This is a genomic window from Pseudomonadales bacterium (genome assembly GCA_041395945.1).
Classification (GTDB): domain Bacteria; phylum Pseudomonadota; class Gammaproteobacteria; order Pseudomonadales; family Azotimanducaceae; genus SZUA-309.
On sequence record JAWKZN010000002.1, the window covers coordinates 865,072 to 980,414 of the forward strand.

105 protein-coding genes and 1 pseudogene (2 of these 106 only partly in view) are annotated in these 115,343 nt (G+C 61.2%); 36 read left to right on the forward strand and 70 right to left on the reverse strand.

Going from position 1 to position 115,343, the window contains the following annotated elements; all coding sequences use genetic code 11:
- From R3E82_20600 to R3E82_20630, 7 genes are all read right to left on the reverse strand, one after another.
- Nucleotides 1-3,309 carry the 5' portion of an efflux RND transporter permease subunit gene (locus R3E82_20600; GenBank protein ID MEZ5553293.1) on the reverse strand. The gene continues 69 nt to the left of window position 1, outside the view, so the window shows 3,309 of its 3,378 coding nt (coding positions 1-3,309); the start codon lies at nt 3,307-3,309; its stop codon lies beyond the left edge, outside the window.
- Between the two features lie 135 nt (nt 3,310-3,444).
- Complete coding sequence (locus tag R3E82_20605) at nt 3,445-6,537, reverse strand: efflux RND transporter permease subunit (protein MEZ5553294.1); 3,093 nt, start codon at nt 6,535-6,537, stop codon at nt 3,445-3,447.
- Entirely contained in the window at nt 6,534-7,646 is a 1,113-nt protein-coding gene (locus tag R3E82_20610) for an efflux RND transporter periplasmic adaptor subunit (protein MEZ5553295.1), read from the reverse strand. The genes R3E82_20605 and R3E82_20610 overlap by 4 nt, the downstream gene beginning before the upstream one ends.
- Nucleotides 7,647-7,869: 223 nt before the next feature.
- Nucleotides 7,870-8,421, reverse strand: coding sequence for a MarR family transcriptional regulator (locus tag R3E82_20615; protein ID MEZ5553296.1), 552 nt, complete (start codon nt 8,419-8,421; stop codon nt 7,870-7,872).
- Entirely contained in the window at nt 8,421-10,151 is a 1,731-nt protein-coding gene (locus tag R3E82_20620) for a DUF3604 domain-containing protein (GenBank protein MEZ5553297.1), read from the reverse strand. Before R3E82_20620 ends, R3E82_20615 begins: the two co-directional genes overlap by 1 nt.
- Nucleotides 10,148-10,441 (reverse strand): hypothetical protein, encoded by a 294-nt coding sequence (locus R3E82_20625; GenBank protein MEZ5553298.1) that lies wholly within the window; start codon nt 10,439-10,441, stop codon nt 10,148-10,150. Before R3E82_20625 ends, R3E82_20620 begins: the two co-directional genes overlap by 4 nt.
- 184 nt (nt 10,442-10,625) lie before the next feature.
- Nucleotides 10,626-12,968 (reverse strand): TonB-dependent receptor, encoded by a 2,343-nt coding sequence (locus R3E82_20630; GenBank protein ID MEZ5553299.1) that lies wholly within the window; start codon nt 12,966-12,968, stop codon nt 10,626-10,628.
- Between the two features lie 366 nt (nt 12,969-13,334).
- Between R3E82_20630 and R3E82_20635 the strand changes: the two genes are divergently transcribed.
- The 10 genes from R3E82_20635 (at nt 13,335) to R3E82_20680 (ending at nt 30,357) form a co-directional block, all read left to right on the forward strand.
- The gene (locus tag R3E82_20635; GenBank protein MEZ5553300.1) at nt 13,335-13,976 is read left to right on the forward strand and encodes a DUF4956 domain-containing protein; all 642 of its coding nucleotides are present in this window, start codon (nt 13,335-13,337) and stop codon (nt 13,974-13,976) included.
- A gap of 9 nt (nt 13,977-13,985) precedes the next feature.
- Complete coding sequence (locus tag R3E82_20640) at nt 13,986-14,843, forward strand: polyphosphate polymerase domain-containing protein (GenBank protein MEZ5553301.1); 858 nt, start codon at nt 13,986-13,988, stop codon at nt 14,841-14,843.
- Complete coding sequence (locus R3E82_20645; protein MEZ5553302.1) at nt 14,840-16,045, forward strand: HlyD family efflux transporter periplasmic adaptor subunit; 1,206 nt, start codon at nt 14,840-14,842, stop codon at nt 16,043-16,045. The genes R3E82_20640 and R3E82_20645 overlap by 4 nt, the downstream gene beginning before the upstream one ends.
- Before the next feature lie 175 nt (nt 16,046-16,220).
- On the forward strand, nt 16,221-17,189 hold the full coding sequence (locus tag R3E82_20650; GenBank protein ID MEZ5553303.1) for a fumarylacetoacetate hydrolase family protein: 969 nt from the start codon (nt 16,221-16,223) through the stop codon (nt 17,187-17,189).
- Nucleotides 17,190-17,251: 62 nt separating this feature from the next.
- Nucleotides 17,252-18,331: a GNAT family N-acetyltransferase gene (locus tag R3E82_20655; GenBank protein ID MEZ5553304.1), complete on the forward strand. Its 1,080-nt coding sequence runs from the start codon at nt 17,252-17,254 to the stop codon at nt 18,329-18,331.
- Nucleotides 18,332-18,485: 154 nt separating this feature from the next.
- On the forward strand, nt 18,486-20,462 hold the full coding sequence (locus R3E82_20660; protein MEZ5553305.1) for a hypothetical protein: 1,977 nt from the start codon (nt 18,486-18,488) through the stop codon (nt 20,460-20,462).
- Nucleotides 20,463-20,509: 47 nt separating this feature from the next.
- Entirely contained in the window at nt 20,510-23,179 is a 2,670-nt protein-coding gene (locus R3E82_20665) for a PD-(D/E)XK nuclease family protein (GenBank protein ID MEZ5553306.1), read from the forward strand.
- Nucleotides 23,176-26,577 (forward strand): UvrD-helicase domain-containing protein, encoded by a 3,402-nt coding sequence (locus R3E82_20670; GenBank protein MEZ5553307.1) that lies wholly within the window; start codon nt 23,176-23,178, stop codon nt 26,575-26,577. The genes R3E82_20665 and R3E82_20670 overlap by 4 nt, the downstream gene beginning before the upstream one ends.
- Before the next feature lie 4 nt (nt 26,578-26,581).
- The gene (locus tag R3E82_20675) at nt 26,582-27,724 is read left to right on the forward strand and encodes a metallophosphoesterase (protein MEZ5553308.1); all 1,143 of its coding nucleotides are present in this window, start codon (nt 26,582-26,584) and stop codon (nt 27,722-27,724) included.
- Nucleotides 27,724-30,357 (forward strand): AAA family ATPase, encoded by a 2,634-nt coding sequence (locus R3E82_20680; protein MEZ5553309.1) that lies wholly within the window; start codon nt 27,724-27,726, stop codon nt 30,355-30,357. Before R3E82_20675 ends, R3E82_20680 begins: the two co-directional genes overlap by 1 nt.
- A gap of 272 nt (nt 30,358-30,629) precedes the next feature.
- Here the strand turns inward: R3E82_20680 and R3E82_20685 are convergent, their stop codons facing one another.
- The 5 genes from R3E82_20685 to R3E82_20705 form a co-directional block, all read right to left on the reverse strand.
- Nucleotides 30,630-31,418, reverse strand: coding sequence for a crotonase/enoyl-CoA hydratase family protein (locus R3E82_20685; protein ID MEZ5553310.1), 789 nt, complete (start codon nt 31,416-31,418; stop codon nt 30,630-30,632).
- Between the two features lie 79 nt (nt 31,419-31,497).
- Nucleotides 31,498-32,247 carry an SDR family oxidoreductase gene (locus R3E82_20690; GenBank protein MEZ5553311.1) on the reverse strand — a complete coding sequence of 250 codons (750 nt, stop codon included), beginning with the start codon at nt 32,245-32,247 and terminating at the stop codon, nt 31,498-31,500.
- Between the two features lie 12 nt (nt 32,248-32,259).
- The gene (locus tag R3E82_20695; protein MEZ5553312.1) at nt 32,260-32,856 is read right to left on the reverse strand and encodes a 2-hydroxychromene-2-carboxylate isomerase; all 597 of its coding nucleotides are present in this window, start codon (nt 32,854-32,856) and stop codon (nt 32,260-32,262) included.
- A gap of 31 nt (nt 32,857-32,887) precedes the next feature.
- Complete coding sequence (locus R3E82_20700) at nt 32,888-33,649, reverse strand: SDR family oxidoreductase (protein ID MEZ5553313.1); 762 nt, start codon at nt 33,647-33,649, stop codon at nt 32,888-32,890.
- Entirely contained in the window at nt 33,646-34,494 is an 849-nt protein-coding gene (locus R3E82_20705) for an enoyl-CoA hydratase-related protein (GenBank protein MEZ5553314.1), read from the reverse strand. The genes R3E82_20700 and R3E82_20705 overlap by 4 nt, the downstream gene beginning before the upstream one ends.
- Before the next feature lie 144 nt (nt 34,495-34,638).
- Between R3E82_20705 and R3E82_20710 the strand changes: the two genes are divergently transcribed.
- Nucleotides 34,639-35,157 carry a helix-turn-helix domain-containing protein gene (locus R3E82_20710; GenBank protein MEZ5553315.1) on the forward strand — a complete coding sequence of 173 codons (519 nt, stop codon included), beginning with the start codon at nt 34,639-34,641 and terminating at the stop codon, nt 35,155-35,157.
- A gap of 19 nt (nt 35,158-35,176) precedes the next feature.
- Here the strand turns inward: R3E82_20710 and R3E82_20715 are convergent, their stop codons facing one another.
- The 3 genes from R3E82_20715 to R3E82_20725 all read right to left on the reverse strand — a co-directional run bounded on the left by R3E82_20715 (nt 35,177) and on the right by R3E82_20725 (nt 37,691).
- Complete coding sequence (locus R3E82_20715) at nt 35,177-35,593, reverse strand: MAPEG family protein (protein MEZ5553316.1); 417 nt, start codon at nt 35,591-35,593, stop codon at nt 35,177-35,179.
- Between the two features lie 139 nt (nt 35,594-35,732).
- Entirely contained in the window at nt 35,733-36,224 is a 492-nt protein-coding gene (locus R3E82_20720; protein MEZ5553317.1) for a VOC family protein, read from the reverse strand.
- Nucleotides 36,225-36,269: 45 nt separating this feature from the next.
- A complete protein-coding gene (locus tag R3E82_20725; protein ID MEZ5553318.1) occupies nt 36,270-37,691 on the reverse strand; it encodes an amidohydrolase family protein in 1,422 nt (473 codons plus the stop codon).
- Nucleotides 37,692-37,958: 267 nt separating this feature from the next.
- Here R3E82_20725 and R3E82_20730 point away from each other — a divergent pair, with 267 nt between their 5' ends.
- Nucleotides 37,959-38,777, forward strand: a complete 819-nt coding sequence (locus R3E82_20730; protein MEZ5553319.1) for a hypothetical protein — start codon at nt 37,959-37,961, stop codon at nt 38,775-38,777.
- Nucleotides 38,778-38,987: 210 nt separating this feature from the next.
- Here R3E82_20730 and R3E82_20735 read toward each other — a convergent pair whose 3' ends face one another.
- The gene (locus R3E82_20735; protein ID MEZ5553320.1) at nt 38,988-40,253 is read right to left on the reverse strand and encodes an ACS family MFS transporter; all 1,266 of its coding nucleotides are present in this window, start codon (nt 40,251-40,253) and stop codon (nt 38,988-38,990) included.
- 288 nt (nt 40,254-40,541) lie between these two features.
- Between R3E82_20735 and R3E82_20740 the strand changes: the two genes are divergently transcribed.
- Nucleotides 40,542-41,480 carry a LysR family transcriptional regulator gene (locus tag R3E82_20740; protein ID MEZ5553321.1) on the forward strand — a complete coding sequence of 313 codons (939 nt, stop codon included), beginning with the start codon at nt 40,542-40,544 and terminating at the stop codon, nt 41,478-41,480.
- Here R3E82_20740 and R3E82_20745 read toward each other — a convergent pair.
- Nucleotides 41,404-41,829, reverse strand: coding sequence for a hypothetical protein (locus R3E82_20745; GenBank protein MEZ5553322.1), 426 nt, complete (start codon nt 41,827-41,829; stop codon nt 41,404-41,406). The two genes, R3E82_20740 and R3E82_20745, sit on opposite strands and share 77 nt — an antisense overlap.
- 107 nt (nt 41,830-41,936) lie before the next feature.
- On the opposite strand from R3E82_20745, the gene R3E82_20750 reads away from it, so the two are divergent.
- The gene (locus tag R3E82_20750) at nt 41,937-42,398 is read left to right on the forward strand and encodes a MarR family transcriptional regulator (GenBank protein ID MEZ5553323.1); all 462 of its coding nucleotides are present in this window, start codon (nt 41,937-41,939) and stop codon (nt 42,396-42,398) included.
- 8 nt (nt 42,399-42,406) lie between these two features.
- Nucleotides 42,407-44,365, forward strand: a complete 1,959-nt coding sequence (locus R3E82_20755; GenBank protein MEZ5553324.1) for a S9 family peptidase — start codon at nt 42,407-42,409, stop codon at nt 44,363-44,365.
- Between the two features lie 12 nt (nt 44,366-44,377).
- On the opposite strand, the gene R3E82_20760 is transcribed toward R3E82_20755, so the two are convergent.
- The 3 genes from R3E82_20760 to R3E82_20770 all read right to left on the reverse strand — a co-directional run bounded on the left by R3E82_20760 (nt 44,378) and on the right by R3E82_20770 (nt 50,583).
- Entirely contained in the window at nt 44,378-48,415 is a 4,038-nt protein-coding gene (locus tag R3E82_20760) for a two-component regulator propeller domain-containing protein (GenBank protein ID MEZ5553325.1), read from the reverse strand.
- Nucleotides 48,416-48,539: 124 nt separating this feature from the next.
- Nucleotides 48,540-49,199: an SCO family protein gene (locus tag R3E82_20765; GenBank protein MEZ5553326.1), complete on the reverse strand. Its 660-nt coding sequence runs from the start codon at nt 49,197-49,199 to the stop codon at nt 48,540-48,542.
- A gap of 22 nt (nt 49,200-49,221) precedes the next feature.
- On the reverse strand, nt 49,222-50,583 hold the full coding sequence (locus tag R3E82_20770) for a selenium-binding protein SBP56-related protein (protein MEZ5553327.1): 1,362 nt from the start codon (nt 50,581-50,583) through the stop codon (nt 49,222-49,224).
- Nucleotides 50,584-50,628: 45 nt separating this feature from the next.
- Here R3E82_20770 and R3E82_20775 point away from each other — a divergent pair, with 45 nt between their 5' ends.
- Together R3E82_20775 and R3E82_20780 are read left to right on the forward strand one after the other, a co-directional pair.
- Nucleotides 50,629-51,960 (forward strand): cytochrome c peroxidase, encoded by a 1,332-nt coding sequence (locus tag R3E82_20775; GenBank protein MEZ5553328.1) that lies wholly within the window; start codon nt 50,629-50,631, stop codon nt 51,958-51,960.
- Nucleotides 51,961-52,006: 46 nt separating this feature from the next.
- A complete protein-coding gene (locus R3E82_20780; protein MEZ5553329.1) occupies nt 52,007-53,221 on the forward strand; it encodes an FAD-dependent oxidoreductase in 1,215 nt (404 codons plus the stop codon).
- Nucleotides 53,222-53,414: 193 nt separating this feature from the next.
- Here R3E82_20780 and R3E82_20785 read toward each other — a convergent pair whose 3' ends face one another.
- Nucleotides 53,415-54,767 (reverse strand): HupE/UreJ family protein, encoded by a 1,353-nt coding sequence (locus tag R3E82_20785; protein MEZ5553330.1) that lies wholly within the window; start codon nt 54,765-54,767, stop codon nt 53,415-53,417.
- A 132-nt stretch (nt 54,768-54,899) separates the two neighbouring features.
- Between R3E82_20785 and R3E82_20790 the strand changes: the two genes are divergently transcribed.
- On the forward strand, nt 54,900-56,078 hold the full coding sequence (locus tag R3E82_20790) for a hypothetical protein (protein ID MEZ5553331.1): 1,179 nt from the start codon (nt 54,900-54,902) through the stop codon (nt 56,076-56,078).
- A gap of 123 nt (nt 56,079-56,201) precedes the next feature.
- On the opposite strand, the gene R3E82_20795 is transcribed toward R3E82_20790, so the two are convergent.
- The 4 genes from R3E82_20795 to R3E82_20810 all read right to left on the reverse strand — a co-directional run bounded on the left by R3E82_20795 (nt 56,202) and on the right by R3E82_20810 (nt 58,038).
- A complete protein-coding gene (locus R3E82_20795; protein ID MEZ5553332.1) occupies nt 56,202-56,852 on the reverse strand; it encodes a peptidylprolyl isomerase in 651 nt (216 codons plus the stop codon).
- Nucleotide 56,853: 1 nt separating this feature from the next.
- Complete coding sequence (locus tag R3E82_20800) at nt 56,854-57,132, reverse strand: hypothetical protein (GenBank protein ID MEZ5553333.1); 279 nt, start codon at nt 57,130-57,132, stop codon at nt 56,854-56,856.
- 63 nt (nt 57,133-57,195) lie between these two features.
- A complete protein-coding gene (locus R3E82_20805; GenBank protein ID MEZ5553334.1) occupies nt 57,196-57,330 on the reverse strand; it encodes a hypothetical protein in 135 nt (44 codons plus the stop codon).
- A 54-nt stretch (nt 57,331-57,384) separates the two neighbouring features.
- The gene (locus R3E82_20810) at nt 57,385-58,038 is read right to left on the reverse strand and encodes a hypothetical protein (GenBank protein ID MEZ5553335.1); all 654 of its coding nucleotides are present in this window, start codon (nt 58,036-58,038) and stop codon (nt 57,385-57,387) included.
- Nucleotides 58,039-58,436: 398 nt separating this feature from the next.
- On the opposite strand from R3E82_20810, the gene R3E82_20815 reads away from it, so the two are divergent.
- The 3 genes from R3E82_20815 to R3E82_20825 all read left to right on the forward strand — a co-directional run bounded on the left by R3E82_20815 (nt 58,437) and on the right by R3E82_20825 (nt 62,878).
- Nucleotides 58,437-58,859 carry a hypothetical protein gene (locus tag R3E82_20815; GenBank protein ID MEZ5553336.1) on the forward strand — a complete coding sequence of 141 codons (423 nt, stop codon included), beginning with the start codon at nt 58,437-58,439 and terminating at the stop codon, nt 58,857-58,859.
- A gap of 90 nt (nt 58,860-58,949) precedes the next feature.
- A complete protein-coding gene (locus R3E82_20820; protein MEZ5553337.1) occupies nt 58,950-61,256 on the forward strand; it encodes a TonB-dependent receptor in 2,307 nt (768 codons plus the stop codon).
- A 194-nt stretch (nt 61,257-61,450) separates the two neighbouring features.
- Entirely contained in the window at nt 61,451-62,878 is a 1,428-nt protein-coding gene (locus R3E82_20825; protein ID MEZ5553338.1) for a M20/M25/M40 family metallo-hydrolase, read from the forward strand.
- Here the strand turns inward: R3E82_20825 and R3E82_20830 are convergent.
- Both R3E82_20830 and R3E82_20835 read right to left on the reverse strand, forming a co-directional pair.
- Nucleotides 62,865-64,226, reverse strand: a complete 1,362-nt coding sequence (locus R3E82_20830; GenBank protein MEZ5553339.1) for an MATE family efflux transporter — start codon at nt 64,224-64,226, stop codon at nt 62,865-62,867. The genes R3E82_20825 and R3E82_20830 overlap by 14 nt on opposite strands.
- Entirely contained in the window at nt 64,223-66,583 is a 2,361-nt protein-coding gene (locus R3E82_20835; GenBank protein ID MEZ5553340.1) for a patatin-like protein, read from the reverse strand. The genes R3E82_20830 and R3E82_20835 overlap by 4 nt, the downstream gene beginning before the upstream one ends.
- A gap of 187 nt (nt 66,584-66,770) precedes the next feature.
- On the opposite strand from R3E82_20835, the gene R3E82_20840 reads away from it, so the two are divergent.
- Nucleotides 66,771-67,073 (forward strand): DUF6316 family protein, encoded by a 303-nt coding sequence (locus R3E82_20840; protein ID MEZ5553341.1) that lies wholly within the window; start codon nt 66,771-66,773, stop codon nt 67,071-67,073.
- Nucleotides 67,074-67,113: 40 nt separating this feature from the next.
- Entirely contained in the window at nt 67,114-67,794 is a 681-nt protein-coding gene (locus R3E82_20845; GenBank protein MEZ5553342.1) for a hypothetical protein, read from the forward strand.
- 50 nt (nt 67,795-67,844) lie between these two features.
- On the opposite strand, the gene R3E82_20850 is transcribed toward R3E82_20845, so the two are convergent.
- Both R3E82_20850 and R3E82_20855 read right to left on the reverse strand, forming a co-directional pair.
- Nucleotides 67,845-69,389 (reverse strand): AbgT family transporter, encoded by a 1,545-nt coding sequence (locus R3E82_20850; GenBank protein MEZ5553343.1) that lies wholly within the window; start codon nt 69,387-69,389, stop codon nt 67,845-67,847.
- Entirely contained in the window at nt 69,386-69,856 is a 471-nt protein-coding gene (locus R3E82_20855) for a hypothetical protein (protein MEZ5553344.1), read from the reverse strand. Before R3E82_20855 ends, R3E82_20850 begins: the two co-directional genes overlap by 4 nt.
- Nucleotides 69,857-69,964: 108 nt before the next feature.
- Here R3E82_20855 and R3E82_20860 point away from each other — a divergent pair, with 108 nt between their 5' ends.
- Nucleotides 69,965-71,134, forward strand: a complete 1,170-nt coding sequence (locus R3E82_20860; protein MEZ5553345.1) for a PQQ-dependent sugar dehydrogenase — start codon at nt 69,965-69,967, stop codon at nt 71,132-71,134.
- Here R3E82_20860 and R3E82_20865 read toward each other — a convergent pair.
- Nucleotides 71,088-73,610, reverse strand: a complete 2,523-nt coding sequence (locus R3E82_20865; GenBank protein ID MEZ5553346.1) for a response regulator — start codon at nt 73,608-73,610, stop codon at nt 71,088-71,090. The genes R3E82_20860 and R3E82_20865 overlap by 47 nt on opposite strands.
- 104 nt (nt 73,611-73,714) lie before the next feature.
- Nucleotides 73,715-74,182 carry a glutathione peroxidase gene (locus tag R3E82_20870; protein MEZ5553347.1) on the reverse strand — a complete coding sequence of 156 codons (468 nt, stop codon included), beginning with the start codon at nt 74,180-74,182 and terminating at the stop codon, nt 73,715-73,717.
- A gap of 71 nt (nt 74,183-74,253) precedes the next feature.
- Here R3E82_20870 and R3E82_20875 point away from each other — a divergent pair, with 71 nt between their 5' ends.
- Both R3E82_20875 and R3E82_20880 read left to right on the forward strand, forming a co-directional pair.
- The gene (locus R3E82_20875; GenBank protein MEZ5553348.1) at nt 74,254-76,770 is read left to right on the forward strand and encodes a M1 family metallopeptidase; all 2,517 of its coding nucleotides are present in this window, start codon (nt 74,254-74,256) and stop codon (nt 76,768-76,770) included.
- 43 nt (nt 76,771-76,813) lie between these two features.
- Nucleotides 76,814-77,383 (forward strand): DUF6702 family protein, encoded by a 570-nt coding sequence (locus R3E82_20880; GenBank protein ID MEZ5553349.1) that lies wholly within the window; start codon nt 76,814-76,816, stop codon nt 77,381-77,383.
- Nucleotides 77,384-77,410: 27 nt separating this feature from the next.
- Here the strand turns inward: R3E82_20880 and R3E82_20885 are convergent, their stop codons facing one another.
- From R3E82_20885 to R3E82_20895, 3 genes are all read right to left on the reverse strand, one after another.
- Nucleotides 77,411-77,812, reverse strand: a complete 402-nt coding sequence (locus tag R3E82_20885) for a MerC domain-containing protein (protein ID MEZ5553350.1) — start codon at nt 77,810-77,812, stop codon at nt 77,411-77,413.
- A gap of 138 nt (nt 77,813-77,950) precedes the next feature.
- Nucleotides 77,951-79,354, reverse strand: coding sequence for a Na+/H+ antiporter NhaC family protein (locus R3E82_20890; protein MEZ5553351.1), 1,404 nt, complete (start codon nt 79,352-79,354; stop codon nt 77,951-77,953).
- 43 nt (nt 79,355-79,397) lie between these two features.
- A complete protein-coding gene (locus R3E82_20895) occupies nt 79,398-80,687 on the reverse strand; it encodes an FAD-dependent oxidoreductase (protein ID MEZ5553352.1) in 1,290 nt (429 codons plus the stop codon).
- A gap of 277 nt (nt 80,688-80,964) precedes the next feature.
- Here R3E82_20895 and R3E82_20900 point away from each other — a divergent pair, with 277 nt between their 5' ends.
- Nucleotides 80,965-82,032: a phospholipase A gene (locus tag R3E82_20900; protein ID MEZ5553353.1), complete on the forward strand. Its 1,068-nt coding sequence runs from the start codon at nt 80,965-80,967 to the stop codon at nt 82,030-82,032.
- Nucleotides 82,032-83,927, forward strand: coding sequence for a sulfatase (locus R3E82_20905; GenBank protein ID MEZ5553354.1), 1,896 nt, complete (start codon nt 82,032-82,034; stop codon nt 83,925-83,927). The genes R3E82_20900 and R3E82_20905 overlap by 1 nt, the downstream gene beginning before the upstream one ends.
- Here R3E82_20905 and R3E82_20910 read toward each other — a convergent pair.
- A complete protein-coding gene (locus R3E82_20910; GenBank protein ID MEZ5553355.1) occupies nt 83,903-84,910 on the reverse strand; it encodes a LysR family transcriptional regulator in 1,008 nt (335 codons plus the stop codon). The genes R3E82_20905 and R3E82_20910 overlap by 25 nt on opposite strands.
- A 113-nt stretch (nt 84,911-85,023) precedes the next feature.
- Here R3E82_20910 and R3E82_20915 point away from each other — a divergent pair, with 113 nt between their 5' ends.
- Nucleotides 85,024-85,371 (forward strand): hypothetical protein, encoded by a 348-nt coding sequence (locus R3E82_20915; GenBank protein MEZ5553356.1) that lies wholly within the window; start codon nt 85,024-85,026, stop codon nt 85,369-85,371.
- 192 nt (nt 85,372-85,563) lie between these two features.
- Here R3E82_20915 and R3E82_20920 read toward each other — a convergent pair whose 3' ends face one another.
- The 7 genes from R3E82_20920 to R3E82_20950 all read right to left on the reverse strand — a co-directional run bounded on the left by R3E82_20920 (nt 85,564) and on the right by R3E82_20950 (nt 92,869).
- Nucleotides 85,564-86,469: a DUF1295 domain-containing protein gene (locus R3E82_20920; protein ID MEZ5553357.1), complete on the reverse strand. Its 906-nt coding sequence runs from the start codon at nt 86,467-86,469 to the stop codon at nt 85,564-85,566.
- A gap of 6 nt (nt 86,470-86,475) precedes the next feature.
- On the reverse strand, nt 86,476-88,245 hold the full coding sequence (locus tag R3E82_20925) for an ABC transporter substrate-binding protein (GenBank protein ID MEZ5553358.1): 1,770 nt from the start codon (nt 88,243-88,245) through the stop codon (nt 86,476-86,478).
- A gap of 547 nt (nt 88,246-88,792) precedes the next feature.
- Nucleotides 88,793-89,065, reverse strand: coding sequence for a DUF2160 domain-containing protein (locus R3E82_20930; GenBank protein ID MEZ5553359.1), 273 nt, complete (start codon nt 89,063-89,065; stop codon nt 88,793-88,795).
- Nucleotides 89,065-89,871, reverse strand: a complete 807-nt coding sequence (locus tag R3E82_20935; GenBank protein MEZ5553360.1) for a carbohydrate ABC transporter permease — start codon at nt 89,869-89,871, stop codon at nt 89,065-89,067. The genes R3E82_20930 and R3E82_20935 overlap by 1 nt, the downstream gene beginning before the upstream one ends.
- A complete protein-coding gene (locus tag R3E82_20940; GenBank protein MEZ5553361.1) occupies nt 89,868-90,737 on the reverse strand; it encodes a sugar ABC transporter permease in 870 nt (289 codons plus the stop codon). The genes R3E82_20935 and R3E82_20940 overlap by 4 nt, the downstream gene beginning before the upstream one ends.
- The gene (locus R3E82_20945) at nt 90,727-91,809 is read right to left on the reverse strand and encodes an ABC transporter ATP-binding protein (GenBank protein MEZ5553362.1); all 1,083 of its coding nucleotides are present in this window, start codon (nt 91,807-91,809) and stop codon (nt 90,727-90,729) included. Before R3E82_20945 ends, R3E82_20940 begins: the two co-directional genes overlap by 11 nt.
- The gene (locus tag R3E82_20950; GenBank protein MEZ5553363.1) at nt 91,802-92,869 is read right to left on the reverse strand and encodes an ABC transporter ATP-binding protein; all 1,068 of its coding nucleotides are present in this window, start codon (nt 92,867-92,869) and stop codon (nt 91,802-91,804) included. Before R3E82_20950 ends, R3E82_20945 begins: the two co-directional genes overlap by 8 nt.
- 83 nt (nt 92,870-92,952) lie before the next feature.
- On the opposite strand from R3E82_20950, the gene R3E82_20955 reads away from it, so the two are divergent.
- Entirely contained in the window at nt 92,953-93,474 is a 522-nt protein-coding gene (locus tag R3E82_20955; GenBank protein ID MEZ5553364.1) for an NUDIX domain-containing protein, read from the forward strand.
- Between the two features lie 10 nt (nt 93,475-93,484).
- On the opposite strand, the gene R3E82_20960 is transcribed toward R3E82_20955, so the two are convergent.
- Nucleotides 93,485-94,315: a mechanosensitive ion channel family protein gene (locus tag R3E82_20960; protein ID MEZ5553365.1), complete on the reverse strand. Its 831-nt coding sequence runs from the start codon at nt 94,313-94,315 to the stop codon at nt 93,485-93,487.
- Between the two features lie 109 nt (nt 94,316-94,424).
- Here R3E82_20960 and R3E82_20965 point away from each other — a divergent pair.
- Nucleotides 94,425-95,395: pseudogene (locus R3E82_20965) on the forward strand (sterol desaturase family protein).
- A gap of 155 nt (nt 95,396-95,550) precedes the next feature.
- Nucleotides 95,551-96,042 carry a hypothetical protein gene (locus R3E82_20970; GenBank protein MEZ5553366.1) on the forward strand — a complete coding sequence of 164 codons (492 nt, stop codon included), beginning with the start codon at nt 95,551-95,553 and terminating at the stop codon, nt 96,040-96,042.
- Nucleotides 96,043-96,141: 99 nt separating this feature from the next.
- Here the strand turns inward: R3E82_20970 and R3E82_20975 are convergent, their stop codons facing one another.
- A complete protein-coding gene (locus tag R3E82_20975) occupies nt 96,142-98,520 on the reverse strand; it encodes a DNA polymerase II (GenBank protein MEZ5553367.1) in 2,379 nt (792 codons plus the stop codon).
- A 69-nt stretch (nt 98,521-98,589) separates the two neighbouring features.
- On the opposite strand from R3E82_20975, the gene R3E82_20980 reads away from it, so the two are divergent.
- Nucleotides 98,590-100,080, forward strand: coding sequence for a deoxyribodipyrimidine photo-lyase (locus R3E82_20980; GenBank protein MEZ5553368.1), 1,491 nt, complete (start codon nt 98,590-98,592; stop codon nt 100,078-100,080).
- Nucleotides 100,081-100,101: 21 nt separating this feature from the next.
- On the opposite strand, the gene R3E82_20985 is transcribed toward R3E82_20980, so the two are convergent.
- The 23 genes from R3E82_20985 to R3E82_21095 form a co-directional block, all read right to left on the reverse strand.
- Entirely contained in the window at nt 100,102-100,482 is a 381-nt protein-coding gene (locus tag R3E82_20985; protein ID MEZ5553369.1) for a VOC family protein, read from the reverse strand.
- A 183-nt stretch (nt 100,483-100,665) separates the two neighbouring features.
- On the reverse strand, nt 100,666-101,043 hold the full coding sequence (locus tag R3E82_20990; GenBank protein MEZ5553370.1) for a GIY-YIG nuclease family protein: 378 nt from the start codon (nt 101,041-101,043) through the stop codon (nt 100,666-100,668).
- A gap of 89 nt (nt 101,044-101,132) precedes the next feature.
- Complete coding sequence (locus R3E82_20995) at nt 101,133-101,543, reverse strand: hypothetical protein (protein MEZ5553371.1); 411 nt, start codon at nt 101,541-101,543, stop codon at nt 101,133-101,135.
- Entirely contained in the window at nt 101,536-102,738 is a 1,203-nt protein-coding gene (locus R3E82_21000; GenBank protein MEZ5553372.1) for a GNAT family N-acetyltransferase, read from the reverse strand. The genes R3E82_20995 and R3E82_21000 overlap by 8 nt, the downstream gene beginning before the upstream one ends.
- The gene (locus R3E82_21005) at nt 102,738-103,355 is read right to left on the reverse strand and encodes an HAD-IA family hydrolase (protein ID MEZ5553373.1); all 618 of its coding nucleotides are present in this window, start codon (nt 103,353-103,355) and stop codon (nt 102,738-102,740) included. The genes R3E82_21000 and R3E82_21005 overlap by 1 nt, the downstream gene beginning before the upstream one ends.
- A gap of 21 nt (nt 103,356-103,376) precedes the next feature.
- A complete protein-coding gene (locus R3E82_21010; protein ID MEZ5553374.1) occupies nt 103,377-103,751 on the reverse strand; it encodes a VOC family protein in 375 nt (124 codons plus the stop codon).
- A gap of 27 nt (nt 103,752-103,778) precedes the next feature.
- Entirely contained in the window at nt 103,779-104,327 is a 549-nt protein-coding gene (locus R3E82_21015) for a cysteine hydrolase family protein (GenBank protein ID MEZ5553375.1), read from the reverse strand.
- Nucleotides 104,317-105,114: an AAA family ATPase gene (locus R3E82_21020; GenBank protein ID MEZ5553376.1), complete on the reverse strand. Its 798-nt coding sequence runs from the start codon at nt 105,112-105,114 to the stop codon at nt 104,317-104,319. The genes R3E82_21015 and R3E82_21020 overlap by 11 nt, the downstream gene beginning before the upstream one ends.
- Before the next feature lie 9 nt (nt 105,115-105,123).
- Nucleotides 105,124-105,327: a hypothetical protein gene (locus R3E82_21025; protein ID MEZ5553377.1), complete on the reverse strand. Its 204-nt coding sequence runs from the start codon at nt 105,325-105,327 to the stop codon at nt 105,124-105,126.
- Nucleotides 105,320-105,775, reverse strand: a complete 456-nt coding sequence (locus tag R3E82_21030) for an RDD family protein (GenBank protein MEZ5553378.1) — start codon at nt 105,773-105,775, stop codon at nt 105,320-105,322. Before R3E82_21030 ends, R3E82_21025 begins: the two co-directional genes overlap by 8 nt.
- Complete coding sequence (locus R3E82_21035) at nt 105,772-106,140, reverse strand: VOC family protein (protein ID MEZ5553379.1); 369 nt, start codon at nt 106,138-106,140, stop codon at nt 105,772-105,774. The genes R3E82_21030 and R3E82_21035 overlap by 4 nt, the downstream gene beginning before the upstream one ends.
- A 27-nt stretch (nt 106,141-106,167) precedes the next feature.
- Entirely contained in the window at nt 106,168-106,554 is a 387-nt protein-coding gene (locus R3E82_21040; protein ID MEZ5553380.1) for a VOC family protein, read from the reverse strand.
- Between the two features lie 132 nt (nt 106,555-106,686).
- Complete coding sequence (locus tag R3E82_21045; GenBank protein ID MEZ5553381.1) at nt 106,687-107,430, reverse strand: class I SAM-dependent methyltransferase; 744 nt, start codon at nt 107,428-107,430, stop codon at nt 106,687-106,689.
- On the reverse strand, nt 107,427-107,837 hold the full coding sequence (locus R3E82_21050; protein ID MEZ5553382.1) for a DUF1801 domain-containing protein: 411 nt from the start codon (nt 107,835-107,837) through the stop codon (nt 107,427-107,429). The genes R3E82_21045 and R3E82_21050 overlap by 4 nt, the downstream gene beginning before the upstream one ends.
- Before the next feature lie 27 nt (nt 107,838-107,864).
- Complete coding sequence (locus R3E82_21055; protein ID MEZ5553383.1) at nt 107,865-108,158, reverse strand: hypothetical protein; 294 nt, start codon at nt 108,156-108,158, stop codon at nt 107,865-107,867.
- A complete protein-coding gene (locus tag R3E82_21060; protein MEZ5553384.1) occupies nt 108,155-108,412 on the reverse strand; it encodes a hypothetical protein in 258 nt (85 codons plus the stop codon). The genes R3E82_21055 and R3E82_21060 overlap by 4 nt, the downstream gene beginning before the upstream one ends.
- A 110-nt stretch (nt 108,413-108,522) precedes the next feature.
- The gene (locus tag R3E82_21065) at nt 108,523-108,927 is read right to left on the reverse strand and encodes a GFA family protein (GenBank protein ID MEZ5553385.1); all 405 of its coding nucleotides are present in this window, start codon (nt 108,925-108,927) and stop codon (nt 108,523-108,525) included.
- Nucleotides 108,924-109,787: a DUF1801 domain-containing protein gene (locus R3E82_21070; protein MEZ5553386.1), complete on the reverse strand. Its 864-nt coding sequence runs from the start codon at nt 109,785-109,787 to the stop codon at nt 108,924-108,926. Before R3E82_21070 ends, R3E82_21065 begins: the two co-directional genes overlap by 4 nt.
- A 46-nt stretch (nt 109,788-109,833) precedes the next feature.
- A complete protein-coding gene (locus tag R3E82_21075) occupies nt 109,834-110,265 on the reverse strand; it encodes a VOC family protein (protein ID MEZ5553387.1) in 432 nt (143 codons plus the stop codon).
- On the reverse strand, nt 110,262-111,170 hold the full coding sequence (locus tag R3E82_21080) for a GNAT family N-acetyltransferase (protein ID MEZ5553388.1): 909 nt from the start codon (nt 111,168-111,170) through the stop codon (nt 110,262-110,264). Before R3E82_21080 ends, R3E82_21075 begins: the two co-directional genes overlap by 4 nt.
- A 66-nt stretch (nt 111,171-111,236) precedes the next feature.
- The gene (locus R3E82_21085; GenBank protein ID MEZ5553389.1) at nt 111,237-111,968 is read right to left on the reverse strand and encodes a class I SAM-dependent methyltransferase; all 732 of its coding nucleotides are present in this window, start codon (nt 111,966-111,968) and stop codon (nt 111,237-111,239) included.
- A gap of 185 nt (nt 111,969-112,153) precedes the next feature.
- The gene (locus tag R3E82_21090; protein MEZ5553390.1) at nt 112,154-112,441 is read right to left on the reverse strand and encodes a hypothetical protein; all 288 of its coding nucleotides are present in this window, start codon (nt 112,439-112,441) and stop codon (nt 112,154-112,156) included.
- A gap of 87 nt (nt 112,442-112,528) precedes the next feature.
- Complete coding sequence (locus R3E82_21095) at nt 112,529-112,849, reverse strand: DUF3465 domain-containing protein (protein ID MEZ5553391.1); 321 nt, start codon at nt 112,847-112,849, stop codon at nt 112,529-112,531.
- Here R3E82_21095 and R3E82_21100 point away from each other — a divergent pair.
- A complete protein-coding gene (locus tag R3E82_21100; protein MEZ5553392.1) occupies nt 112,751-113,098 on the forward strand; it encodes a hypothetical protein in 348 nt (115 codons plus the stop codon). The two genes, R3E82_21095 and R3E82_21100, sit on opposite strands and share 99 nt — an antisense overlap.
- Here the strand turns inward: R3E82_21100 and R3E82_21105 are convergent.
- Complete coding sequence (locus tag R3E82_21105) at nt 113,073-113,666, reverse strand: TetR/AcrR family transcriptional regulator C-terminal ligand-binding domain-containing protein (protein ID MEZ5553393.1); 594 nt, start codon at nt 113,664-113,666, stop codon at nt 113,073-113,075. The genes R3E82_21100 and R3E82_21105 overlap by 26 nt on opposite strands.
- A 63-nt stretch (nt 113,667-113,729) precedes the next feature.
- Between R3E82_21105 and R3E82_21110 the strand changes: the two genes are divergently transcribed.
- Both R3E82_21110 and R3E82_21115 read left to right on the forward strand, forming a co-directional pair.
- Nucleotides 113,730-114,191, forward strand: coding sequence for a VOC family protein (locus tag R3E82_21110; protein MEZ5553394.1), 462 nt, complete (start codon nt 113,730-113,732; stop codon nt 114,189-114,191).
- Nucleotides 114,188-114,580: a nuclear transport factor 2 family protein gene (locus R3E82_21115; GenBank protein ID MEZ5553395.1), complete on the forward strand. Its 393-nt coding sequence runs from the start codon at nt 114,188-114,190 to the stop codon at nt 114,578-114,580. The genes R3E82_21110 and R3E82_21115 overlap by 4 nt, the downstream gene beginning before the upstream one ends.
- 135 nt (nt 114,581-114,715) lie before the next feature.
- Here R3E82_21115 and R3E82_21120 read toward each other — a convergent pair whose 3' ends face one another.
- Together R3E82_21120 and R3E82_21125 are read right to left on the reverse strand one after the other, a co-directional pair.
- Entirely contained in the window at nt 114,716-115,201 is a 486-nt protein-coding gene (locus tag R3E82_21120; protein ID MEZ5553396.1) for a hypothetical protein, read from the reverse strand.
- 69 nt (nt 115,202-115,270) lie between these two features.
- A protein-coding gene (locus R3E82_21125; protein MEZ5553397.1) for a VOC family protein crosses the window boundary here: on the reverse strand, nt 115,271-115,343 show its final stretch. Its footprint extends 341 nt past the window's final position; 73 of the gene's 414 nt are visible here — the last part of the coding sequence; its start codon lies beyond the right edge, outside the window; it ends in the stop codon at nt 115,271-115,273.

Here is a 115,343-nt window from a genome sequence, read left to right on the forward strand (position 1 = left end):
CAGCGTGAACACCGTCGAAGCCGCGATACCGAAAATGATGGCCCAGGCGAGGCCGGCAAAAATGGGATCGAGGGTGATCACAAGATTACCCAGCAATGTCGTCCCCGCGGTAAGCAGCACGGGGCGTGCACGCAGTCGCCCCGCCTCCAGCAGTGCGTCATCGAGTCCCATCCCGGCACTTCGCGCCTGCTGCACGAACTCCACCAGGATGAGGGAATTGCGCACCACGATTCCGGCGAGCGCAATCATCCCGATCATCGCCGTAGCTGTGAAGAGCACGGGATCCGCACTGCTGCCCGACCCGGTAGTCGAGAACAGGTTGAGCAGCCAGAACCCGGGCATGATACCGATCACAGTCAGTGGAATGGCCAGCATGATAATGAACGTCAGCGCTGTCAGGCCGGTCTGGGCGCGGATCACCACAAACAACCCGAGCAGCGCGACGCCGAATGCAATGCCGAGGTCCCGGAACACTCTCAAGGTGATGTTCCACTCGCCTTCGCCGCCCCATGCCACCTTCACATCCGCCGGCAGCTGCCAGGGCAGACCGCCACCGGAACTGAAGTAGGTGCGGCCTGCCAGCGGACGACCTTCCTCCACCAGCGTCCGGGTGTCTGCTGTTGATCCTCTGTCTGCAGGCCCTTCACCTGCTGTCGCTGCGCCATCACCCGCCCCTCGGAGATCCGCATCCAGATCGTAAACCACGTCTGCCGGTACCCGGCCCGCCACTTCGGCAAACGCGTAGCTCACCGGCCGCAGATCCTTATGAAAAATCGGCTGTTCCACTGAGCGGTCTTCGAACCGACCCAGCTCGGCCAGGGACACCAGCGGGGTAGGCGCATCGGTCACCGAACCACGCTCGCGGACCTTCGCAATACCCGGCTGCCCTTTGATGAACAGCTGACCGATTCTGTCCCGGTCCGCATAGGGCACAGTGAGACGGATCGGCAGCGGAGACGCCTCGTCCGGCACCGCGGCATAAGCCGCCACAGTGCCGGCGCCGGCGCCCGGAACTGTACCAATCACGGCGAATGCCTGGCCAATCACATCGGCGCCGATACCGGACAGAGCCGCCTTCTCCTGATCCGGTACAAATACCCTGCGCGCACTCTGTGCTCTGGCACTCACATCCACATCCACCACACCCGGCTCTCTGGCGAGTCGGTTCGCGGTAATGCGGGCCGCATCGATCAGATCGGCATAGGGGGTAGTGGGACTGCCGTAGTGTTCGGCAACCACAGAGGCGATCACGGGTGGTCCGGGCGGCACTTCCACGACCTTCACATCAATTCCAGCATCCGCCGAGATGGCCGCGATAGCCGGGCGCAGCCGCAGAATCAGCGCATGGGACTGGTCCGGACGCTGCAGTTTGTCGGCGAGCACCACGTGCAGTTCACCCTGATGGGACTCTCCCCGCAGATAATAGCGGCGCACCAGGCCGTTGAAGTCCATCGGCGCATGAGTGCCCACGTAGGCGTTGACCGCCTCAACTTCCGGGACTGTCACCAGATAGTCCGCCAGCCGACGGGCAAACCCATCCGTTGTCTCCAGCGTCGTCCCTTCCGCTGCGTCGATCACCAGCTGGAATTCGTTTCTGTTGTCGTAGGGCAGCAGCTTCAAGGGTACAACCCGGAGCAGTGGCAGCAGCAGGCTGGCGACAAACAGCCCACCGAGCGCGATGAGAAAGTACCTTCCCGCGCCGGGTCGAGACAGCAGCGTATCGAGCAGACGCACATACAGCGAAGGGCGCTGCGGATTGCCCGGCGGTGTTCCGGAAGGCTCTGCCGGTGACCCGGCGGGCGGTGCCGGCCGGAGGATGCGCTTACCGAGCCAGGGCGTGACAAGAAAGGCCACCAGTGTACTGACGATCACGGCGACCGGTACGTTGAATGCCATTGGAGACATGTAGGGCCCCATCATGCCGGTGATGAAGCTCATGGGGGCAAAGACGATGACGACGGCTATCGTCGACATGATCAGCGGTGTACGGATCTCCTGCATCGCACCGATCACCCGGTCGTCAAGCGTGCCCGTATCGGCAAGATGACGCTCGATGTTGTCCACACCGGTGATGGGATCATCCACCAGCAGACCCAGTGCCAGTATCAGCGCGAACAGGGTGACCCGGTTGATCGTATAACCTGCGGCATAATCGAGAATCAGCGTGAAGCCATAGCAGATCGGCACGGCGAGTGCGACAACCAGCGCCGCCCGCCAGCCCAGGGTGAGACCGATGAGCACCACAACCACGACCACCGCAACAGCCAGACTGCCGATCAGATCACTGATCTTCTGATCCGCAGTGGCGCCATAGTTGCGGGTCACCGCCACCTCAACACCGCTGGGAAATATCTCGGCCTCAAGGCTGTGCAGCTGGCTGATCAGCGCATCGGCGACCGTCACGGCGTTTGCTCCCCGCCGCTTGGCAATGGAGACATTGACCGCGGGAAGGGCCATCGCTCGACTGTCTCCGGCAAAGCGGATCCAGGTGTAGGTCGATGGCTCCGCGGGGGCATCGACCACCGTGGCAATATCTCCGAGTCTGACCGGCACGCCGTCCACCACATTGACTACCAGCGCATTCAGGTCCCGGGCACTGCGGATCCGGGCATCCACTTCGAGCTCTGTGCGGCGGTTATCTGCGTCGATCGACCCTGCAAGCTGGCGGACGCTGGATCTGCCGATCGCATGCAATACATCGTCTATCGCAGTAACCCGGCCCGCCATCGCCAGCGGTTCGAGCAGTACCCGGAACTCCCGCGGTCGGCCGCCGATCACCTCGATACGATTGGTGTCGGGCACGGCCTGCAGCATGACGGCAACTTCTTCCGCGAGCCGGCGCAGTTCAAAGTCGCCAACCGCCGGATCATCCGCCCACAGTGTGGCGGTGAGAATGGGCACATCGTCCACTTCCACCGGTTTCACAACCCAGCCGGTGACACCGGCCGGAATCTGCTGCTGTTCCGAATAGACCTTGGTATAGAGCTTCAGCAGTGAGTCCTCGCGGTCCTCGCCAACGAAGAATCGGACGCTCACCACCGCCCGGCCGCTGCTCGAAGTGGAATAGACATGTTCCACACCGTCGATCTGGGCCAGCAGCTTTTCCAGCGGAGTAGTCACCAGTCGCTCGACCTGGCGGGCATCCAGGCCAGGGGCATCGATGAGCACGTCCGCGCTGGGCACCACGATCTGGGGCTCTTCTTCCCTGGGTGTGAGCACCAGCGCAGCCAGGCCCAGGCCGAAAGCCAGCAACAGCAGCAGCACGGGTACAGTCCCTTCCAGGGACAGCCTCAACAGGCGATCGAACACAGCAGGTGCTCCCTTGGAAATCAGCAGTAAGACCGGTTGCGGCCGCTGAGGGAATTCAGCGAGCTGCGCAGATCCGGATCAGGTGACATCGGCCACAGAGCCTACCCAGTGCGCAGGGGGATTTCACATAGGGAATCACCGCAGCATCATTCCGGCTTCCGGCGCTGCTTCCGGAGCCGCCTCCTGCAGCCTTGCCAGATGCGGTGGTTTGCGAACCAGATACGTATAGACCGTCGGTACGACCAGCAGGGTGAAAAAGGTGCCGAAGGTCATGCCACCGACGATCACCCAGCCGATGTCCTGGCGTGACTCCGCACCGGCACCCGAGGCGAATGCCAGCGGGACCGCACCCAGCACCATGGCGCCGGTGGTCATCAGAATGGGACGCAAACGCAGCACACTGGCTTTCCGCACCGCCTCGAACAGCTCCTCACCCTGTGCGCGCAGCTGATTGCTGAATTCCACGATGAGGATGCCGTGTTTGGTGATCAGGCCAACCAGTGTGATGAGGCCGATCTGCGAATAAATGTTGAGAGTGGCACCGGTCAGAGTCAGCGCCAGCAGAGCGCCGGCGATCGCCAGCGGCACACTGAACATGATCACCAGTGGAGAGACAAAGCTTTCGAACTGGGCTGCCAGTACCAGGTAGATGAAAGCCAGCGCCAGAAAGAAGGTCAGGAAGATCTTCGACGAGGAATCCCTGAATTCCCGTGATACGCCTTCGTAGTCCACCTGGGTCGTGGGGCCCATGACGTCGCGGGCGATACTTTCAAGTCGATCGAGCGCCTGACCCATCGAGTAACCGGGCCCGATACTCGCGATGATCTTCGCCGAGCGCAGCTTGTTGAAGTGATTGAGCTCCCGGGGTGCCACCGTCTCCCTGACATTGACGAGATTCGACAGCTGGATCATCTCACCACCCGCGCCACGCACATAGATTCTGGTGAGATCCGCCGGATCCCGACGATCCACATCAGCGACCTGCAGTTTGACATCGTACTGCTCGGCGTTGCGCTTGAAGCGGGTCACCTCCCGACCGCCGAGCATGGTCTCCAGCGTGCGGCCGATTTCCACCACACTGACCCCGACCGCTGCGACTTTATCCCGGTGCACCTCGACCTTGAGTTCCGGTTTGTTGAGCTTCAGGTCCGTGTCCACGTTTACCAGAGCGGGCTCGTCTTCCAGCCGGGCCAGTATTTCCTCGATCTGCTCATCGAGGCGTTCATAGGAGTCAGTGGTCATGACAACGAACTGCACGGCCTGCGCACCATTGCCGCTCGAACCCATCGAAGGGGGGGTTGCGGTGAAAGCACGGATGCCCGGAATCGCCAGCATCTTCGGCAGCATCTCTGCGGCCACTTCCTGGGCAGAACGCTGGCGATCGTCCCAGTGCGCCAGCGACACGTAGGACATCATGTTCGACACCGTCGGCCAGCCCATGATCATCATGTAGGTCATGACCTCGGGGGTAGCCTCGTAGATCTTATCCATCGCCAGAGTGTAGGAATTCAGGTACTCAAGTGTCGCACCTTCCGGAGCAACGGCGAATGCCATCACCGTGCCGCGATCTTCGACAGGTGCCAGTTCCGAGTTGAGCCCCCGATAGAGCACCACACAGACGCCACCGATGAGTACCATGAGCGCGAGCACCACCGGTCGCATCGACAGGCTCAGCGCCAGGGAACGGCTGTACAGACCTGTCAGACCATTCAGTACGCGCTCACCGAAATTGAATGCTTCACCATGGGTTTTCTCATGCCGCAGCATGCGTGATGCCATGGTGACCGACAGCGTCAGTGCAACGAAACCAGAGACTACGACCGCACCTGCCAGTGTCAGCGCGAATTCAGTGAACAGCGTACCCGTCTTGCCTTCGGTGAAGGCAATGGGGGCAAATACCGCTGCGAGCGTGAAGGTCATGGCGATGATCGCGAAGCCGATCTGCCTGGAACCGACAATGGCCGCCTGCGCCGCCGGCATACCCTGCTCGATGTAACGGTAAATGTTCTCCAGCATGACGATGGCATCATCCACCACCAGTCCGATGGCGAGCACGAAGGCCAGCAGGGTGATGGTGTTAATCGAGAATCCCAGCCCCCACATGATCGCCAGAGCACCGATCAGGGCGACGGGAATCGTTACCAGTGGAACCAGCGTTGCCCGCCAGTTGCGCAGAAACAGAAAGATCACCAGCACCACCAGCGCGATGGCCTCGAATATGGTGATGAACACCCGTTTGATGGACTCATCGATGTAACCGGCCGAGTCATAGCCGACGTTGACGACCATACCTTCAGGAAGCACGCCTTTGAGCGCTTCGAGCTCGCGCATTACACCGCGGGAAACATCCAGTGGATTCGCCGTCGACTGCTTCACCATGCCCAGCCCGACAGCTGTGGCACCGCTCGATCGCGACATGCGTCGCACGTCTTCGGGTCCGATTTCAATGTTCGCGACGTCGCCGAGCCGGATGAGATAACCGTCCGCGTCGCGCAGAATGATGCGGCTGAATTCTTCCGGCGTCGTCAGATCGGTTTCGGACAGCACGGTGAATTCCCGATCGATGCTCTCGATCCGACCCGACGGGACTTCCACATTCTGTTCACGCAGTGCGCGTTCCACGTCAGCCGGTGTCAGCGAATAGGCGGCCAGCCGGGCACGATCCAGCCAGACGCGCATCGAGTACCGGCGTGACCCGAAGATCTGCACCTGGGCAACACCCGGCAGGATCTGCAACCGGTCCTTGACGATCCGATCCGCATAGTCGGTGATTTCCATCTCATCGTGACGGTCCGAGGTGAGCGCCATGTACATCATCGGCCGCGCGTCTGCTTCCGTCTTCTCGACGATCGGGTCTTCCACTTCCCTCGGCAGCAGTGAGCGCGCCCGCGACACCCGATCACGCACGTCGTTGGTGGCACCGTCAGGATCCCGTTCGCTGGTAAAGCGCACGGTGATCTGGCTCATCTCCGCCCGACTGATCGAGCTGAGATAGTCGATGCCTTCAATACCCGAGATGGCGTCTTCCAGCGGAGTGGTGACCTGGCTTTCGATGATTTCCGCGTTGGCGCCCTGATAGAGGGTCTGTACCGAAATTACCGGCTCATCGATATTTGGCAGCTCCCGGATGGTCAGCCGGTCCCAGGCGATGAGGCCCAGCAGCACGATGATCAGACTGCTCACCGTGGCGAGTACGGGCCTGCGGATGCTGAGGTCGGAAAGAATCATCTGCCCGCCTCATTTCCGGTATCAGGAATTGCGGCGGCCTGTGCTTCGTCCTCCGGGACCACGCGTACCTCCACCCCATCCCGCAGCTTCAGCTGACCGGCGGTGATCACCCTGGCATCCCGCGACAGACCGCTGCGCACCTCCACCCGGGAGCCCGCACGCTTGCCCAGCACAACCTCCGCCAGTACCGCGCGGTTGCCGTCGAGTCGATACACGAAATGCTGCTCGCCACGCGGCACGATGGCGTCCTCCGGCACGAGGATGGCCTCGGCAGCGGCATCAACGACGAGATTCACACGGGAAAACAGGCCCGGCCGCAGACGTTCCTCCGAGTTCGGCAGGGCTGCCCGGATCACCACGGCCCGACCGCCGACATCGACCTGGGGCTCGATGGCATACACCGACCCGTTGAATGTCTCTCCAGGAAAAGCATCCACCCGCACAGCGATGTCCTGCCCCACCTCGACCTGTGCCAGGTACACCTCGCCCACCCGGAAATCCACTTTCAATGGATTGATCTGTACCAGGCTCACCAGATCGTCGCCTGCCGCAACGTAGTCACCAACGCTGACGAAGCGCAGGCCCACGATACCGGCGAACGGCGCGACGATGCGGGTCTTGTCACGCCGTGCCCTGGCCAGCTGCAGTGCGGCCTCGGCAGCCTGCATGTGCGCGAGCGTACGATCGCGCTCTTCGATCGGCGCTGCCCGTTTCTCCACCAGTTTCGCGGCCCGCTCATAGGCGAGCTCGGCGATCCGCAGATCCGCCTGCTTTTCCTGGTACTCGGCCTGATACACCGAGTCATCCAGGGAAATCAGTGCCGCACCCCGGTCTACCGGCTGGCCTTCGTTGAAATGGATGCCGACGACTCTCCCGGCGATTTCCGGCCGCAGGGTGATCGCCTCGTTGGCGCGCAGGGTGCCGACGGCCTCGACACTGCGCACCACCGAGCCCAGCGCTACGGGCGCCGCTTCCACAGTGGGCGGTGGCATCTTCCAGCCCGCCCCGGGTTTCCCGGCCGCAGGCGTGTCTTCACCAGCAAGGACGTACCACACCAGCGCTGCGCCGCCGAGGACGAGCAGAAGGAAGGCACTGATCCACTGTTTCATGGTCCGCCGGGGGCTGAGGATGGCCGCTCAGTATATCCCTCCCCCCTATTTCTCCGAATTCACGTTCAGAAACGATTGAATCGGGGCCCGAAGCCGGCCCAACCCCGGGTGTCATGAAAGTGTCACAGGTGCAGAAAGGAGGGGGGAATCATCAGCTTCATCGACTACTCAACCGTCGGTCACAATGATCACAGATCCGGGCTCGATCCCGGAGATCATTCGTTCAGTCCCCAGTGTTGCGGTTGCGCGACTTCCCGCGTCTGCTGGATACCTGAGTTTCCGCAGCCGACAGCAGCTCTTCGTCACTGCCGATCAGCGGCCCCCAGTCCGCACCCAGGATCTTGTGGAAGGCCAGCATTTCTTCATCGCCCGCACCACTGCGGGATTTCACGACCTCCTCCAGAGACTCGAGGATGCCCAGCGCTTCCCGGCGGATCTCCGAGGCACCGCTGCTCCACTGATACTTCGAACGTCGCGGATCCGCCGGGTGCAGCGACTGTTCGATGAGTCCCAGCTCGATCAGGCTTCGCGCCATCTGATGCACGTTCTGCCGGGTCAGCCCCATTTCCCGTGCGATGTCGGCGGGGGAATCGATGCCGCAGGCGATGTGCAGGAGAATCAGTGACTGGGTGCGGTGCACGGGCGTGTAGCCGCGGGATCTCAGGATGTTCTGCAGGCTGTTGTCCATCCAGTTGATCCCGCGCGCGAGTCCGGCAATCAGATGTCTGTCAATTTCCCGCAGCGGGCGGGCGGGACCTTCATCCGTTGCAGCCATCAGGGCAGATACCAGATGGGCGATGTCCAGGCGCGCTCCCGGATCGCGCGGCGGGCTTCGGGAAAATCATCGCACCGGTCCGCGGCGATACAGCGTGCGGCCGTCCAGCGGGGTGTCGGCGCCTCCTGGACCCGCGCGTACCAGAACGCCGGTGCCGTCGGGTCGAAGTCGGCATCACGCCAGGTCCCGCATACGTCCAGACCGCCGTCATCCGCCTGCCAGACGGGTACGACCTCTTCGATGAGCTCTCCGCCGCGAAGCTCACCTTTGATGAGTTCGATGCGCTGCAGAGGTATCCGGTCGTACTGTGCTTCGATCAGAAAATACGCGGCGCCGATCCCGCCGGCCAGTTTACCGCCCATCGGTACCATGTCTCCGGTTGCGCCATTGTCGCAACTCAGTGGATTGGGCGAAGCCGAAATACGGACCTTGATTCGCGGGCCACTGGTAGCGAAAACCTCGCGACGCTGCAATGCCGCGAAAACGCTGGACCGGGTGTTTTCTTCCGCCCAGACACCAACCATTCCGCCGGGATTCCAGGTCTGTCGGGCCATGGTGCGTTCAATGTCACCAATTCCGAACACCGAACCCAGCCACTGGTCCTCCTCGACAAAGCCCCCTGCGGCAGCGTGATTGTCAGTGGAACCGATGATGCCCAGCTGCAGCGGGTTCACGCCGGACTCGGCATAACTGTAAAGGCCGCGCAGCAACAGCCGGCGCACATAACTGCCGCGCATCCGCTCCCATTCCGCCTCACTGAACTCTGCGGCAGGAGTAGGCCTGGAGCTGCGGTTGAGGATAACCTCGAAACCGCAGTCCTCGTCGGTTGTGCCGAATACAGGCAGACACTCGCTGTTACCCTTTTCCTGGTGGATTTCAATGAGTCTTTCGAAGCGGGCCCGCAGCGCCAGAGCATCCGCCGGTTCGGTTTCCACATCGAAGCTCTTGCCGTCTCCCATATTGGTGTTGTGCGGAATCACCACCACGTCGCAGCCGTCTTCGGCGCGACACTGGCGGTCCAGTTCGCGCCACATCCGTTCCGGAGTGGGGAACCGGAGATAGTCGATGGCTTCCCGGGATACCTGCTCGCTGCCGAATATCACGTTGCGGTGGGTGTGGCTGAAATCCGGGGTGGCTGACCATTCATAGGCCGCAAACGAAGTGAATGTGCAGGGGGCATTGGCATCGTGTGCCTGCCTCTGGATGCGTTGCCACTGATGCATCGAGCCGTTCGCACAGAGCGCAGGATCGCCCTGGCACAGGGAGGTCTGCCGGGGGTCTGCCTTGGTGATCGTCGGCACCACGTATTCGGCGAATACCTCGGTGCCGGTTGCGGCCGTATTCCTGGTTGTAAGCACTGTGCAGTAGGGATCCTCCTTCCAGAGCGGATCGGTGCATGCGTACATCAGATCGAACCACTCCGCGTGATCCGTGACCGCCATGAAATCGAGCGGGCGATCGAGTTTCACGGTGTGGCCGCCGGGTAGCTCAATCGGTGCACCCCTGGCGAATGCGTAGGCTTCCCGGGGCGTCGCAACAGTGCCGTAACCCCAGGCATCGAGGGAAAATCCGGTATGAACGTGCAGATCGCCCCAGTAGACGTGCTTTACCCCGGCTTCGAAGTAATCGCAGTGGGAATCCTGCGCAGCAAAAGCCGGACCTGCCAGAACTGCGCAGAGGAGGAGACCACAATGAGCCGCTATCCTGAACCCGCTGAATCGGACAATCACCGGGATGCACCTGCCGGGGATTGCCCGGGCTCGAACCGCGCGAGACCGCGCACCCGCCGCCGCACGTTCCAGCCGAACAGCGCAGCACAGACAGGGGCAACGGCTGTCGACGACCAGGAGAACATCGATGTGCCGCCACCCCACCAGTAACGCAGCAGTTCATAGGCCGGGTAGATGACGAAGAGGACAGATCCGCCAAGCGCCATCGACGTGTAATCTATCTTTGCATCACTGACTTCGAATGCGGCCGCGTGTTCCACGCTCGCCGGCGGCAACAGGTCGCTTTTCATCCTTTACCTCTTCAGAAGGGTTTGACCACCGCCAGATAAATCACATAGGGAATGGTCACAAGCACCACCATGCTTCATCGAATACCATCCTTGCGCCGGTGTCCAGCCACCTGCCAGCATCTGCAGCGGACCGGTGTTCAGCAGCATGGGAAACGCCAGGTGTTCCAGCACGACGCCTTTCCGATCAGTCGCCGAAGTTGTAGGTCAGGGTGGCATAGAAGGTTCTGGGCCTGACAGGCTGACCGAAACTCAAGGCGAAGGTGGCGAATGGCGTGGCCGACTCGTAATAGACCTCATCGGTCGCGTTGCGCACACCGACACCGAGTTCCCATTCCCCGGCCGGAGAGTAGTAGGTGGCCATGAGATTGAGATTCCGATAGTCGTCGATCAGCAGCTCTTCGATGTTCTCCGCACGGCTGTAATAGTCGTCTTTGGCCGCGTAGTCCGCCCGCAGGGCAAGACTTGATCCGTTATTGAAAGGAACTTCGTATTTCGCCATGAGCGACAGGGTCCAGTCCGGCGTATTCGGCAGGTCGCTGTGCTTGTCGATCACCACGGTGTTGGAGACGAGCACGCCTTTCAGGCTGTCGATCTTGTCATCCAGTAAACCGATATTGACGCCAACGGTCAGCCGTTCGGTCAGCAATGCGGATACCTCGAGCTCCAGACCGCTGATCGTTGCATCGCCGAGGTTCTCCTTGGTTGAAGAGGTGGCGACCGCGTCGCTGGATGCATTGATCTGCATGTCCTCGTAGTCCATCAGGAAAGCCGTGGCATTCAGACGCATGCGACCATCGAGCAGTGTCGTCTTGGCTCCGATCTCGTAATTTGTCACGTACTCGGGGTCGTAGTTCGGCAGGGGATCCGGGACGATTCCGGTGAATCGCGCGGCATAGCTGCCGTCGCGATAGCCTTCCGAGTAAATCGCATAGAGCATGATGTCGTCGTTCACATTCCAGGCCAGGGACACCAGAGGCGTGAACTCCTCTGTGCTGAGATCACCGGACTGATCGGAAATCGGGCCGATCCGACGCTCGGTAATCAGGTCGAAGCGTTTGTTGCTTTCCGTGTAACGCGCGCCGACAGTCAGCGTGAGTGCGTCGGTCAGATTGAAATTGATCTGACCGAACACGGCCTGGCTGTCGTTGTCGATGACCCGATCCAGATACTGGAAGAAGAAGTCCGGCGGCAGCGACAGCGGCGGAGCGAAGGAGATCTGGTTGAAGATCGCCTCGTTTCCTTCCTCTTCGAAGTAGTAGTAGCCGACCACGTAGTTCATGCGGCCGTCCAGCGCATCGCCGGAGATCTGGAACTCCTGCGACCACTGTTCCTGGGTGTATGCGTCGTGGTTGTTGTGGAACAGCAGATAGGGCGAAAAGTCGAGGTCGTTGAACAGGGCGATATCGAATTCCCGGTACGACGTGATGGATTTCAGCTCTACCGCGCCGAGCTGCCAGGTCGCGGCGAGATTACCCCCCCAGACCTCGACCTTCTGTTTCGGACTGATCTGATCTCCGGCGTTGTTGAGATAGATCGAATTCACCTTGTAGGGATCGCCGGTGTTCCAGACCGGCCCGTAGCAGGCTGGATTCGACGCCTGGCCGGCACCGGTGGTGCAGGATGCGGGGTTTCCGCTGTACAGCGCATTGAAGAACGCCGAGAACTGCTGAACCGGAGCCGCCTGGGTGACGATTTCGCCATTGAATCCGCTGATACCGCCAATGGGGGATATCGCCCCGGGGGTTTCCTCAGCTTTTGAGTAGTCCGCAGCAAAGTCCAGGCTGAAGGTGTCGCTCAGATCCATGCGCAGGTTACCCCGCACACCCCAGATGTCGTCGCTGCCGAGTTTCAGATTGTGGTGCTGGACCGCTTTGACGTAGCCGTCCCTTTGCCGCTGAAATGCGCTGATCCGGGCTGCGATCCGATCGGTCAGCGGGACGTTCACCGTACCCTGGACTTCGAAGTAATCCTCCTCGCCACCGGATACCCGGACCGATCCGCCGAACTCGTCCGTCGGCCTTTTGGAGATGATGTTCACCGCACCGCCAATGGTGTTGCGCCCGAACAGCGTACCCTGGGGGCCGCGCAGCACTTCGATTCTCTCAATGTCGACGAGATCGAACACGCTGCCGATATTGCGCCCCATGTACACGCCGTCGAGATAGATGCCGACCGCCGGATCCTCCACCGGGATGAAGTCGTTCTGACCCATGCCGCGGATGAAGACGACGGGAGATTTCACCCCGCTGGTACCGCCCGCAGCCTCGAAATGCACGTTGGGCACGACCTTGCCGATGGCGTCGATCTTCAGGCCGCCCTGCTCAGTCAGTTCCTCTCCGGTCAGTACCGACACGGCAACAGGGACCGACTGCAGGCCTTCCTCGCGCCTGCGTGCGGTGACCACGATCTCCTCCAGCGCCAGTCTGGAATCGCCATCCGCTGCGATGGCCGGCGCGGAAACCAGACTGCCGGCTGCCAGGCCGACGAAAACCAGAGCGGCAGCCGCTCTATCAATAGCAGAATTCATGGACTCTCCCCGGGAAACAGATCTTTCGCTGGATGGAATGGCCGCGGCATTGCCCAGGCGAATCCCATCCCCTGCTCTTCCGGCTGTTCGAACGACCCCAGCGTCCAGCCGGCACTACAGACAGCACATGATGTTGACTCTCTGTGCCAGCGTCAAATGCGTTTACACCACGTCGGCACCGAGGGTCGGGCCTCGAGGTATGAACGACCTGCACGCCGGCCAGTTGCAGCTGGCGGTTTCCTGTGTGGTGCCGATTGAATCACTGGCTGCGGCCGGTCCAACCCTGAGAGTCGTGAAAGTGTCATAAGCGCGGACTGGAGGGGAATCATCAGCTTCATCGACTACTCAACCGTCATACGGGACCTGATGATCAATTTCATCAGCCTGTACTTTTTCGCTTACGTGATCCTTTACCGGAAGTACCGGAACACGGAGATGTTCGTGTCCTGCGCTCTGTTCAACGTGTTCGTGCTGCTGATCGTCATGTCCATCATCCGCACCGACTTCAATCTGGCGGTGGGGTTCGGCCTCTTCGCGCTGCTGTCGCTGATACAGGTGCGAAGTGCGCAGTTCACCAAGACGGAGACCGCCTATGTTTTCGGCGCGATCACCCTGGCGGTGATCAACGGGGCCGGCATATCAGATCTGAGTTTTGTGCTGATCTGCAATTTCGTCGTTGTGCTGGCTTCCTGGTGCATCGGCAACTGGACTCTGGAGCATTCGGCCAATCTGATCACCGTGGACAACGTCCGCAAGATGTCGGTGACGCTGGACCACATTGCGGCGGAAGCTGTCGGAGACCGTGGAGTCATGGAGACGATGCTGGCCGAGCAGCTCGGTCATCCCATTCAGTCCTTCGAAATCAGGAAAATCGACTATGTGAGAGATCTCGTGGAGCTTGCGGTGGTCTACGAACTGCCGGGAACCGACAAACCTCAGTTCGCCGCGAACGTACTCCTCGAGCCGAGCTTCGACCAGGCGCCGGATAACCCGGACAGGCTGGCTTAGAGTCCGGCAATGAATGGCCACAGGATCGCTCAGCCCGAACCGTCAAAGCGCATTTCCGATCGGCGCTCGACGGCAGAAGCCGGTCTTGATTTCCGGATCCAGGGATTTCTGTCGATTACACTGGCACAGTGCAATGCGCTGGCAGCCATGCAGGACAGAGTCGACAACAAGTACCTGGTCGATCTGAACGAAGCCAGTGGTTTTCTGGATGCGATTCGAACAGGTTATACGGTTCTGGAAATCGACAATCGCCGCGAGTTTCGCTACAGCTCCTGCTACTACGATGATCGATACGCCTGCTACTTTGAACACCATCAGGGCCGTCGCCAGCGTCTCAAAGTCCGCACCAGGGAGTACGTCGACGGTGGTGGGCAGAAGTTCTTCGAAATCAAGCTCAAAGGCTCTCGCGGTAGAACCGTCAAGCACCGATGTCCGGCCGACGATCTGATTGTTTCGAAGGTCGCGGGTGAAGAGCTCGAACTGGTCAGGTCCCTGTATCGCAGTCAATACCATAAGGAGATGACCTTCGACCTGCGCCCGGCGCTGATCGTGCAGTACCGGCGCTGCACCCTCGTGGCGAGCGACGGCAGCGAGCGCGTGACAATCGATACCAGCCTGGGATTTTCCCGACCGGATGATCCCGACAGTCCGGTGCGTCTTGGCGAGCAGTTCATCGTGATCGAAACCAAATCCAGCAATGGCAAAGGCATCGCCAGCGACACACTGAAGACACTCCGGGTCAGAAAGGCATCGAAATGCTCGAAATACTGCATCGGTGTGAACCTTACGGGTGGTGTCACTAAAGGCAACAGCTTTCTGCCCGTGATCCGTCGCGCAAAGCAGTGTCTGGAGGAGGAGCGCGCTTGAGGAAGATCGATATCATCCTGCTCACGATCGGCGCCGTCGTTACCCTCTTGTGGGCCGTGTTCTCGAGCAAAGACGGCTACAAGAGCAGCAATGCAACCATCGTCGCGAGAAGCATCGCGCTGTTTGCCACTATGAATGGCCAGGTAATCAACGATCCCCCAGCCGTTGGCGCACGAATCAGCAGCAACGAACTGCTGGCAAGGATCAGCAACAGTCGCTTCGACCGCAGCCGATTGACCGATTTCGAAAGTCAGGTTGTCTTTCTGGAGTCGGAAATCGCCAATCTGCGCGTACAACAGAAGGCCCTGGATGGGCTGCAGGCGAAGTTCGCACAGCAGGCGGCCGTCTACGCGGACTGGATGCTCGGAGACACCAGACTCAGGCGTAAGGAGTCATCGGCCCAGCATGATGTCGCGATGACGCGCAAGCGACTGGAAGATGAGGAAGTAAACAGAGCCCGTCAGCTCTATGAGAAGCAGCTGATCAGCGAAGTAGAAATGCAGATCGAAAAAACCCAGGCTGATATCGCAGCCGCCGAGGTGCGACTGAGCAGCGCGAATCTGGAGCGCAGTGCCCTGGTGCTGGATTCCATGGGCCGCGACGGTCTGTTCGCGGACAGCACCTTTTCAGAAGACGGCGAAGCCAGCTACTGGGATCAGATGCGCGACAGTCTCCTCATTCGCGCGATGGATAATCGGGGTAATCTTGCGAGACTCGAGTCCCAGCTGCAGCAGGCGAATACCCAGGCCCATGCAGAGCGCACCCGTGTCGATTCGAGTTACTCAGAGGAACATCGTGCGCCTTTCGACGGCAAAGTCAGTGCGCGTTTTGTTACTCAGGGTACCCGGGTTACGTCAGGATCAAACCTGCTGCAGATTCTGAACTGTACGGAGCCGGTCGCCATCGTACCGATTCCGGACAATCGGGTTTCCGAATTCGCAGTCGGTATGAAGGTGTCCATCTACCCCATCGATTCCGAACAGACGCTCTCCGGCCGGATCGAGTACATCAGCAGTGGCCCCATGCTGGAGGGAGACACTTCGATCCGCATCCAGCAGGAGTTCACGATGGAGGGGAACCGGGCCATCGTCAGCATCGATGGCGACCCTGTGCCGGGCGAATCACTCCAGTCCTGCGAAACGGCCCGCGTCGCGGTTGCCATCATTCACACCAGCTCGCTGCTGGCTTCGCTCGGCTTCTGACCACAGCCACTGATTCCGAAGTACGCCGATGTTCCGCGAACTGGTGGATAACCCCACCGTTTTCGCTTCCGCGCGTTGCCGTATCGAAGTTGCTGTGGAGATTCGGGATCCGCACGATCGCCTGACCCGCTACAATCCAGACCTCAACTACCATAATGAGGGGGCGGCTGCCGGTATGATCAGATCAGTATTCTTGTTCGGCGCATTCGTCGTTTCATTCTCCGGCGCAATCCTCACTGCGCTCGTTCCTCTGGATGCCACTGCAGCTGGTGCTGTGTCCGATGGGACAGCCCCGGGTTACCGGCTCGTCCGCTACGGCGCAGCAGGCGCAGAAAAGCCGGGGCTGATCGACCCGGAGGGCGTGCTGCGGGACCTGTCTGCCCACTTCGACGATTTCACACCCCGCACTCTTGGCGAACTGTCGCGGCTGAAAGACATCGACACTGCCAGCCTGCCCCGTGTGCCGGGAACACCGCGCCTGGGTTCGCCGGTGGCCCAGGTCGGTAAGATCCTCGCCGTCGGCTTCAATTATCGTGATCATGCCGAAGAGACCGGCACCCCCATTCCCACTGAACCGGTGCTGTTCATGAAAGCGGCTACGGCGCTGAGCGGCCCTTTCGATGACGTGATCACGCCCAGAGGTGCCACCGAGCTCGACTACGAAGTGGAACTGGCGGTAGTCATCGGGCGCACCGCACGCTACATCCAGGCAGATCAGGCCCTGGCACACATCGCCGGCTTTGCCGTTGGCCACGATGTCTCAGAGCGCGCTTTCCAGAACAAGAGAGGGGGTCAGTTCGTGAAGGGCAAGAGCGCGGATACCTTTGCGCCGCTGGGACCCTGGCTGGTGACACCCGCCGCCCTCGGCGACCCGCAGAATCTGACCATTCGCTCCACGGTCAACGGCGAACTTCGCCAGTCTTCGAACACCCGCCACATGATCTTCGGAGTCGCAGACATCGTCGCCTACATCAGCCAGTTCATGACCCTGGAACCCGGCGATGTGATCTACACCGGCACACCTTCGGGGGTGGGAGCCGCACAGCAGCCGCCGGTCTTTCTCGCGCCGGGCGACATCGTCGAGCTCAGTATCGAAAAACTGGGTACCCAGAAGCAGCGGATTGCGGCAGCACCCGGAGCCTGACCGGCAGGGACGAGACGGCTCATGATCCAGCTCAGTCCGTCGCCGTCTGCGGAACCGACAGCGTGAATTCAGACGAACAGACGCAACGCCCGATCACAGTGCGCCGCCTGCGGGCTGCAGACGCCCGCTCACTCTCCGAGTGCTTTCGCCGCTGCTACGGCGAGACCTATCCGGCGGATATTTTTTACGACACCGGGAAGCTGCACGGGGCCATCGCGTCCGGACAACTGCGCTCGGTGGTCGCGGTCACTGCCGGAAACCGCGTCGTCGGCCACACGGGCCTCACCATCCGTCATCCCCAGGCGCGTGCGATCGAAGCCGGTAACACCATCGTGGATCCCGACTACCGGGGCCATGGCCTGCTGGGTCGGCTGGGCGCGGCCCTGACCGATCTGTGCAGCAGCGCCGGTTATATCGGTTACCTCCACTACCCCACCACCGCTCACGACATCATGCAGAAGCGTTCGGTCAGCGGCGGCGGGGTGGAGACCGGCATCATGCTCGGCTACATACCGGCGGAAACCGACTACCGCGCAGTCGATCGCCAGCAGGGGCGACTGGCTGCGACGGTGGTCTACCAGCCCATGCCGGGGGCCGCCGCTCCACTGCGGGAAGGCGAAAAGGACGGCTCCACACCCGCGCCCACAAGTGAACTGTCGCCGACGCCACCCTCGTCGCTCAGAGTCTGTCATGCACCCGCACGATACAGGACGCTGCTGGAAACACTGTTCGCGGCAACCGCACTGTCCCGGAATTTTCTGCCTGGAGATGCCGTGTGGAAACCTGTCAGCGACATCCGCCACCAGTTTTATCCCCGGCGCGGGCTGCTGCAGTTATATCTGCAGTCGAGCGGCGCAGATCTGGTCGACCGGGTTCTGTCACTGTGCGGACAGACGCAGCCTGCGATCGTCCACGCGGATCTCCCGCTGGATGATCCGGGAATCGACGCCACTGTAGATGCACTGATCGGGCTGGGCTTCCGCTTCTGCGCCCTGCTTCCTGAATTTGCTCATACTGACCTTCTGCGGATGCAGTGGCTGACTGGAACCGATCCCCGACTGCATGCTCCTTCCCTCGCCAATCCGGACGCCCGGGCGCTGCTGGAGGTGATCAACGCGGATCATCAGGGAGCCTGCGACTAATTATCAGCGCCGCAGTGGTTCCCTGGCAGCCTGTGACACCCGTCACACTCTGACAGAGAGCCGGGGGAGCGTTCCGTCCAGCTGAGAACTGCTTGGTGGTCTGTCTGAGACGACTGGGCAAACATCATGGATCTGGCCTCCAAAGATCGGACTCATGCTCGAAGAGCTGCTGACGAACACGACGTTCTCACCCGTGCATATCGCCATCGCGGTAGCCGTGGCTCTGCTGTTTTTCTGGGTCGGCTGGAAAGGTCGGGGCTCCGGAGCCAGGCGCCGGGAAACCGATCTGCGCCGCGATGTGTTCGACGCCAAGGCGTCTGTTCCCCAGCTCGAATCCACGGTCCGCAATCGCGATCAGCAGATCACCCGACTGCAGAGCGAACTTCAGGAACTCAACGATCGCAACGCCGAGCTCCTGCGCGCGCGTGACGAAGGCGAGCGCGATCTGCGCGGCGCTCAGCGCGAGGTCAGAAATCTCACCTCCGAACTCAATGCGGTGAAAGGCGGACGCGGCGAATCCAGCAACGTGATCATGGATGGCTTCGAAGACGAGGCCGTGGCAGAGCGCGAGGGTGACTCTCCCCTTGCGGCAAAACTGCGGAAAACAGAAGCCCTCTACGAAAAACTCAAGGATGCACTGATCAAGCGCGACGAACGCATCGAAGCACTCGAATCCAGACTCGAAGACGGCCAGCCCGCTGCATCTGCTGTCGAAACAGAACCCGTCGCGGACCACGAAGAAATCCAGTCTCTGAAAAATCAGCTCGATGCGCAGGTGCGACTTGCGGACGATCTGCGTGCCCAGCTGTCCGATGTGCGGCATGAAAAGGAGATGCTCGAAGATCTCGCCCAGAAGCGCAGCAAATCGAATCGGGCGCTGAAAGAAACTACCGCGGAAGCCGAAGCCCGGGTACCCGTGCTCGAACGGGAAATCGAAGAACGTCAGCGCACGATTTCAGATCGGGAAGCCTCCATCAAACGCCTGCTCGGAGACCTGGAAACCACCAGGGCTTCTCTCAAATCCAGCGAACAGGACGTGGAACGACTGAGCCGGGAATCCGAGGAGCGCGCACTGGAACTGAGCAATCAGCGCACCCAGATGCAGTCACTGGAATCATCCATCTCCCAGCGGGATGCACGCATCGACGCCCTGGACGAGGAACTGGGTACCACGCTGAACACGGTCAGACGCCTGCAATCCGAGCTGAAGACTGCCGAATACAGTGCCGACCAGGGGCGCGAAGCACTCGCGACCGCCACGGCCCAACAGAAATCGCTCGAGCAGGCGGCTGCCAGTCTGCAGAACGCAATCGCAGATCGAGAGTTCCGCATCGAGTCCCTCGATCAGGAAGTCCGCACCCTCAAGAAGTCCCTCGCAGAGGCGCAGCAGCAGGCGAGCGAGACCATCGCACTGTCTGAGAAGCGCCACGAGGTCAGCGCCTCGGAGATCAATCAGGCCCAGTCACACATCAGCGCCCTGCGCCGGGAAATCGAAGATCTCAAGGCCAATCTCACCCAGCGCGAACAATGGATGAGCAAGCTGAAAGAGTCCCTCGCCGACCGGGAAGCCCGCAACCAGAAGCTCAACGAAAGAGTGGACGCCCTGCAGGCGGAAATCGATATCGCCAGCGGCCAGTTGCGCGCACGCCATGAGGAGCGCCAGACGGTCGAAAGCGAGAAACACGAACGCGAGCGCCAGCTTGCCGCCCTCCAGGCCAAGGCCGATCAGGCAACTGCCGAACTCGCCGAGCAGATCCAGTCCATCACGATCTACAAGAGCATGCTTGCCGACCGGGATTTCAAGATTCAATCACTGGAGCAGGACCTGCAGATGCGCGGCAACAGGCGCGACAATCCAGGTCCTGAAGCTGTGGCGGTTGCGCCGCATGACGGCAGTTCGGAAGCTGTGGCGGACGCTCCGATTGACGGCAGTTTTGAGGCTGTGCCTCAGGAGCCGAATGGATCGTCGGCGGATGCCATACCTGCCGTCACCGACGCGTCCCCTGCCGGAATCGACGCCGACGGCGCCGAACCGGGCGCCGCCCCCGAGCCCGCCGCGGCTGACGCCCGGCCTGCGGACACCGCCAGCAACGACCCCGACGCAGCAGCCGAACTCCGCCGCAACGCCTGAGGGTTCGCCGCCCCCGATTTCGCCCCCGCGCCGTGCATAATCGTGCCATGCCCGATCCCGTGCGCCTGATACTGACACCCACACCCCGCCTCGCCCGCACGACCGCACATCGCTGGGCGATGGATACCGCAGGTCAGGGTGCCCGTGCCTGGCTGCCGCCCAGGATCCTTGCCTTCTCTGCCTGGCTCAGCGAACTGCGCACAGAACTCATGCTCGGCAGCGACGACGACCGGGTACTGATCAGCGCCAGTCAGTCGCGGCTGCTCTGGCAGTCCCTGGTCGATCAGCAGGTTTTCGTCGGCGAACCCCGGGTGGCTGAGCTGGCCCAGCGCGCCTGGCGGCGGATCCACGAATTTGATCTGCCCGCGCCCGCCGACTGGCAGACGCTGCTGCTCTCCGAAGACAGCCAGAAATTCAGAGACTGGGCACGCCGTTTTCGCACACTGTGCCGGCGCCAGGGTTACATTGACGAGTGGGCGCTGAACGCGGAGCTTGCCAGCCGTATTGAGGCGGGAGCCATCCGCCTGCCCGATGAGATCGAACTCGCAGGCTTCGACCTGCCGCTCACCCCGCTGCAGAGTCGCATCCTGGCTGGTGCCCAGGCCGCCGGCTGCCGTCTGATCCGCACGGATCCCGCACCATCACTCCCACCGGGCATTCCACTGCACAGCCACCTCGAACCGGACGACGAACTGCGCGCCGCAGCCCGCTGGTGCCGGGCGCAACTGGATATCGACCCCAATCACGCGATCGCTGTAGTGGTCGCCGACCTGCCGGAACGGGTGACCAACGTGGAGCGGGTATTTCGTGAGGTATTCGATCCCCGGGGGTTCCGCCTCGCACCCTCGACACCCGACGCCTGGCACATCTCCCTCGGATTGCCCCTCGGCGACTGGCCACTGGTGGCAGACGCCCTGGCCCTGCTGCAACTGGCGGCGAACCGGCTCACCCAGCCGCAGGCCTCGCGCCTGCTGCGCTCCCCTTATCTGCCAGGATGGGCGGTGGAAGCAACCGCGCGCGAAGTAGCGCTGGCGCGCCTTGCTAAGGAGGCACCCTACGATCTCACTTTCACCGAACTGGGCTGGGTGCTCGAAGGCCACGGCGCCACTGCACTGGGGCAGCATCTGGCCCTCTGGCAGCAGCAGCGCAGCAGGCTCCCGGGCCGGGCCTGGCCTTCGGAATGGGCGGCCGCCTTCCAGCAGGAGCTGTCCGCGCTGGGATTCTGCACCGGCCGGGGACTCGACAGTCGCGAACATCAGGTACTGCAGCGCTGGCACGACCTGCTGGAAACCCTCGCCACCCTCGACACCATCGCGGATGCGCCGCTGCCCCGGGCACGGATTCTCGATCTGCTGGAAGAGTCTGCCGACAGCGCCGTTTTCCGGGAACAGAACACCGGTGTGCCTGTGGAAATTCTCGGCGTGGAAGAAGCGCTCGGTTCCCGCTTCGACGCGCTCTGGATCACCACCCTGGATGCACAGACCTGGCCCGGCTCCCCGCAGCGGGATCCGCTCATTCCCGCGGCCTTCCAGGTGGACGTTCCCCGCGCCACTCCAGCCGGCGCGCTGGCCCACGCCCGACTCGAACTGGCTGCCTTATGCCGCAGTGCACCCCGGATCGAAGGCAGCTTTTCCCGTGGCAGGGAGGAGGCAGAGCGACAGCCGACTGCACTGCTGCCGGACGCCCTGGTGATTCAGGCAGCGCCTGAAAACCTGCCCCAGGCCGCCCGCTGGTCAGAGACTCTGATCGAAGATCCGGGTATCCGCCTGCTTCTCGATGCGGTCAGTGGTGGCACCAGTGTGCTGAAAGCTCAGTCCGAATGCCCGTTCCGGGCATTCGCCCAGTACCGACTCGGCGCCCGGGATCTGAGTGTGCCCCGGCCCGGACTCGATGCGGGACAGCGCGGCACGGTGATCCACAAAGCACTGGAGATCTTCTGGGAGGGGCTGGCGGATCGCGCAGCGCTCGCAGCACTCGCTCCGGAACCCAGGGCCCGGCGCATCCGGGAAGCGGTCGACGCCGCACTCGAAAACTTCACCAGCCGCTACCGCCTGATCCTCTCTGCGGCCGGACGCCGGCTCGAAGCCCGCCGCACCGAACGCGCGCTCGAGCGCTGGCTTGCCGATGTGGAACTGCCCCGGGGTGACTTCGCCGTGCTTGGACATGAGATCGACATCCGGCTGCAGTTTGCCGGACTGTCACTCACCGGCAAGATCGATCGCATCGACCGGCTGCCGGACGGCACGACTCTGATGATCGACTACAAAACCGGCCAGGCCAGTCGCGGTCACTGGTATCCGGAACCGCGCCTGGTGGACCCCCAGTTACCCGCCTATGCCGTGACACTGGATCCGGCGCCCGGCGCTATCGCCTTCGCCCGTATCCGCCCGGAAGAGCTGAGATTCGAGGGTCTCTCTGCAACGGCAACCGGCACCGCCGGCATCGACCCGCTCGCTTCGGCAAAGGGACGGTTCCGGGAACTTGCCGACTGGCAGCCGCTGCTGACCGACTGGCACTCTCACCTGGAGGCACTGGCCGGGCAATTCGTCGCGGGTGCCGCAACCGTCGATCCCCGGGACGGGTCGGTGTGCAGGCACTGCCACCTGCACGCATTCTGTCGCATCGCCGAGCGGGCACCCGCAGCATCCTATGCCGACGAGACAGCGGCAGACGCGGACATTCAGATGGATGCGGATCACGGCGGGCCGGACTCATGACAAGCGGCAACACAGCACGCACCCGGGCGGAAGCTGACGACACCGGCGCACGGCGGGATGCAGTCGATCCTGCACGATCGGTCATTGTGCAGGCGCCCGCAGGTTCCGGAAAAACCACGCTTCTGGTGGAGCGCTATCTCGGCCTGCTGGGGGTGGTCGACGCGCCGGAAGAGATTCTCGCCATTACTTTCACACGCAAAGCGGCTGCGGAGATGAAGCAGCGCATCCTGCGCTATCTCGATCCGGCTTTCAGCACCGACGCGGCACACGAGCAGACGGCCTGCGAGAAAGCCCGGGCAGTGAGAGAGCGGGTCAGCGAATGGGGTCTGCTGGAAAATCCCCAGCGACTGCTCATCCGCACCATCGACAGCTTCAATCACTTCCTCGCGCGCACCATGCCTGTGGCAACCGCCCTCGGACCGGTTCCGGCTCCGGCAGACAATACCCGTGCGCTCTATCGCCAGGCCGCGCGTCAGGTGCTCAGCCTGGTCGATGGCGATGATCCGCTCGCCGGCGATCTGATCAGACTGCTCGACTGGCGCGATCATCGCAGTCAGGACATCGAAGATCTGCTGGCGGACCTGCTCGGCAGGCGCGAGCAATGGCTGCGCGCGCTGGGTGTCTCCGGCACACTGATCCGGCAGGATCTCGAGGCAGTGCTCGGTGCAGTCGTGGTGCAGCAGCTCACAAATGCCCACACGCAACTCGACGAAGCACTCCGGCAGTCCGGTTTCGAGCGGAGCTCGCTGTGCAGACTCCTGCAATTCGCTGCAGGCAATCTCATCCGCGCCTCGAGGGTTGCCACAATCGACCGTTTCGCGCATGTGGACACACTGCCCGGATTGTCTCCCGCAGAACTGCCACTCTGGCAGGGACTGGCCGACGCACTGCTGGTGAAAGGCAAAGCGCAATTCCGGCAGACGGTGAACGTCCAGCAGGGTTTTCCACCCCGCACGCCGGAAAAGGATCAGTTTATCGACCTGCTGCAGGCACTCGCGGCACTGCCCGCCCGGATCTCTCCCGCCGTTGCTCTCGACCGTGTCCGCAATCTCCCGGAGCCCCACTACCAGGAGGACGAATGGCAGGTGCTGGAGTCCCTGGTTCGCGTACTGCAGCGCGCCGCACTCGAACTGCGACTGGTGTTCGCAAACTCGGGTCAGATGGATTTCAGCGGTCTGGCGGCCGCGGCCCTGGATGGGCTCGGCAGCGAGGAAGCGGGCTATACGGATCTCGGCCTGTATCTCGATCGCCGCATCCAGCACATCCTTGTGGATGAATTTCAGGACACCAACTGGAGTCAGCTGCATCTGCTGGAAAAACTCACAGGCGGCTGGGGGCCCGCCCGGTCCGAAGGCCGCAGTCTTTTTCTGGTCGGAGATCCGATGCAGTCCATCTACCGGTTCCGCGAGGCGGAAGTAGGCCTGTTCATCCGCACACGGGATCAGGGCATCGGGGCGCTCACTCTGGAATCGAAGACGCTGACCCGCAACTTCCGCGCCCGCTCCGAAATCGTGACCTGGGTGAACGAGTTCCTCGAGCCGGTGTTTCCGACCGTGGAGGACGTCTCCGCCGGTGCAGTGGCCTATGCGGCCTCGCAGCCCGGCCGGGGTGAAGGCGGACGGGTCGACCTGCTCGCCTTCCCCGGCGACACCGAGGAAGCGGACGCCGTTGCCGAACTGGTCCGCCGTGCACTGGCCGACCACGCGGACGATGGCGACTTCAGGGCTGCCATCATCGTGCGCGCCCGCAGTCATCTCAAGGATCTGCTGCCGGCACTCAAGCGTCTGCAGGTCCCGTTCCGCGCCGTGAAACTCGATCCGCTGCTGAGCCGACCGGTGGTGCAGGATCTGCTGGCGCTGACCCGGGTGCTCCTGCTGCCCGCGGACACCGCCGCCCTGCTCGCCGTTTTGCGCGCACCCTTCTGCGGGCTGCGGCTGGTCGATCTGCACGCCATCGCCGGTGACGGTCGCGACCCTCAGGATCCCCAGGTGCTGGCGCATCTCGATGCCGAAGCCCGGGGGCGGGCCGAGCGGGTCTATCAGGTCCTGGAGGATGCCCGCAGTTTCTGGCGACGCCGACCGCTGAGGGATCTGGTCGAAGGTGCCTGGCTGAGACTTGGTGGACCGAACTGTTATCTGCATGGCGCCACGGACACGAGTGATGCGGCCGCCTATCTGAGCGCCCTGGACGTCGCCCAGGCGGGTGGTCTGCTCGCGGACTGGAACGATTTTCTCGAGCTGCTGAGCGGCGAATTCACGGAAGGAGATCCACCCGCACCGGAGGTGAAACTGGAAATTCTCACCATGCATGGGGCCAAAGGTCTGGAGTGGGACCTGGTGGTGTTGCCGGGTCTGCATCGCAGTCCGCCCGGCAGCAGACAGGAGCTGTTGCACTGGCTGCCCTTCACCGCAGCGGATGGCACAGAGCGCGTCCTGCTCGCACCACTGAGAAACGCGGAAGAAAAACACAATCGACCCCTGGTGGATCTGATCCGCAATGAACAGAACACCCGGGCCGCTTTCGAAGACAACCGTCTGCTGTATGTGGCCACCACACGCGCCCGGGAAAGGCTGGTGCTCACGGCCTGTCTTGCGGAGAACAGCAGGGGCGAGATCCGACCGGACGCGCGCAGCCTGCTCGCCACACTCTGGCCAACCACCGGGGCGGCCTTCACAGCCGCCCTCGCCGCTGGAGTCACGCAACAGGCAGACACACCCGCTGCAGTCGAGGAACTTCCACCCGTTGCGCTCCCCGACCAGTCACTGCGACGCGTTGCGGCGGACTGGTATCCCCCAGCAGCCGGGACATTTCGCTGGTCACCTGCATTGCCGGCTTTCGAGCGCCAGACGCCAGTCGATTTCAACTGGGCCGGTATCGACGCCCGTCGCACGGGCACGGTACTGCACCGGCTGCTCGAGCGAGCAGGCCGACTGGGTATCGAGACGATTGATGCGGCCGAGCGTCAGCGGCTCCTTAACCGGGTACCTCACCTGCTCCGCGCCCTCGGCGCACGGGGTGAGACGCTCGAAGAAAACACCGACATCGTCCGCAGCGCATTCGAACGCACCCTCGACAGCGCAACGGGCCGCTGGATGCTGAGTGCAAAGCATGCCGCTTGCGCCTGCGAACTCGCCGTGTCCGGCGTGATCGACGGACGCCTGGTGAATGCGATCGTGGACCGCACGTTCATCGATGACCAGGGTGTGCGCTGGGTTATCGATTACAAATCCGGTTACCACGCCGGCGCGGACCTCGACGAATTCTTTGCACAGGAAGGCGAGCGCTACCGGTCCCAGCTCCTGCTTTACAGCCGACTTTTTACCCAGCTCGAGGACAGAGAAGTACAGACAGCCCTGTATCTGCCTCGCCATGATCGCCTCGAACCTGTAAAAGGCTGAGCGGATGTCGACATCTACCCGCTTCATTCACACTTCGGACTGGCAGCTCGGCATGACCCGGTCGTTTCTGCGCGACGAGGCCATGTCGCGTTTTTCCCAGGCACGCATCGACGCCATTCGGACCCTGGGCGATCTTGCCACCCGGCATGGCGCGGAATTCATCCTTGTGGCCGGGGATGTATTCGAGTCGAATCAGCTGTCGAAGGAAACCCTGTTGCGCACGCTCAATGCGCTCAAGACCCTGCCCGTTCCGATCTTTCTGCTGCCCGGTAACCACGATCCCCTCGACGCTGCGTCCATCTTCGCTACCCGGGAGTTCCGGGAAGCGGGCGATCGGATCCAGGTGCTGCGTGACATGGTGCCGGTGCCGGTACCCGGTGTCGCCGTTGTCGAGATCGCGGGTGCGCCCTGGCGCACGAGGCATCCAAGCTCTGATCTCTGCGCAGACCTGGCAGATGGCCTGCAGCCGGCCGAAGGCGTGATTCGAATCGCTGTCTGTCACGGCCAGGTGGACACACTTGCGCCGGACGGGGCACGACCGGACATCATCAACCTGAAGCGCGCCGAGCGCGCCGTCGCGGAAGGCTGCTTCCATTATCTGGCTCTCGGCGACCGGCACTCGGTAACCCGGGTGGGGGATACCGGGCGCATCTGGTACTCGGGTGCCCCGGTGGCGACCGCATTCGATGAAGTGGATCCGAACCAGGCGTTGCTGGTGACCCTCACCGCCGGGGCCGATTGCCAGGTGGAACCCCTGAGGGTAGGCGACTGGTCGTTTATCGCCGCCGCACACCCGATGAACGGACCCGACGATCTCTCCCGGTTCCGAAGCTGGCTGAAGGGTCTGCCGAACCGGGAACGATCAGCCGTAAAGGTGGGGTTTACCGGCACTGTCAGCCTGGCCACCGCCGCGGCGCTCGAAGCACTGATGGAGAGTGAAGCGCCCGGCTTCGCCAGTCTCGAATGGCGCGAGCGCACGACCGACCTCGCCGTGGTACCGGATCAGCTCGACCAGGACAGCGTGTCACTGACCGGCTACGCCCGGGCAGCCTGGAACGAGTTGCTGGCAGCCGCAGAAGACGGCGACCAGACTGCCCGGGATGCACTCATGCTCTTTTACCGCCTGAGCAGACAGGAGGGCGGCTGATGCGCATCCTGCGGCTTTCTCTGGAGAACTGGCGCGGGGTGACTTCGCGCAGCATCGAGTTCTGCGAAGGTGTCACCGTGATTGAAGGGCCAAACGAAATCGGCAAATCGTCGATCATCGAAGCCCTGCAGATGCTCATCCAGGAACTCGATTCCTCAAAGAAAAAGGCGGTCAAAGCGATTCAGCCGGTCGACCGGGACGTGGGAAGCACAGTGGCAGCCGAAATAGAGGCGGGCGATTATCGCTTCGTCTATGCCAAAACCTACAACCGGTCACCCCAGACCACGCTGGACGTACTCACTCCGCAACGACGGCAGCTTACCGGTCGTGAAGCCCACGAGGCTGTCGAGCAGATGCTCGCAGAGACGGTCGACATGGCTCTGTGGCAGGCACTGCTGGTGGATCAGGGAGACAAGGTCGGACTCGCTGATCTGCAGAACTCGGCGGGACTGGCCCAGGCGCTGGACGCCGCTGCAGGCAATGCCGGTGCAGCAGATGCCGGCGAAGACAACAGCCTTATCGCGGCTGTCCAGGCGGAATACGAACGCTACTACACGGCCAAGACCGGTCGTTCGAAATACCAGCACCTGGAAGAAGCCGCAGCAAACGCCGATGCCAGCCTCGCCGCAGCCCGGGCCGCGCTCACCGAGATCGAAGAGAATACCGAACGCCATCGGGTTCAGACTGCCGAGGTGCGTCGGCTCAAGGCCGCGCTGCCGGAGCTGGAAAAGCGCTTCAAGGCACACGAAACAACCTGGCAGTCCGTGCGTTCGCTGACGGAGAAGCTGACCGATTCACGCAAGGCACTCGATTCGGCAAGGACAATCCAGAAGGACGCCGAGCGAGCCGTGCAGGAACGTCAGAGGCTGATCGATGAGGTGGAAAAGAATGAAAAACAGCTGGAAAGCGAGCGACTGCGGCAGGCGCCCCTCGCCGCACGCACGCAGGAGTTACAAACCGGGCTCTCTGCGGCTCAACTGCAGGCAACCGGGGCGAAAACAACGCTTCGCGCACTGCGCGCGGCGCTCGATCTGATGCAGCGCGATGCCGCTTACCTGGAAAATCTGGATGAACTTGCCGCGGTGAGGAAGCGGCTCACGCTGCTTACGGACATCACCGCTCAACTGAGTATCCAGTTGCGGGTGCGATCGGAAATCAGCATCGATGCAGCTGGGCTCGACCAGCTCCGCGACGCGACCAGTGCGCTGGCCGTTGCCAGAGGCAAGCGGGATGCCGCATCCACCACCCTGTCTGTAACCGCATTGCGGGATCTCGATGTCGGAATCGCAGAGGAGAACCTGTCGCTGCGCACCTCACAGACAACCACCCGAGGTGTGTCCTCCTCGCTGGAAATCCATCTGCCCGAAATCGCGAGGATACGGGTTACGCCGTCACGCTCAGTCGCCGAACTTGCAGAGGAGACCGCAGCAGCCGAGGCACTGCTCGAAACACTGCAGCAAGGGTTCGGTGTGGACAGTCTCGAAGCGGCCGTCGTCGCAAACCAGCGCAGGACAGAAGCTGAGCGGACAATCGAAAGTCTGAAAGCCCGCGAGCGGGAGCTCCTGCAGTCCGCGACAACCGAGGAGCTGGCGCTGCTCGCAGAAAGTCTGGAAACCCGCTGCACGCGCTACGCGCAGGAACGATCCGCGGCCACACCCCTGCCGGAAAACGCAACGGCTGCAGCGAATCTGCTGACCGATGCAAAAGCTCGACTCGCGGTTGCCGAAAACGACCTCGAAGAAGCACAACGGGAAGCAGAGCGACTTGCGGCAGAACACGCGAAACAGGATGGTGCTCTGCGCATGTCGCAACAGGAACTGGCTGTTCTGGAAAGGCTGCTCGGCGACAACCGCGCGACACTTGACCGCGCCCGCGAGGAACGAACCGATGCCACGCTTCAGGAACGGGAACAGCAGACCACCGAGGCTGCCGCTGTGCTGGCAAAGCAGATGGCCGAACTCGAATCCACCCTGACCGAAATCTCACCAGAGGCCGCCCGGACCCTGTTTGAAAATGCCCGGGACGTGCTCGATGGCGCCAGGGCGGAAACAGTCAGGGCGGAGCGCGATCTCGCTGTACTCACAGACCGCCTCGAACAGGCCCGGGCGAACGGGCGCTTCGAAGAAGCGGAACTTGCCACGCGCAGATGCGAAGCGGCTCACGCTGCTTTTGCCACCACCAGGCAGCGTGCTGAGGCAGCACAACGCCTCTGGGTTACGCTGAGTCACCACCGGGAAGCAGCGCGTGAGTCCTATGTGAGACCGCTCAAGGCAGCCATCGAACGTCTTGGGGCCGTCGTCTTCGGCAGTGGCTTTTCCGTAGGCCTCGGCGACGACTGGTCGATCGTCTCCCGGACCCATCAGGGTAAGACACTCGAGTTCGAAGACCTGAGTATCGGCGCGAAGGAGCAGCTCGGTATTCTTACGCGCCTGGCCGCGGCACAGATCGTCTCGAAGCAGGGCGGTGTACCCCTGGTTCTCGACGACGCGCTGGGTTTCTCAGATCCGCTGCGTCTGGAAACCATGGGTGCAGCCATCGCTGCTGCAGGCCGGCAGTGTCAGATCATCATCCTCACCTGCACTCCGGGCCGGTTCACCCATGTCGGCAACGCCAGGGTGATCAGGATCGACTGAGCCTGCGCCGAGCGGGCCTTCACCAGAATGCGGCAGCGCCACCCGGTATCCGCACAGCGATGGTGCAGCGATTTTTCTGCGCCAGGCAGCATTGACGCACGCGCGACACTAAGTTTCTGAAATTCATGCTGAATTTCTCCGCACGAATTCTGGCACGCAACCTGCAAATCCATTGAGGACACCGGCGAACTCTCTCCCCTTGCTCGTCCAGGTGTGACTCAGGCGTCCAGGCTGTTCCCCTCAGCCTGGGCGTCTTCCTTTCTCCAGGTGCACTATCGACCTTTGAACACTGCCTTGCGCCGTTCGATGAAAGACTGAATTCCTTCGCGGGCATCTTCTGTATCCATCACACGTTCGCGCACCATGGGCAGCGCATCAATTGCGGCGCGCTCGCCGGCTGCGATGAACTGCCGCCCTGCTGCCTTCATCACCTGAATGCCCAGCGGCGCATTGGCTGTGATGAGCCTTGCCAGCGCCATCGCGCGATCGATCTGGGTACCGGCTGCAACGATTTCCTGCACCAGCCCCACCCGGAAGGCCTCCGCGGCATCGAACTCGTCACACAGCATCAGGTGATACATGGCATTGCCCCAGCCCGATCTTGATAGAAAACGGAAGTGCGCACCGCCCAGCGGGGCGATTCCGCGCTTCGATTCCATCTGGCAGAAGCGGGCATCATCGGCCGCGACCACGATGTCCCCGGCGAGCATCATTTCGATGCCTACCGTGTAAACAATGCCCTGCACGGCAGTTATCACGGGTTTGCTGCACTGGTTACTCAGACCAAAGGGATCGATGTTCCCTGCCGGCCTTTCCACCTTGATCGCACCCGGACCGAAAAATTTCGGCATGTCGAGCCCGGCTGTGAAATCGTTGCCCGCTGCGCACAACACACCGGCCCACAGATCCTCGGTTGTCTCCAGCAGTGTCATGGCATCGGAGAGCTGCTCCATCATGTAAGGATCAAAGGCGTTTTTCTTCGCCACGTTGTCAATGGTGATTTTCAGAATGTGTTCATCACGCTCGTGATAGACGCGGCCTGGTGGCCTGGCTTCAGTCATTGCTTTCTCCGTCATGCATACTCGTAGTTATTTTTTTCGAACGTCCCGCAGGAGCCCGTACCGCAACCGTGCGGAGCGCTTACCAGTTCTCTGTCCAGGGTCGCAGTATCACTTCAAAGGTCCAGGTCGACCGGTGCTGACGATGGAGCTGCAGGTAGACGTCTGCAATGCGATCCGGATGCGCCATGTTGTCCGCCACGGTCTGTCCTGCCAGCCGGTGTGCGCGGGTACCATCGGCCTGTTCCCAGCCGATTGCCGCATCGATGGGTATCTGGGCGACATGAATACCCTGGGGCATGAGTTCCCGCGCCATGCTCTGGGCCAGACCCGCTTTGCCCTGGGAGGCGGCGGCAAAGGCAGCGCTGCGGGGAAAGCCCTTCAGCGCAGCGCTGGCGTTGGTGAAGAGGATGGTGCCTTTGTGGCCGTCTCTGCCATCCAGTGCCAGCATGGCCCGGGCAGCCTGCTGGCCGACCAGGAAAGCGCTGAAGGTCGAGTTCATGAGGGTCGCCAGCACCGCGCCGGCATCCACTTCGGTAATCGATTTGCGGAAGACTTCGCGTGGACGGCCGTCGATGTTGTGCACGACCAGTCGCGGCGGTCCCAGTCTGCTCGAGACCGTTTCGAACAGCGCAGCGACCGCAGCCGGATCTGATGCATCACAGCCGATCACGGTCACACCCTGATCCTGGGCCAGCGCCTTCAGGACGGGCTTCTCCGTGTCCCGAGCGGCAACCGCTACCCGCATGCCCTGCTGCGTAAACAGTCGAGCACAGCTTGCGCTGATACCCGGCCCGCCACCAACGATAAGCGCAACTTCAGCTTCGCTCACCGCTTGCTCTCCTCAAACCCGGGCGGTTTCGATTGCATCGCGCAGCTTGTCTTTACCAAAGAAGATTTCGTCTCCGACGAACAGAGTTGGCGATCCGAAGGTGCCACGATTCACGGATGCTTCGGTCAGCTCGATCAGGGTCTGTTTCACAACGGGATCCGCCATGCCCTTGAGAATTTCATCCCGAGGCAGACCGGCGCTGTCCAGCACCCCGGCGATAATCTCGTCTTCGTCCATCTTCAGCGCCTGTTCCCACATCGCCGTATACATGGCATCGATGTACCGCTGATAGAAATTGCCTGATCGCGCAAACACAGCACCCCGCATGATCTTCAGTGTATTCACCGGAAAATGGGGATTCGGCACCTGGGGCGCGATACCGTGGCTGCGACAGAACCGCTCCGTCTCGATACGCGCGTAGTCCGGCTTGTTTTTGATGCCCTGCATGGACACGGCGGGTGAGACATTGCTGGTTGCCTTGAATACACCACCCAGCAGAATCGGCACGTAGTCGAATTCGATACCGGTCTGTTTCGAGACGGCGGGAATGACCTTGTGCACCAGATAGGCATTGGGGCTGCCGAAGTCATAGTGAAATTCGATTTTCATGCAGGGGCTCCGTTATCTCCGTTATGAGGATTCAGTGATTCCACCAGGGGCGGTCTGAGAATGACCGCAGATCGATCTCATGGGTCCAGGTCGAGCGGTGCTGGTTCGCCAGGTGCAGATAGGTTTCGGCAATGCGCTCCGGCACCATCAGGCCGTCGGCCTTCCCGCGGGTGTCACGCAGTTCCTGGAAACGTTCAGCACCCAGCATTTTGCCGAGAGTGTCCGGCGCATCCACCGCGCCGTCGATGAGGATATGGGCTATGTGAATGCCCTTGGGGCCGAACTCCGCATTCAGCGACTGGCACAGCATGCGCCGTCCACCCATGGCGGCGGTATGGGAGTGCTGGCCGCCATTACCCCGCACCGCCGCCGTGGCAGAAGTCACCAGAAGCGTACCGTGGCCGCGCGCTTCCATGCGGGGACAGACGGCGGATGCGGTCCGGAACAGACCGAAAGTCGCCAGCCGCCAGCCCATTTCGAAGGCTTTGTAGCTGGTGTCCTTGAGGGAGCGGTCACCGATCTGTGCACCGAGGTTGTAGACAACCACTTCGATGGGACCGATGTCAGCTTCAACCGCCGCGATCCGGGCTTCGATGGCGTCGGGCTCGGTGGCATTGAGCAGATGGCCCGAGGCGGATCCGCCCGCTGCTTCGATCGCACTCACCATTCTGCGCAGCCCTTCTTCGTCACTGCGCCTGCACAAAACCGCATGGTAGCCCTCTTCAGCAAATCGCTGCCCGACCGTGCCGCCGATGCCGGCGCCGGCCCCCATCACAAAACATACGGGTTTCATGAATTTTCTCCAGTTGGTGGCCTGTTCTGCGGGTGGAAGACCGGATTGCGCTTCTCTTTAAAGGCGAGGATGGCTGCGCGGGTTTCATCGCCCCCACCGGATTCGACCATGTTTCTGGCCTCCAGGGCGAAGGAGTCATCGAGAGACTGCACCAGGCCGGCCTGCAGGTTCTGCTTGATCCTTCCCAGTGTCCGGGTGGGACCATTGGCGATTTCGATGGCGTACTGCAGTGCCTGTTCACGAAAGCTTGCCGCCGGAAACACGCGGTCCACCAGACCGATGGCAAGCGCCTCCTGAGCCGACAGCCGGGGTGAGAAATAGAACAGCGACTTGGCCCGGGCAAGACCCACCAGCCGGGGGAGAAACCAGGTCGCACCATAATCCCCGGACAGGCCGACGTTGCGGAACGCGGTGATCAGGAAAGCATCGTCTGCGGCGACTCTCAGGTCGCAGGCCAGGGCGATGGAGAGTCCGGCACCGGCCGCCGCACCTGGTAAGGCGGCCACGGTGGGTTTGCTCAGATGATAGAGCCGGCCAGTCAGCGCCCGCTGTTTCTGTGTGAGATCGGCAATGCGGCGCTCCAGGCTCGGGGCGGGATCACTGGAATGGGTATCACCGCCCATTTCGCTGACATCACCGCCGGAACAGAAAGATTTACCGGCGCCGGTCAGCATCACACACCCCACATCGGCTCGACCTTCCAGCTCGGGCAGCAGCGCGCGCAGCGCCGGTGTGAGGATGTCGCCGAGGGCGTTCTTCTTATGCGGTTTGTTGAGGGTAACCACGGCCACCCGCTGGTGAATGTCGCAGAGCAGCTCTTCCGTGCCGGTATCGATCCGAGCCATTTCCATCTCCCTGCCTGTCCCGATCCCCGTCGGTCACTGACCGGCCGTCGGCCGTCGACTGCAAGTCTGACTGCACTCCATCAGAGTTGCATCATAGGACTAACTTGAAGTTGCATCATAAAACTCTATCGCTAGAATGCAACCATGAAATTGAAGACCTTCGAGCATTTCAACTGTTCATTAGCCCAGACGCTGTCGGTAATTGGCGAACACTGGACCATGCTGATCATCCGGGACGCGTTTTTTGGCCTGCGCCGCTTCGACCAGTTTCAGAAAAGCCTGGGGATCGCCCGCAATGTACTGAGCGACCGCCTGAAGAAGCTGGTGCAGGCCGGGGTTCTGGAGAAATCCGCAGGACCCGGACACCCGGAGTACCGGCTCACCGAGAAAGGACTGGCGCTCCAGCCCGTGATGATCGCCATGACCCATTGGGGCGACACCTACATGCCACACCCGGACGGTGACCGGCTCACCTTCGTCGACCGGCAGGACGGTAAGCCCATCCAGCCGGTCGGCATTCATGCCGCCGACGGCCGGAGACTGGCACCGAAGGAGATCAGGGCCAGAGCGGGTCCCGGGTTACGGGGCGCAGAATTCTTCGCAAGATCGGCTCAGGCGGACGGGGCTGGGAATGTCGAGGAGGGTGCGCCACGGTCGCCCTGAGCGATCATCCCACTGCGTACTAGAGCGCGAGCAGCGTGCGGATCAGCAGCACAAAGAGGATGAAACTCCCCGCCTGAAACACCAGGAAGCGCACCAGAATCACATTGCGTGTCGCCTGGGTCATGGAATGCACCACCCGGGCCACCACATAGGACCAGGCGAATCCCACGCTGATCGGATCAACCACTCCCGCCATGTGTGCGGCAAGCGCCAGCGCATAAAAGATCGTCGGCTGTTCGTGCAGATGGTTGTAGTTGTCCGCCACCCGGGCGACCTCGGGAGGTAATACGAGGGAAGCGCCGGTGCGCGAAAGTTCCACCAGGTCGATTCTGGCTTTGCCCATCGCGGGTATTCGAGTCGCATACATCCAGATCAGCATGACAAAGGTCCAGCTCACCAGCGCCAGAACCGGCGCGATCATTCCGTGTGCGTACATGTTTCAATTCCTCAGCCGTAACCGGTCGTGAACGATGGGATCTGTGTAAATTGTGTGAGCAACCGCGTCAGCCGGTTCAGTATAGCGCTTAACCAGGCAACTCAAGCCGTCCGCTCGAGCTGATCCTCAACCTGTTTTCTCAACCCAGCCCCTCTTCGCCGTAGCGCTTCGCCGGACCACTTCCTCCGGGTCCCAGCCGCCCCTTCTCACCGAAATGGCCCTGCCCCGGCACATGGTTCACCTCAACCCTGATGCCGTCCGGGTCCTCGAAGAGCACCGAGTAGTAGCCCGGCGCAAAATGCTCACCGGCTTCGGGCGGGTGGACGATCTTCGCCCCCAGTTCATCGCGCGCGTACTCATGTACACGATCCACGTCCTTTGCCGAACGGGCTCGCAGGCAGAGATGATGCAGTCCGGGTGTCCACTGGTCGAAAACTCTGTCGCGCTTGTCCTGGGGCGCCGCCCGCACCAGGATGCCGGTCCGACCGCCGATGCAATAGACGGTGTCGTCATTGCGGATCAATGTTTTCATCCCTAGGAAGTGGCACAGCCTCTCCCAGAAAGGCAGGCCCGATTCGGGCTCACGCAGTGTCATCTGAATGTGGGCGACGCCATTAATTTCGATACTCATGCTTCGACACTCATGTTTCGTTTCTCCCGTTCCAGTCCGCCTGAGTTACCCCGAGGCCGCCGGCCGCAATACCCGACCGGATACCACGCCCGTCATCGCACCATCGCGGCGCACGATCCGGCCATTGACCATCACCAGATCAAATCCCTCCGCCAGTATCTGAGGCTGGGTATAGGAGGCGCGCGCTCGCACCCGCTGCGGATCAAAGAGAATCACATCCGCCACCATCCCTGACTCCAGACGCCCGCGATCTGCTATCCCCAGAATATCTGCCGGGATAGACGTCATTTTCGCCACCGCGGTTTCAAGACTCAGCAGCTTCTGCGACATCACATAGTCTTCGATCACTTTGGCGAAGGTCCCGTAACCTCGCGGATGATAAGTACCCGGGCCACCATCCGAGCTGATCACAACCCAGGGATCCGCGAGCAGAGCAGACTGGAGAGCCTCGTCCATCACAAAATACGCCGCTGAGAAGCCCTGCGGACCCAGTTTCTCGATCAGCACTTCTTCGAAAGGCAGTTCAAGTTCACGGGACAGATCCGCGAGGGTTTTTCCAGTATAGGGGGCCGTGCCGAGCAGAGTCGCCTGCGGTCCATTCCGCAGATTGACTCTTTGTCGCAGGTAGTCTGCCAGCTCTTTACGTCGCTCAGACTTTGCCTCGAGGAACTGCTCGGTCGTCTTCGCCCAGACCGGAAACAGCAGGCCGATGCCCGTGTAGCTGGCGGAATACGGGTAGGTATCGGCGGTGATTGTGACGCCACCATCCCGGGCCGAGGCGAGAATGTCGAGAATCTCCTTCGCCCTGGCGCTGCCTTTACCGTACACAGACTTGAGATGCGCTATATGCACACGCGCATGCGCACCCTGCTCCACCAGCTCTCCGATCGCATCTGCCAGCTTGTCATCGTCTTCCGTACGCAGGTGGGACATGATCACCCGATCCCTGCGACCCACAACCCTGGCCAGCGCCTCCAGCTCGGCCGCCGACGCATGCAGCCCCGGGTTGTACTCGAGTCCTGTGCTCATGCCAAAAGCGACATCCAGCGCAGTGTCCAGTCGCTCCGCGAGTTCACTGATTGCAGTGGCTGAAGGCCGCGGGTCCATGCCGATCCCGGAGACCGTGCGCAGGGTACCGTGACCTGCGAACATCGCGAGATTCGGACCGATACCTGACCCGGACACCCGATCGAGCCAGTCGCTCAGGTCCTCCGTCTCCGGACTCGATCCATCCTGACCAAGGGTGATCGTGGTGACGCCCATGGCGAGAAAATTCTCGAACATCGGGGTCGTAAAAGGATCGCCGTGTGAGTGGGGGTCTATGAATCCCGGCGCAACCACCCGGCCGCCGGCGTCGATGACCTGTTCTGCATCGAACCGGGCCAGGGCATCCGTGCCGATTTCGATGATCCGGCCTGCGTCAACCACGAGATCCCCTGTGAAGGCCGGGCCACCGAGACCGTCCACGATCCGCCCTCCGGCAATCACAAAGTCTACGGCGGTTTTTGTCTGAGGTGACTCAGCTCTGTCATCCGGCCTGCTGCACCCGGCAGTCAGCAGCAAGAGCAGGCAAAAGGTGTACGCGTGTCTCATTTTCGAGTTCCATCCAGATATCACCATCGACTCATGTGGGATTGCGCTGCAGAGGATGGCAGAATCGTCCACACCGCCTCCGCTTCCCGACACTTCATTCTGCCACCTGTCCGGATTTCCCCTGATTAAAGGAGCTAAGTGATGCGAACTACAGCGGCACTGACTCTCGGCGCTATCTGCCTCATCTCTGCAGGCACTGCTTCCGCAGCCAAACCCGGCTTCGGAGACACCTTCACCTTTGGTATCGGCTCAATGTGGACTCAATCCGACGCCACATTCGCCTATACGCTGGATGGGTTACCCGAAACCGAACTCGATCTTTCAGATCTCGGCATGAAGGATTCTGACACGGTTCTGTGGCTTGGCGGCAAATGGCAGATTTCTGATCGTTTTCATATTGGTGCCAGCTACAGCAGCTTCGATGCGAATGGCTCGAACACGGCAGAGTTCGACGGTGACTTCGGCGAGGTGCTTTTCACCACCGGCGCAACTCTGACTTCCAGTTTCGAATCCGAACTCTACATCGTGGATCTCGGCTGGGATTTCGTGAAGACAGAAGACGCTCATCTCGGTCTGGGTGCAGGTGTTCATATTGCGGATCTGAGCTTCGAGCTGGGGGCGGTCGTCGACCTGCCGCTCGGTGGAACGCTCGATCTGGGAGTGGACAGGGCAGAGGCAACAGCACCACTGCCCAATGCCACATTGAGTGGCGGCGTGATGATCAGCGATCACCTCTATCTGCAGGGCACTGCCGGATACTTCAGTCTGAACTACAAGGATTATGACGGTCGGCTGCTGTCCGCCCGGGCTGCCCTCGAATGGCGGCCTTTCGAGCGATTCGGCGTCGGAGCCGGGTACCAGTATCTCAATCTCAACCTCAAGGTTGACGATTCGGATTCAAACGAAGAATTCGATCTGGATCTCTCCGGCCCGCTGCTGTTCCTCTCAGTGGGTTTCTAGAGAGGGCAGCAACGACTCAGCGTCCGGGTGGCTGATCGGCGTGCTGTGTGCCTTCTCCAGGCGTCACAAACAGCAGCCGGGTCTTCTTCTCAGGCCGCCGGCTCAACTTTCAGCGGCGCACCTTTACCCTGAGGGCCCAGAACCAGTCGCTTGAGATTCAGATCGTGGGGGCCCGGATCAGCTGCCATCGAACTTCTCCATTGTGCAGATTCAATCAAATATTTTCTTCCCGCTGGAGAGCAGCAGGAAGGCGATGAGACCAACCAGGGTAATCCCGGCCGCCACCTGAAACACCAGCGCCCAGGAACCGGTGAGTTCGAGAATGAGTCCGCTCACGAATACGCCGATGATGCCCGGGATCGTGCCGGCGGTGTTGGTGATACCCATCAGGGTTCCGGCATGCCGTGGCGCGATGTCCATGTGATTGACCGAGAAACCGCCGGTCACGAAGGCACCCAGCGCATTGCCCACTGTCATCACGGTGATCGCCATCCAGGCGGTCTGTACTTCACCCACGATCAGCAGTGCTGTCGCGATACCTCCGAAGCCGATGGTCTGCATGAGTTTGCGCACCCGGCCGACATCCATGCCGCTGCGGATCAGACGGTCGGCAATGTTGCCGGCAATGTTGAGAAAGAAGAAAGAGGCAATGTGAGGAATCATGGTGACCCAGCCGACTGAGGCATAGTCCACACCGAGGCCTTTGTTCACAAAAGTCGGCAGCCAGGACAGCAGCACATAGAGCGACCAGTTGTTGCAGAAGTGCGCGATGATGATGGCCCACACCGGTCCGCACTTGAGGAATTCGATCAGATCCGGCGTCGGTGCAGTCTCACCGACCGATGTCCCCGCCTCGATTACAGCCAGTTCTTCGGAACTGACCTCCGGATGATTCTGAGGTAACGCCGACACACTGCGCTGCCAGATCACAAACCAGATCACCCCGACGGCGCCAAACAGATAAAAGGCCCACTCCCAGCCCAGTTCGACGACGATAATCGGGGTCACGACCAGCGCGAACACCGTACCCAGCGGGATACCGCTGTTGGCGAAGCCGACCGCCCGGGATCGCTCGCTCAGGGGAATCCATTTGGAGTAGAGACTGTAGATGGAGGGGAAGGTCACCGCTTCCCCCATACCCATACCGATGCGCGCAGCGATCAGCACGGTGATGCCGAGCCAGGCCGCGGGAGGGGTGAGAATGGTGAACAGTGACCACAGGAGCACGCCCGCTCCCAGCACGACCTTGCCACCGAAGCGGTCCGCCAGTCTGCCACCAACCACCTGGAGCAGCAGATAGCCGACGAAAAAGGAGGAAAGCACCGTACCCTGGGTGGACATGCTCCATCCCAGATCTTCTGCCATGGGGATGATGGCGACTGAAATGTTGACGCGATCGATGTAGCAGATGAATACCGACAGGAACGCGAGAAACACCACCACGTAACGCCGTGGCACGCCTTTGGACTGCTGCAAATCACTCTCCCCCTTGTTTGCCGGAGTACCATACCTCGAAATCCGGTGAGCGGGGGAGTAGACGTCGATCCGGAGGCGGCCATTGCCTGGGAGTGCAGAGCGTGTCTGCCATGGGGAGGAGAGGGCAACCCACCGGGGCGGGTGGTTTACCACCTCCGGAACGACCGCAAGACTCTAGCAGCCGTCCCGCACACCTTCGAGACGCTCATGCGCACAGGGTATGTGCATAAATGCACGGAACTTCCGCTTGGAGTACTCTCACCCTCTGTTTAACCCCGCTTGAAGGCTATGGACTGGTCAGATCTGCAACACTTCCTGGCGCTGGCACAGGCAGGCTCGATGGCCGGTGCAGCCGACCGGCTGGGTGTCAATCGCACCACGGTCACCCGTCACATCACCGGTCTCGAAGCCGCGCTCGGCACCAGTCTGTTCGAGCGCCAGGGCCGCCACCTCGCACTCACCGATGCGGGCCGTGAAGTACTCAATGTTGCCCAGAGCATCGACGGCGATCTCGCAAGCCTGGAGCGCGCCGTATTCGGCCGTGATCAGGCACTGGCCGGCACCATCCGGCTCACCACCACGGCGGGTATGGCCACACTGCTCGCCGATGATCTGGCGCGGTTTCACCATCAGTATCCTGAACTTGTCCTGGAACTCATGCTCGGAAACGCACTGGAAGATCTGGAAATGATGGAATCCGATCTGGCCATTCGGCTCACCACGGATCCGCCCGAAAACCTCGTCGGGCGCAAAGTCGCAAATCTGCATTCCGCCCTCTATGCCAGCCCGGATCTCGCAGCCCGGATCGGCCGGGGGGAGTCGGCACAGATTCTCGGTTTTTCCGGCTACCCGGAGGGCATGGACTGGATCGGCGAGCAGCTGCCCGACATCGGACGGGTCATCGTCAGCAGCAACAATATGGACGTACTCTGCGAGCTGGCCACCCGGGGTCTGGGCGCAACCGAAGTGCCCTGCTACATCGGCGAATTCAACGATTCCCTGGTGAGGGTCTCAGAACCACACACATTCCGCTTCGCCCAGGCGTGGCTGCTCTATCACCCTCAGCTGCGCAATCTGCGCCGCGTACATCTGCTGGTGGACCACCTGGTGAAAGCCTTCGAGCGGCTTGCGCCTGCGTTTGAAGGGAAGCTCAAACCCCGGAGCGGAGACCGCTCAGCGGCTGCAACTGCAGTGGAACTGCCCCCTGGCGATCGAACATCAGGCTGATATAGCCATCCGCCCAGCCATACTTGTCCCGCATCAGCGCGTTGATCTGTGCACTGAGTTCCGGTCGCGGGACGATCAGGTAACTTTCGATCCGTGCACCGCGCTGCACCCGCGCCTCGGGATGGGCCTGCAGTCGCGAATACCAGCCGGAACCGTCAGCGCCGACCCGCAGATACGCGGATCCTTCGAAGTCCACTACCCATAAACGGGTCTCCTGCTCGACCCCGGCGGCACCCATGCTGTGCAGGACCACGACTTCGCCGCTCTCTGAAGCAACGAACTGCATCCCGAATACACCGACCACCACCAGCAGGATCAGACCCGCGATCCAGACAATACCTCTGACCATGACAGTCACAGCCTTCAGTTGAATTACCCGCCAGGCTACTCCTTAAATAGTTTAGAATCAAACTATTTAATAGTGAACATTTAATCCCGGACGTGTAACATCAGCTCATGAGCACAGTGAAGAGCAGGGATCTGGATACCGCCTTTGCATTCTTCAATGAGATCGGCATCATCTCCCAGCTTTCCATCAATCAGATGCAACGCAGCATGCCTCATGGGCTGACCCAGTCTCAGTTCGCTGTTCTGAACTGGTTCACCCGGGTAGACGACGAGGCCACACCCGGGCGGCTCGCCTCAGCCTTTCAGGTCACAAAGGGTGCCATGACCAACACCCTCACCAAACTGGAAGACAAAGGGTTCATCATTGTCACACCGGACCCGTGCAGCGGTCGCCGCAAACTCGTTCGCATCAGTCCGGCTGGCCGTCGGGCACGCGAGGCGGCACTGGCAGCAGCATCTCCGCAGCTTGCAACCTTCCTCGCCGCGTTCCCTCTGGCAAAACTCAATCGGGTGTTGCCTCTGTTGCGCGATGTACGCCAGTATCTGGATACCGCACGCGAAAACTCCTGAGGTGAATCATGCACCGGCCTGCTGCACTCACCGCACTTACCGCACTCACGATTATCACCGCATCCGGGCAGGCCGCCGCGCCGCCGGTTTCTGCATTTGCGGCGCTGCCTGAAATTTCGGCCGTCAATCTGTCTCCGGACGGCAGGCGGCTGCTGATCATGCGCGCCATCGAGGAGACCCATCATCCGGTGGTGCTGGACATTGCAACGGGAAAATCCAGCCTGGTGATGGCCGCTAATCCTGTAGAGTTTCTGTTCAACTGGTGTCGCTGGGCCAGCGACCGACGCATCATCTGCTCGATCCGCCGTTACGACACCCTGCAGGCCAGCCAGATCGACGCGAGCCGCTATCGCTACTACAGAGACGGCCGTACCACCTTCACACGGATGCTGGCGGTCGACAGCGACGGCACCAACGTTCTCGAACTGATCAGGGCACCGGTAAACCGCGGCAGCGGCGACCTCAAGTGGAATCCGGTCGATCAGGACAATATCCGCGACTGGCTGCCGGATGATCCGGATCATGTGATCGTGCAGCTCGCACGGGAGGAGCGGACCCGGCCCTCCCTGTATCGACTCAACATTCATAACAACAGACTCACCCGCATTCGCCGTTATCACGATTCGGTGTACGACTGGTACGTCGACCGGAAGGGCGTAGTACGCTTTGCGACCGGATTCAGGAACACAACTCCAGTAGCTTTCAGTGTGGAAAAGAAGCAGCTTCGCGAGCTCGACCTCACTGCCCTGAGTGCAGACAATCCCCTGCTCCTGCCGCATGTAATCCGCGTCAGCGGCGACGGGACCAAGATCTATTTTTTGAGTTACCACGAAGGCGGGCACCGTGCGCTTTACCAGGCCGATGCCGCGACTGGAAAGAACATCGAACCCCTGTTCCGGGATCCGGATTTCGATGTTTTCAGCACGCTCCTCTCACACACGGACACCTATGATCTGCAGCTTCTGCACTACCTGCAAGACGACGTTGCCACCCACTGGTTTGACAAGGCGCTGGAAGCAAAGCTGGCCGAAGCCCATCGCACACTTGAAAAGGTACACACCCGAGTCCTGGTGATGGACTCTGACCGGGCACAGAATCGCTTCGTCTTCACAGCGGAGGGTCCAGCCAGCCCGCCCAGCTACTATCTGTACGATCACGGTGAGCAATCGATGCGGCTGATCGGCCACGCATATCCCCAACTCACGGGGGTGATCGAACCGAAAACCATCCGCTACCCGGCCCGGGACGGCTATCAGATACCCGCCATACTCACCGTGCCGGAAGGCACCGGCCCACATCCCACCATCCTGTTTCCGCATGGCGGACCAAACTCGCGGGACGCCCCCCATTTCCACTACTGGACGCAGTACTTCATCAGCCGCGGCTATGCGGTGCTGCAACCGAATTTTCGCGGCTCGACCGGCTACGGGGCAGCCCACCTGGCCGCCGGATTCGAACAGTGGGGCCTGCGCATGCAGCAGGATGTGATGGACGGCCTTGACTGGCTGATCGAGCAGAAAATCACCGACCCGGACCGGGTCTGTGTGGTCGGCAGCAGCTACGGTGGCTATGTCGCCCTGGTCGCTGCCTTCAAGACACCCGATCTCATACGCTGCGCCGTATCTTTTGCCGGGGTTACGGACCTGGCCGGACTGAAGGTGCGCGTAAACGAATTCGACCTGGGTGAACTAGCGCTGGCTCGAATTCAGAGCGGCCCCGCGATGGATGCCAATTCACCCCTGCGCCGGGTCGACAGTATCGATGTCCCTCTGCTGATCGTGCATGGAGATATGGACCGCAGCGTGATGATCGAGCAATCCAGAGATCTCGCCGCCGCACTGGAAAAGTCGGGAAAAACCTACACCTATATAGAACAGCCGGATGGCGACCACTTCCTCAGCATCGCCCGCCATAGACTGCAGTTCTTTCAGGTCATGGATGAGTTCCTGGCCCGCTACCTGCGCTGAGCGCAGGGCTGATCAGGACACGGGAGCCAGCACACTGCGAACCGCACTTGCGAGCATACTGAGTGTGAAAGGCTTATCCAGAAACAGGTCCACGTGCACATTCGCCGGTTGACCCGCACCGCTCATCAGAATCACCGGCATCGACGGTCGTTTCTCACGCAGGATTTCGACCACCTTGTGGCCCGGCATGGTCGGCATGGTTTCATCGGTGATCACCAGATCCAGACCCTCGCCAAGCTGTTCGAACAGCGCCAGAGCAGAAACTCCGTCCGGCGCGGTGAATACCCGATATCCCAGCTTGGTGAGTGATTCTTCGACGATGGCGCGCACAGCCGGCTCGTCATCCACAAACAGAATGGTCTCTGTCCCCGGTGCAGGCGCTCCGAAAATGACCGGCTCTTCGACCCGACCCGCCGCTGATTCTTCGCAGCAGGGCAGATAGATGGTGAAGGTTGATCCCCGCCCGACCTCACTCTCTACTTCCACGTAGCCGCGCAGCTGGGTAACGATACCGTGCACTACCGCCAGCCCCAGGCCGGTTCCCTCCTCGCGCCGGCGTGTGGTGAAAAACGGGTCGAATATTCTCGCAAGGGTGAAGTCATCCATACCCGGACCATTATCCGCCACCGTGATTTTCACGTGGGAGCCCGGCGCCAGCACTGCGGTTGAGCGTGCCTTTTCGATATCCACGTCGTGGGGCTGAACCCTGACCTGCAATACCCCTCCTTTCTCACCCATTGCCTGCCCCGCATTGGTACCGAGGTTGAGTACTACCTGCAGCAGCTGGGTGGGATCGGCGAGTACCGCTCCCGATTCCGGGTCCAGAACATCTTCAATGCGAACCCGCTCACCAAGCACCGGCTTCAACAGTTGCAGAGCCTCTGCTACTGCGCCGGCGACACTGACCGGCTTGGGCCTACGGGGGTTGCCCCGACCGAAGGTGAGGATGCCCTGTACCAGCTCACGCGCCCTGTCGACCGATGTTTCGAGTTTGCGCAGGTAGTCGCGTGCGCGACTCGAGCTGTCCAGCTCTGCAAGACTGAGCTCCGCATAACCGAGAATCGAACTGAGGATGTTGTTGAAGTCGTGTGCAACACCCCGGGCCATGGTGCCGAGTGCTTCCATTTTCTGCGCATCCCGCAACTGGCGCTCCAGATTGCGCACCTGGGTGACATCCGTGCCGGAAATCAGAATTCCAGCCGCCATGCCTTCTCCGGCTGGAAGTGGAATCGTGTGCCAGGCGATCAGTCGCTCGATTCCTTCCTTCGGTTTGATGGGCGACTCCGAGTAGGCATATTGCGCAACCTGCTCGAAGCGCTCACGCACTTCCCCACGGACTTCGGCGGGTACAAAGGTTTCATAGAAATCAGACCCGACGATTTCGCTTTCGCTGCCACCAAGTACCCGGGCACCCTTCTGATTGATCATCGTGATCCGGCCGGTCCGGTCCAGCGCGAGAATGATGACCTCGACAACGTCCAGATAGCGCTGGGAACGCTGCTCCGAAAGACGCAGCTCCGTTTCTTTTTTCTGTCGCTGGTTGATCTGATCAACCAGCGTTGTGTTGATCTTCCGAATTTCTTCCGCATAGGCGAGACGCCGCGCCTGCACGCGATACACCGCGAAGAAAACCATCAGCACGGCGAGGACATAGCCGGACTTCGCCCACCAGGTTGCCCAGGGAGCCGGCAATACTCGGAAGGGCAGTACCAGCTCGTCACTACTCCAGACACCATCGCCGTTCGCCGCCCTGACCCGCAACCGATAATCACCAGGCAGCAGATTCGTGTAAGTAAGCCGGCGTCGATTCCCATCGATCACCCAGTCCGTGTCGAATCCTTCAAGGAAATGCTCGTAGCGGTTACCCGAGGGGTCGGTGAAGTCCAGGGCCGCAAACTCGAAGGCTATCAGCTGATCGCGATGGTCGAACTGCACCACTCCTGACTCCTCCATCAGGGTGTGAGGCAGAACGGATTCATTCAGTCGGATCAGATCGGTCAGCACCACAGGAGGTGCGTGGAGGTTGGTCCTGATTTCGTGGGGGTAGAAGGCGTTGAAACCATTGTTTCCACCAAACAGTATGCGGCCGTCAGCGAGCCTGAGCGCTGCGGCGAAATTGAATTCATTGCCCTGCAGGCCATCCGCCACGGTGAAGTTCACTGTTTCCCGGGTGCCGGGATCAATCCGTGTAAGTCCCCGATTGCCCGCCGCCCAGACCCGGCCTGCGGAATCACTCACCAGACTGTAGATGGTCCTGCCGGCAAGCCCCTCCTCGATGCCGAGATGTTCAAAGCGCAGCTGGCCACTCTGTCGGTCTTCCGCACGCCACACCGACACACCCCGCTCCGCAGTTCCTATCCAGAGATTGCCCGCGCCATCCTCGGTGACATACCAGGCCACGTCGCTGGCGAGCGAGTCCGCTTTCGAGGAGTCATGGCGATAGGTCTCGAATACGCCGGTGTCGGGTTCGAGCCGGCACAGGCCATCCCCATGGGTGCCGATCCAGAGCCGGGCACCGCGATCTTCGTATATCGAGAGCATCCGGTCTGAACACAGACTCGCCGGATTGCCGGGGTCGTGACGGAACCGCTCGAATCTGCCTTCTCCCAGGTAGCGATTCAATCCGCCGCCATAAGTGCCTATCCAGAGTCTGCCCCTGGAGTCGAACAGCAGACTGGTAATGGCATCGAAACTGATGCTTCCGGCATCTTCCGGGTCGTGCCGGAAGTTCTCCCAGTCGCCCTGTTCTGCACGGTAGCGGAACAGCCCACCCGCCCGGGTCCCCGCCCACAACTCACCCTGAGGAGAGACCGCCAGCGCAAATACCCGGGGATCCCTGAGTCCGCCCGGACCGTCTCCCGGACCGAAGGGGTGAATTTCTCCAGTGTCCAGTTCGAGCAGGCTGACACCACCGCCTGCGGTCCCGACAAACACTTTGCCGTCGTCGCCCTCCGCGAAACTCGAAATCCAGTTGTTTGTCAGGCCGCCGTTACCTTCTGCCGGGCTCGAGTAGGTGGCAAAAGCACTGAGCAGCGGGTTCCAGGTATTGACGCCAACCTGGGTACCCACCCAGATCACACCGCCGCGATCCTCAAACAGCGCCGCCACATGGTCGTCGTTCAGGCTTCTATCATTGGCGCTGTGTCGGCGGATGGACTCGAACCGGTCCTCCCCCGTCACGAACCGGTTCACCCCATCGCTGTCTGTGCCAATCCACACATCACCCCGGCTGTCGACAAACAGTACCCGGATCGCATTGGAGCTGAGCCCGGAACCATCGCCCTTCCGGTAACGGCGTTTGAGCTGGCCCTGGGAGTCCAGCCGGTACAGTCCTGCCTCGCTGCTGCCCACCCAGATATCACCCCGGGCATCAGCCGCTATGGCATGCACCCGATCGTCGCTGCCTTCCAGATCGATCTGCCTGACCCGGGAGTTCAGGGGGTCGAGGCGCAGCAGACCACCGCCGTTGGTACCGATCCAGAGAAATCCGCCCGCGTCGAGGAAGAGATCCCGTACCCGCTGATTTGCAAGGCCGCCGTCTGTCACCCGCTCGAAGGTCCCTGAATCCAGGTCCATCCGGGTGATGCCGCCGGTGTCATCTCCGATCCACAACCAGCCCCGGGCGTCCGGTTCGATGGCCCGGATATGGTTCCCGCTCAGGGATTGGGGGTCAGCAGGATCGGAGTAGTAGCGGGTAATGGCTCCCGTCTTCGTATCGAGCCGATTCAGCCCTCGCTGGGTCCCGATCCAGACCATGCCCTGGTCATCCGCATGAAGCACAGGTATCCAGTCATTGCTGATGCTGTTCGCATCATCCGGTTCCAGGAAGTAATTGACGAACTCGTGGCCATCGTAGCGGCTCAGCCCACCCTGGGTGCCGAGCCATATGAAGCCCCGGGTGTCCTGCGCGATGGCCTGTACCACGGACTGGGGAAGTCCCTGATCGACAGAATATCGATGAAATCGGACGTATTCGGCGGCGGAAGCAACCGCCGCGCACGCTGCCACCATCAGCAGAATCAGAATTGACTGGACCGCCTGTCGGATCAAAGCCTGCTTCCCGCCTGCACTCGCTGTTCATCCATCCCGGCGCCTCCCTGCGACCGCGACTTGTGACGCGAAAAATCGACAAGTCATGGTACAGGTCGCCCTATCGGACTCCAAGTCAGGGCAGTCAGCGACTGCTTTCAGCCAACAGCGTGCGGATATCGTTGAGCAGCGTGTCCGCATGCAGAAAGGACACGCTGTAGATATTGCGAATCACACCGCGGGTGTCGATCAGGTACACCCGGAGTATATGGGACAGCGTGCCGAGAGGACGACCCTGCGCATCAATCTCCTGAATGACCGATTGATCGTAATCAAGCAGCAGGGGTGCCAGAGACCGGGAATCGGCACTGGTCACGAAGCGCCAGTCGACTTCTGCGTTCTGAAATCTGGCACCGTAGGTGCGCATGACATCCGGAGTATCGCGCTCCGGATCGAAACTCCAGCTCACCAGACGCACTTTCGCAGCAAGTTCCGCTGCCTTCGCCAGACGCTCCTGCACCCGCGCCAGCACGTGGGTAGCCAGCGGGCAGCCGTTCACATCACCACAGCTTGTGTAAATGAAGCTCAACACCACCACTCGATCCGCATAAAGATCATGCAGCCGCACAGGTTCTCCCGTGTCGAGCAGAACCACGCCATCCGCCGCATGCCCCAGACCCGGCAGTTCATAGCTGCCGGCACGGGGGGCGTCAAAGGTCAGATCGTAATACCCCGGCGCCAGCACCTCTGGTTCGGCATGCTCATGCTGTCGGGTCTCAGAATGGACCGCGGCACTGGCGCTCACCAAGACGGCGCACAGCAGTAACTCAATCATCGGTGCTGGAGAGCATCTCCGGCGCCTGGGGCCGACGAAGACCATAGAGGGCGTAGGAGCCGAAGCGCATCTGATGGGGCAGGCCGAGTCCTGCGGCGATAAAGTCGATCGAAAATTCAGGTACCAGCGACTTACCATCCCATCTATACAGTTTGAAATACTGCAGATCGGGGCCCGCCGGTGCCTGCTTGTCCCAGTTGGAAAGCAGCGAGGAGGTGAAGTACAGCCGCTTGCCGTCCCAGCTCTGTGACACCATGTTCACCTGTTCGCCCACACGCTGTGCCATCACCTGCACGGGTTTGAACGGATCGCTGATATCGAACTGGCGCACCAGCCCGTCATTCCAGGTATTGACCCACAGCAGCCGATCATCGGCTGAGATTGAGATATCCACCGGCAACGGAATCTTCGAGGCATCACCGATATCGGCAACGTCTTTAGCCTGCCACTCACCCTGGGCGTCTTCGTAAATCAGCCAGATCTTCGAAGTCAGCGCGGTCGTGGTCAGGCAGAAGTTGTTGTGGCTGCCCCAGGCACAGCGGATCTCCAGTGGCGCACCGGGTACATCGAGAATCTTCTTCGGTTGCCGCGTGTGCAGATCCCAGACAACCACCGTATTCCCCATGCGCTTCATGGCCTCGGCATCCGCCATCAGCTCACCCAGATTGCGCATGTAGTTGTTCCATCCGGTGAAGGACGAGGTGATCAGCACATTACGGCGCGGCAGCGCACGCACATCGTAACCGTAGCCGTCAGCAAACTGACCGGACTTGACAGCACCTGCCAGCGCATCGTCTGTCGGCATCCAGTGCGTGGTCACGTACTCACCCGCATTGGTGTACTCCGCCATACCGGTTCGACCGCCGTGGTCCCGGTTGTTGGAGAGCCCGGTCAACAGCATCCGGCCCGGCAGCGCGTAACTGGTGTGCGGCCCGACGATGCCACCGGTTTTCGCAGTGAAGTCTTCTATGGTCCTGTGCAGCACGGGCGCTGCGGGATCACTGTGAATGTCGAAAATGAAGATCCGATTGGTATCGAGTCCGCTCGCCCAGAGAAAGCGACGGTCGTCAGTGAGGCCCGAGTGATGTGCCTCATTGCGGCTGCCCACCGGGAGTATGTGCACTACTTCGCCGTAGCTGATGGAGTCCGGATTGACATCGACGGTGACCAGTTTGTCCTGACCGTCACCCACACCTTCCGCTCCCAGCGTCCACACATAGACGAAGTCTTCCTGGCCGACTATCTTCGCCATGTAGGGCGACATGCAGGTTTCGTCTGCAAAAATCGCCGGGCTGCCACCGGCCAGTAGAGTTCCCAGGAACAGACCGATAAATCTCATTCTGAAACCGCTCATAATGGCCCCCTCCATCATTGCGTGGTCAGTTATGCTAGGGAGGCTTTGATCAAGTATCAACGACTCTCCATCCGCACCCATGAAGCGAAGGCGCTGCTCCTGCTGCCGATCCTGAAGAGGACGCTCAGCCGGTCCTGTTCTGGTAACTTTGTTACTCATGTACGGGGGCTCGTCAGCCTGTTTCTGATCGCATCCGCACCGCTCGCCGCCAGCGGCCCTGGCTACATCATCCCGGGTGATCCTCGTAACGGTTACGAGTCAACGGATTATCAGAGCCGATCCGCCGCGCTGAATATGAGCCAGGGGGTACCCGCAGATCTGTTCGAACGCACTCTGAACCCACCGCTCGGACTCCCACCATTGCGCCATCCGGCAGATCCCGCCCGGATCGATCTCGGCCGGCGTCTGTTCTTCGATCGCCGCCTGTCCCCAAACGACACCCTTTCCTGCGGCATGTGCCACGTGCCGGAGCAGGCGTTCACACAGACGGAGCTGTCCACTCCGGTGGGCATCAACGGCCGCAGCACACGCCGCAATGCGCCCGCCCTCTACAACGTGATCTATCGGAATATCCTCTTTCATGATGCGCGGGAAACCAGTCTTGTCGCACAGATCTGGGCTCCACTGCTGTCGCCGGACGAGATGGGGAATGTTTCACGCGCGAGCGTTCTGGGGCGGCTGGCTCAGATCGAAGAGTACACGGAGGCTTTCAGAGTCACCTTTGCAGAAGGACTTACCGAAAATACGCTGGGGCTAGCGCTGGCCGCCTATCAGAGCGCACTGCTCGCCGCGGATTCACCCTTTGATCACTGGTATTACGGCGGCGACTCAGCAGCGCTCTCCCATTCCGCGAAGCGCGGCTTCCAGCTGTTTCTGAAACATGACTGCTCACGCTGCCATCTGATCGCTCGCAGCGGCGCACTGTTCACCGATGACGATGTGCACCGTACCGGCGCCGGCTATCGTCGCGCAATGGGCGAAACATCCACCACGTCCCTGCTCCAGGTGGCGCCGGGTGTCGTGCTCACAGTGGAACCGGTTAGCGTCCACAGGGCGGACGACTATGGGCACGAGGAAGTGACCGGTCGCCCGGAGCATCGCTGGGCTTATCGGACCCCCAGCCTGCGCAATGTCGCAGTGACCGCCCCGTATATGCACGATGGCAGTTTCGCCACTCTGGAAGCCGTCATCGAATTTTACAATTCGGGCGGCGGAACAGACCCGGAGAAAGACCCGCTGATTCGCCCCCTGTCAATGAGCGGGGTAGACTCCAGCGACCTGCTGCGTTTTCTCGAAGCCCTGACCAGTCCGGATCTCGACAGGCTTGCGAGCGACGCACGTATATCGCCCATCGGGGAACGGGGCTCACCGGACTGACCGGCCTTCGATCAGGATCTCACGGTCAGCCGGAGAGGGAGGAGCGATGTCCACGGAAACTGTCGATTGCTGCATTGTCGGCGCCGGGCCCGGCGGCATGATGCTCGCGCTGCTGCTCGCCCGCACCGGCCACAGCGTAATCCTGCTCGAAGCCCGGCAGGATTTCGATCGCGACTTCCGCGGTGATACGGTTCACGCGTCTACGCTCGAAACCCTCGATCACCTCGGGCTGGCAGACGAGGCCCTCGACCTTCCCCACGTGAAAATGCGCTCGGTCACTCTGCACACTCCGGAACGCACACTGGATCTGGTGCATTTCGATCGGCTGCCGACCCGGTTTCCCTATGTGGCCGTCATGCCCCAGTCCAGCTTTCTGGACTGGCTCTGCCGCAAGGCAGAAGCCTGCCCGAATTTCACCTGCTTAAGGGGTGCCGCCGCCCAGGCACTGCTGGAAGACGGCAGGCGGATCACCGGCGTCCGCTATCGGGCCGGTGCCGATCACAACATCCATGCCACACTGACGGTGGCCGCCGATGGCCGCTTTTCAAGAATGCGCAAGCTCGCCGGTCTCAGCGCACAGAGCAGCGCACCGCCAATGGACGTGTGCTGGTTCCGGCTGCCGAGAAGAGAGCGGGACGGACACGAGACCGGGGGCTTTTTCGTTGCCCACGGCCGGATGCTGGTCTGCATTCCCCGCACAGGCGAATGGCAGATCGGCTATGTGTTTCCAAAAGGCGATTTCGCCCAGCTGAAATCCCAGGGCATCGACGCTCTGCGGAAAGGTATCAGTGATGCAGCACCCTGGCTGAGCGACCGCATCGACGCACTCAAGGATTTTACAGAACTGCATCTGCTCACTGTGCGGGGTGATTGTCTGGTGAAATGGTATCGCCCCGGTTTTCTCGCCATCGGGGATGCGGCCCATGTCATGACGCCGGTGGGCGGTGTGGGCATCAACATGGCGGTAAGCGATGCGGTGGCTGCCGCAAACGTGCTGGCAGACCCGGCAACACTGCCGCTGCGCAACCGGACCCTGACAGAGTCGCACCTTGCGGAAATTCAGAGTCGACGCATGCGCGCGACCCGCATCACACAGGCTGTGCAGGACCGTATTCAGGATCAGATCGTGAAACGCGCGCTGCGCAATCAGCCATTCGCACTGCCGCTTCCGGTCCGACTCGCACTGGCCATACCGGGTTTACGTGACATACCCGCGCGACTGTTTGCACTGGGTCTGCCGCGCACGCGACTAGCAGTCTGAAGCTGGATTGAGCGATTCGGGAACTTCACGACAATGAAATCCCAATAAACGCCAGCCTTGTGCGCAGACCCGTCAGTGCCGGATTCCCCCAGTACGCCGTGCTGCCGCGGCGCAGACTTTCCCGGTCCGGATCCTTCAATGTGCTCTTCATGCTGGGCGAAGACCGGCTGGCCATGGTCCGGACGCTGACCGGTCACACACGGCGGTTGCCGGGTTCCCGCACCCAGCGCTCGAACAGACCCCGGCATACCCAGATCACCAGGGTTGCGGTCAGAACCAGCATCAGCCAGCGCATGCTGCCGGCCAGCAGGGCCCGGTCCCATTCCGGCCAGATGAAGCTGTAAGAGCTGAGCGTGGTCCAGCGTTCGGTAAACCAGTGCCAGCCGCTGTGGGCCACGACGGCGGACAGCACGATGACCAGTACCCGCCCGGGCAGCAGACGGCGGCAGATCAGAAGCAGCGGGACCAGAATCGCCAGCACCAGCAGCTGACCCGCCTCCACGCCGAGATTGAATGCCAGCAGCGAGACGCTCAGATGATCCCCGGCAAAGGCCAGCATCTCACTCAGCGCGAAGGAGAAGCCGAAGCCATGGACCAGGCCGAACACGAAGGCGATCAGCCAGCGACCGTGGGATCTGAGTTCGAACAGATTGCTCAATGCCATCAGCACGATGGAAAAGGCGATCAGAGACTCCACCAGAGCGGGGAACCACAGCGCAGTCGGAACCAGTCCCAGCATCGATGCCCCGAGTGTCAGAGAGTGTGCCAGGGTAAAGGCGGTCACCACGGCAACGAGCGCCCGCCAGCGCAACAGTGGAATCACCAGGGCGAAAACGAAGAGCAGGTGATCAACACCCTCCAGCACATGCTCAAAGCCTGAAGTCAGGAAGCGACTGAAGACGTCAGACCAGCCGGGCTCCAGGCTGATGCGACCCGGATCTCCGACGAAGGAAAGCCCCCGACTGGTAGCGCCGACACCGACTTCGTCTCGAGAATCAGTTTCGACCGGATCCCGGATCAGACGCACCTGCACCAGGGTCCGCAACCCCAGCCTCGCCAGGGTCGGTTCCAGTTCGAATTCCGCATCCGCCGATTCGATTACGTAACTGAGCTCCACATCGAGCAGCGCCTGGGCCCAGGGCAGATCGACGCCCGGATCGAGCCGTTCGCTGCGAACTGCAGTGAGCGCTGTCGCATAGTCATCGAAAGCGGAATCCGAGGGTAAGGCGACCCGAACCGCAGCGATGCGAGGTACATCGAGCAGACGCCCGGATTCGTAGAACTTCAGATCGTCCAGCAGCCACAGACGGACTGCGTCGATGAGCTGGGGCTCCAGCGCGGGCAGATCCAGATAGCCAGGTCCGCGTCGGGCAAACTCGAAATCGCGCATCGCCTCGAGGGGTACCCGCATCAGCACGGTCAATGTCTGAGCCTCCGGCTTCAGATACATCCGGATCTGTACATCTGCCGGAATTTCGTGGGCCCAGAGTGGCCACGACAACAGGCTCAGCAGGAATAAAACACCACGGGTCACTGGACGACTCAACTGCGCTCTCAAGAAGCCAGCGAGTATACTAGCCGTCACTCGACAGGCGCCTTCCCTCCGGGGCAGGCTCCTGCGATGCATGAAAACGTGCGAAAAACACAAAAAAGGGATAAACGAAGGAAGTCACCTGCAATGACCAACATGCGCAATATTTTTATCGGCGGCAGTCTCCTTACCGCCATTCTGCTGCTCGGCTACGGTCAGTGGCTCATCGATCCGAGCGCCGATGCGGCCACCGAGAAGGCGCCTGCGTTCGAAGTAGACCCCCTCTGGCCCAGACCTCTGCCCAATCACTGGGTGCTGGGCTCTGCCATCGGTGTCGGTGTAGACAGCCGCGATCATGTCTTCGTCATCCATCGTCGTGACTCCTTCAATCCCCGTACCGAAATAGGCGCGGCAACGGACCCGGTGACCGGCGAATGCTGTATCCCCGCGCCGAACATTCTCGAATTTGATCCGGCCGGAAATCTGGTGAACTCCTGGGGTGGCCGCAGCGATGAATACGAATGGCCGTCTTCCAACCATGGGCTCACCCTGGACGGCAAAGACAACGTCTGGATCGGCGGCAATGGCCAGGGCGACAGCCATATCCTGAAATTCACACGGGATGGCAAGTTCCTGATGCAGATCGGCAAGCCCGGTATGGAGGCCAACTCGAGCAGCACCGAGCATTTCGGTCGGGTTGCCAAGATCGCCTTCGACAATGCGGCAAATGAAGCCTATGTGGCGGACGGCTACGCAAATAAGCGTGTCGCCGTGCTCGATATGGACACCGGCGCGGTGAAGCGATTCTGGGGCGCATACGGCAACAAGCCCGACGATGCGGATCTCGGCCCCTACGATCCCGATGCCCCGCTGGTGAAACAGTTCCGCAATCCCGTGCATTGCGCAGAGCCCAGCAACGACGGTCTGGTCTATGTCTGCGACCGACCGAACGACCGCATCCAGGTCTTCAGGACCGACGGCACCTTTGTGATGGAGAAGCAGGTTGCTCCCCGCACCCTGGGTGACGGCTCCACCTGGGATATTGCTTTCTCGAAAGACAAAGACCAGCGCTTCATCTACCTCGCCGACGGCAAGAACATGAAGGTCTATGTGCTGCTGCGGGAGAATCTCGAGATTCTCACCAGCTTCGGCGACGGCGGCCGTCAGCCCGGCCAGTTCTTCGCCGTGCACAGCATCGCTACCGATTCCAAGGGCAACATCTTCACCACCGAGACCTATGAAGGTAAGCGGGTGCAGAAGTTTGTCTATAAAGGCATGAAGGCGGTGAAGAGCAAAGACCAGGGCGTGGTCTGGCCACGCAGCTAGGCACCCTCTGTACTGCACACTGACGGGTCGCTTCGTGCCCGTCACCAACCGCCAGTACAAGGCCCGCGACTGCGGGCCGATCAGCAGAGCGGGTTACCCGGCCCGCCCGCCACGCTTGCTCCGCTACTCGACCCGCCCGACCTGCTCGATGACCACCGGCTCAGTCAGCATCTGCCCGTCGATGGTCCTCAGATAGTCGGGCGCCGCACCCTGGGTCCTGCCGGCCTGGATAGCCCGCACCACCTCCATCCCCGCCGTGACCTGGCCGAATACGGCGAAGCCCTGTCCGTCCGGATTGCGGGCGCCGCCGAAGTCGAGTTCAGGCTGCGGCCCGATGCAGATGAAAAACTCCGAAGTCGCACTGCCCGGCGCCAGCCGCGCCATGGACAGCGCGCCATCCACGTGGCTGAGACCCGACTCCCGGGTGGTCTCGTGGACCAGCGGTGGAAACGGCGGGTGCGTGTCGGGGTCGTAGGTGGCCGGTCCGCGCCCACCCTGGATCACCTCGATCCTGACCGGGCTGGCGGGCTGGTTGTCGAGCCGCACAACCCGGTAAAAACTGGCATTGTTGTAGAGACCGGCGTCGACGTAGGCCAGGAAATTAGCCACCGTGCGTGGCGCCCGTTCCGGGTAGAGGTCGGCTTCGATCACCCCCAGTGTGGTTGTCAGCCTGACTTTTTCCACTACTTCTGCGGCTGCCTCCGCCGTCGCTGACGGAGCAAACCCTGCATTTGTTGAGATCAGGAACACAAAGACCAGCACGACACGCCGCATATCAACTCTTACTCCGTGCGGCGAGCAGCTTTGCCAGTGTCAGCGTCTCTCCCGGATCCATCCGTCCCACCGGTGAACTCGAGTAGTTCGATGACAGCACCCGACCTTTCCGGGTCAGCAGGAACTCCGCCGGCTGGATGTGGCCGCGTCGCTCTTCCCACCAGGCGCCGATGGTATCCGCGTCACTGCGCGTCATGCCCCATGCGACGGGGAAGGAAAGCGCCCGGGACACCTCCAGCGTCTGCTCTTCACTGTCCACGGTCCCTGCAACAATCGACACCCCGATGGCCCTGAATTGCTCGAGGCGTTGTTCGTAGCCGACTAACAGTCGGCGGCAGAATGGTCACCAGTGGCCGCGATAGAAAAGAACGATGGCGTAGGGCGTTTCAATCGCCTCGGGAAGCCGCATTGACCCACCGCCTGCGAGCTTGAGCTCGAGGGTGGGAAAAACAGCCATCAGATTGAGTTTGTCCGCCATCAATACAACCCCCACCCTCTGGAAGGGGTCGAGTGTAGCGCGATCAGCGATCGATCAGTGAGTGACCGACCGCCCCGAGTCTTTCCAGAGCCGAATTGCGTTGACGATCTCCGGGTGATCGATCCCGCCGCAGAACTTCAGCAGCGTTTCCACATCCGATTCGCCAAAGCCAGGTGCGTGCTCCTGGAGATAGCTGAACAGGCCGCGCAGATAAGGTCCGGCCACGTATTCCGCCTTGCGGTCCGAATCGGGCCAGGTGCGCTTGAGCACCCACTCGGATTTACCCCTGGCTGGCGGCTCTTTCAGAAACAGCACCACTTCGCCCAGTTGCCCCAGCTCGAACCAGACTTTGGACCGCCGGGCACCGGTTTCTGCAAAGGTGGCGTCACCGTCGAGGCCCGCAATCCAATCCCGGGTCCGATCCGCGACTGCCTCGCGCGCCGGGGCAGCCTGAGTCGGCGTTTCCACAAGAGATTCGATTTCCTCAGCCAGAGTGCCGTAGCCGCGCGCCCGCAGGGCAGCCAGCAGGTAGGGCGCTCCACCCAGACTGTCGGCCAGCCGGCGCTTGCACAGGTTGTGATTGTCTATGGTGCCGCCGGGCCCACCCTGCTGACGCCAGACGATCCGGCAGCGCCAGCCGTCGGTATAAAAGGTGGCCTGAGTTTTCGGCCAGTTCAGATCAAAGGTATCCACATGCGTTTCCTCCATCGACGCCAGCCCACAGTAAAGCCACGCAGCAGGCGTGTTTCCGCGTTACGTTTCACAGTCTTCCCGGGATTCCGGGACCCCGTCCGGGCGCACAATCACCCGGCCAGAGCCACGATTTCCCTACAAATGCCATTGCATCCACCCCCAAGATCACGGATTCTTGTGATGCGCATCACAGGAGATGGTGCCCATAGAGCCGCATCGGCCGCAGTGGGCGCTAAGTGGCGCAGTTCTATTCGAGCCAGCTACTTGAGGGAGATTCAGCCGGCTATCCAGGCCGCATGCACCTGCTGCAGAGCGGAAACGGACGAAATGAACGGATCCGAACCCGGTGTTCGGATCGAAAAGAGAGCGGGGTTGAGGGACCTCGCAGGTTCTATAACAGGAGGGGTTCCATTATGGCGTCTAGCTTTCGCTATCTGATGTCTGTGACTGCTGCTGCAGCTACAGCCATCGGCCTGCCCGTTGCGACCTTCGCGGCAGAAGATTCAGGCCGACGTATCGAGGAAATCGTGGTGACTGCCGAGAAGCGGCAGTCCACAGTTTCCGATACATCCATTTCCATCACCGCTTTTGGCGAAACCATGATCGAGGACATGGGTATCCAGGGTGCGGATGAAATGGTCAACTTCATGCCTGCCACCACTCGGGATGCCTATGACATCAGGATCCGGGGCGTCGGCCGCAACTTCCGCGCACTGGGCGGTGACCCGGGTGTTGCCACCTACTACAACGGTGTGTATTCCGAAGACTTCGGTATCGCATCCTCCGAAAGCGCCCTTTACGACATCGCGCGGATCGAAGCCCTGCGCGGCCCCTAGGGCACCCTGTACGGCCGCAACTCCATCGGTGGCGCACTCAACTACATCACTAACAAACCGACCTACGAAACCGAAGGTGAAATCCGCGGCATGTTCGGCAACCTGGATACCCGGGAGTTCTACGGTATGCTGTCCGGTCCGCTTATAGCAGACCGGCTCGCCTATCGCCTGACCGCTGTGCGACGGGATCGGGACGGCGCCCAGGAAGGCATCGACGGATCCGAAGATGTGAACTCGGTCGGCGACCAGAACATCGCCCTGGCACTGAACTGGCAGATCGCGGACGACTGGGAAGCCAACGTGCGCTGGAATGACCGACGGTCAGATCGCATCATCAACAGTTCGGTACTTGTGACGGAAGGTCCGATTACTGCCCAGGGTCCCCAGACCCGAGGTGTCCGCTCTACAGACGTGTACGCACTGGGTATCGTCCCGGTGCCAGGTGCGCTGTTCGGTGGCGCAGTGCCTTACACGGGCACCAGAATGGATTTCCTGAACCCTGCAGGTGGTATTACCCAGGGAATCTACGCCAGACCCGGCGTTGACCCCTCCTCTTTGAGCCGTCCGAATGCCGCCTACGGTACCAACCCCGACGTTTTCGATTCGAACATTAAAGACCTGCACGGCTACGCCCTGACCGACAACCGCAACGATGAGGTATTCGATCAGCAGGGTGTACAGGCAGATCTGTCCTGGGACATCAATGAGACCACCCAGATCAAGTGGATCGGTGGCTGGCAGGATTTCGACTACACCTTCTTCATCGACAGCGACGATTCCACCAGCAGCCTCACCAGCTACCATCAGCTGGTGAAGGAATCCGTTGAGACCTTCTCCAACGAGATTCAGCTGCTCTGGCAGATCGGCGACAACCTGCAACTGACCAGCGGTGTCTACCAGTTCCAGTCCAATCGGCGTCAGCAGTACTCGGTGAACGACGACAACAACCAGGGTCGCTGGACCAATCCGGTCAACTACGGCAGCCTCGCCGCCTTCATTCCCGCACCCCCAGTGTCCCTGCACACGGCAGCACCCGGCACCTCGACCTTCGGTCGCGCCGGTGGCGACCCGCTTGGTCTGCTGTATGGCATCGACAACAAGGTCACAACAGATGCCTATGCCGCCTACACACAGGGTGTCTATACCTTTAATGACAACTGGTCTATCACCCTTGGTATCCGCTGGGCAGAGGATGAGAAGACGGCGGCCGAGCAGCGTGGTGGCTATACAGAAAGCGCAGCCTTCATGCCCTCGATCTCTGCATTTGCCGCGGAACCGACCTGCGCCTTCCTGTATGGTGGTACCTGCGCATCGGTCGGTCTGACTCCGCTGGCAATGATGAACATCCTGATGGGCAACGCCTCCTTTACGCCGACCCTGAACCCGAACATGCCCATCACCCCGACCTGTGCGCTGGACGATCCGAACTGCACCCGCCCCCTGCGCCTGCAGGCCTTCCCGATCTCCTGGTCTGACGCCAGTGAGCCGAGCAAGAAGAAGTGGGACAAAGTGACCTATCGGGTGAACGTGGACTGGACACCAAACGACGACACTCTCGTCTACTTCGGTGTGACCACGGGTTATCGCTCCGGTGGTTATTCCCTGGGCCTGCTGGGCACCCAGACTCAGTTCTTCGACGCCAATGGCAATCCGGTCACCGGTCGCACTGGTCCTTCGGCCACCTACGACGAAGAAGAAGTGATGTCTTACGAATTGGGCTACAAAGGCTCGCTGTTCGACGGAAGGCTGCAGGTGTTCTCCGCCATCTACTACTACGACTACGAGGGCTATCAGGACGAGGTGGAAGAGTTTCAGCCCCAGACAGGCGGCGGTCGCAACGTAGTCATTAACGTGGATGACGCCTACAACATGGGCTTCGAGATCGAAGGGGTGTGGCTGGCCACCGACAACTGGACCATCGGCGGCAACTACTCCTATACCCGAACCGAGTACGATTCCGACCTTTTCGTAATCGAAGACGATGACCCGGCCTACCCCAACACGCTGCTCGTGCCCAAGGTTGTGAACCTCAAAGGCAATGACCTCAAACGCATCCCGCGCAACAAGGCCACCCTGTACTCCTGGTACGACATAAACACCTCCATCGGTGTCTTCACGCTTGGTGGCTCTGCTTCCTACACGGGAGAGTTCTGGGATTCCGGTATCAAGCGGGATCTGGACAAGGTGCCCGACCGCGTGCGCTTTGACCTCTACGCCTCATTCCGCGACAACGCCGACAACTGGAACGTGCGAGCCTTCGTGGACGACGTGACAGAAGAAGGTGCTGCGCGTGGTATCGGTACACCGACCTCCGGCGGCAACTGGCGGCAGACGGCTACCTACCTGTACCCCCGGTTCTACGGAATCGATGTGACCTACAAGTTCGGCGGGAACTGATCGAGCTGATCAGGCAGATCAAAGCGGGGCCGATTGGCCCCGCTTTTTTTCTGGGCTGCCGCTCCATGGGCTCTCCAGGGAGGTTTCTTTTCGCCGCCCCACCTCCATCTTCTCACTGATAACTGATCGCTCCATACCTGACGAGAGCACGAGCAGTGCATTGCGCTAAACTGTGGCCATCACAGGGGAGCCTCATGCACAGACGAACACATCGCCTCAGTTGCCTGTCAGCCATTCACTTCGCCTGGACCGGCCCGCTCGCAATCAGCCTGCTGCTGGCAGCGGCACCGCTCCTCGCGGCGGAGTCAGACATCGAACCTTTCGCCGCCGCCGCACCAGAGCGCCTGTCCGCCTTCATCCAGATCGACACTGAAAACCCCCCCGGCAACGAAACCCGGGGGGCAGAGTTCATCGCCGCCATCCTCGATGAGGCCGGAATTTCTTTCGAGATGGCAGAGTCCGCACCCGGTCGCGGCAACATCTGGGCCCGCCTTGAAGGGGGCGATGAGCCTGCGCTGATACTGCTCAATCACATGGACGTGGTGCCCGCCGACCGGCGCTACTGGTCTTTCGATCCCTACAGTGGCGCTATCCGCGACGGCCACATCTATGGCCGCGGCGCGCTCGACATGAAGGGGCTCGGGATCGCCCAACTGCAGGCATTTCTCGCGCTGCATGCGAGTGGCGCGCGACTCAACCGGGATGTGGTGTTTGTTGCGACAGCAGACGAAGAAGCCGGTGGTGAGTTCGGTGCCGGCTGGCTGCTGCGGGAACATCCGGAAATTTTTGAAGGCGCCGGCTATCTGCTCAACGAAGGCGGTGGTGGCAGCCTGGCAGGCACGACCACCGTGTTCAGTGTGGAGACCACCCAGAAGGTGCCGCTGTGGCTGCGGCTGACTGCCCATGGCAATCCGGGCCATGGTTCCACACCCCAGACCGAAACCGCCGTAACCCGGCTGCTGCGGGCGGGAGACCGGCTCGCGCGCACACAGTTCGTCGCCCGGGTCGTGCCTGCCGTGCAGGCCATGTTCGAAGGCATGGCGCCGTACCAGGAGGGTTCCCTGACCGGCCGCTATGCGGACATCAGCGCTTCAGTGCGGGATGCGGAATTCATGCAGTACCTGCAGCTCACCAATCCGTCCCACCATGCGCTGCTGCGCAACACCTGCTCCCTGACCCGCCTCGAAGGCAGCAGCAAGATCAACGTAGTGCCCACCGAAGCCAAACTCGAACTCGACTGCCGGCTGCTGCCGGACGAAGACCCGCACCGGTTCATCGATGAGCTCGCTCTGATCATCAACGATCCCAACATCGAGATCGAGAAGATCATGGGCTTTACACCCGCCGTGAGCAGCCAGGACACGCCCCTGTACCGCGAAATCCTCGCAGTGTATGAGCGCCACTTCCCCGGCTCGAGCGTGGTGCCGGGCGTGACAACCGGATTCACGGACAGCCATTTCTTCCGTGATCGCGGCATCGTCAGCTACGGCTTCGGGCCCTTCGTGGTACCCGATCAGGACCGTCGCGGCGTACACGGCAACGACGAACGCATCTCAGTGGAGAATATGCAGCGGGGAACCCGGGTGATGTTCGACCTGATTCGGGCGTTTACCCGGGATTGAGTCGCTGGGCCGCCCGGGTGTTCAGGAAGCGTCGTACCCAGACCACGCTGAGCACACCGAGCAGCAGGTTGCAGATTCCGGCGGCAGCAAAGATCCCGCCATAACCGAACCACTGCTGCAGCAGCAGCGCCAGGGGCACATAGAACACCGCCATCCGCGCCACACTCAACACCAGGGGTGGCAGCGGTTTGCCGAGGGCGATGAACGTCGACCCCGCCACCATGGAAGAGCCGAGAAATCCGTAGGTCACCGGTACCAGCAGCAGATACAGGTAGGTGGCTTCGATCACCCCGGGATCCTCGTTGATCGCCCCCACCAGCACACGCCCACTCGCGGCCAGTACCAGGAAGGCAAACATCCCCCAGGCAAAGGAGAACCGGTATGCGAGGCGCTGGGCGCTTTCGATTCGATCCACCAGACCGCGTCCCCAGTTCTGCCCGATGAAGGGTCCCGTGCTCGCCGACAGCGCCATGAGAACCATGGTCGCGAGGGACTCGATACGGGATGCCACGCCAAATCCCGCAACCACCTCGTGACCGAATTCCGCGAGCATGGCCACGATCACTGCCATGGACACCGGACCGATGAGATTGGTGGCCACCGAAGGCACACCGATGCGCAATACCTCCCGCCAGGAGTCGATACGCTCGGCGATCGAACGGGATTCGAAATTCAGCAGATCCATACGCCTGAGAAAAAAGACGGCTGCCAGAAAAACAAGAATGCGGGACAACACGAATCCCCAGGCAGCACCCACCAGTCCGAGCCCCGGCCACAGATCGGGTATCCCGAATATCAGCACCGGGGCGAGCACCACCTGCATGCCGGCACCCACCGTCATCAGCACACCCGGCAGGCGCGCGTTGCCGACAGCACGCATCAGCGTGGTGGCCACCATTGGTATGGCAAATACCGGCAGGCCGAACAGCCAAACCTTCATATACATGACCGCGATCGGCAGGATGTCGTCTTCTGCGCCCAGCAGCACAAACAGCGGTTCGATCGCCCACATCGTGATTCCGGTCAGCGTGGCAACCAGTACTGCAACCAGCAGCAGTGCGTTGGTCGACAATCGACGCACGCGCAGCCGATCGCCTTCTCCAACCACCCGGGCGATGATCGACGCCGCACCCACTCCGATGCCCATGGGCAGGGTGGTGAGCGCCATCACCAGCGGAAAGGTGAAGCTCACCGCGGCCAGCTCCAGAGTACCGATCCAGCCGACATAGACGGTGTCGATCATGGCGGCCATGATCATCGAGGAGATCCCCAGAAACATGGGTATCGTCAGACGGACCAGATGGGGGCCGACGGGCCCATTGGTGAGATCGGCGCCGCTGTGCTTCAACTCCTGCTGCCGGCAGCCATTTCAGCGAGCAGTGCATCCAGATTCGCGAGCAGGTCGTCGCATCGGTACAGACGCTGCTTCTCCCGCTGCACAATCGCACGGAACAGATCCAGGCGCAGCGCTGCCGCGTTTTCAATACCGCCGGGAACCAGATTGTTCAGAAGATCGACCATCCGTTCTGCGCCGTGCAGACGACCCCACAGATAGTCGTGTTCCCGGTAGGCACGATTGAAGAATCCCAGAAAGCCCATGAAGGTCCGGCTGCGCAGCCCTTCGAACACTGCGGAGAGGCTGCGTGCGTCTCTCGGGCTGATCCGTTCGACCCGCAGACGGGTCAGGGGATCCGGTCCCTGTTCCTTCTGCCCCGGCGAATAGAGCAGCACGTCGTATACCGGGAAGCCGACATAATCCGCGACAAACGCTCTGCGCAGATCCTCGGAAGTCAGGCTCTGACAGAGGTGGAAAAACGCCGCGTCGATCTCCTGATCCAGTTCATTCAGATCCATTGATGCACTCAGGGATGTGAGGAGTTCCCGGGTCTGTGCCCGGTTCAGCGGAATCAGCCTTGCGGATTGATAGAGGTGATCGATCAGCGAATCGTCGATCAGCCGGGCTCGCCGGATGTCGAGCAGCTTTTCGAGAAATCCATAGGCGGTGATCTTGAAGCTGCCGAGTGCGTCTTCGGAGATCGCATCGATCGACTCGAGCTCCGCATGCTGATTCAGCCGACGGATCACAAACTGGAGGCGTCGGATCCGGAAGGTGACATCGAAACGTTCCAGAAAGTCGGTCTGCTGCGTCCGCACGATGACTTCGTTGTCCTCTTCCCACCACTGTTCGATGGAAGAGATCATGGCTGCTCTGGTGGATTGCAGGTGCGGCTGCTCGGCCAGCAACACCCATTCCTCCATCAGTGCTTCCGTCAATCGCCAGACCCGTCGCCGCTCATAGGCTTCAAAGGCAAGGCCCAGTTCTTTTGTGGCAAGTCTTGCAACACCTACCCTGAGATAACCAATCTGATCGGCAGACAGCTCCTGGTGCACCTGTCCACTCTGGAGCATGTGTACCATCGCCAGCACCCGCGGTTCATAGGTCTCCACAATGCGACGATTCGCCTGTACACGCTTATCCTGCTCAATGATCTCTCCCAGCTGCTCCACGATCGGCTGATTGCGCGGAATGGTGGACAGTGCGGCCTGCAGCGTACGCAGATAGCTGAGTGTTTTTCCGGATTCGCCGGGTTCGGCAACATTCGGGTCAGGCTCGATATAGACAATGTGGCGATTCACCCGCCGGTCGGCCGGCCGCTGACCCAGTGCCTGTATCGCATCACTGAAAGGTTTGTTGTTGACGATTCCGCCATCCACAAAGTAACGGTTCTTCGGGTCGAATACCTGGTGTGCAGGTCGACCATCCCGGGTGAAAAGATTGTTTTCCAGGAAATTTTTCTCACGGCTCCAGTGGATCCCGAGCCGGTCAATCAGGTTACGCAGCTCATCGTGCCGGAAGGGGGGAAACGCGCCGGCATAAGACGAACTCGCCCGGGCAGCCCAGACCAGGGCCGGCAGATTGTCATCGTGGAAGTCACTGCTCGCGGCAGCATCCGCATGCGCCCGGAAAGAGAGCCGGCAGAAGGCACCATGCTCGCGGTCATTGGCGACCAGTTCTTCGTGCAGACGCGTGCTGCTCGGATAGCCATTGAGATCGGTAATGCTCGAATACACGTCCAGGCGCTGACCGGGTGGCAGCAGGGTCGAATCCGGCCGTCGACTGCGGATCAGCGCCTGGAGCGCTTCGAAAAAGCGCTCCGAGAGCCGCTCTCCGGAAAACGGCGGCTGAAACCAGGACGATCGCACGAGGCGGGCGATCTTTTCCCGGGTTTCCGCATGTCCGCCGATCTCCTTCGGCAGCCACCAGCTCAGCGCCCTCAGCAGCGGATACAGATACCATTTCTGCCAGGATGAGCGATGCGGAAAACCCAGGGATTCGATATCCGCATCGTTGAGCCACATGGAAGTCTGGGCGTCGAGCAGGGCATCCTCGGCAATGGCCTTGCCCAGCATCACGCCGTTGATGGCACCGGCCGAAGCACCCGCAACCACATCCACAACCACCCGCAGGTGGCAGTGCCGGTTCACCCGCTTCAGCAGTTCGAAATAGGCGGATTCGGTGTCCGCTTCGCGTGGATCGAAGAGGTCTTCGAACCGGCTGCTCAGAGCCCTTTCGCGGCCGAGTTCGTGGAAGGCTTTGGAGGCGCGGACAAGCTTATGCAGTTCCTTGGTCACGCCATGCATGTATACGGCGAGCGAGGCGCCGCCGTAAATCACAACCGCCAGTCGGAGCTCCTGCTTGTACATATAGTTGACTCAGCCTTTGCCGCCCACCCGATCGGGGAGGCGACTGACATTTACGGAATCTGCTGGGCTGAAACTCTACCCGAACCGGCAACTGTCGGGATTCAACACCAATTGACCAGCAATCACCACAGCAGAGGTTTTCACCATCAGGCTGCAGATGGCCGGGGAAATCTGCGACAGGAATGTGATGGAAGTCCCAAACAGGAGCAGCCATCGCAACCATACTTCGAATATGAGGAAGAAAGACAAAACCCACGCCACCCATTTCCGCTCCGGCGATCGTCTGTTCTGCCTCAACGGCAACTGGTTTTTCCAGACCCGCGAGGAAGACCATGGTCCGTTTCCGACCCGGGAAGCCGCCTCACGCGAGCTCAAGCGTTATGTAGACGAAATGAGCTATTTCGACAGCGTCGCCGGAGAGGTCAGGGTCAAACCACGCACCAGCGAGCGGGCCTTCGCGGATTTCAAGCTGGTAGACAAGGACGCCTGAACGACCGGTCTCCGCCAGCCTTGACCATTCAGGCTGCAGCATGGGACATTCGAGCGACCGCCTGCTCCGGGACTCCCGTGTGTCTGCACAGCTCCCCGATATCTCCCCTTCGGTGAAAAATCAGCTGGCGCTGCTTATCGCGCTGCTCTTCATCAGCGGTTGCGCCGCCCGGACCGACGTCATCAGTACCGATTTCACCCGTCAGAGCGGACTCTATGTCGTTGCCTTTGTCGACTCACCCGAAGTACGCGCGCAGCTCGAAGATCAGTTTGTGCGCGATCTGGCTGATCAGAACATCCGCGGGGTGGCGAGTCGCACCGACATTCCCGACATCAAGCGTGCCCGGCCATCAGACATGGTGCGGGCGGCAAACCGCCACGATGTGGCTGCTGTGGTGATCATCAACCGGGTGGCTCGAGACGGCACGGGGGGCATCATCGAAAGCGACAGACGGATCACCCCGGACAATCCGGATCTTCACGCCTATTACGAAGCCACCAAAGACGAGCTCGACCTGTATCAGCAGAACGAACCCGTGTTTGCCGAGGTCAACGCATTCTTCGTGGACGGCAACAGGACACGTCGCTTCTGGACCGGAACCACCTGGGCATTCAATGAAGGAGACGCCACTGCCGTTATCGGCGGCATCAGTAAAACCATCGCCGCCGAGATGGCCAGGGTGCGTGACGAAATCCGTTCCTACGATCGACCAATGCGGTGACTGGCGGGAGCGTTTCCACGGACACCAGAGAAAATCCCGTGCAGATTCTGTCAGAGCCCGTAGCTGTAACTTGCACCAAGGCCCAGCGGCAGTCCCACCGCCCAGTAGGCGAGTAGAAACATCGTCCACAGCAGCAGAAAGCCGATTGAGTAAGGCAGCATCATGGCAACCACGGTCCCGATACCCGTCTCCCGCACATAGCGCTGGCAGAACACCACCACCAGCGGGAAGTAAGGCATCAGCGGGGTGATGATGTTCGTCGAGGAATCCCCCACCCGGTAAGCGGCCTGGGTCAGATCCGGTGAAATGCCCAGCTGCATCAGCATCGGCACAAAAATCGGAGCCAGCAACGCCCATTTAGCCGAGGCTGAGCCCACAAACAGATTGATGGTCCCCGTGATCATCACCATGGCGATGATGGTGATGAAGCCAGGCATTGCCGCCGCCTTCAGCCAGCCGGCTCCCTGCAGCGCGAGCAGCACACCGAGGTTGGAGCGGCCGAATTCGGCAATGAAGAGTGCGGCGAAGAACGCCATCACAATGTAGTAACCCATGCTGCTCATCGCCTGAGTCATGCCCGCGATGATGTCCCTGTGGCTTTTCACCGACCCCGAAACATAGCCGTATACGACACCGGGAATGATGAACAACAGGAAGATCAGTGGCACGATGCTGCGCATCAGCGGCGCGGCCGATGCGGCCAGCTCACCATCCGGTGCCCGCCAGGCGGAGGTTTCCGGCCAGGCGCTCAGTGCCAGCGCGCCGATGCCGATTGCCATGGCCGCACATCCGGCGCGCAGGCCGCGTCGCTCTGCCGCTGTCAGAGTCTCCATGCCCTCGCTGCGGGCGCCGTCACCATTCACCGTCAGTCCGCGCAGCCGGGGCTCAACCAGCCTGTCTGTGATGTACCAGCCGAGACCGACGATGAGCAGTGTGGAGGCGGATGTGAAAAACCAGTTGTTGAGGGGGTTCAGCACGATGTCGGGATCAATGAGTTGCGCGCCTGCCTGACTGATGCCCTGCAGCATGGGGTCGAGTGCGGACGGCACGAAATTGGCGGAGAAACCGCCGGAAACTCCAGCGAAAGCCACTGCAATGCCTACCAGCGGATGGCGCCCCGCGGCCTGGAAGATCACCGCACCTAACGGAATGACCAGCACGTAGCCCGCGTCCGCAGCGCTGTGGCTGACGATGGCAACCAGCAGCAGCATGGGCGTGAGCAGTGTCCGCGAAGTCACCGCGAGCAGCGCGCGCAGTCCCGCGCGGATGAAGCCCGTATGGTCGGCGACACCGATTCCCAGCATGGCGAGCAGCACCACCCCCAGAGGGTGGAACTGCACGAAGGTGGTTACCATGGTCGACAGAAAACTGGCGAGAGACGCACCGGTGAGCAGGTTTACCACCGTCACCGGCTCACCACTGCGTGGATCGATGTGTGCGTAGTCGAACTGGGCAAGCAGCGCCGAAAGTACCCACACAGCGATCAGCAGCAGCAGAAACAGCAGTGCGGGATCCGGCAGCCGGTTGCCGACGCGCTCGATCCAGTCCAGGGCCCGCACCTGCAGTCCGCGGGATACGGGAGCCGGGGTGTTCACAGGCTGCCGCGTTGCTGTGCGGTCGACTCAACCTCTCGCTGACGGCCGCTGCCGGCCAGCCAGAACACATAACCGCCGAGCGCACCTGCAAAACCCTGCAGGAGCAGACCGGCCGGACTGCGTGCAGCCGCCACCGGGGTAAGATCCAGTACCTGGCGCATGATCAGATGCATGGCGATCACCGCGACAAATCCCGCGAGCACACAGCCGACCCTGCGCCATCCGGGTAGAAAACGGCTGATCAGCACCGCCACGAGCAGGCCGACAGTGAGCGCGACCGCGAGCAGCGGCGCGTAAGTTGCAAACATGCTGACCTGATCATGCAGGGTGGCACCCAGACGATCGGCGATACTGACATCGACCCCCATCTGACCCAGCGCTGACATTACCGCCTGGGTCGCCGCTGCCGCGCCGACGATGTAGGCGGTGAGCAGTGCGAGCAGAAAGGCACCGAGCGATCGAATCATCTGTTTCCCCTGAACTGCGGCCTGTGGAATCGAGGCCTATCAATGCTGACGACGGGCTACTAGGATAACGGCTTCCTGTTGGCTGTCATCCCTATAGTGCAAACAAAAGTGCAAACAAACAGACTCCTGCTCCCCTGCCGGAACACCACCCGGCGCACCCGGAACCGGTCGCTGGCAGCAGTCGCTGCAGGATTTGTGGCCGCCGCCGCGATCCTTGCTGCCACGGCCGCCAGTGCGTATCGGCTCGAAACCGTGACCGACAATCTCGCAAACCCCTGGTGCGTGGCCTTTCTGCCGGGTGGTGACTTCCTCGTCACCGGGCGCGCGGGAACACTGCGTCGGGTTTCGACCTCCGGCGCTGTCGGGGAGCCGATTGCCAATGTGCCACCTGTTTTTTTCGCCGGCCAGGGCGGCCTGTTCGATGTGATCCTCGATCCGGATTTTCCGGGCAATCAGCGGATCTATCTGTCATTTGCCCACGGCGACATGTCGGCCAACGCCACCCGGGTTGTGCGTGCCCGTTTACAGGACAACAGTCTGACCGACGTAGAGGCCATCTTCACAGCCAGTCCCAGCAAAGACACCCCCCAGCACTACGGCGGCCGGATGCTGTTCCTCCCCGATGGCACCCTGCTGCTCACCACAGGTGACGGCTTCGACTACCGGGAACAGGCCCAGAATACCCGGGCGCTGCTCGGCAAGACGGTGCGCATACGCACCGATGGCAGTCTGCCGGCCGATAACCCCTTCGCGGATGGCAAAGGCGGCCATCCTGCGGTGTGGACCTATGGCCACCGCAATCCCCAGGGCCTGGCGCTGGATCCCGCCACCGGCACTGTCTATCTGCACGAGCACGGCCCGCGGGGCGGCGATGAGGTCAACGTGCTGGCGCCTGGACTGAATTATGGCTGGCCGGCCATCACCTACGGCCTCGACTACAGTGGCGCCTATGTTTCGCCTTTCACCGAATACGCCGGGATGGAGCAGCCTCTGCACTACTGGGTGCCTTCGATCGCACCTTCGGGTTTCGCCGTCTATCGCGGTGATGCGTTTCCGGAGTGGAATGGCAGTCTGCTGGTCGGCGCACTGGTGGATCGGGAAATCCGCCGCCTGAGTTCAGGTGCGGGTGAGAACCTGGCGAGTGGTCCTCTCGAGGAGGAATCCCTGTTCAGTGAAATCGGCGCCCGCATCCGCGATGTACGGGTCGGGCCGGATGGACTGATCTACCTGCTCACGGACGGATCTCCCGGATCGCTGATCCGGGTTCGCGCAGACTGACATCGGCCCGGGCAAGGACTTCCGAGAGCGCCTGCAGGCGTACGGGCTTGGTGAGAAAGTCGTCCATACCGGCGGCCAGGCACTCTTCCCGATCACTCTGCATGGCGTTGGCCGTCATCGCGATGATGTGCGGCTGGCTCATGTCCGGGTTCTCACGCACCAGCCGCGTGGCTTCCAGTCCATCCACCTCAGGCATCTGCACATCCATGAACACCACGTCGTAATGCCGCTGACTGAGCATTTCCACCGCTTCCCGACCGTTTGCCACCACATCGGCTTTTACCCCGAGACGTGAGAGCAGTCCCTGGGCAACCTTCTGATTCACCAGATTGTCCTCGGCAACCAGCACACTGAACCGGTAAGTGTTCGAGGATTCTGCAGGCAGGCGCTCGGGCGGTCCGCCTGCATCCTTCTCCTGTAACAGACTGATCAGTGCATCAGTGAGCTGCCGGGGTCGGATCGGTTTTGTGAAGGTATAGTCAAACAGTTCACCGTGCTGTCCGTCGCCCAGCGAAGAAAGCAGGATGAGCAGCGGCCGCCTGTCGGGGATTGCGCGAAGCGCCCGCGCCAGTTCAACACCGTCCATGCCCGGCATGTGCATGTCCAAAATCAGCATCCGGCAGTCAGTATCTGCCAGATAGGCATCGAGCAGCCCCCGGGGATCCTCCAGTACCCGGGCGTTCATACCCAGCCGGGTCAGATAGCTCTCCAGGACCCGACGATTGGTCTGATTGTCATCGACCGCGAGCACACGGCAACCCCGAAGCGTCTCGAGCGATTCGGTACGGGTACCCGCAGTAACCTGCATCGGCAGCAGACAGCGGAAGGTCGAGCCACGCCCGTACTCGCTGCTGACTTCAATCTCACCACCCATCAGGTGGACGAGTTCCCGGGTGATGCTCAGACCCAGACCGGTGCCACCGAAACGCCGGGTGGTGGAAGCATCCGCCTGCGTGAAAGCATCAAACACCCGATCGATCTGCTCTTTCGGTATCCCCAGGCCACTGTCGATCACGGCGATCTCCAGCAGACAAATCTCCCGCCCCTCTTCAGCAGGCGCAGCCCGGGGTTTTGAATCCTGTTCCCGCACAGCCAGACAGACCTCGCCTCTGTCGGTGAACTTCACCGCATTACCGAGGAGATTGATCACCACCTGACGGATGCGGGAACTGTCACCGATGTAGTGCTCGGGCAGGTCAAGATCCCAATCAAACAGCAGTTCGAGATCTTTCTCCATGGCGGAGGGGAGTACCACGTCGAGTGCGTCTGCAAGACAGGCTTCCAGATCGAAGGCATGACTCTCCAGCTGGATCTGACCCGCGTCCACTTTGGAGAAGTCGAGAATCGAGTTGATGATATGCAGCAGAGACTCCCCGCTGGCACGAATCGTCTCCACGTAATCCTTCTGCTGGTGGTTCAACTCAGTGCCACCGAGAAGCGACGTCATTCCGATCACACCGTTCATTGGTGTGCGGATCTCGTGTGACATGTTGGCCAGAAACTGGGTCCTGGCGGCGGCGGCGGATTCTGCCGCCAGACGCGCTTCATTCAACAGCCGGGTCTGTTCCGCCTGGTGCGAGATGTCCTGCACTGTGCCGAATATTTGCACATCTCCACTCCCGCGCTGGCCGATGACGCGGATGTCGATACACTGACCCTCACCACTGAGAACCGCGCACTGCATCTCGAAGTCGCGCGCGACACCCGACTGCAGACTTTCCAGGTGTGCCAGCAGCACGGGCTGTTCCGCCGGTACCGCCATCATGTCGATGGCATCAGAGATCAGCAGAGAAGGCAGCGGTGGTCGTGCCAGAATCTCCCACAGCGAATCACTGAACTGCAGTCTTCCACCCGGGTAGTACTCCCAGTTCCCGACCCGCAGTACCCGCTGGGCCCGCTGCAGCGTGCGCTCGCTCAACAGCAACCGGTTTTCGGCTTCAAGGCGCTGCGACCTGCTGAGAATGGCGGAAGCAAGGATGAGATAGAGAAAACCGATGAACGGCAGCATCTGGGACAGAAAGAACATGCCGGATACCACAGGCTCCGGCAGCATCAGAACAGTACCGGTAACGTTGATTGCCGCCAGTCCCAGGAAGATCCGCAGGTGCGACACCCGCTGCAGTGTGGCGGCAGCGGCAGCGGTGTAAATGAAACTCTGCAGCGCTGCCTCGAAGCTCAGATTCTGCTGGTAATTGTGGATGGTCTGCGACATGGCACCCCACGCCAGCAGCCAGACCCACACCAGCTCCAGATGCCGGACCGCTATGTGCCGGACAAATGTCAGCCCGACCACCAAGGCGAATCCGGCAATCATCACCCCATACACCGACCAGTCCAGCAGGGTGCGGGTGGTGTAGGTGCTGCCGAGCCAGCCAGCCAGGAAAATGGCCACGACTGCGAGGATGCCGACCGCCCGATAGTGCAGCACAGGATTCGCCAGCAGGCGCTCGAGCAGGATCGGTCGGACCGTCGCCATGTTTTTACCTCTTCTTCAGTCTAGAAGAGGATCCCCCGGGGGCCAGGATTCACACCTGGACCCCGAAGGCAGACGCTGAAACTGTGAACTCTGACCGCCCGGAATCAGCCGAGCAGTTCGGCAATCCGAGCCTCGATCTCTTCCGGGGTGGTTTTCGGCTCGAAGCGATCAACGACCTTGCCCTGGCCATCCACCAGAAACTTGGTGAAGTTCCAGGCGATGTCGCCGGGTTTGCCCTTTTTCAGGAACTCATAGAGATCGCAGGCACCGGTACCATTGACCTCGATCTTCGAAAACAGCGGAAAGTTCACGTCGTACTTCGATGTGGCGAATTCCAGAATTTCGGCATCGCTGCCGGGTTCCTGGGCACCGAACTGGTTGCAGGGGAAGCCGAGTACCGAAAATCCCTTGCTTGCGTGGGTCTCCTGAAGGGTACGCAGACCTGCGTACTGTGGTGTCAGTCCTCAGCGACTGGCGACGTTGACGATCAGGCAGAGCTTTCCCTGAAAGTCCGCTAAACTCACCCGCTCACCATTGATGTCATTCATTTCGATGTTGTGAAAATCGGTCATTGCCATCTCTCCTCGAGTTCGGTGCCCGATCATAACCCCAACCATCCGCCAACAGAACTCAGGTGGTCGCCATGCCCGTCTCTTCACCCTCACTCCCTGCCGCGGTCGGCCCACTGCTCGGACTGATCCTGCTGGCAGCGCTCCCCGGGCTGGCGCCGGCCGACACACTGCTGGTGAAACAGACGAAGGGCACCTTCATCGACAGCTTCCGCCAGCTCGAGGACATCTGGCCGACACCCAACATCTACCGCACCGCGTCCGGTGCACCCGGGCACGCCTACTGGCAGCAGCAGGTCGACTACCGGATCGAAATTGCCCTCGATGAAGACGCCCGCCAGCTCAGCGGCTCGGAAACGATCACCTACCACAACCGATCACCAGACTCGCTTCGCTATCTCTGGCTGCAGCTGGATCAGAACCGTTTCAGCGAAGCGTCGATGGATGATCGCACCCGCACAATCGCCGAGCCGGGTAAGCTGACATTCGGTGAACTGCGACGCCTGCAGTTTCTGCGCGACTTCGACGGCGGCCACAAAATCACCCGTGTGGCCGCCGGCAGTACACCCCTGGCCCATGCTGTGGTTGGCACTCTGTTACGCGTCGACCTTCCCGAACCACTGAAGCCCGGCGCCAGCACGAAGTTCAGCATCGACTGGCACTACAACATGGTGGAAGAGGACGCCGTGAACGCCCGGGCCGGTTACGAGCACTTCCCCGAAGACGGCAACGACATATTCCTCGTCGCCCAGTGGTATCCACGTCTGACCGCCTACTCCGACTATGAAGGCTGGCATAACAAGGAATTCCTCGGTAACGGCGAGTTCACCCTGGAATTCGGTAACTATGATGTTTCCATCACGGTGCCGGCCGACCACATCGTATCGTCCACCGGCGTGTTACAGAATGCGGGCCAGGTACTGAGCAGCGCCCAGCGGGCACGTCTCAAGGACGCAGAGAACGCTTCCCGCCCGGTGTATATCGTGACACCGGAAGAAGCACTGGAGAATGAAAAGGATCGCGCCACCGGGACCCGTACCTGGCGTTTCAAAGCAGACAATGTAAGGGATTTTGCCTGGGCTTCTTCCCGCAAGTTCATCTGGGACGCCCAGGGCTACCAGCAGAACGATCGCGACACACCCTTTGTGATGGCCATGTCCTTCTTCCCGAAAGAAGGTGATCCGCTGTGGTCGCGCTATTCCACCCAGGCGGTGATTCACACCATGGAGGTCTATTCCCGGTTTTCGTTTCCCTACCCCTATCCGACCGCGCAATCGGTCAACGGTCCGGTGGGCGGTATGGAATATCCGATGATCACCTTCAACGGCCCGCGCACCGAGCTGCAGGAGGATGGCGAACGTACCTACTCCCGGGGCGAAAAGCAGTTTCTGATCGGTGTGGTGATACACGAGATCGGCCACACCTACTTTCCGATGGTGGTCAATTCGGACGAGCGTCAGTGGACGTGGATGGACGAAGGCCTGAACACCTTCCTGCAGTTCATCGCAGAGCAAGAGTGGGAGGTCGATTACCCGTCCGAGCGCGGAGAAGCACGCTGGATCGTCGATTTCATGAAAGGCGATATCCAGGTTCCGATCATGACCAACTCCGAGTCGCTGCTGCAGTTCGGCAACAACGCCTATGCGAAACCGGCCACCGCGCTCAACATACTGCGTGAAACGGTGATTGGCAGAGAACGCTTCGATGTAGCCTTCCGTGAGTATGCACAGCGCTGGATGTTCAGGCGTCCAACGCCCGTCGACCTGTTCCGGACCATCGAAGAGTCTTCCGGCACTGACCTCGACTGGTTCTGGCGCGGCTGGTTCTATTCCACCGACCATGTGGACATTTCCATCGATCGGGTGACTCATCTGAAAGTGAACACGAAAAACCCCGATGTGGAATATCCCTGGCTGCGGGAACAGTATCTCGACGAACCCGTTTCCCGCACCGACCTCAACAATGCCGCCGAAGGGAAGCCCAAACGTACCGAGCGCATGCCCGAACTGCTGGATTTCTACAACGAAAACGATCCCTTTACGGTAAGTAACAAGGATCGCAACGCCTATGCCGAGTATCTGAAGAGTCTCGAGGATCCGAAAAACAGCACACCGGACTGGAAAAAACGCGTGCTGGAGAAAGCGATCGCGGACGACCTGAATTACTACATGCTGGAATTTTCCAACCGCGGCGGTCTGGTGATGCCGATTATCCTGCGTCTGCACTATCAGGACGGCTCGGCTGAAGATCTGCATCTGCCCGCCGAGATCTGGCGGCGCAACGCAGCCCAGGTCAACAAACTGATCGCCCGCAGCGGCGTTCTTACCGGTGTCGAAGTGGACCCGCACTGGGAGACTGCTGATGTGGACCAGTCCAACAATCACTATCCACGACGCATCCTGCCGTCGCGCCTGGAACTCTTCGATATGCCCGATGCACCCACACCCATTCCCGAACGCGACCTGATGCAGGACATCAAGACCGAGTTGAAACTGGATGGATCCAAGACCGACGGGCCGGATGCCGCCCCGCTGCGTAAAGGCAGTGCGGATGAAGCGGTGCCCATGCTCAAATCCCCTCCGTCAGGCTGATATGTCCCGTGACCGGTACCCTGGCGCGCAGAGTGTTGAGCTGATGCTGCGACCCGTCGGATGCTCAGCGCTGCGCTCACTGATCGCGGTAGCGCTGGTGCTGTGCACAACCTTCGCTGCAACAACCGCAGACGCCCATCGCCTGCGTGTCGCCATCACGACCCTGCTGTTCAACGACCACAGCGGCCGCATCGAAGTCATGCACCGCTTCTATCTGCATGACGCCGAACACGCGCTCACCGAACTCATGGGCCGGGGCGCGGATCTGTTCGATTCGGTGGAAGATCGGCAGCGGTTCGCTGTCTATGTGCATGAACGCTTTGAACTTGGTGTCCTGGACGACTCCGACACGCTGAACGGCAATAAAAGTCCTGATGAAAATGTGCGGCCACTGCCGCTGCGGCTGATCGGCGCCGAAATCGAAGACGACTCCCTGTGGGTTTACCAGGCCATCGCCCTCCCGGCTACCCCCATCTCCGGGCTGCAGGTGAGTCAGCGCGCGCTGCAGGACATCTGGCCGGATCAGGTGAACACGGTCAACATCGAACGCAAGGGACGGATCTCCACCCTCACCTTCCGAGCCGACACGCCGACTCAGTCGATCAGATTCTGAGGCGCCCGGCGCTCACCCGGCCAGCGATCAATGGGCCGGTTCTGAATGGGAATGGGCCACACGGCAATTGCGGATATTGCGCAGATGGGCGACGGTGACCAGCACCACCCCGATCAGGGTCAGCGGTATCTCCAGATCTTCAGCAAACAGGTGCGATACACCGAGAAACATGAGGGTAAGGCCGATTCCGCCCGTCCAGCTCGCGAAGCGATCCCCATGATTGCGATACCCGCGCACAAACGCCCAGATCGACAGCGGCACCGCGAACGCGAGCAGCACCCAGTGCACGAGAGTTTCGGTACCCGTCATCCAGGTTGCCAGCACCGGCGCACCGAGCAGCGCCAGCGGTAAAGCCAGGCAGTGCACCAGACACAGAGCGGAAAGGGCGATCGCCAGACGATCGATTTTGTGGCTGTGAACGTCGCTCACCTGGAAGAATCCGCACAAGCGCAAAAAGGGAGCGGGTTATACCACGGCCTCCGAGGGCCTCGCCAGTTTGCACCCACGTGCCACACCCGCAGTGTCCGTCCCCGGATCAATGTCCGTGTATTGCCCGATGCCTCCCTGTCAGCTCCAGTAGCCAATTCCCAGATAGGCCAGCAGACTCAACACGCCGATGAGAAAGGCGTACGGAATCTGGGTGCGGATGTGATCGATATGATCTGATGCCGCTCCGGTGGACGCCAGAATCGAGGTGTCTGAGAGCGGCGAACAGTGATCGCCAAACACGCCGCCGCCTGCGACGGCCGCCACGGTGGCATAAACGAGGGTACCGGTGGTATCGCCGGTAAAAGTGAACGCGATCGGTACGGCGATGGGCATCATGATGGCAAATGTGCCCCAGGAGGTGCCGGTGGAGAAGGCGATCACCCCGGCAATGAGAAAGGTCAACGCCGGCAGCAGCGCCGCTGTCAGCCAGCCATCAGTGGCGGAGACGATGTACTCGGCCGTTCCAAGTGCTTTCGACAGGTCATTCAACGCATAGGCGAAGGCGAGGATGATCACCGCGGGCATGACACCCTTGATGCCCTGCATGGCGGTCTTCATCACATCCGCGAAGGGTATGCCCTGGGCCCGCATGATGACGCCCGCGATCACTGAAGACAGCAGGAAGGCCTCCATGGTGAGCGCCGAACGGGTCAGTATGAATGAGCCGATACCGACGGCAATCACCACCGCCACCGGTACAAAAAAATTCCACCACAGGCTGGTACGCACGCCCGGATAGGGTTCGATCTCAGTGAGCTCCTCGCCCATCAGCGGGTCCGCACCATCCCGCAGGACCTGACCGGTCGTCTGCGCCCGCTCTTCCGCCGCGCGCATCGGCCCGAACTCAGGGATGACCCGAGCGGCAATCGCGCCCACCATCAGCACCGCCAGCAGCGCGTAAAAATTGAACGGAATCGAAGACACGAACACACCCATCGCATCCTCAGGCGTCTGCACCGGGCCCATGCCGATCAGCAGACCGGCAATGAACACCGCCCAGCCCGTGATCGGCACCAGTACGCTCACCGGTGCAGAGGTCGAGTCGGCGATATAGGCAAGCTTCTCCCTGGAGATGTTGAAGCGATCAGACAGTCCCCGCATGGTGGAGCCGACAAACAGTGGACTGAAGTAGTCGCTGAAAAACACGAACATGCCCATGAACCAGGCGATCAGCTGCACGCGCACCCGGGTCAGGCTCAGGCCTTCCACCCAGGCGCTGAAATTGCGGATCGCGCCCGTGCGCTGGAAGAAAGCAATGGTCACGCCGATAAACAGTTCGAGCAGCAGGATCCAGGAAAACGCCGTGGTGCCCAGGGCGTTCTTGAGCAGATCCGGAAAACCCATCAGCCCCTGACCCGCTGCCAGCACCCCGACAAGGCAGGCCACGGCGAGGGAGAACACGGTGTTGCGGGTAAGAAAGGCCAGCAGGATCGCAACGCTGGCGGGCAGCAGTGACAGGGCGCCGAACTGGGTTACTTCCATGCCTGTCGATCCACCCTGTTTATCGGTGCCGTGGCGGCATCCACTACTGTTCCATACCACCGGTTCTCAGTTCGAGCCGCGAGATCAGATTGAAGCCGAGGCGTCGCAGCGGTTCCGGTGGCATCCACCTGGCGCGCCCGAACAGTCCGGCAATATCGGGTGGTGTGTGACCGGCAGCGAGTTCGGCCAGCGCCGTGCCGAAGAGTGTGCCTTTCACCACCCCGCCGCCGTTGCAGCCCGCCGAGACGAACAGTCCCGGTTCAACCTCTCCCCAGATCGGTCCGCCATTGTAGGTAAAACCCGTGGCGCCACCCCACACGGAAGCAAAGGGCGGCAGTTCGAGCTCCGGAAACCGTCTCGCGAGTGCAGCGCGCAACTGGGCGCTGACCTGGGCCGTGGGCCGTTCTCTTTCGTAGCCATAAAACGAGCGCACCAGCAGGCGTCCATCCGCCGTGCGACGCAGGGTGCTGCCCAGCCGATGCGCCGGCAGCAGCCCCCAGCGGGTGTCTGCTCCCAGGGTCGCGAGTTGCGAGGCGCTCAAGGGCTCCGTCAACCCTGCGTAGGTATACATGGCCACCATGCGCGATGCGCCGACGCCAAGTCCTTTCGCGAAAGCATTGTTCGCCAGCATCACGGTCCGCGCACGCACCCGGCCTGCATCGCTGCGCAGACACCAGTGTCTGGCTTCACGCTGGAGCTCGCGCGCCGGACTGCGCTCGTAGATCGATACGCCGGCCGGGAGCGTCGCAGCCAGACCGCGTATCAGCGCGGCCGGCTGGGCCAGATAACAGTGGGGCGAGTACAGGCCGGCAGCATAGAAGCCGGTGCCGATGCGCGAAGCCAGCTGCTGCCGGTCGAGACGCTCCCAGGGCAGGCCCATCCCTTCGAGAAATTGTTCATAGCGCCCGAGGGCCTCGATACCGGCCGCTCCAGCGGCCGCGCGGTAGGTGCCCGTTCTGTGCAGGTCGCAGGAGGGGGTGGCTTCCCGCACCAGCGCTGTCATCTCCTCGAGGGTTGCGCCGATGAGCCGATTGCATTCCCGCATTCGGGTCAGCGCCTGCGGGTCCGCATCGTCCGCCAGGGCGATCTCCAGCAGAAACCCCGAATTGCGCCCCGGGTTGCCCTCACCCAGGTCACTGGCATCGACAATGACCACCGAATCATCCGGGCGCAGAGCAAGCCAGCGCCGCGCCGCGGCAATGCCGGTGTAGCCCGCGCCCACAATTGCCAGGTCGCAGCTGATATCACCAGCCAGCATCCGCACGCCTTCGCGCTGAGGCAGCAGAGCGTTCCATCCCGAAGGACTCAGATAACTGGGGTGACTGGCAGACATAGACGCTCTCGACAACGCTCCTGTTGCAGGGCTCCGCTCGAACCTGCTCTGCGCAAAGGCGCCCCAGCGTAGAGAGCCGCTGAGGAACTATCAACTTTCCTCTGGTTAACACCCTGCACCGGTGCGCGCAGTAACGACGGAGACGTTGATACTTGATCGGTGCCTCCCTAGACTCCCGAGGCCGTCGCGATTTCCGGACAGGGTGGCCTGCACTGCTGACCAGCCCGACTGACTTCATCTGACGGCCTGCGCCGTCTGCCACTCCGAGACTCGAATCATGGACGAACGATCCCGCCTCACCCTGTTGCCTGGCGTTCTGGCACTCACAATCTGCCTGGCATCCCCTGCTCTGGCGGACACGGACTCCGCTGCACTGGATCCCTGTCTGCTTGCGGAATTGCAGACTGCGATAACCATGGGTGCTGACGAACTCACGGTGGCTGAACTGCGACTGCGCTGCACACCACCACCGCCATCGCTTGCCGCAGATGCAGATGCAGATGCAGACAACCGGACTGCAGACAGCCCGATCAAAGAAACGGTCGTGGCAGTCGAAGAGGGTGCTTCCCTCAAGGACCAGATTGCGGCAGAACAACAGAGTCTCGACCGTTCCTACAGCCTCACCCCGCACTGGCCCAACTATCTGCTGGCCTACAGTTACAACCGGGAATTGAACAACTCGGGTGACGCCGCGATGAGTGATGGCGGCGTCGACCAGGAGGAAACCCTGCTGCAGGTCAGTGTGAAATTCCCCCTGTGGCGCGAGGTCCTGGGCACCAACAACGATCTGCTGTTCGCCTACACCAGCAAGTCCTGGTTCCAGGCTTACAACAACGCACTGTCGAAACCCTTCCGGGAAACCAACTACGAGCCCGAAGCCTTCTGGCGTCACTATGGGGGACCGAAACTGCTGGGGATCGAGGTGGCGGGCTGGGATCTCGGTTATCTGCACCAGTCCAACGGTCGCAGTGAACCGCTCTCGCGCAGCTGGGACCGGCTCAACGCCAGACTGGGCCTGATCCTGAATTCCAATCTCTCGGTGCTGCTGCGCGCCTGGTATCGGCTGCCGGAGAGCGACGATGACAATCCGGATATCAACGACTACCTCGGATACGGGGATCTGCGCGCCATCTGGGCGCCGAACCGCAACACCTTCACGGCGATGTATCGTCCCGGCACGGAAAAAGACGCGGTCGAACTGACCTGGAGCTATCCGATCAACGATCACTTCCGCATCTACGCACAGTATTTCCGCGGCTACGGCGAGAGCCTGATCGACTACGATCACAAGGTGGAGCGCTACGGCATCGGTTTCAGCATCAACGATTACCTGCAGGCCCGCTGATGAACTTATGCTCCGCAGCCGCCCTGCTGCTGTTCGCTCTCAGCGCGGTGCAGGTCACTGCCAGCAGCGCAGGTAACCGCGCGCTGGGCAAGTCGACGCTCATCCCAGATGCGGCCACCGCAACGACCACTGCGACGACACCAGCCACCGGGCAATCGATGGCAGCCCGCCGACCCAACATCCTGGTGATCATGGCCGAAGATCTGGGACCCCGGATCGGCGCTTTTGGCGACAGGTTGGCCAGCACACCGAACATCGACCGTCTCGCCGCGACCGGGGTGCGGTTTCCCAACACCTTTACCGCCGCCGGTGTCTGCGCCCCGAGCCGTGCAGCGTTCATCACCGGCGTGCACCAGAACACCCTGGGCGCGCAGCACATGCGCACCTCCACCTCTCCGCTAGGCGCCTATCTCGCCGTGCCGCCGCCGGAAGTGAAGGCTTTTCCGGAACTGCTGCGCGCGGTCGGCTACTACACCTTCACCGATCGCAAACTCGACTACCAGTTCAGCGGCATCTTCGCCGGCACCGGACCTGCCACCATCTGGGACGCAGAAGGGGTGGGCGCGCACTTTTCCGGCCGTGCCGCGGATCAGCCCTTTTTCGGCCTGCTCAATCTCTTCATCACCCATGAGAGTGCGACTTTTTCCAGCAGCCGCCTCGAGGCTGCCGGTGACACCGGCGGTGCGGCAGTGGCTCGCGCGGCCGAACAGGCCCGGGCGTCGCTGCCGGTCCGCACCGACCCGGATCAGGTGAGCGTGCCGCCTTATTACCCGGACACCCCGGAGGTGCGCGCCGAGATCGCCACCTTCTACGACAACGTCGCGCTCATGGATCTCGAAGTGGGACGCATACTCGGCGATCTGGAAAACGCCGGTCTGCTGGATTCGACCATCGTGCTCTGGACCACCGACCATGGCGATGCATTACCCAGAGCCAAGCGGGAGCTGTTCGACTCCGGCATCCGGGTGCCCCTGGTCGTGCACTGGCCCGTGCACCTGCGGCCCGCGGCTCGTGCACCCGGTTCGGTGGATGCGCGGCTGGTCAGTTTCGTGGATTTCGCACCCACACTCCTGGCATTTGCCGGTGTCGCACCGTCGCCCTTTCACCAGGGCGGCAACTTCCTGTCTGACCCACCGCGCCGCTATGTGTTCGCCGCCCGGGATCGGGTGGACGAACAGGTCGATCGTGTTCGCGCTGTCCGGGATGCACAGCACAAGTACCTGCGCTTCCATCTGCCCGGCACCCCAGGGGCCTATCCCATCGCCTATCGCGACAATCAGGTGATCATGCGCACCCTCTGGGATGAGCTCGCTGCTGGCCGGCTGACACCGACTCAGCGTCTCTGGTTCGAACCGCGTCCACCCGAAGCCCTTTACGATCTGGCCCGCGACCCCCACGAAGTGAACAATCTCGCGGAGGATCCGGCCCATCGGCAGACCCTGGAGCGCATGCGCGCCGCCCTCGATGACTGGCAGCAGCGGGTGCCCGATCTCGGTGCCGGCGATGAGGCCGGTATGCGTGAGCGCTTCTGGCCCGGCGGGGTACAGCCGGTCACCCGGCCGCCCGAGCTCGAAGTCGAACCCGATCGGTCGCAGACCGATCTCGGGAACTCGACCACCGGCACCAGTACCACCGGCACCACTAGCGCCGGGATCAATTCCACCGGGGCACCAGGTGGCTCCACCAGAATTCTGAGTGCGGCCTCCAGCACCCGGGGAGCGTCGCTGGCCTTCCGTCTGGAGGGCCAGCCCTGGCGCCTCTATACCAGGTCAATGGCGGCGCCGGCGGTCCCGGTGGAATTCAAAGCCGTGCGTTACGGCTACCGGGAAAGCGAGTCTGTGACCTACCGGCCCGGCCCGCCCGGGGCTGATCAACCCACTGCGCTTTCGCCCTGATGAACGGCGCCGCCTGAAGCAACGATTACTGCGCCGGCCCCATTCCGGGTCGCGGCACGGGCATCGGGTCCCGGAAGTTTTCCGCCGAAGCGGGCTTCCAGCCCGCTCGCCAGACATTCGAAGGTCATGCGCAGAAACTGCTGCTGACGCATGGCCGGTCGCGCCACCAGCCAGATTTCTGAATATACAGGCCCCGGGGCGTCCGCAAAGATCTTCCGCAGGCCGGGCCGGGCCTCGCCGAGATAGTCGGGAATACCGACCACGCCCCAGCCGAGCTCCGCCGCCTTGAGCTGGGCCCGCAGGCTGTCACTGCGAAAGCCGATCCGCTCGGATGGGATGGCCACGCCGAGTTGCTCGACGGCCGCCGCGAAGCGCTGCTCCGAGGCACCATCCACAAACCAGTGCTCGTCCAGCCGATCGAAGTGCGGCGTGCCGTTGCGCTCGATGTAGGATTCCGCCACCCAGGCACCCAGAGGCAGGGCGCCAACCCGGCGACACACCAGCTCGCTGTGCACAGGCCGCACGTGGCGTATGGCGATATCTGCTTCCAGATCGAGGAGATTCAGCAGCTGGGGAGAGACTTCCACTTCGATCTGGCGCTCCCCGGCCGCCGGATCCTCGCGCAATGGCAGCAGAAGTTCAGGCACGAGATCGGCAAGCAGTTCCGACAGGGTGATCCGCACCCGGCCACCGGTGGTGGTCCGGGCCAGCTCGCTCACCGACTCGAAGGCGGCCGCCTGCCTGCGCATCTGTGCCGCCACCTCGGCGAGACGCTCACCCACATCGTTGATTTTCAGACCCTGACCGCCGCGCTCGAAAAGCACCACACCGAGCTGGGATTCGAGCTGCTGGATGTGCCGGGCCACCGTGGGGTGTGCAAAATTCAGCACCCGTGCCGCACCGGCGAGACTGCCCTGCTCCACCACCGCGACGAAGGTTCGCACCAGATTCCAATCCAGTTCCTGGCCGGACTCACCTCGCATAACCCGCTCCCGGGACCTGCACAATCAGGAGAGACCGGTTCTACGTTACTTTTATTCCCAGGTCAATGATCAATTGTTACTTTAGGTAACACCATCAAGCAGGAATTTCGATCATGACCAAGCCCCTCCTCGTCGTCGCCGCCTTCGCATCCACCTTGTCCCTGTCGGCCTTTGCTGCGGCACCGAGCAGCCCCAGCGAGTATCGCGGCTACAGCGCCTGCCTCGCCAGCGTGCCGAAGCAGTTCGAGACCCTGACCCCAACCCGCGACTATTACCTCAGCCGCACGGCCGAGGGCCGCACCTACTACATCAACGCCAGGCACTGGCACGACGGTGAGTGGGTGAGCGTCGGCCTGCGCTGCGATACCACGGTAAGCGGCCGGGAAGTGCTCTCCAGCACCGTCACCGCCAATCGCTTCGCGATTGCCGATCGTCGCAGCGTGCAGGTCGCAAGCCAGTAATCGGCCCCGGCGTCCCGGTCTGAGTCCGGATCCAGACGGCCGTGGTCGGGACCGGAGGCGGCCCCCGACCCGGCCGGCAACCCTCGGCACAACGACAGTGGCACCCCTCCGCGGCTGTCGTTGGCCACTCTAACCGTCCTGAGGCAACCGTCTCAGGACGGTCTTTTTGGATATTTCAGAGAAAGTGATTGCTCACTTTCCACGCTTCAGTACTCCGTAGGGAAGCAGTCGTGGGACCCGTTCGCAATAGCGGTCATAACCACGCTTGTCTGCCAGCAGCTTGCCTTCGATCATCGGGATGCTGATCCCGAGGAACAGTCCCGTCATCGCCAGGGCACCGGCGAACGTCCAGACCAGCGACCCGCCCGCCGCCCAGCCGAACAGCCCCAGAGCGACCCAGAAGCCAATCTCCCCCAGGTAGTTGGGGTGCCGGCACCAGGCCCAGACCCCGTCCTGAAGCAGACGGCCCGAAGTCTCACCCCCAGCCGCTGCTGCGCCTGCCCGGAAACGGTGCAACTGCAGATCCGCCCGGGTTTCCAGCGCCAGCGCCCCGAGCCCGACCGACAGCGCAATGAGGTCCACCGGGTTGAGCGGCCCGCCGGCGCCGGCCAGCACGACATACAGGGGCAGACAGCCGACAAACACCAGCACCGTGGGAAAGCCATGAATACCCAGCAGGCTGACCAGCCCGTACCAGCGACCCGTCTGCTGCTGCAGATTCCGGTAACGCCAGTCTTCGTGGGGCAGCCCCTGCCAGCCCTGAGCCCAGTTGAGTGTCAGACGCACCGACCACAGCCCCACCAGCCCGAGCGCAAGCAGCACCCGGGCATCCAGCGGAAACCCGACAAGCCCCCACCAGTAGAGGCCGATCACCGGCGGCGCCACACTCCAGTAAGGGTCATAGAAACTGGCGTTGCGGAATGCCAGGCTCCAGGCGAACACCACTGCCGTGGCCATCAGATCGGCCACGGCGACGACGAACAGACCCGGCGGCCAGCCCGCCGGACCGGCCTCCGGGGACAGCAGCACCACTACCGCCGCTGCCACCAACAGTGCGCTTAAATAGGCAGCGGTAACCAGAGTGAGTGCCCACTTCACAACCGCCTAGCGCACCCGACCTTCGCGCCAGGCAGCGATCAGCGCAGCGTAAGGCACCGTTTCGCCCCGGGGTTTTTCATCCGCCAGTTTCGGCTTCGGGGCCCCCGGACGGGCCAGCCACTCGGCCGGATCCATGGGTTCGTTGAGCAGCGGACCGCAATCACCCTGGATGCCCGCCCGCTGCAGGCGCTCGAGCACCCGGTCCTGCTGCTCGGCGAGGGTGTCCATCGCCGCCTGGGGCGTCACCGCACCGCTGACCGCGTTGGCCACATTGGGCCACCACAGCTGGGCCAGCTTCGGATAGTCGGGCACGTTGGTGCCGGTCGGTGTCCAGGCCGTGCGCGCCGGGGAGCGGTAGAACTCCACCAGCCCCCCAAGTCGCGGGGCGATCTCGGTCATGGCCGCCGAGGCGAGATCCGATTCCCGGATGGGGGTGAGACCCACCAGCGTCTTCTTCAGTGACACGGTCTTCGAAACCACGAACTGGGCATACAGCCAGGCGGCCTTGCGCCGGTCCAGCGGCGTGCTCTTGAGCAGCGTCCAGGCACCGGCGTCCTGATAACCGAGCTTCATACCTTCAGACCAGTAGGGTCCATGGGGGGAGGGCGCCATGCGCCATTTCGGGGTACCGTCGTCGTTCACCACCGCCAGGCCCGGCTGGATCATGTCCGCGGTAAAGGTCGTGTACCAGAAGATCTGCTGGGCGATGTGGCCCTGGGCGGGCACCGGACCGGCTTCCGAAAAGGTCATGCCGGACGCCTCCGGTGGCGCGTAGGCCTTCAGCCAGTCCATGTATTTGGTCAGCGCATAAACGGCGGCCGGACCGTTGGTGGCGCCCCCCCGGGAGACGGAAGAGCCCACCGGCCGGCAGCCTTCGACCCGGATACCCCACTCGTCCACCGGCACCCCATTGGGGATGCCCGCGTCTCCCGCCCCCGCCATCGACAGCCAGGCGTCGGTAAAACGCCAGCCCAGCGACGGGTCTTTCTTGCCGTAGTCCATGTGACCGTAGACGCGCGCACCGTCCAGCTCCTTCACATGCACACTGAAGAACTCGGCGATGTCCTCGTAAGCGGACCAGTTCACCGGCACCCCCAGCTCGTAGCCGTAGATCTCCCTGAAGCGCGCCTGCAGCTCCGGTCGTTCGAACCAGTCCTGGCGGAACCAGTAGAGGTTGGCGAACTGCTGATCGGGCAGCTGATAGAGCTTGCCGTCCGGGCCGGTGGTGAAGGAGCGGCCGATGAAGTCCTCCACATCCAGCGTCGGTGACGTGACATCCGCACCTTCACCCGCCATGAAATCGGACAATGGCACCACATAACCGTAGCGGGCGTGGGTACCGATCAGATCCGAATCGTTCACGTAAGCGTCGTAGACGTTCTGGCCGGACTGCATCTGGGTCTGCAGTTTCTCGATCACATCCCCTTCCTGGATGAGATCGTGGGTCACCGTGATACCGGTGATCTCGGCAAATGCCTTGGCCAGTACTTCGGATTCGTATTCGTGGGTGGTCAGGGTCTCGGACACCACGCTGATGCGCATGCCGCGGAAGGGCTCGGCCGCTTTCGTGAACCAGGCCAGTTCCGCAAGCTGGGCGCTCCGGTCCAGCGTGGAGGGTTGAAACTCACTCACCCAGCGCTCGGCGCTGGCGGAGAAATCCATCCCTCCGCTGCCGGCGGAAGCTGCCCGTTTTTCTCCGGTGCTGGATTCCGATGCCTGCTCGGCGCCACAACCGGCAACCAGCAGCATCACCCCTGCCATCCAGAATCGCATCATCACCGCTCCCGTCTTGGATATGAGCGGCAATGAAACCCTGTTGATGGCGGCGCTTCAAGGCAAACCCCCGATGTCTTCGCCGAAGGTTCCGGGGCGGGTTGCCGGGTCTTCGGTAGATTCTCGCATCAGTCATCGATGCACGGCTGGAACCGCGGCCGTTCGGCTGGGCCTGTTTTCGGAGTGTGCCGAGACTCGACCGTCGAGCAGCAGCACCAGACGTGATTCGTGAGGAACCCAGACCCCACAGATCGGACTCCCCAAAACTTCTCCGAGTGTCGGCGATGTGCACTGCCAAGAATCTCGGAAAGGTTCACATGGCGTGGGCGAGGACGGGTACTCCCGGGCCGTGTAGCGAGGCCGAGTGCGGCTAGTTGACTCGCGGGCTTCCCGCGAGGCAAATCGCCAAGCGAGGGCACAGCGGAGCTGCCGAGCGAGGCCCGGGAGTACCCGTCCTCGACCACGCACTGATCAACCTCTCTCCGATTTCATTGGCAGAGTTCTTCACGCCGACCCGCAATCGCAGATAGGTTACGGGGTGATGAAGCCATCACCCCCACCGCATCACCACCCCGAGCAGCACCACAGCGACCACACTGGCAATCCACACCGGCCCATCCGAAACCGCCAGCCACCCTATGTGCACGAATGCGCTCGCGAGCAGGCTGATGAAAAAGCGATCTCCGGGGGTGGTCTGCATCGGCAGCCAGCCGCGCCGGGGCGGGGAGGGTGCGCGCAGCTGCCACAGGGTCATCGCAGCAAGCGCGCAACCGATGCCGATGAAAAACAGGGTCGTCGGCAGGGTCCAGGCCATCCAGCTCATCACACCCGCCCCAGCGCGAAGCCTTTGATCAGATGCCGGCGCACAAACCACACCACAGCCACACCCGGCAGTATCGTCAGCACACCCGCCGCGGCCAGCACACCCCAGTCCATACCCGATGCACTCACTGTTCGGGTCATCACCACCACGATCGGCTTCGCTTCGCTGCCGGTCAGGGTGCGCGCCAGCAGCAGTTCCACCCAGCTGAACATGAAGCAGAAGAACACGGTCACCCCGATACCACTGCGCACCGTCGGCAGAAACAGGCGGAAGAAGAAGTAGGGCAGACTGTGACCGTCGATGCGCGCCATCTCATCCAGCGAACGCGGCACCGCCGACATGAAACCTTCGAGGATCCACACTGCCAGCGGCACGGTGAACAGACAGTGGGCGAGGGCGACCGCCAGCGGTGTATCGAACAGGCCGATGGCGGAGTAGAGCTGGAAGAAGGGCAACAGAAACACCGCCGGTGGCGCCATGCGGTTCGACAGCAGCCAGAAGAACAGATGTTTGTCGCCGAGAAAGCGGTAGCGCGAGAATGCATACGCCGCCGGCAGGGCCACACTGATCGAGATCAGCGTGTTGAGCACCACGTAGCTGAGTGAGTTGGCAAAACCCTGGTACCACACCGGGTTGGTGAAGATCTCCCGATAGTTGGCCAGGGTATCCCAGGGGGTGAGCGACGCGCCGGCCACGATCTGTGCATTGCTGGTAAACGACAGGCTCAGCAGCCAGTAGATGGGCAGCGCCAGATAGATACCATACAGATACAACACCCAGCGGGCCTGCCCGGCCGCCCGGCTCATCGCGGTTCTTCCTTATCCGACCCCGCCGCCACGCTGGTGTAAAACAGCCAGCACAGCAGCAGCACCACCAGGAAATAGAGCACCGAAAAGGCGGCCGCCGGACCCAGATCGAACTGCCCTACCGCCATGCTGGTGAGGTACTGGCTGAGGAACGTGGTGCTGTTACCGGGGCCACCGCCGGTGAGCACAAAGGGTTCGGTGTAGATCATGAAGCTGTCCATCAGCCGCAGCAGCACGGCGATCACCAGCACCGCGCGCAGGCGTGGCAGTTCCACATGGCGGAACACCTGCCAGCGGCCGGCACCGTCCATCGCGGCGGCCTGGTAATAGGGTTCCGGGATCGCCGCCAGTCCGGAGAATGCCAGCAGCGCCACCAGTGACGTCCAGTGCCAGACGTCCATGGCCAGCAGCGTAATCCAGGCATCCAGCGAGCTGGCGGTGTAGTTGAAGTCGATGCCCAGTCCGGTGAGCGCCTTGCCGAGCAGGCCGATATCCGGACGGGCAAACAGCTGCCAGATGGTGCCGACCACGTTCCAGGGAATCAGCAGCGGGATCGCCAGCAGCACCAGATTCAGTCCCACCCAGCGGCCCGTCTTCGGCAGCGCCCGGGCCACCATCACCCCCAGCGGGATTTCGATCAGCAGCACCAGTCCACTGAAGGTCAGCTGGCGCAGCAGTGCATCCTGAAAGCGGGGATCCCGGAGAATTTCCCGGTACCAGTCAAAGCCGACGAACACCCGGGTGTGCAGGTCAAAAATATCCTGCACCGAATAGTTCACCACCGTCATCAGCGGTATCACAGCGCTGAAAGCGACGATGAGCAGCACGGGCAGCACACCGAGCCAGGCGCGGTTGTCACTGCGCATGGTCGATCCTCAGCCCGTCGCGGAAGCCGAAGATCCGCTGCGGATCCAGGCACAGCCAGCCATCGCCCGGGCTGACTCCGTCGAGCGACTGGCGTGTGGTCACCTCCGCCTCGCCGCACCGCGCTGTAACAAGACCATGCACGGATCCCTGGACCGTGCCGAGTATGCGGGTCTGCAGAATGCGCGCTGCCAGACACGCGCCGCGGTCAGGCCGGGCGCCGTTCTCCAGCCTGGCCCACTCGGGACGAAAACCGACCCGGCAGATTCCGTCATCCGCAGCCGTCGCACCGAACAGTGTCCCGTCTACCCGATAGGCGCCGCTCTCAATTCGGGCATCGAGAAAGTTCATTCCCGGCGAACCCACGAAGTAGCCGACGTGCTCGTGAGCCGGTTGGGTCACCAGCAGTTCCGGTGACGCGGTCTGCACGATGCGGCCTTCGTGCAGTACGCTGATGCGATCGGCGAAGGTCAGCGCCTCGGTCTGATCGTGAGTCACATAGACCATGGTGGTGCCCAGCTCCCGCTGCACTGACTTCAGTGCCTGTCGCAACTGCCACTTATAGGCGGGCTGCGCGGCGGTGAGGGGTTCGTCGAGCAGCACCAGGGACACGTCCGGACGCACCAGCGACTTGCCGATGGCCACCAGCTGTTTTTCGACCAGACTGAGCCGGGCCGGCTTGCGCTTGAGCAGACCTTCCAGGTGCAGGCGCCGGGCAATATCCGCAGCACGCGCCCGTTGTGTTGCACGGGGTGCCCCCGCACAGCGCAGCGGAAAACGCAGATTGTCTTCCACGGTCATGGCTTCATAGAGCACGGGAAACTGAAACACCTGACTGACCCGTCGCGCCAGCGGTGCGCGCGCACCGACATCCTCGCCATTGAAAATCATCTGTCCGCGATCCATCGGCAACAGCCCGGACAGCAGATTCAACAGAGTGGATTTTCCCGCACCGGAGCCGCCGAGCAGGGCGTGTGCCTCGCCGCTTTCGATGTCAAGATTAAGATCAGCCAGGGTGTCCGTGTCTGCACCCGGATAGCGGAAACTCAACTGCTGAATACGGATCTCAGCCATGCCGGTCCACGCCGCGATGCGAATCCGCACCACCATCCCGTGCTGAAGTCAGTGGAAACGCATGTACCGAGCGCTTCGCTGCAAAGAGCGTCTGCCGTACGCCGGGTTCGAACTGCCGCAGGCCTTCAAGCCGCGCCACCCAGTCGATGTTCGAATCAGCCGTCGCGTCGCGACCGAGCGGTGTGCAATGCAGAAAAGTTTCTGAACCGTTGGTTTCGAAGCCACTCACCTGCACATCGAAGGCCACATCGTCGTCTGCCCCGCGTTTCAACTGCAGATGCTCCGGACGCACCACCTGCAGCACTTCGTCTGCAATGAGTCGATTGATACCCGGATCGCTCATGAGATCGGCTGCACGCGGCGAGACCGGTCGCTCATATACCTCGAGCGGGCGGCCAGCCTGCAGCACCCCCTGATCGGCCATCAGCAGGACACTGTCACCCAGCGCGAAGGCGTCCCGGGGATCCGAAGTCGTGTAAATCACCGTCAGATCCGATCCGTGCAGCAGGGTGCGGAGATCGAGCTGCAGCGCTTCGCGCAGCTTGTAGTCGAGATTCACCAGGGGCTCATCCATCACCAGCACCCGGGCGCCCTTCGCCAGCGCGCGGCCGATGGCCACCCGCTGCTGCTGACCGCCGGAGAGTGTGTGGGGCAGGCGGTCGAGGAGGGGGGTGAGTTCCAGACGCGCGGCGATGTCTTCTACCCGGCTGCGGACCTGGGAATCCGTGAGCGGTGCGGAACGCTTCTGCGCCGGTTGCTGCGACCGCTGCTGGGCGAGCAGTGGCGAGGCCAGATTCTGGAACACCGACCAGTTGGGATAATTCACAAAGGCCTGATAGACCAGGGCCACCGATCGCGCACCCGGTGCCTGCGCGGTGATCGATTCCCCATCGAGACAGATATCGCCAGACACCGCCGCGTCCAGGCCCGCGATGGTGCGCGCGAGCCGGGTTTTGCCGGAAAAATTGCGGCCGAGCACCACGCTGATCTCGCCCATCGGGAACAGATGGTCGATGGGCGCAGCGTCGGGCTTCAGTCGGAGCGCGCGAAGTTCTAACATCGGTGACCGGGAAGAGGAGCCTGTGCCTATGCTAACAACAATCGCCCCGGTGTCCTGCCCAATCGGAATGGATTGAGTACCGCATGTCCGAAGAGGAAGAGTTCGAGATATTCGACGCCGAAGGCCGCCTGCTCGGCCGGATGCCGCGCAGTCGCGTGCACGCCGAGGGTCACTGGCACAAGTCGGCCCACGTCTATCTGTACGACGACGCTGGTCGCCTCTGGATGCAGAAACGGGTGATCGACAAGGACATCTGCGGTGGACTCTGGGACTACAGCGTGGGCGAGCACCTGCAACCCGGCGAGACGTTTCTGGAGGCCGCCCACCGCGGCCTGGAAGAAGAACTCGGGGTGCGCGAGAGTGCGCTCGTGTGCCTGGGCGAACCCCGGAAAGGCCGGGCGGAATTCCCCGAGCTCGGTATTCTCGACTGCGAGCTGCAGCAGGCGTTCAAGGGTGTGCACGACGGCCCGGTCACTGCGAATGCCGCGGAGGTTGAGGAAATGCGTGCCGTCACCCTGGCGGAACTCGAGCGCTGGGTCAGCGCCCGACCTGCAGACTTCACCCCCTGGTTTCTTCGTGATCTCGAGGTTTACGGTATTCTCTAAGGACCTGTAACTAGCCGCCGCCGTTTCCCAGTAGCTGCACCTCCCGCTGGGGAAAGGGAATGGACAGCCCGTTCGCGCCGATGGCCTGGAACACCGCGAGATTCACCCGGTGTTTGACCCCGAAGTAGCGCTCGGTCGGCACCCAGAAGCGGTAATCGATATCAATGGAAGAAGCACCGAAGGCACCGATGCCGACCTGTGGCGGTGGCTCAGTGGCAACCCCTTCCACCGACAGCACAGCCCTGCGAATGACGTCGATCGCCTGTACCGGATCGTCCCGGTAGGCGATTCCCACCAGCCCTTCGACGATCCGGTACTGATTGGAGTTGGTGTGGATTTCACCCGCGATCTGTTTGTTCGGGATCACAATGCGCTCACCGTCCTCGGTGCGCAGTACCGTCGTGGCCAGACTGATGTCTTCCACCATGCCGGAACACCCCTGCACCGTGATCGTGTCTCCCACCTGATACATCCGGGTAAGAATGATCACCAGCCCGGCCCCGTAGTTGGACACCGGCCCCTGCAGGGCGAAGCTGGCCCCCACCGCCAGACCGCCGATGGCGGCAATGAGCGGGGTGATACTGACCCCGAGCTGACTGAGCGCCACGATCAGGAAGATGCCGACCACCACCAGCCGCACCGTACTGGCGATGAACTGGCGCAGGGTGACATCGACTTCGCGGCGTTCCAGCACCCCAAGCAGCAGACGGGACACCCAGCCTCCGACCATGAAGCCACCGATCAGTACCAGCACTGCTCCCAGCAGCTGAAACGAGTAGGTGACGAGGAAATTCACCACCAGCTGATACACTTGATCCACCAGCGCCAGTTGCTCCTGCATATCGAGAATCTCCCTGAACTTGAACTTCGGAATTACTGCACCGGCCGGATTTTAAGTAAAGAGCAGCACCGCCTACAGTGCGCTGACTGGTGACTCAGTGCTGATCCGCATGGATCAGGCAGATGCCTGGGTATGGGTAACCGGTTTCGTCGCTTACGACCTGTGCTACTACTTCTCTCACCGTTACGGTCACGAGTGGCGAATATTGTGGGCGTCTCATGTGGCCCATCACCAGAGTGAGGAATTCAATCTCTCCACCGCCCTGCGTCAGACCAGTACCGGATTTATCAGTTCCGGGTGCATACCGAACACGTGCGGCGGATCGGTGTGCTGGAATGGCTGCTGGTGACACCCTCCAACCACCGGGTGCATCACGCCAGGAACCCGGAGTATCTGGATCGCAACTACGGCGGGGTGTTCATTGTCTGGGACCGCCTGTTCCGTACCTTCAAAGACGAAGACCCCGCCCAGCCCTGCGTGTACGGCACGACCGTGCCACTGGCGAGCTGGAATCCTCTGTGGGCAAATTTTCACGTCTGGTATGAAGGCGCCGCCGACATGCTGCGCACCCGGCATTTCGCCGACAGATTCCTGCTCTGGTTCAAAGGTCCGGGCTGGCGTCCCAGAGATCTGCGCGATCAGCCCAGGAGCGACTGGCGTGCGCCCAAGTTCTCACCCACGGTATCCGCCTTCGCCCGCGCCTACATCTTCGCCCGGTTCTGGGTGATTCTGGTCGCCACTTTCGACGTGCTCTATGGCGGTCTTCCGCAGATGCCGACCCTCATTGCCGCGGCACTGCTGGTCTACAGCTTCTATGTACAGGGTGTCTGGCTGGAAGGGCGGCCCTGGGGTACAGCGCTGGAGTGGCTGCGACTGGCCGCCACAGGCCTCTTTCTCTGGTGGGGCGCACTGACCACGCCGGCACTGTGGCCGCCCATCCTGGTCGAAGGCGGCAGCGCCTACCTGCTGGTGTGCGCGGCCGTCCTGCTCTGGGCGACACGGCGGGGCCATGTTAATCTCCCGACTGCGCCAGGCCTTGAGCCGGCGCATCAACCCGCCGGTGGCGGTTCGCAGGGTTAGCCGAAGACATCTGCCCTACCAGATAAAAGGCCGACCAGACAAAGGAGAAGCGCAGCGCTCCTTCGAGCGTTGCACCCCAGCGAACAGGAACCCCGGCGATGTCACCCCAGGTGGGCAACGCGCAGCACGCGTCGCCACCATGATTGGAGGTTCCCATGCGACACTCTCGTTTCGGTTGTTACGGCTGGCTCGGCTGGCCCCGCTATGCGCACGCCTATGGCTGGGCAGGTCCCAACGACACAGACGATCGCGGCAAGCGGTCGTCGTCCGCCTACGAACACCGCAGCCACTCCGGCCGGCGTTCGAGCGGCTTCGGCGCGCGCCGACCCCTGCGTTATCTGAGCTATCAGCTCGACCTCGATGAATCCCAGCGCCGCAAACTCGCGGCAGCACTGGATAAGTTGAAGGTGGCCCAGGAGCAGGCCGCGCTCGACGAAAAGAAGACGGTGGGCAGTCTGGCCGATCTGCTCACTCGTGCAGACTCATCCATCGACGCCATCCGCGCAGCACTCGCACCCCGGGTGCAGAGTGCCGAGCAGTTGCAGGCCATCTCGGCGGCGGCGCTGGAAGAGATCGTGGTGATGCTGGATCCGGATCAGCGGGAGGAATTTTCCTACCTGCTGCGCACTGGCGCATTCCGGATCTGAGCTAGCTCAGCTGCAACACAGACGGGGCCGCAAGGCCTCGTCTGTTCTGCCACCGGGGAAGACCCGGCACAGCGGTCCGGAAATGCTCGTTACAGGTTTCTAGAACAGACCCATCTGCCGGTCGTCGCCGATTACCTGAGCAAAATCGAGATCGAGGGTCGCCAGCACAGGTTCGGCCACCGGGCGGATCTGTCGTTCCAGGTAATGTTCCCGATCCGGCTCGCTGCGCAGCATGTCCACCGGTTCAGGACCCGACACCGTCATCAGATAGGCGATGATCCGCGGCACTGCCTGCCCGGACTCCACCAGCCGCCGCGCTGCGGTAACGTGGGGTGGTGTGTTAGCCGTGTACGTCTCCAGCGGTTTGCGCAGGCCTTTGCGGTAGACGAGCTGATTGTCCAGATCACCGGCGCGCAGCTGCTTCACCACCTTCGCCAGATAATCGGCTACCGGCTGGTCCCGGAAGAGTCGGGCATAGAGTTCCCGCTGCACGATCTTGGCAAGCTCGGTCCAGTCCCGCCGCACCACTTCCATGCCCACAAATTCAAGCGCGTCCGCCGCATCGCCTGATTTAAGTCCCACATAGCGCTTGCGCGCACCACCGGCACCGTGCCGCACCGAAGGCAGGAAGAGCTTGGTGTAGAGCTTCTCGAATTCCAGTTCCAGGCGGCTGCTGACCGACCAGCGTGATTCGATGTAGCGTGCCACGTCGGCATTGAACTGCGCGGTGAGCGACCGCCCGAGTGCCTCTGCCGCTGTAGCTTCTTCCGCCCCGGAGCCGACGAACACGCTGTCCGTATCGCCGTAGAGCACCCGGTAGCCGCGCGCTTCGAACCACTCACGACTCCAGTTCAGAAAGTGCCGTCCCTGGCCGGTGATGGCATTGGCGATATCGGGATTGTGGAACCGGCAGGCCGGCGTGCCGAGCACGCCGTAGAAGGAATTCATCAGTATCTTGATGGCCTGGGACGCCACGGCGTCACCGCTCCGCTTGGCGGCCTCCCTGCGCGGAAACAGCTCATCGAGAATACCGGGCAGGATGCCCGGCGCCCGTTCGAACGCCGCACCGTTGACCAGGCGGATGTGCTGGCGCTCCGCGCGCTCTGCGGGCACGTAGCCGAGTGGATCGATGTTGAAGGTTCGGATCAGGCTCGGGTACAGGCTCTTGAAGTCGAATACCCAGACCAGGTCGTGCACGCCGGTCACCGGTTCGAATACTTCGCCACCCGCCTGTGCTTCGTGCACGCGCGAGTCATCCGACTGCACACTGGGTGCAACCACATGGCGCTGGCGCAGCGCGGCCAGATAAAGAAAGTCGAAGGAGGCGATGCTGGCGGACACCCGATCCGGCGTCATCCCGGTAAGACGGCTGCGGGCGATGGCCAGCGGCACCAGATTCAACCGCTCGAGGATTTCCACGACCAGCCGTGCATCCGTATGCGCGTAGCGCACGAAGCCTTCGAGATCCTGTTCGTAACGGTGCAGGATCTCCGCGGCCCGATCGTGCACGTCGCCTTCCAGCGCTTTGCCTTCACCGAGGACGACACGCGCCACCGCATCCAGACCGTATTCATCGAAGCGCAGGAAGGCGCCGCGCACCAGGTCCATGCCATCGAGCACCACCCGCCCGGGAATATCCGCACTGCCGCTGCCGAAGTAGCCTTGCGCTGCGCGCAGCCGGATCTGCCCCGGCCCCCTGCCCAGGGCGAGGGTCGTGCGCACCCGCACAGCGATACGCTGCAGCACACTCAGATCGAAATCGATGACATTCCAGCCCGTCAGCACATCCGGATCGAACTGTGCCACCCGGGCACAGAAGGCGTCGATCGTGCTGCACTCGTCCGGAAAGCCGCGTGCCAGTGGCGGCATGTTGCGCCCGGACGGATCCACGACCAGCACCTCTTCGAGCAGCACTTCCCCGCTCTGAGGATGCCGGCCGTGCAACGCGATCGCCAGCAGACGCTCAGCCGCCCAGTCAGTCTCAATGTCGAAGGACAGCACCCGGGGCGCGAACTCGGCATCCGCGGGACCGATATCCGGCTCATCGAAGACCCAGTTCACACCGTCGCCCGGTTGCGCATCACCTTCGATCACGCAGCCGCCCCGGATGTTGCGGTCGATGAGATAACGCACGGCGAAGCGCACGTCCGCCTCGTAGGTCGGGATCTGCTGCTGATGCAGGCGATCGCGAACCGCGGGTGCATCCTGGGGTATCGCCACTTCGACCCGGGCAACCGGGGTGCCCGCAAACGTCCGCTCCGTGGATTCTGCCACCCGCACGGCACCCACCTGGCGGGCGGCTTCCATCGCGCGTGCGGGCACATAGAAATGTGGCCGCTGCCGGCGATCGCGCACCAGAAAGGTCTCCCCACCGGTGAGACGCCCGTAGAGATGCACTACCGGCACGCCGTTGTGGATACGGTAGCTGGCCTGCAGGATGAAACCGGTTGCTCTCATGAACGGGATTGTGCCGCTCATCCAGTGCCCGCACCACGCCTGTGGATTTCCGTCACGAGAACGGGCCACGTAGACTACCGCGATGCTGTTGTGTCCAGTATCGAGACCCGACCCGTCGAACCAGCCGGCCGAGCGGACGTGACCGCCGTTGTCTGGTACCGCAACGACCTGCGTACAGTGGACAATCCCGCATTGTGGGACGCCTGCGAGCAACACCCGGACGGTGTTACCGCCGTTTTTCTGGTCGCCGAGCGCCAGTGGCGCAAACACGATGTCGGCGATGTACGGCTCGCCTACCTGCGCGAAACCCTGGCGCAACTCGAAATCGAGCTTAAGCGCCTGAAGATTCCCCTGCGCATCGAAGCAGCACCCACCTTCGCAGACGCCCCCGGGGTCATGGTGCGCGTATTGCGGGAGACCGGTGCCCGGGCGCTCTACAGCAACGCCGAGTATCCATACAACGAAATGCGGCGTGACGCTGCCGTGGCGCGCGCCTGCGCAGACAGCGGCGTGCGCTTCGAGCAGCGTCACGGCGGACTGATCCTGCCGCCGGGCTCTGTGCTGACCGCCGCCGGATCACCCTACACCGTGTTCACACCCTTCAAGCGGCGCTGGCTCGAGACTCTGACACCGGACGACTACACGCCGCTGCCCGCACCGCGCACCACACCGCAGCGCAAGACCAACACCCAGCCACCTGCAGGCACTGCGCGTGCCGCCGCGCTGGCAACCCTGCCCGTGCTCCCGGCGGACCCGGACTGGCCGGCAGGGGAGGTCGCCGCCCGGCAAAGGCTCACCGAGTTCCTCGACACCCGGATCACCGGCTACGCGTCGAACCGGGATTTTCCCCATCAGCACGCGACTTCCCGTCTGTCCGCCCACCTGGCCATCGGCAGTCTGTCCGCGCGCAGCGCGCTCGCGGCTGCAAGGGAGCGCAACGGCGGGCGCCTGAATGCAAAACCCGGTCCCTTTCCCGGCATCGATACCTGGATCAGCGAGCTGATCTGGCGCGAATTCTATCGCCACGTGGTTGCCCTGTTTCCCCATGTGAGCAGGGGCCAGGCATTTCACCGGGAGTTCGATCGACTGCAGTGGCGTCAGGACCCGGGCACCCTGGATGCCTGGAAAGCGGGCGCGACCGGCTATCCGCTGGTCGACGCGGCCATGCGTCAGCTTGCGCAAACCGGCTTCATGCACAATCGGCTGCGAATGGTCAGCGCCATGTTCCTTTCCAAACATCTGCTCATCGACTGGCGCGAGGGAGAACGCCATTTCATGCAGCATCTGCGCGATGGCGACTTTGCCTCGAACAACGGCGGCTGGCAGTGGAGCGCATCCACCGGAACAGACGCGGCCCCTTACTTCCGCATTTTCAATCCGGGCAGTCAGATGAAGAAGTTCGATCCGGACGGCAGCTTCGTACGCCGCTTCGTGCCCGAGTCCCTGGCACCGGCGGACGGATTGTTCGCCGATTCCGACGCGGCATCTGCCGCGGCGAATGCCGGGCCCTATCCGGCACCCATCGTCGACCACCGTTTTGCACGACAGCGCGCGCTGGACTTCTTCAAATCGAAGCCCTGAGTATCCCCGTGGGCTGACCGATCAGTCACCCGAATCCCTCTCGGAAAAGCACAGCACGTACCCGTCGAGATCGAGTACGTAGAAGTCCTCCGCGCCCCAGGGCTGCCGCGTCACGGCCCGAAGTATGGAAGCGCCGCGAGCCTGCAGCTCCGTATACAGCCCCTTCACATCCTCGACTTCGATGAAGGCGTCCACATGGTCGTTGTCCAGTACGTGCGCTCTGGCGCCTGGCAGTTTGTCCGCGCCTTTGAGATGAATCTCCACCCCATCGCGCTCGACGCTTCCGTAGAAGCCGCCGTAGTCGATCTTTCTGCTGAAGCCCAGACACTGCTCGTAGTGCGCGATGGCGGCATTCAGATCGGCAACCAGCAGCTGCGGAGAGACAGATTTCAGATTGACCATGTTCGCTCGATCTCCCGTTGCAGACCCGGTTCGGCGTGCATCCCGAGTTGCGAACCGTTCAGGAAACTTCGGTGAAGTGCTCCACGATGGGAAACGGATCATAAAAGTGATGCAGCAGCGCCTTCCACTCCTGCTATCGAGGTGACCGCCATTCGGGTGAAAGGATATCTGCCGCGCACTGTCTCAAGTCTGCTTCGGCACTTTGTTGTAGCCCCTGTCACCGAAAGGGGACAGTTTCTCCACCCAGAGGGCTTCGAGTACGTCCAGATCTTCCCCAGGGTCGTAGCCAGGATCTTTCAGCGGCTCCAGCAGATCCAGAATCTCGAACTCGAAGGCGTCCGCTCCCCATTCATTCCAGTCGGACTGCAGTGCCTCATTGCGGTCACTGTTGGTTTTCAGATCCATGCGGTGGCGGTTGAAGCGCGCGCGGATGTCCCGGCTCGCGGCAACCAGACATCGGCCATTACGGGTATTGCGTACGCAGTACACGCCCATGTCTTTCGGCGTACGCCGGTATTCGTCGATCAGCGCCTTTCTGTCTGCTTTGGATTGTTCGGTCACCGGCCGTTCTCTCTTTCAATCACCTGCAACTACCTCAATTGTCCACTGGCACATAACCGCTTATCGATTGTCCGGCCGCAAAAACCCATCTACCCACGGATTCTGGCGAGTCCAGCGGGTAACAACACCAGCAGACCGATCATCAGATAGTAGATCGTGCCGGTCAGCGGATCCCGCTCGAAAAGTATTTCCCGCAGAGACAGTTCACGCAACCACAGTCCCACCAGCACATCGAACACCAGCACGCCCAGTGCCGCGATCCCACCCACGATAAGGAGTAGTGAAGTCCGCTGCGGACAGCGCTGCACGACAATGCGGGCGGCAAGCACCATCACCACCAGCATCACCGGAAACTCCACCAGCTCTGCCGATCGCTCGCCAATCCAGGGCGCCAGCCACAAGGTACGCAGCACGCCCAGCAGAAACCCGGCAAGGAAGACGGTACTGAAATAGAGCAGACCCAGCCGCAGCGTCTGCAGCAGAGCGGATGGCTCACCCAATGCGCATCTCCCAGCCGAACTCGACCATCTGCAGCCGCGTGGCGACCGCCCGGGAAGCCGCGTTGTCCCAGGTTGTGCTGTACAGCGCCAGGGCACCTGCAGCCTGCACCCTTGCCGCCCAGGCCGCCACCGCATTGACGCCGTGACCGCGGCGGCGGAAAGCGGGCAGGGTCTCCACCCCGGCGGCGTGGGCCGTCTGCGTTATCCGCACACTGGCACAGACCGAGACCGCCTGGTCGTCGTCAAGACTGACGACAAAGGGCTGCTGATGAGCAACGTCCGGGACCCAGGCTTCCAGACCATCGCGCAACAGTCCCTGCTGCGCTGCGGTGACCGCTCTGGTCTGATAGCGACCCGATAGCGGATGCGTGAAGTTTTTCCTGCACACAAAAGTCGGTCCCGAAACTGTCTCACCGGCAACGCCCAGATCCGCGAGCAGCCGGACCATCTCAGCCCGCTGGTTTGCCGTTTCCACAGCGGAAGCGGAATCCGTCCAGCGCCAGCTCCGCAGGGCGGCTTCGAGCGCCGCACTCTGATCAATCGGCAGGTCGCTGCGCAAACGCCAGCTCCAGGAATTCGCCGTACGCCCCATCCAGAACAGGGGAGCAGGCCGTTTCAGCCAGTCGTTGATGCACAGCATGCGGTCTCTGGCGTTGTGTTCGTACATCGCCGCGACGTGGGCGTGCATGAGCGTCTCCGCGTCAAGATGCCGGACCATACCAATGCGCCGGGTCATACCGAGCGCCCGCTCATGGCGCAGCGCGGCATCCACGTGGGGATAGGTCAACTCCCCCGTGATGTCTTCAAACCCTGCGCTTCGATAGAAGGGTGCGTTCCAGGGGATGTCCGCAAACGTCGTCAGTGTGACAGCACGCATGCTGCCCGCGGCAGCGGCATGGATCACATCCTCCAGCAGCCCGCGACCGATGCCCCGGCGACCCTGATCCGGGTGTACCGAAAGCTGCTGCAGATGCAGCACATCCTCGTGTGCGATACCCCAGAGATAGCCGACCACCGATCCGCTCACCTCAGCCACCCGCAGCCATCCCTGTTCGAGGGATGGCAGATAGGCGCTGTCCGGCACATCAGCTGCGACATCCGGCAGTCGCCCCGCCGGAAACATCTGATCCGCCACTGCGTCGATCGGATCGAAGGCGCCCAGGTCAGCCCGCTTCGCCATGCGTACAAGGAACATCAGCGCAACTGAACGCCGTAGCTGTGCAGAATGTCCCGCAGGGCCGTGTGACCCTGATCGAGGGAAAATACCTCCGCAGACAGACCCGCTGACCGGGCACTGTGAACATTCGCGGGGCTGTCATCGATAAACAGGGCGGCTTCCGGCGGACAGTCGAGTATGGCGAGCGCCTTTGCGAAGTAACTCACGTCGGGTTTCGCAGCACCCAGGCCGCAGGAATAGCACTGCGCGTCGAAACGGCTGGCGTAGCCCAGCGCCCAGGACATGTGCGCCGCCCGGTGGGTCTGCTGGTTAGTCGCCAGCGCAACCCGCCAGCCGTTCCGGCGCAGCCTGTCCACCAGCGCCAGCATCTCCTCGCTGACTTCGATCTGGGTCCAGACTGCCAGGGCTTCTTCCAGGGAAGTTCGACTCCCCCAGCGATCGAGCACCGCTTCGAGGGCCGTTGCGAAGTCCTGATCACCTGTGAGACAGGGTCGCTCGGCTGCGAAAACGGCCGCGAGGAATTCCTCCCGTCGCACTTCATCACCGCACAGCGCGCCGAGATTTTCCCGCCAGCCCGGGGCTGGTTTCTGAATCACACCGTCTGCATCCAGCAGCAGCGTAGTGATACCGCTCATCGTCCAGCCTCCGCGTCTGCTTCAGGCATCCTGCACACAGAATTCGTTGCCTTCCGGATCCAGCAGCACGCTGTAAGTTTCATGAACGTCCCGCACCGAAGCGCCCAGTGCACACAGTCGATCAACTTCTTCCCTGCGATGCTCTGCGCGAAGATCGAGATGCAGTCGGTTTCTCGTCGTCTTCCTGCGATCGGTCAGCTGAAAAAAGAGCGTCGGTCCTGGTTCGTCCACGGCAACCGTTGGATCAGTTTCCGGGGTATGGCCAAGGGCGGCCAGCCTGTGGATTTCCGCAACATCGTAAGCGCGCACCCTATAGCCTTCCAGCGCCTGTGCCCAGAATCGGGCGCGTCGGGCTGGCTGCAGACTGTCGAATACGATTTCAGCAAGTCTCGCCATGTTTCTCCCTCCCTGCCGCGAGCGCTCCTAGACTGCTGCCACAGTACGGACTTCGATGGTCCGTCTCGGGTGTGCCAGATTCGCCAGCACCCGATTGTGATGATCGATGATCTGGGCGGCTTTCAGGTGCGCATCGCCCGTGGTGTGGGCGTCGCTGAGCAATGTCACCGCATAGTTTCTGCTCAGTGCAGCCCGGCAGGTCGCGTCCACACAATACTCAGTCATCAGCCCGCTCACCAGCACACGCTCAATACCAAACGTACGCAGGGTGTCATCCAGACCGGTATCGAAAAAAGCATCGGAGGCAGTCTTCTGCACGACCGCATCTTCCGGCGATCGTTCGAGTCCTGGATGCAGAACCCAGCCTGGCTCCCCCGCCCGCATAGGCTCGAAGGAAGCATGATTGTGCTGGATAAAGATCACCCGTCCGCCGTGAGCGCGGACCTTGCCGATTGCCTGATTGATCCGTTCCAACACCAGGGGTTCCTGGAACGCACCCGAAATCAGCCCGACCTGCACATCGATCACCAGCAGGGCATCGGTTGCACAGAGTGCGCGGGATGAATTATCGCTCATCGGGTGGATTCCGATAACGGGCCTTGCTGCCTGTGAACGCGTCGAAGAGTTGTTTATGTGCTTCCCATGAAAAGGTGTCACTCCGATCCCTATACTGACCGATCCAGTCAACCAGCATTCCGAGATTCGCATCCTGTGCCGCCTTGTTCGGATATTTGTGTGGCTCCCAGGGTCTGTTCCGGGCATTGCGCACACACTCCGTTTCCGGCAGATCCAGGAAGATCATTCGATCAGTTTCAGTGGTGACTAATTCGAGCAGGTCTGTGTAGCAGCCTTCGATCACCCAGCGTGGCTGCTGATTCAGAAATTCCGCAATTCTGGCCTGGGAATGTTCACGGGGTGCGCGAGTCGGTGTGTCGCCCGGCAGCCAGGCCAGGGTGTCGAGATCGAGGTGCGCCAGATCGTGAGTCGCGGCAAGGGTCCGGGCCAGGGTGGATTTCCCCGAGCCGGAATTGCCGAAGATCATCACCCGGCTCTGCACAGAGGGCTGAGGATCCTGCCGGGCAACGTCCCGGTAAAAGGTCACGACCTCCTCATAGACCTCATCGCCGAGGTTTCTGGCCTGATGGACCCGCGATTCGGGCGCGTCCCAATCCGCAAGCCCGGGGTGCACGGGCACGCTGATCTGTTCGCCACTGTCCTGAAACCGGATACCCAGCATCGATCCCCGTACGACCACGGTGAATCGGTGGCAGTGGTCCCGATGCCAGAACATCGACTCGTCCGCTTCCAGCGTCATCCTCCGAATGATCAGGTCGGCTCTGTCGGTGAGGGTCTCAATCTGCATGAGCGCCACTCAATAGCGGAAGAAATAGCAGCCCAGAATCGCTGCGAGTCCCAGAAACATCAGTGGCCCGGCGCTATCGAAAAAATAGGGCGCCCCCATCAGAACCAGCCCGGCTCCGAAAGGCACCATTCGCTTCTGCCGCCGACCATACACCAGCATGCCGAGGCCGATGGCGCCGAACAGCACACTCAGGATCAGCCAGGCTTCATCCATTCGGGGACCTCACCACCAGTGTGCCGGCCAGTTTGTCGTGCCAGCTCTGTTTCCGCGGATCCCAGGCGATCCAGAGAAAGCCGAGGCCGAGCGCGAGAATCGACGGAATGTAGGCAAAGTAACGAATGACCATCTGCTTTGTTGACAGCGCACCGAGGGTGTCCGCGTCCACAATGCGTGCACCGAAAATCATTTTTCCCGGGGTGGCAGAACGATACTTCCAGAACAGCAGCGTGGCAGCGATCGGCAGCAGATAGTTGAAAACCACGTCCCAGGTGCCGCCGGCACCCTCACCTCCGAGGAAATATTCCGAGCCATAGATGAAATACATCGCCGGAAAAATGATCATCAGAAACAGGACGGAATCAATCAGCGTGGCCACAAGTCGTACCCAGAACCCGACGTATCGGACACCGAGGTCAGCCTCGGCAGGCGCAGGGCCGCTCATCTGCGCTCCTCCATCAGGGCCAGCATATGTCCGTCCGGATCCTTGAAAAACGTCATCCACAACTCATGATCGGGCATCTTCGCGATGCAGTGTGGCTCGTCGAGAAACTCGACCGCCCGGGACTTCAGATCCGCAACACTGGCTTCGATGTCATCCACTTTGAAATAGTGACACACACCACCCGCGGCCTCGACAGGTCGGTCGCCCCCTTCGAGCATCAACCGCACCCCGGCGCAATCAAAGAACACAAGACTGCCGAAGCGGTACAGTTCCCGCAGACCCAGAGCACCACCGTAGAACTGCCCGGAGCGGTCGGCATCTTTAACCGGCAGGGCAATCTGACCCAGTTCACCCAGTGCCATCATTCATCTCCTGTCTGTCTTGCTCAACGCTCAGGGTTCGTAACCCAGGCAGTAGGCGACGAGCTTATTGCCATCAAGATCCCGGAAGTAACCTCCGTAGAATCCCATGCTGGAGCCCCTGTCGTGGGGATGGCCTTCATCCGTCGCACCAAGACTGAGCGCTTTTGCGTAGATCCTTTCCACATTGGCAGGGGTCTCCACATCCAGGGCGATCATAACTCCGTTGCCCACGCTCGCCGGCCGTTCATCGAATGGTGTGATCACCGAGAACATGGTCTGCCCCGGTGCATGGCCCCAGCCGAGCATGCGTTCATCGGTCATCAGCCGGCGCGCGCCGAGCTCGGTGAACAGCGCGTCGTAAAAACGCCCGGCGCGCTCCAGGTCGTTGGTACCCAGTGTGAGATAGCCGATTTTCATAGTCGTATCCTGGTTCATCCGCGACTTGAGGGGGAAGGGATTCATCGTCTCGGCGGAAAGTACCACCAGGTTGCGAGCACCGACAGTGCAAAGAGACTGTAAGCCATCGTGAATACCCAGGCCGGAGCCGGATCAGCCAGTAGAATTTGTGTTCTCATAAAGAGACACATGCATACGGCTGTTTGCAGTGAACGGCGACCGGTCCCAGCCACCCCACCGGTTCTTCAGACGCAAGCCTGCAAGCTGTGCCATCAGATCGATTTCGGCAGGCCAGGCATAACGTATCGGCAGTGGACGCATCTCCATGCCCTGGGCACTGACCCTGACCCGCTGATACTGCACGGTCTGAGCGACCGGATCATGGATGGCGGCTTCAAGGGTTACCGAATCCCTGTCGACGTAGCGGGTACGAATGCTCTGCCCCTCGGTAAACAGTCCAACTTCCGGAACCAGTGTCTCCACCAGGAACCGGCCGTTGTCTGTCAGTCTACGCGCGACATTCTGAAAGCAGCGCACCTGATCCGCCTGGGAGGTGAGGTTGAACAGGGTATTGAAAACCAGAAAGACGAAGTCGAAGGAACCTTCAATATCCACATCCGCGAAATCGCCGACTGCCACCGGGATCGATTCTCCACCCGGTTTTTCCCGAAGTTTCGCGATCATCTCCGGTGAGGCGTCGATGCCCTGCACAGGCAGACCACGCAACGCGAGCGGCAGCGCGATCCGGCCGGTACCGATGGCGAGTTCCAGGGTCCTGCCCATCCCGGCCAGATCCCACAGACAGGCCACAGCTTCGTCGGTCGTGCCGGGATCATGCTCCTGGTCATAACCTTCGGCATAGATCTCACCGAAACTGGCCGGGCCGAAGTCCTTCACCCGGCCTCCGCGTGCCGAAAAGCCTCGCCGATCATCTTTTGCAGAATCTTCACGTCTACATCGGCGAGCTTGTTGATATAGATACAGCCACCGGGCCCGACACGGTGCTTGCCAATTTCCTTCAGCATCTTCGCCCGGCCTTTGAAGTTCCCCAGATAAAACACCAGGGATCCGACCCGTGGCGCGAAACCAACAGAGCAGATGTCGCCCTCCCGGCCACTGGCATATTTGTAGTGGTGCTTGCCGCAACCCACGATGCTCGGCCCCCACATCTTCGCCCGTTTGCCTGTCACGGACTCCATGATCTTCAACACCGCCAAGGCATCTTTCCGTCGGGTTTCGTTTTTCACAGACTCGAGGAACACCCGTACGCTGGCATTGTTCTCCTGGGTTTTCCGTTCAGCCATCTTCCCTCCCTGCGACGCCGACCCGATTCATTCGGTCGCCAGAATGCCGTCAATATATTTTGAAAATTCCCCATGGAATGAGTCGCGACGAGTCTCCCGGTATTTACGCCCGCCTGCCGTTCGAAGCATCCGGCGCAGCAGCTGCTCCCATCTTTCCTGGGAAAGCCAGAATTCAGAGATACTGGTTGCCGCCTGGGCATACATGCTCCTGTGGGTGGCGATGTTGGCCTGGCGCATCTGCACGGACAGATAGATCAGAGTGGCGATGACAGCGACGCCCCCCACAATCTCCCCGATCGCGCCGTAGTCCTGAATGTTCATCCGTCTACCGCGTCCTGGATGGTTTTGAACAAAACACGCTGATCCTGCGCGCTGGACGCAGGCATTCTGTCGAAGTCGGGTTCCTTGAGGCGTACATCCGCATAAAGGCACGCACCTTCCTCATGGAAGTGCAGAAAGGCTTTCGACCTCCGGTAGAAGACCCCGGGTTTCTTTTCCTGCATCCCGGGAAGCATCCGGATTTTTCGCAGGAGTGGCGCAATTGCTGTGAGTGTCTCGACAGACGCGTGCTTCATGATGGAATCCCGCTTTTCGGAGCGCGACTGGGGAATATCGCGCTGTAAGACTGATCCTGCAACCTCCACCGGCTGGAAGCTGGGATTTCGTCATTGCGCGCGCCTGTTGCTCAGTTACGAGGCGGAGGATGCTCAAGGTACTGGGGGGCGTGTCCGCCGATGTGATCCCAGGGCGCTTTTGAGCCGACGAACAGATGCTGCTCGATGGCTACACCCGGATCACCCTCCACACAGCCCAGCGTCACACCATGCACCTCGCCGCGCCGGATACCACAGAGGGTAGATCCGCAGACCCCACAGAATCCAAGCCCCCACTCCTCTCCGGTAGCATGTATCACCAGCTTCTCTTTACCGGTAATCCACTGGAATCGACTACCGGGTGTCAGTTCTGCGTACGCGGAGGATGCCCCACTGAAGGCCTTACGGCACCTCGAACAATGACAGGCGCGACCATCCTGCAGACGACCGTTCAGCTGCCAGGTGATCGCGGCACAGAAGCAGCTTCCGGTGATCAACCTGCACGCACCTTGTTGTGTCCTTTCTCTCTGCTCCTTTTTTTACTGTTCTTCTGATTCTTTTTCTGATGGTAGACGAGCGCCATCTCGATACATTCACAGACTGCAGCTTCAGGCAGGGACTCCGCTTCGTTGAAAACGATCGCCCGGTTGCCTTCGTACTTCAGCTCCGGAAAGCGGGTTCGACAGGTATCCACCAGGCTGGTCTGGCAATTCAGATAGATTGCGTACTGCTCAGGCGCCGCTTGCTTCCAGCCGATTCTGATCGTACTGCCGGATTTCGATGCCAGAGTAAGGTAGGCCGGCTCTCCCCATTTCAGCGTTTCGGTCAATCGACCCACACCCGCCGTGGCAGCAGCCGTGCGGTATATGAGACCGCGCAGCGCATATATCTTTTTCCTGATGCCTGGCGGGTAGCCTTCAATCACCTTTTTCACCTCAACCGGGACAGGCGTATTCATCTGATCAGCTCCTGCGATAGTTCTGATATTCCTGTACGCCGCCGCGATCAGGGCCCGGAGCGCCTCATCCTGCGGATCGACTGATGGCCGCAGTTTCACATGGCGCATCCGCTTGCCGGTTCCTTCGAGAAGTTCCAAGGGATCTGGCAGATCGGCACCTTGAAAGAATCCGACATTAACATGCACTTTGAAAACGTTGACATACGCAAAGGGCAGATCGTTCACACAGGCGACCGGACAGCCGTCATGAATGAGCTCAAGGACATCGTCTCCTGATCTGCGGATCTGCGAGAACCACTTTCGAGCCAGGGCGCCCAGTTCACCTTCACAACTACCCAGCCACTCTTCGACCTTGAGATCCTGCTGCGCAGCACCGGTTAATCGAAACAATTTGTCCATTTCACTCACTGAGGTCTCAACGGCATACCGATCACAGTTAATGCATTTACCCGCCAGCCCCTTCCCGCCTTCGGTCAGATGTCAGATCTCTTGGTCCGTGTAACCCGACGAGGTTGCCATCGGGATCAATCACAATGGCGAATCGGGCCTGCCAGGGCGGAAGACAGGGCGCCAGCTGGCTGGTATACCCGGCCTCTACCATTCGATGGTGCATCTCATCGACTTGCTGTGCGGTTGAAAATTCGAAGCTGATCGTGTTCTTACTGGGATTCCCCGGTGCCTGCCATTGCGGATCGTAGCTGGCTGTGAGTTTCGCCGATCCAATCTCGAGCGTAGCACCGTTTGTCCAGGTGAACCTCGCAAAGTCATCACTGACCACTTCAGAGGTCAGACCCAGCAGTTCATGGAATTTCACCGATTTACGGACATCTTCCGCAAACAGATACAAACCCCGCAGCATTGGATCACTCGAATTCATTCGGCTGATTTCATTACTTCTGCTTCGAGCCGATCCAGGTTCTGTTCGTTCGCTTTCAGAACGACTGGAGCGACCTCGTCCTTATGCGCCGCAGTGTCGAATACCTGCTCCCAGCGCACCAGCGTACTGCCCTCATCCTGTTCCAGCGTGATGGTCAGCACGAAGTGATGATCCTCAGAAACATGTTCAATGATCACGAGCCGCTGCGGAACAATCTCGACGAAAACGTTTTCATTCGGGTAGTCGGTGCCATCAGGCCCATGCAGTGTGAGCGTCCATTTTCCGCCGCGTTTGAACTCAAACGCGTGAAAGGTACTCGAGAATCCATTCGGCCCCCACCATCGGGCCAGACGCCCCGGGTCAGAAATCGCGTCGAAAACCCGGCCCGGATCGGCATCGATCAGTCTGGAGTGTACAACTTCGCGATTGGTGACTGATTCGCCTCCCACAGCCACTCCTGATCCAGCAGATAGCGGAAAAGAATACATGACTGATGTCTGTTCCTGCGTGCCAGCAACGAGGCCCTCATACAGGGATCTTGCCGCGACGTTGTCCGTATCGGTAAGTACCCAGGCTTCGGTACAACCCAGAGATTCGCCAACAGTCAGCAAAGCAGCCATCAGCCGTGCTCCGATGCCTTTCCGTTGAAACGGCCCGCTAACGCCAACTTCATTGATGAAGAGCTGGTTGGGTTTGTCTGGATGCAGGTAGTGCACCGCACTCGCCATGCCAACGACGACTCCCCGCTCATCCATCGCTACCACAATGTGGTGTCGAGGATCCGCCAGGAACTCCATTGTCAGATGCCTTTCGACCGCATTGTCAAATACATCGTCCGCGACGCTTTCAAGCACCTGTCCGTCGTCGGCACCAAGCATTCTGATGGTGACATTGAGACTGTTCATAAATATCTGAACCCTTCCAGCGCGCCACAGCAATGACCATGTCGACAGGTTGCAGGCAGCGCTCCCTCAGCCAGTCGCATCTGCCGCAAAGATCAGAAACATCGGCCGATCTCTTTCACGAGCCCATTCAGGATGTTCTGTCAGCTGCTGTTCATCCGGTCCCCACTCTATGAGCTCTATGATCTGAAACGAGTTTGCGACCAGAGTGTTGATGTAGCTCGCAATCGTGCGGTGATACCTGATGACGCCCTCAGTAAACCAGTTGCGCTGTCGCATCGATTCGTCGAGATAGCGGTCCAGGGGCCAGATGGATCTTCCATCAACTTCTCGCCACTGATCATCACCTGGCGCAGAAAATATGGGATGTTCGATCGTTGCAACCAGTCGCCCGCCATCACGAAGCTTCCGCCGCATCGCACGACAAAGTCCAGGAAAATCATCGATGTAGTGAAACGCCAGTGCGCTGTAAATCAGATCGAAGTTCTGTTCCGGAATCTGCAGCTGCGCAATATCTCCGGCGCGATAGTCAATTGATGGATTGCTGGTCAGCTCCCGCGCTCGGGTGAGCATCTGCTCAGACAGATCTATGCCTACAACGCTGTGCGCCCCCTGCTCAACGGCCCAGCGATCGAATGCGCCGAACCCGCACCCAAGATCGAGGATACGCGCGCCTCTCAGGTCAGGCAGCAGCGATCGAACAGCAGACCACTCCGGAGCACCGGAGAGCCCCTCAATGGATCGCGGCAGCTGGGAATAACCCCGGTAAAACTGCGGGTCGTCGTATATGTTCTGTGGCATCGGCGAGGTGGTCATGTCTGGAAGAACCCATTTCACCAGATGCCGGTGCGAACGGAAACTTGTGCTCAGGCGTGGCCGAGCCTGGCGATTTCATCTGCAAAAGCAGCAGGACATCCCGGCTCTAGTACAAGCGCCGAAAGACGACCAGCATGGTATTCGCTGCATGGACCTGGTTGGGCGTCAGTTCACCCCTCGAGTTCTGACACATAGTGAAACTCCACAAGATAGACTGATTCACCAGATCCATGCTTTGCAACTTTGAGCAGATCTGCGATTCCCGCAAATCCTGACTCCCGCGCCATTCTCGGTGTAATGTCCTCGAAACTGATCTCGTTCAGCCTGTCAACGATGATATATCCTTCATCCAGAACGTATCGATTGCCCACTTTGACGCGCGGGCTTTTCCAGATCCGCACGCTTGTCGTGATCTCACCATTCTTTATCGGTTCCCTCAGTCGCCTGGTGAACTGCATGTGATGACTAACGCCTTGCGAGGAAAAGATTGGCTGCGGAACGGCCCAGGCACGGCATCACCTTGTCAGGCGGCTGGTTGTTCGCGTCTACTGATAAATCCTTCCGCGGTGTTTCAACCACCCGTCAGCGTGACGACCCTGCGGGTCATGGTGAGTCCAGTGGATGACTCCACCGCGGTCATTCCATTCATACTCGCCATAAAACTCAACGTCATCCCCTTCTGACAGACCTGCGATTCTGGGTGCCAGGTCGATGTTGTGTGCCATCAACAGGGTCTGGCCTGACGGAATTCGGAGAATGAACCGCTGATGTCGACTTCCCGTGTTGTCATCCGGCAGGACCCTGACGACTTTGCCGCTTCCACCAGCCTGAAGATCGCTCTTCCCGCTATTGAAAGCATCAATGATGACCGAATTGGCAAGCGAAGGTTCGTCGGTGAATCGATCGACGATATCCGTGTCATTGAGCAGGAAATATCCCACACCGAGAATAAGGAGCAGGGAGTTTGCTTTTTGCACAGATTCAATCGCTTAGGATATCTGCAGCTGGTTGAGGCAGGGGCGACGAAATTGACAGAATTCGACAACTGGAGCGCCAATAAACATTTGCGTTCTTTTGACTGTGGCCACTCTAGGGCTCCTTGCCAATACCCTTGAACACTGTCTCAACTAACTGGACCGCCAGTTCGTCGCTCAGTTTGGTGTGTCCTACGAGCAACCTGAAGAATAGCGGCCCATACAGCATATCGAGCACTGTCTCGACCGGGGTTGCGGACATCACGCTACCATCGGCAATCGCTTCTTCAAGTATCGCTCGACCGACTTCTCGACTGTTCAGTATCACCTGATTTCGAAACGCCTTCACCAGTTCGCTCTCCTGCTCAGCCGATGCCAGCGTCAGGGTGATCTGGCGGCCGCGTGGCGTTGAGAAAGTCCTCACCACGCTCCTAAGGTGGGCCTGCAAGCGGTGCCTCGCCGATCCCTTTGGACTGTCGAATGCCTTGACCGGCTGGGCCATAAAAGCTGCCATGGCCAATTCGTGGGCATTCGCCCAGTTCCGATAAATTGTGGGTTTGCCGACCCCCGTCTCCGACGCTACCCGCTCCACAGTCAGACGGCCTATCCCTTCGTTCATGAGAATCTGGTATGCAGCCTCCAGAATCGCTTTTCGCGCTGTCTGGCTTCGTGGGCGGCCAGTCTTGCGGGGTTGTTTATCTTTCGCCATGAGCCCTTGATCAATTACGTAACGTTGCGTAACGTATCGTACAACAAACAGCCGGAGCCGCCAATGTCAGACTCCATAGCACGACCTCGACAGCTATGCCCTTATCTGACGGTCGCAGGCGCAGCCGATGCCATCGATTTCTATTGCCGAGCATTTGGCGCCATCGTCGACTTCAAGCTTATTGATCCAGCCGATCAGCGAATCGGCCATGCCGAACTGATTTTCGGCTCCACTCGAGTGTTCATCTCTGACGAGTATCCTGACTTCGGAGCGGTAGGACCAAACACCCTGGGCGGCTCCCCCATAAAGATGCACCTGGAAGTCGATGATGCTGATGCGTTCGTCGCACAGGCGCTGGACGAGGGTGCAACGCTCCTGCGGAGCGTCAAACTCGAATTTCATGGCAACCGGATCGGGATGGTCGCAGATCCGTTCGGGCATAGCTGGTTCATAGCGAGCAAATCAGACGAAGTGAGCCCCGAAGAAATGCAGAGTCGATGGGACGCTGGAGGAGAAACCCCATGAAACCGCAAACCGAGCTACTGCGGGATTTCCAGGCAATTGAAGATCGTTTTAACGCCGCGATGGTCTCAAACGACCCTGCTGCAATCGATCACTGCATTACCGACGATTGGGTGCTGGTGAACCCGGAGAGCGGCCCTGTCAGCCGCGAGATCGTTCTCGGCATCATTGGCAGTGGAGCGCTTGTACATACATCGATGACAAAGCAGATTGTGAGAGCGGAGCAGTATGGTGATGTTGCGGTCGTAACCGGTCGTGGCCAGAACACCGGGACGTTTCAGGGTGCACCAATTGAAGCGGACGAGTGGGTCACTGATATCTATATCCGCACGGCAGATGGGTGGAGATGCGTCCTGACACAGCTGACCCCGGTAATTAACCATAGCCGGTAACAAAGCAAAGGGTGGCTTAGGTCACTAAGCGGACCTGTAGGTGCCCTCAGGATGACGCCGGACAGCGGCGAACCCGCGGCCAGATTGCGAAGGCAATTCGGGTAACGGTTTAGGCGGTCCACTGCCTCGCAACCGCTAGGCGATATTTTCATAGACGCCATTGGTCAGCTCCATGTTGGTGAGCACTCTACCCTGCCAGATGTATACGTCCCTGGCGCCGGCGGAAAGCGCCAGTTCCCGAAAGACACGATCTTCGATATCGGTGAGACCATCCGCCGGGATTTTCATCGGATGAATGACGGCGATTGGAGCAGGGCGAAGCAGTCCCTCCCCGGCGACACAGGCGAGTGCATGTTTCAGGAGCATTGCTGCCGATTCAAACTCGTGGACAAGCAGCCGGTTGTGGCTGAACGGCCGGATAAGTTTGTGGGAGGACTGCTCCGCCTTCGCTCCAAACCCTGCCACCTTGGGCTTTCGACCAGACAGGTCGATCGCAACGACAGGCTTGTCCTCGAACACTCGAACGATTTTCGGTGTGCTCACTTTAAGCCGGTCTGAGGTGATCTGAATGTAGAAAGGTACGGCTGGAAAAAAGCGTCTAAGCACAGGATGATGGTTCATGCCAGCGGACGCTGTGATAAGCAGCGTCTGAAGGTGGTCCGTCGGAGCGCCAGCGAAGGGAAACTGCAGTCAAGCGCTCGATTCGCCTCCTGGTTGGTCGTCGCCTGATTCATATGTTCGAATCTCGATAAGATGCTTGTTT

Coding starts and splice junctions, on each gene's coding strand:
- R3E82_21070 (MEZ5553386.1), bottom strand. CDS start 109,787: ATGGACAAATTGTTTCGATTAACCGGTGCTGCGCAGCAGGATCTCAAG.
- R3E82_21060 (MEZ5553384.1), bottom strand. CDS start 108,412: ATGAAGCACGCGTCTGTCGAGACACTCACAGCAATTGCGCCACTCCTG.
- R3E82_20710 (MEZ5553315.1), top strand. CDS start 34,639: ATGAAATTGAAGACCTTCGAGCATTTCAACTGTTCATTAGCCCAGACG.
- R3E82_20905 (MEZ5553354.1), top strand. CDS start 82,032: ATGAACTTATGCTCCGCAGCCGCCCTGCTGCTGTTCGCTCTCAGCGCG.
- R3E82_21110 (MEZ5553394.1), top strand. CDS start 113,730: ATGTCAGACTCCATAGCACGACCTCGACAGCTATGCCCTTATCTGACG.
- R3E82_21120 (MEZ5553396.1), bottom strand. CDS start 115,201: ATGAACCATCATCCTGTGCTTAGACGCTTTTTTCCAGCCGTACCTTTC.
- R3E82_21085 (MEZ5553389.1), bottom strand. CDS start 111,968: ATGCCACAGAACATATACGACGACCCGCAGTTTTACCGGGGTTATTCC.
- R3E82_20700 (MEZ5553313.1), bottom strand. CDS start 33,649: ATGAAACCCGTATGTTTTGTGATGGGGGCCGGCGCCGGCATCGGCGGC.
- R3E82_21100 (MEZ5553392.1), top strand. CDS start 112,751: ATGTCGACTTCCCGTGTTGTCATCCGGCAGGACCCTGACGACTTTGCC.
- R3E82_20705 (MEZ5553314.1), bottom strand. CDS start 34,494: ATGGCTCGGATCGATACCGGCACGGAAGAGCTGCTCTGCGACATTCAC.
- R3E82_20780 (MEZ5553329.1), top strand. CDS start 52,007: ATGTCCACGGAAACTGTCGATTGCTGCATTGTCGGCGCCGGGCCCGGC.
- R3E82_21025 (MEZ5553377.1), bottom strand. CDS start 105,327: ATGGATGAAGCCTGGCTGATCCTGAGTGTGCTGTTCGGCGCCATCGGC.
- R3E82_20955 (MEZ5553364.1), top strand. CDS start 92,953: ATGTCCGAAGAGGAAGAGTTCGAGATATTCGACGCCGAAGGCCGCCTG.
- R3E82_21105 (MEZ5553393.1), bottom strand. CDS start 113,666: ATGGCGAAAGATAAACAACCCCGCAAGACTGGCCGCCCACGAAGCCAG.
- R3E82_21055 (MEZ5553383.1), bottom strand. CDS start 108,158: ATGAACATTCAGGACTACGGCGCGATCGGGGAGATTGTGGGGGGCGTC.
- R3E82_20670 (MEZ5553307.1), top strand. CDS start 23,176: ATGACAAGCGGCAACACAGCACGCACCCGGGCGGAAGCTGACGACACC.
- R3E82_20745 (MEZ5553322.1), bottom strand. CDS start 41,829: ATGGTCAGAGGTATTGTCTGGATCGCGGGTCTGATCCTGCTGGTGGTG.
- R3E82_20935 (MEZ5553360.1), bottom strand. CDS start 89,871: ATGAGCCGGGCGGCCGGGCAGGCCCGCTGGGTGTTGTATCTGTATGGT.
- R3E82_20900 (MEZ5553353.1), top strand. CDS start 80,965: ATGGACGAACGATCCCGCCTCACCCTGTTGCCTGGCGTTCTGGCACTC.
- R3E82_20815 (MEZ5553336.1), top strand. CDS start 58,437: ATGGCGTCTAGCTTTCGCTATCTGATGTCTGTGACTGCTGCTGCAGCT.
- R3E82_20665 (MEZ5553306.1), top strand. CDS start 20,510: ATGCCCGATCCCGTGCGCCTGATACTGACACCCACACCCCGCCTCGCC.
- R3E82_20615 (MEZ5553296.1), bottom strand. CDS start 8,421: ATGGCTGCAACGGATGAAGGTCCCGCCCGCCCGCTGCGGGAAATTGAC.
- R3E82_20840 (MEZ5553341.1), top strand. CDS start 66,771: ATGGAAGTCCCAAACAGGAGCAGCCATCGCAACCATACTTCGAATATG.
- R3E82_20960 (MEZ5553365.1), bottom strand. CDS start 94,315: ATGCAGGAGCAACTGGCGCTGGTGGATCAAGTGTATCAGCTGGTGGTG.
- R3E82_20625 (MEZ5553298.1), bottom strand. CDS start 10,441: ATGAAAAGCGACCTGTTGCCGCCGGCGAGCGTGGAACACGCGGCCGCA.
- R3E82_20915 (MEZ5553356.1), top strand. CDS start 85,024: ATGACCAAGCCCCTCCTCGTCGTCGCCGCCTTCGCATCCACCTTGTCC.
- R3E82_20750 (MEZ5553323.1), top strand. CDS start 41,937: ATGAGCACAGTGAAGAGCAGGGATCTGGATACCGCCTTTGCATTCTTC.
- R3E82_20805 (MEZ5553334.1), bottom strand. CDS start 57,330: ATGGCGGACAAACTCAATCTGATGGCTGTTTTTCCCACCCTCGAGCTC.
- R3E82_20640 (MEZ5553301.1), top strand. CDS start 13,986: ATGAATGGCCACAGGATCGCTCAGCCCGAACCGTCAAAGCGCATTTCC.
- R3E82_20970 (MEZ5553366.1), top strand. CDS start 95,551: ATGCGACACTCTCGTTTCGGTTGTTACGGCTGGCTCGGCTGGCCCCGC.
- R3E82_21115 (MEZ5553395.1), top strand. CDS start 114,188: ATGAAACCGCAAACCGAGCTACTGCGGGATTTCCAGGCAATTGAAGAT.
- R3E82_20950 (MEZ5553363.1), bottom strand. CDS start 92,869: ATGTTAGAACTTCGCGCGCTCCGACTGAAGCCCGACGCTGCGCCCATC.
- R3E82_20890 (MEZ5553351.1), bottom strand. CDS start 79,354: ATGGAAGTAACCCAGTTCGGCGCCCTGTCACTGCTGCCCGCCAGCGTT.
- R3E82_21020 (MEZ5553376.1), bottom strand. CDS start 105,114: ATGCAGATTGAGACCCTCACCGACAGAGCCGACCTGATCATTCGGAGG.
- R3E82_20660 (MEZ5553305.1), top strand. CDS start 18,486: ATGCTCGAAGAGCTGCTGACGAACACGACGTTCTCACCCGTGCATATC.
- R3E82_20680 (MEZ5553309.1), top strand. CDS start 27,724: ATGCGCATCCTGCGGCTTTCTCTGGAGAACTGGCGCGGGGTGACTTCG.
- R3E82_20610 (MEZ5553295.1), bottom strand. CDS start 7,646: ATGAAACAGTGGATCAGTGCCTTCCTTCTGCTCGTCCTCGGCGGCGCA.
- R3E82_21090 (MEZ5553390.1), bottom strand. CDS start 112,441: ATGCAGTTCACCAGGCGACTGAGGGAACCGATAAAGAATGGTGAGATC.
- R3E82_20740 (MEZ5553321.1), top strand. CDS start 40,542: ATGGACTGGTCAGATCTGCAACACTTCCTGGCGCTGGCACAGGCAGGC.
- R3E82_20940 (MEZ5553361.1), bottom strand. CDS start 90,737: ATGCGCAGTGACAACCGCGCCTGGCTCGGTGTGCTGCCCGTGCTGCTC.
- R3E82_20630 (MEZ5553299.1), bottom strand. CDS start 12,968: ATGAATTCTGCTATTGATAGAGCGGCTGCCGCTCTGGTTTTCGTCGGC.
- R3E82_20715 (MEZ5553316.1), bottom strand. CDS start 35,593: ATGTACGCACACGGAATGATCGCGCCGGTTCTGGCGCTGGTGAGCTGG.
- R3E82_20675 (MEZ5553308.1), top strand. CDS start 26,582: ATGTCGACATCTACCCGCTTCATTCACACTTCGGACTGGCAGCTCGGC.
- R3E82_21050 (MEZ5553382.1), bottom strand. CDS start 107,837: ATGGCTGAACGGAAAACCCAGGAGAACAATGCCAGCGTACGGGTGTTC.
- R3E82_20845 (MEZ5553342.1), top strand. CDS start 67,114: ATGGGACATTCGAGCGACCGCCTGCTCCGGGACTCCCGTGTGTCTGCA.
- R3E82_21040 (MEZ5553380.1), bottom strand. CDS start 106,554: ATGAAAATCGGCTATCTCACACTGGGTACCAACGACCTGGAGCGCGCC.
- R3E82_21075 (MEZ5553387.1), bottom strand. CDS start 110,265: ATGAATTCGAGTGATCCAATGCTGCGGGGTTTGTATCTGTTTGCGGAA.
- R3E82_20975 (MEZ5553367.1), bottom strand. CDS start 98,520: ATGAGCGGCACAATCCCGTTCATGAGAGCAACCGGTTTCATCCTGCAG.
- R3E82_21000 (MEZ5553372.1), bottom strand. CDS start 102,738: ATGTTCCTTGTACGCATGGCGAAGCGGGCTGACCTGGGCGCCTTCGAT.
- R3E82_20875 (MEZ5553348.1), top strand. CDS start 74,254: ATGCCCGTCTCTTCACCCTCACTCCCTGCCGCGGTCGGCCCACTGCTC.
- R3E82_20825 (MEZ5553338.1), top strand. CDS start 61,451: ATGCACAGACGAACACATCGCCTCAGTTGCCTGTCAGCCATTCACTTC.
- R3E82_20695 (MEZ5553312.1), bottom strand. CDS start 32,856: ATGAAAATCGAATTTCACTATGACTTCGGCAGCCCCAATGCCTATCTG.
- R3E82_20810 (MEZ5553335.1), bottom strand. CDS start 58,038: ATGGAGGAAACGCATGTGGATACCTTTGATCTGAACTGGCCGAAAACT.
- R3E82_20795 (MEZ5553332.1), bottom strand. CDS start 56,852: ATGCGGCGTGTCGTGCTGGTCTTTGTGTTCCTGATCTCAACAAATGCA.
- R3E82_20930 (MEZ5553359.1), bottom strand. CDS start 89,065: ATGAGCTGGATGGCCTGGACCCTGCCGACGACCCTGTTTTTCATCGGC.
- R3E82_21035 (MEZ5553379.1), bottom strand. CDS start 106,140: ATGATGGCACTGGGTGAACTGGGTCAGATTGCCCTGCCGGTTAAAGAT.
- R3E82_20720 (MEZ5553317.1), bottom strand. CDS start 36,224: ATGAGTATCGAAATTAATGGCGTCGCCCACATTCAGATGACACTGCGT.
- R3E82_21010 (MEZ5553374.1), bottom strand. CDS start 103,751: ATGGCGAGACTTGCTGAAATCGTATTCGACAGTCTGCAGCCAGCCCGA.
- R3E82_20820 (MEZ5553337.1), top strand. CDS start 58,950: ATGTTCGGCAACCTGGATACCCGGGAGTTCTACGGTATGCTGTCCGGT.
- R3E82_20925 (MEZ5553358.1), bottom strand. CDS start 88,245: ATGATGCGATTCTGGATGGCAGGGGTGATGCTGCTGGTTGCCGGTTGT.
- R3E82_20855 (MEZ5553344.1), bottom strand. CDS start 69,856: ATGATTCGATCGCTCGGTGCCTTTCTGCTCGCACTGCTCACCGCCTAC.
- R3E82_21080 (MEZ5553388.1), bottom strand. CDS start 111,170: ATGAACAGTCTCAATGTCACCATCAGAATGCTTGGTGCCGACGACGGA.
- R3E82_20790 (MEZ5553331.1), top strand. CDS start 54,900: ATGACCAACATGCGCAATATTTTTATCGGCGGCAGTCTCCTTACCGCC.
- R3E82_20910 (MEZ5553355.1), bottom strand. CDS start 84,910: ATGCGAGGTGAGTCCGGCCAGGAACTGGATTGGAATCTGGTGCGAACC.
- R3E82_20865 (MEZ5553346.1), bottom strand. CDS start 73,610: ATGGCGACGGTCCGACCGATCCTGCTCGAGCGCCTGCTGGCGAATCCT.
- R3E82_20755 (MEZ5553324.1), top strand. CDS start 42,407: ATGCACCGGCCTGCTGCACTCACCGCACTTACCGCACTCACGATTATC.
- R3E82_20650 (MEZ5553303.1), top strand. CDS start 16,221: ATGATCAGATCAGTATTCTTGTTCGGCGCATTCGTCGTTTCATTCTCC.
- R3E82_20945 (MEZ5553362.1), bottom strand. CDS start 91,809: ATGGCTGAGATCCGTATTCAGCAGTTGAGTTTCCGCTATCCGGGTGCA.
- R3E82_20835 (MEZ5553340.1), bottom strand. CDS start 66,583: ATGTACAAGCAGGAGCTCCGACTGGCGGTTGTGATTTACGGCGGCGCC.
- R3E82_20605 (MEZ5553294.1), bottom strand. CDS start 6,537: ATGATTCTTTCCGACCTCAGCATCCGCAGGCCCGTACTCGCCACGGTG.
- R3E82_20770 (MEZ5553327.1), bottom strand. CDS start 50,583: ATGAGCGGTTTCAGAATGAGATTTATCGGTCTGTTCCTGGGAACTCTA.
- R3E82_21005 (MEZ5553373.1), bottom strand. CDS start 103,355: ATGAGCGGTATCACTACGCTGCTGCTGGATGCAGACGGTGTGATTCAG.
- R3E82_21015 (MEZ5553375.1), bottom strand. CDS start 104,327: ATGAGCGATAATTCATCCCGCGCACTCTGTGCAACCGATGCCCTGCTG.
- R3E82_20635 (MEZ5553300.1), top strand. CDS start 13,335: ATGATCAATTTCATCAGCCTGTACTTTTTCGCTTACGTGATCCTTTAC.
- R3E82_20685 (MEZ5553310.1), bottom strand. CDS start 31,418: ATGACTGAAGCCAGGCCACCAGGCCGCGTCTATCACGAGCGTGATGAA.
- R3E82_20985 (MEZ5553369.1), bottom strand. CDS start 100,482: ATGGTCAATCTGAAATCTGTCTCTCCGCAGCTGCTGGTTGCCGATCTG.
- R3E82_20895 (MEZ5553352.1), bottom strand. CDS start 80,687: ATGTCTGCCAGTCACCCCAGTTATCTGAGTCCTTCGGGATGGAACGCT.
- R3E82_20730 (MEZ5553319.1), top strand. CDS start 37,959: ATGCGAACTACAGCGGCACTGACTCTCGGCGCTATCTGCCTCATCTCT.
- R3E82_21030 (MEZ5553378.1), bottom strand. CDS start 105,775: ATGAGCGGCCCTGCGCCTGCCGAGGCTGACCTCGGTGTCCGATACGTC.
- R3E82_20880 (MEZ5553349.1), top strand. CDS start 76,814: ATGCTGCGACCCGTCGGATGCTCAGCGCTGCGCTCACTGATCGCGGTA.